Origin of the sequence: Niveispirillum sp. BGYR6 (assembly GCF_027568365.1) — a bacterium.
GTDB lineage: Bacteria > Pseudomonadota > Alphaproteobacteria > Azospirillales > Azospirillaceae > Niveispirillum.
Window position 1 is genome coordinate 55,967 of sequence record NZ_JANLNL010000011.1, and the last position, 112,299, is coordinate 168,265.

Below are 112,299 nucleotides of genomic sequence, written 5' to 3' on the forward strand. Positions count from 1 at the left end.
CAGGGGGCGGCAAGCGGCGGCTCAATATTTTCATGATCATTCCGCCGCAACCACCGCCGGTCCTGGCCACCCAGGCGCCCCCGACCTCGCCGCATCAGAATGCGGCGCTGGCCTCGGCTGCCGTGGCGGCGCAGAAGGTGGCGCGGCCGACGGAAACCCAGACTCGCCGCGCCGCCGCCGCTGTGGCGCAGGCCGACAAGGGGCGGGAAAATACCGACGGCACCTTCCTGGGCCGCGCCTTCGACAGCGAGGCGCAGACGGTGGAAAGCCAAACCAACGGCAGCCGCCCGCAAGCGCGCGGCAACCGGTTGGATGTGTCCGTTTAACTATTTCGTTTAACCATAGCGACGTTTCGCCTCGATCGTCAGCCCCAGGCCGACGGCGCCGAACTTGTCGCCTTCCACGATGCGGGCCCCCGGCATGGCCCCGATGATGGCCCCGCGCACAGCGGGCAGCAGGGTGGAACCGCCGGTCAGGAACACGGCATCCACCTGATCGGCCCGCAAGCCCGCCTGGGTCAGGCAGTCGCGCGTCTGGGTGGCCAGCCGCTGTACCGGGTCGGCCACGGCCACGCCCAGCCTTTCGCGCGTGGTGGGGGCCGTCAATCCTGCTTCCACCAGGGCCAGATCAATCTCCACCCGCTCGTGATCGGACAGGGCGATCTTGCCTTCCTCCACCCGCATGGCCAGGGCGTGGCCCAGATGCTGTTCCAGCACAATGGCCAGCCGTTCCAGCAATTCCGGCCGGCGCGCTTCCCGCATCAGCCGGCGCACATCGGCCAGCACGCCGGGTGTGTAGAGGAAGTTGATCTTGGCCCAGGTGGCCAGGTCGACGAACAGATGGTTGGGTGTCAACAGCCCGTCGCGCAGCAGGGGGGAGCGATAGCCCAGATGCGGCATCACCGCCTCCAGCGACAGCAGCCGGTCGAAATCCGTCCCGCCGATGCGCAAGCCTTCATTGGCCAGAATATCGCCGGCCCGGTCGGGCTTGGCGGCATGGTCTGGGCCGATGCGCACAATGGAAAAGTCCGATGTACCGCCGCCGATATCAGCGATCAGGGCAATCTCTTCCCGCGTCACCTGCGCCTCATAGGCAAGCGCAGCGGCGATGGGTTCATACTGGAAGCTGACATCGCTGAACCCGCTGGCCCGCGCGATATCGGCCAGCGCATCCTCTGCCCGCGCATCGGCGGCAGCGTCCCCATCCACGAAATGCACCGGGCGGCCATGCACCACGCGGGTCAGTTCCACGCCGGTGGCGGCCTCTGCCGTGGCCTTTATGTGCCGGATCACCAGACCGATCACCTCCCGAAAGCCGACGCGGCGGCGGCCCAGCAAGGTTTCCTCATCAATCAGGCTGGTGCCCAGCACCGATTTAATCGACCGCATCAACCGCCCCTCGCCACCAGCCACATAGGCATTGATGGCGGCGCGGCCAAAGGCGGGGTGATGCGTTTCAAAATCAAAGAAGATGGCGCTGGGCAGCGTCTCATGCCGGCCCTCCAGCGCGATCATCCGCGTCCCTTCCGGCCCGGCAATGCCAAGGGTGGAATTGGACGTGCCGAAATCCAGACCGCAGGCCGTCATCTTCATCACCTTCGACGCAAAAAGGGCAGGGGGCCAACCATGTGGCCAGCAAAAGGGGGCGGGGTGTTTAAGCGATAAGGGGGGTGTGCGTCAAGCTGTTCGCTTGGCACCCCTCGGGTACTTGCGGTAAGGTTGTATAACTATATGACATGGGATTACCCTTATATGTTGTCGGCTGAATATTTCGATCCAATCGTAGCTTTCCTGCGGGAAATCGGTTTGCCCGTACAGGTCGGCCCCTTCGGGGCAGAGGGGTTCCTGCCCGGTGTCACCATTATGGATGGTGCGCTGCGGGTGGACCCGGATCACCTCTATGTCTCCGGCGATCTGCTGCATGAGGCGGGGCACATGACTATTGTGCCAGCACGGCTGCGCGCCCAGTTGGGCAATAACCTGGAAGAAAGCCTGCGCGAACGGCTGGAAGGGCAGGATGATCCGCTGGCCCGTCTGGCCCTGCAGCATACGGAAATGATGGCAATTGCCTGGTCTTATGCCGCGCTGCGGGCCCTGAACCTGCCGCCCGAGGTGATTTTCTTCGCCGGTGGCTACCGTTTGGGACCGGAACAGCAGCAACAGTTCGTCGCTATGCTGGACAGCGGCAATTATTTCGGCATCGCCCATCTGGCACGGGCGGGCATGACCGGGCCCTGTGGTATCATGGCGCTGTTACAGCAAAACGGACTGCCCCCCTATCCGCAGATGACGAAATGGCTGCAGGATTGATGGGCGCGCGCTATCTGTTGGGCTTGATGATGTCAGCATCCAAGACCAAGGCCGCATGACCCCGTTTGGTGACCGAATCCGCAGCCTGCGCACCCGCAAAGGCGTGAGCCTGAAAGAGATGGCGGCGGAACTGGAAATCAGTTCCGCCTATCTGTCGGCCCTGGAACATGGGCGCAAGGGCCTGCCCTCGCCCATGCTGTTGCGCCAGATCTGTACCTATTTCGGCCTGATCTGGGATGAGGCGGAGGAGATGGAGCGGCTGGCCGCCATCAGCGACCCGCGCGTGGTGGTGGATACCGGCGGCCTGTCGCCCGACCATACGCTGGCGGCCAACCTGATGGCCCGCCATATCAACCTGCTGACCCCGCATGAGCTGGCCAGCCTGCTGGCCATCCTGCGCCGGCATGAGAAGAAAGGGTAGGGGCGCGGGAGCCCCTTAAATCCGCGTCTGCAGGGTCAAGGCCCCCGTCCAGCCCTTGGCGCTGACCCCGAAACCGGGCAGCCGGTCGGCATCATAGCGCACCAGATCGAAGCCGACCGAGGTCTGCTTGTAGAAGCGCCAGGACAGGCCCATGCCGTAAGCCTCGTAATCCTCCACCTGCCCGCGCTCGCTGGCCTGCCGCCAGACAGACAGGCCATAGGGGCCGTTTTCATAGCCACCGGTCAGCGTATAGCCCCGGCTGGAGGAGATGCCGACAGGCTGGCCGCTCTTGCCATCGTCGGTCCAGACGATGCCGGCGGAGAAGCCGCCATAGAGCAGCAGGCCGGCCAGCTTCAGGCTTTCCGTATCATGGATGCCGACGGTCCCGGCATCACCGCGCACATAGCCGGCCGCCAGCTCATAGGAAAAGGCCTGCCAGTCGCCCTGGTAATTCAGGCCGAATTCCCACAGGTCGCGCTCGGGCGCGATGGCGGAGGGCTTCTTGATATCCTCCAGCAGGCTCTGGCGCTTCCAGGCATAGGAAACACCAGCCCGCAGGCCCATCACCCGTGGCGTCTCATAGAGAATTTTTGTGGCGTCGTCGCTGTCGCGGCCGAGATGGCTCCAATAGGGGGCTGCACCCGCCGTATGGTTCCAGAACCCATCCACCTGCCCGCCGGCCAGCAGGGGCAGCAGGTCCACCGCCCGCTTGGCGGCCCCATCCTCATCCCCCAGCCGAATCCTGCCCCAGGCAGAGGTGACATGTAGATAGGCTTCATTGACCGTCAGATCGGCATTATTGCCCACCCGGTCCTGGCTTTTCTCGTAATCGCCGGAACCGATGGTGGCGGACAGCCCATAGGACAGTCCGCTGTCGGTGGTGACGGTGCCGTTGCCGGTCAGGGCATAGCCGCCATAGGCGTTCCAGCCATCGCCGCTGCCGTGCGGGGCGTTGGTGGCACGCACCCCCGTCACCTCCGCCACGCCGTGCCAGTCAAACTGGATGCCATCGGCGGCAGCGGCGGGCAGGCTGCCCCCGATCAGGGCGGCGGCGAGCAGTGCAAGGCGGGCGGCACGGCGGGGCGTCGTCTGGGTCAAGGTTCTGCTTCCGGTGATTTTGACGGGCTTGGTTGTCACGGACTAGGTGGCCGATCCGGCAGGAATATGGCAGAGGTGGCGTATCCGGGCCGGATTGGCAACCCCGCAAGGCGGGGGGCCGGCCGTGCCCGCCCCATCCGGCACCAGCAGGTTTCAGCAGATGAGCCAGAATTCCGCCCTCCCCGACATGCAGCAGGAAATCGCCGCCAATCTGGCTGCCATCCACAGCGCCATTGCCGCCCAGGCGGAAAGTGTCGGCCGCCCGGTTGATGCCGTCACGCTGGTCGCCGTCTCCAAGGTGCAGCCGCTGGAAAAGCTGGAAGCGGCCCTGGCCGCCGGCCAGCGCGTGTTCGGTGAAAACCGGGTGCAGGAGGCCAAGGCCAAGTTCCCCGCGCTGCGCGAGCGTTATGCGGATATCGAACTGCACCTGATCGGCCCGCTGCAGACCAACAAGGTGAAGGAAGCCGTCGCCCTGTTCGACGTCATCCAGACCCTGGACCGGCCCAAGCTGGCCGCAGCCCTGGCCGAGGAAGGCCGCCGCCAGGGCCGCCTGCCGCGCCTGTTTGTGGAGGTGAATACGGGGGAGGAACCGCAGAAGGCCGGCGTCACCCCGGCGGAACTGCCCGCCTTCCTGGCCGAATGCCGCGACCAGCACGGGCTGACCATATCCGGCCTGATGTGCATCCCGCCGGTGGAGGAGGAAGCATCGCTGCATTTCGCCCTGCTGGCGGAACTGGCCCGGCGCAACAATATCCCGGACATCTCCATGGGGATGAGTGGGGATTACGAGCTGGCGACCCGGCTGGGTGCCACCCATGTCCGCGTCGGCACCGCCATTTTCGGTGAACGGGTGAAGCACCAGGCCGAATCCGAAGAGGCGCATGGCTGACATCGCCCTGCCCGATTTCCGCCGGCTGGATTATCTGGCCCGGGGCAGCGAAGACCAGCGCCGCGCCCATGCGGTGCTGGTCCGCCATGATCTGTTGGGCCGGCTGGCCCCGCTGGATGCGGTGTTGGCCGGCACGGTGCCCCTGGATATCCAGGGGCCGGGCTCTGATCTGGATATCCTGGTTGCCGCCCCCGACCCTGCGGCCCTGATCCCCCGGCTGGACGCGATGTTCGGCACCCTGCCGGATTATCACCGCCGGCTGGCGGATTTCATCGATGGCCCCGCCCTGGTGGCGGGTTTCGCCCTGGACGGCTGGCCGGTGGAGATTTTCGCCCAGGCCCTGCCGGTGGAACGCCAGATGGGCTGGCGGCATATGTTGGTGGAAGCCCGCCTGCTGGCCCTGTTCCCGGCAGCAAAAGCGGCGATCCGGGGGGTGAAGGCCACCGGTTTGAAGACCGAACCCGCCTTCGCCGCCCTGTTCAACCTGCCCGGCGACCCGTATCAAGCCCTGCTGACGCTGGAAAACTGGTCGGAAATGGAGATTAAGGCATTGAAATCAAACGATATGAAGAAAAATTTCTGATTTTCGCAACAGAATGCTTGCGTGGGGGGGCGGAGATCAGTATGTTCCGCGCCGCTCCAGTGCGGAGGGGTGGCCGAGTGGTTGAAGGCGCTCGCCTGGAAAGCGGGTATACGTCAAAAGCGTATCGTGAGTTCGAATCTCATCCCCTCCGCCATTTTCCCTGGGCTCAAGGCAACCTTCGGGTGCCACTCAGTCACAGCGCGCCTGACAAGCAAGGCTTGACGCTCTGACACTTTTTCATGAATTGGACAGTGTCTCTGTCGGTGCTGTTTCTTCACGCAAGGCCGCCCAGGACAGTAACGCGTCCAGCGCTGGGCACAGCGCCTGTCCCCATTCCGTCAGACAATATTCCACCTTCGGCGGCACCTGATGGTGAACGATGCGGCGGACAATGCCATCGCTTTCCATCTGGCGAAGCTGCTGGATCAGCATCTTCTGCGATATGCCGGGAATCGCCCGTTCAAGATCGGAAAAGCGCAGGACAGCGCCGCCGAACAGGTGGAACAGGATGATCAGCTTCCACCGCCCCTCCAGCAGCTTCAAGACATTCTCAACGCCTGCGGCCGCTGTTTCCCGCGTATATTCGGTCGACTTACTTTTCGGTAAGTACCTTACTTTTTTGTCGGTTCTTGTCATTTCGGCAGGTTAAGGCAATCTAGGCATTGCAACAACGCAAATCGGAGAATGACCATGCCGATCTCCCTGCCGGGGCCGATCGCGGCCTATTTTGCTGCCGATCAGATGGATGGCGGCGATATCGCCCAATGTTTCACTGAAAAGGCGACCGTCGTTGATGAACGCCGGGCCCATACCGGCCGCGACGCCATCCGCCAATGGAAGGCCGACGCGGCCGCAGCGTTCAGCTACACAACCGATCCCTTTGCCATCGTTGAGGAGGGCGGGCATATGATTGTGACGGCCCATGTTGCGGGGAACTTTCCCGGCAGTCCCGTTGATCTGCGCTATGCGTTTGTTCTGGAGGACGGAAAGATCGCGCGGCTGCAGATCACGCCATAGGCTGCCGATCCCCGGTCTGGGAAAGGCAGGTGCTGGGCCTTTCCCCGGTTCAGGCCCGCGCGCGCCAGCCGGGGGCCTCGGCATCCAGGATGCGTTCCAGCTGGCCCACCCGTTCTTCCAGCCGGTGGGCCCGGTCGGACAGTTCGGCGGCAGCACCCTCGGACAGGCCGTTCAGCTTCATGGCCCGCATCTTGGTCAGGTGCTTCATCACAATGGCGACGATGGGGATCAGCAGCGCCACCACCGGAATGATAAAGGGTGTGTTGAACATGGGTGCCGGCCTCAGGGCTGGGGTGGTCGGTGCTGGGGCGGATCAGGGCTTGTTGCCCAGGCCGCGCAGCTGTCGGTTCAGATCGAATTCCGGGCTGGTGACATAGCGTTCAATATCGCCAACCCGGCGGTCAATCTCATCAAAGCCCCGGAAGCGGCGACGCAGCGCCAGCTCGGCTTCGGCGGCCTGCACATCAATCTCCTGCCAGCGGCGCAGATGGCGCAGCACGATGGCAATGATGGGGATGCTGAGCGCCAGAACCGGGATGATGAAGGGTGAGTCAAACAAGCAAGCCTCCGCTGCGAAGGGGGGCCGACCGGGGTCGGCCGTTACTTCCGTTCCAGATCGCGGAACTGGCGGTGCAGGTCATATTCGCGTGAGGCGACGAACCCTTCGAGCCGGCCGATTTCCTGATCCAGCTGCCGGAACTTGTTGCGCAGGGCGGACAGGGTCTGTTCCGGCTTGGTGGCGACCGAGCGCCAGAACACCTCTTCCTCCTGGCTTTCATACAGGCCCATCGGCTGCGGCTTCAATATCCACCACAAGATGGGATAGCCGAACAGGAAGACCGGCGGGAAGCAGAAGAAACCGATGACGAAGACCAGCCGGACAATCCAGCTATCAACATTCAGATAATCGGCGATGCCGGCGCAGACGCCGCCCAGCTTGGCATCGGTGCGGCTGCGATAGAGCTTGTGCGGGTTGGGTGAGCGGGTATTGATCGGTTCCATCGCCTCCTCCTGCTCCTGCTCCTGCTCCTGCTCCGCACTGCGGCTATAGACGCCGCTGTCATAAACATAGGCACTGCCCCCCTTGCGGCGGCGGCCATAACGGCCGGGATCGATCCCCAGATATTCGCCCCAGCTCTGCTCCGGGCGCTTGCCCAGCAATTCGTACTGCCAATCCTTCTGCCCCTGCCGGTTGGCGCGGTAGCGCCGGCGGCCGGAACCGGGGGGCGGTGGATAATCACCGCCCCTGCCATAGCCTGAATGATCGTTGCTCATGCTTTCGACCTCCAGCCCGGCGCCTCGGCATCCAGGATCTTTTCCAGCTGGCGGATGCGGTCTTCCATCTTGCCGGCGCTGTGCCAGAGATCGGACAGCATCTGTTCATCATCCACAGACAGAGTCTTGGCGATGCGCCATTTGGTGATGTAGTGGAAAATGATCCAGACCGGCGCCACGATCACCATGAAGATGATGGCGACGACAATTGCTTCCTGCGGCATTATTGCCCCCTATACTCCCAGGCTTGGCCCCGAAAGGCGGCCCCGCCATCAACCAACCTTGCAGCCGATCCGGCGGGGTCGCCCCCATCTTTCGGAGCCATGCTTATTCCGGCTGAGACTTGGCCGCCAGCTTCGCCTTCAGCGCCTGAAGTTCCGATTCCACCTTCGACTCGGCTTCAAGCTCGGCAATCTCCTCGTCCAGGCTCTTGGTGCGACCCATGCCCAGCACTTCGGATTTGCCTTCCAGCACATCCAGGTTGCGCTCCACCTGCTCAAAACGGCTGAACGCGTCGGTGATGCGCTCATCATAGAGCTGGGTGCGCACCTTCAGGCGGTTGGTCGCCGTCTTGTGACGGGCGATCAATGCCTTTTCGCGGGTCTTGGCATCGGCCAGCTTCTGCTGCAAAGCAGCAATATCCTCGCTGGTCTTGGCCAGCGCGCTGTCCAGTCGGGCCAGCTCACCCGCCATATGGTCGGCGGCCTCGGCCAGCTTGGCGCGGGCGACCAGGGCCCCCTTGGCCAGGTCTTCCCGGTCCTTGGAAAGCGCGAATTCGGCCTTGCGCTGCCAATCATCCGACTCCCGCCGGATTTCGGCCAGCCTGCGCTCGATCTCCTTCTTCTCCGCGACGGTCTTGACCGCGGAGGAGCGCACCTCGACCAGGGTGTCTTCCATTTCCTGGATGATCAGGCGGACCAGCTTTTCCGGGTCTTCCGCACGATCCAGGATGGCATTGATGTTCGAATTAACGATGTCGCCGAGGCGGGAAAAAATGCCCATGTCAGGCTCTCCTTCAGGCAAGGGCAATGAAAAGGTTGCTCAATCCGGTGGCGACCGCAAGGATGATCCACGCTTCCACCGGCACAGCCCGAAAATCTTCGTAAAGATCCCGGAACATGCCGCCAGTTGCACCGCCGGCGTGACGGGTGAAGAACCCGGCCTTGCCATAAGTGAAGCTGTCGGTCTGCCGATCCTTGGCGGCGCTGTCCAGTGTGAAGTCGGTCATTTTTGCGTCCCCTTCGCGTCTTTGAGTGTCCCCGGTGTCCGAGACAGTATCAGCAAAGGGCGTGCCAAGTGGGGTCAGCGCCCCTATTATCATTTAAAATCAATTGGTTATAGATTTTTTCCCGTAACCACCACTTTCGGTCGGTTGGTCAAATTTCAAATTCTTGGCGATTTGAACCACTCTCTCGCCAAATGCGCCATTTCGCGATTATAGTGGCGATCATTATCATTCCGCCGCCCTGCCAACGGACGCGCCGCCCATGTCGCCCAATGTCAATCCGCCCTCCCTGATCGGTCAGGCCCCGTCCTTTCTGGGGCTGATGGAACATGTCTCCCAGGCAGCGCCGCTGAATCGGCCCACCCTGGTGATCGGGGAGCGTGGGACGGGCAAGGAACTGATCGCCGCCCGCCTGCATTACCTGTCGCCGCGCTGGGACAAGCCGTTTGTGAAGCTGAACTGCGCGGCGCTGTCCGAAACGCTGCTGGAAACCGAACTGTTCGGGCATGAGGCGGGATCGTTCACCGGGGCCGCCAAGCGCCATGTCGGCCGGTTTGAGCTGGCCGATGGCGGCACCCTGTTCCTGGATGAGATCGCCACCGCCACCCTGCGGGTGCAGGAAAAGATCCTGCGCGTCATTGAGTATGGGGAGTTCGAGCGGGTGGGCGGCACGGTTACCATCAATATCGATGTCCGCGTGGTGGGGGCGACCAATGCCGATCTGCCGCGCCTGGCCGATCAGGGCAAGTTCCGCGCTGACCTGCTGGACCGGCTCTGTTTTGACGTGGTGACCATTCCGCCCCTGCGCGCCCGGCCGGAGGATATCCGCATCCTGGCCGATCATTTCGGCATCGCCATGGCCAAGGAACTGGGCCGCCCCTATTTTGGCGGCTTCACCCCGGATGCCATGGAGCAATTGCTGGCCTATGACTGGCCGGGCAATGTGCGTGAATTGAAGAATGTGGTGGAACGCGCCGTCTATCGCACCGCCGACCCGGAACTGCCCATCACCGAGGTGCAGTTCGACCCGTTCGAATCCCCCTGGCGGCCCAAGCAGATGGCGATCTATGCTGATGCGCCGGTGATGGCCCATCACCCGCATCACAGCCCGGCCCCGCCGGCGCCCCCGCCGCCACCCTCTGCCAACGGAAATGCCGCCCCGCCGTCCGCCGTCCCCGGCTGGCCGGCGGAGGGGGGGCCGTGCGATTTCCTCAATCTTGTCTCGGATTTCGAAAAGGCGCTGCTGCGCGCCGCATTGGAGCGCAACCAGTTCCACCAGAAGCGCGCGGCCAGCGACCTGGGCCTGAACTATCACCAGTTTCGCGGCTATCTGCGCAAATATGGGTTGCTGGAAAAGCGCCATGGGCCCCGCAATGGGGAAGAGATGGAGGAGGGGGAAGAGGGCTAACCCCCTCCCTGCGTCGCCGGGCCGCAGCCGTTCAAGTGAGAGTGACTTGCGTTCGTGTCCGGGCTGGCCTATGCCGCTTCATGAACGGAGGTTCGTCCATGAAGCTATCCACCCTGCGCCGGGGCCAACAGGCCCGCATCCACCAGATCAACGCCTCTGACAGCCTGACCCGCAAGCTGCTGGAGATGGGGCTGGAGGAGGGCATGGATGTGACCTTGCTGCATGAAGGCCCCATCGCGCGCGACCCCATCGCCATCCGCATTGCCGGCGACCGGGTGATTGCGCTGCGCCGCCGCGACGCCGACGCCATCCATCTGTCCCCCCTTTCCTGACGTCATCATGGCCAAACAACCGCTGATCGCCATTGCCGGGATGCCGAATTCCGGCAAATCGGCCCTGTTCAACCGGTTGACCGGCAGCCGCCAGAAGGTGGCCAATTATGCCGGTGTGACGGTGGAGCGCAAGGAAGGCGCCTTTACCACGCCCGCCGGCCATGCCTGCCGCCTGCTGGACCTGCCGGGCGCCTATTCCCTGCGCGCCCGCAGCCCGGATGAGGCGGTGACGCGTGATGCGCTGCTGGGAAGGCTGGCCGATATTGAACGGCCGGATTTCCTGATCTGCGTGGCCGATGCCACCAACCTGAAACTGCATCTGCGCTTCACACTGGAAGCCAAGGCACTGGGCGTGCCGATGGTGCTGGCGCTGAACATGTTCGACATTGCCGACCGGCGCAAATTCAGCATCGACGCCGCCGAACTGTCCCGCCTGCTGGGCATCCCGGTGGTGCCGACGGTGGCTGTGCGTGGCGGCAAGGTGGAGGCTTTGCTGGCCGTGGTGGACCAGTATCTGGCCAACCCGGTGCCCCACCCGGCCCCTTCCTGGACGGAGCCGACCACGGCGGAACTGCGCGCCCTGAACCGGCAGGCCATGGCGCTGCTGGATCAGGCCGGTGTGGCCTATGGCGTGCCGCCCGTCACCAGCTATGCCATCGACCGGGTGCTGCTGCACCCGGTGTTCGGGCTGCTGATCCTGATGGGCTTGATGTTCTTCGTTTTCCAATCGGTTTTCACTTGGTCGGCCTGGCCGATGGACCAGATCGATGGGGCGGCCAGCGCGCTGGGGGCCTGGCTGGGCAGCCAGTTGCCGGACGGGCTGTTCCGCAGCTTCATCGTTGACGGGGTGGTTGCCGGTATCGGCTCCGTCATCGTCTTCCTGCCGCAGATCCTGGTGCTGTATTTCTTCATCCTGGTGCTGGAGGACAGCGGCTATATGGCGCGTGCCGCCTTTCTGCTGGACCGGCTGATGGGCGGGGTGGGCTTGCATGGCAAAAGCTTCATTCCCCTGCTGTCCTCCTTCGCCTGCGCCATTCCCGGCGTGATGGCCGCCCGTACCATCGAACATAAGCCCGACCGGCTGACCACCATTCTGCTGGCCCCTTTGATGACCTGTTCGGCCCGTCTGCCGGTCTATACGCTGCTGATCGCCGCCTTTGTGCCCAACCGCGAGGTGGTCACCGGCATCAACCTGCAGGGGCTGGTGATGTTCGGGCTTTATATGGCGGCACTGACCACCGGCCTGCTGGTCGCCTTTGTGCTGAAGCGTTTCGTCTATACCGAACAGGTGGACAGCTTCGTCATGGAGCTGCCCACCTACAAGCTGCCGACGCTGCATAATATTGTTTTCGGTCTGCTGGAACGGGCGCGGATTTTCCTGCGCCGGGCCGGTGGCATCATCTTCACCATCATGGTGGTGATCTGGGTGCTGTCCAGTTTCGGCCCGCACGGGATCAGCGGCAATATCGAACAGAGCTTTGCCGGCATCATCGGCATTGCGCTGGCGCCCCTGTTCGCCCCCATCGGGTTCAGCTGGCAGATGGTGATCGCCCTGATCCCCGGCATGGCGGCCCGCGAAGTGGCGGTAACGGTGCTGGGCACCGTCTATGCCATCAGTGCGGATAATGAGGAAGGGTTGGCCAGCGGGCTGGCAACGACGCTGCAATCCAGCTGGGCCCTGCCGGCCGCCATTTCCTTCCTGGTCTGGTACATCTTCGCCCCGCAATGCATCAGCACGCTGACGGTGATCCGGCGGGAGACGAACAGCACGAAGTTCATGTGGGCGACCTTCGCCTATCTGTTCGTGCTGGCCTATGTCATGTCGTTCCTGGCCTTTCAGATCAGCAGCGCGCTGCTGGGGTAAGCGCCTGGGTCACGCCCCCGGCAGCCGCAGCCCCGGTGCCAGGCCCAGCCGTTCCGGGTGCAGAAATTCCCGCGTCTGGCGGACGGCCTCAGCCAGCCCGACCCGCTGAATTTCCACGCCCTCAGGAAAGGCACCGGCCAGCCGTGTCGGCATCATCGGGTCCAGCAGCACGAAGACGCCGACATCATTGGCCCGGCGCACCAGCCGGCCAAAGGCCTGACGCAGGCGCAGCCTGGTGATCATGTCATCAAAGCCGCGCCGGCCCTGCACCTTGTCGAAATAATTGCGCCGCGCCTTGTGCAGAATGTCGGGCCGGGGCCAGGGCACCCGGTCGAACACGATCAGGCGCAAGCTGCGGCCCGGCACATCCACCCCGTCGCGCACCGCATCGGTGCCCAGCAGGCAGGCATCCTCCTCGCCCCGGAAAATATCCACGAGCGTAGGCACATCCATGCCGTCCAGATGCTGGGCCAGAAGGGGAATACCCGCTTCTTCCAGCGGTTCGGCAATGCGTTCATGCACACCGCGCAGCCGCTGGATGGCGGTGAACAGGCCCAACCCACCACCGCCCGCCGCCAGGAACAACTCCCGGTAAGCCGCCGCCACCTGGCCTAGATCATCCTTGCGCACGTCATTCACCACCAGAACCCGCGTCTGGCTGGCATAATCGAACGGGCTGGGCACGGCGGCGCGCAGCGGCAGCGCCCCCATATGGTTGGTGCCGGTGCGGATGGAGGCGGCCTGCCAATCCTGTTCCACATTGCCGGTGCCGTCGGTCAGGGTGGCGCTGGTCAGCACCAGCCCATGGGCGACTGCGCCCACCGTATCGGCAAAGGGAATGGTCGGGTCGATCCAATGGCGATACATGCCGGTATCGAAATCCCGTCCCTCCACCCGCTCAATGCCGAACCAGTCGACATATTTGCGGGGTGCTTCCTCCTTCAGGCTTTGCAGCATCAGCCGCCAGCCATTCACCTCATTCTGGGCGCGGCGCTTCAAGGCGCGGGAGATGCTGTCCATGCGGCGGCGGGTTTCGCTGTCCAGCTCATCCGATTCCTCCTCCAGCATCTCCCGCAGCCGGTCGGACAGTTTTTCCAGCGGCATGGCCAGCTTGGCCAGGGCCACATCCAGTTCCAGGGCTGTTTCCAGCAGCGTATCCACCACCGGGCGGCATTCGGTTTCCAGGCTATAGGGGTTATCCACCCCAGCTGCGCGGGCCAGCACCTGGCCCCGCACCTGGGACAGGAACTGTTCCAGCACGCCCTTCGGCTCCCCGCCATGGATGCGTTGCGGCCAGGCATCGCCCGGCAGTACCTGAGCTGCCTGCTGGATTTCGGCCAACAGTTCCAGGGAAGTCTGGTCGCCGCCGACCAGATCTTCCACCCGGCGGCGGAGACCCCTGGCCCGGCTGCGGCCCGATACCTCCGCCCCCAGCAGCCAGCGCCGCAGTTCCGAGGTTTCTGTCGCCGTCAGATGGCCGGCAAAGGCATTGTCGGCGGCATCAAACACATGATGGCCTTCATCAAACACATAGCGCGTGGGCACATAGGCATCATCACCGCCACCCAGCGCCGCCTGCACCATCACCAAAGCATGGTTGGCCACCACGATGTCGGCCTTGCGGGCGCGGCGCACGCTTTTTTCAATGAAACAGCGGGTATAATGGGCGCAGGCATTATAGACGCATTCGCCCCGCCGGTCGGCCAGACCCATGGTGCGGCCCTTGCCCAATATGTCGACCAGCCAGCCGGGGAAATCCCCGCCCGCCATATCGCCATCGCGCGTCGCCGCCGCCCAGCGCGCCATCAGCCCCATGGAGGTGGCATAGGCGGGCTGGGTATGGGCGATGTTGGTCGCTTCCTCCAGGTTTAGCAGGCAGAGGTAATTTTCCCGGCCCTTGCGCACCACCACCTTGCGCGCCTTGATCACCGGGTCCGGGTGCAGCCGGTCCAGTTCCTTGTCGATCTGGTGCTGAAGCTGGCGGGTATAGGTTGAAATCCACACCGGCCCGCTGTTCTTTTCCGCCCACAGGGTGGCGGGGGCCAGATAGCCCAGCGTCTTGCCTACGCCCGTGCCGGCCTCTGCCAGCACCAGATTGGGCACGCCCTGTTCATCGCGCGGGGTGAAGGCGGATGTCACGGCACTGGCATAATCGGCCTGCTGCGGGCGCGGTTCGGAGGCGGCACCACTGGCCACCAGTTCGGCCAGCCGCCGCCGCGCCTCACCCGGCTCCACCGGGATATGGCCGGGCGGTGGCTCCGGCGCTTCGGCCTGCCATTCCTTCAACCCGTTCCATACCATCAGGCCGCGCCGCGCCCGGTCATTCCCCGGCCCGTGCGGCAGGCCCAAGGCTGCCATCACCGAGGGGGCCCAGGTCCAGCCGGCCTGCCCCATGAACCAGCCGATGCCAGCGGCGTCTGATTTTTCCCGCAATTGCTTGCGCTTTTCGCCCTCGGGTTCCGGCCGGTTATTCTCCGCCAGTTCCCCCAGCAGGATGCGGGCGCTGTCGATCAGCGACAGCGCCTCAGCCTCCGCATCCTGGGGCACGGGCTGACCCGTGGCTTCAGCCAAGCCCTTGGGCGTGGGCAGGCAGAACCGGGCCGGGCGGACAAAGGCGAACAGTTCCAGCAGGTCGAACGCATCGGCCATCCGGTCCGCCCGCAGCCGCCGCGCCACGGCGCGGCCATGGGCCAGGATGACACTGTTATGTTTCAGCCGGTACGCCGCCTCATCATGCGGGATCAGCTCCACCTCGCCATCCGGCGTCACCCAGGTGACACCGCGCGCCCCCACCACAATGGCCGGCGCATCGGGCAGCAGCAGGCGCGGCGGTGCCGTGCGCACCGCTGCCGCCGGGGCCTGTTCACGCCGGCCCGTGCCGGGAAAGGGAACGATGCGATCATCCATGGCGCTGGATTATAGGCAAGCCGGCGGCAGATGCATCAACAAAACAGGAACAGGGGGGCGAACGAGAAGGCCCCTTTCATGGGGAGCCCAACGCCCCATCCAACGCCACCGCCTGCGCCGTCATGCCCGCCAGGTTGGGGTGGTACGGCACGCCGCCGGTGGCCACAAACCCCGTCATCCAAGGCTCGGCAGCACAGGCATCATGGCCCTGTGACAGAGCCGAAACCTTAATCGGTTTGGCCCCCGCCTCCTGCGCTACCTTGGCGGTCAACGCCTCCACCCTTGCGGTAGCAGCGCGGGCGGCAGCGGCGGCTTCATCCGGCAGCGGGGTGGCAGCGCAGGTTCCCTTGGACGGCAGAACGGCGGGATAATCCAGGAACACCAGGGTCGCCTTGGGCGCCCGCTGCTTCACCCCGGCGGCGATGCGGCGCAGGCCTTCTTCCAGCCGGGCATAATCGGCCTCTGTTGCGGTCTGGGGCGGGCGGCATTTATCGGCAGCGATCTTCCCTTGCCCCGCCAGTTCCTGGCAGGAAGCCGACATCAGATTGCCGATATAGAACACATCATTGCCGCCGATGGTGACCGTCACCAGCGCGGTATCCCCATCCACCGCGTCGATCTGGGCCGGCAGCTCGTTCCAGGGTTCCAGAATGGCGGCGGTGGTGGCGCCGCTGCAGCTGACATCCACCAGATCAAGCCCGCGCCGTTCTGCCAGTTGATGGGCGTAATTGCGGGTGGAACGGCCACAGCGCGGCGGGGCGTCAGCCACATAGGGGGTGATGCCGGGGCCGGCGGCAAAGGAACTGCCCATGGCCACATATTTGGCGGCGGCCTGCGCTGTGACAGGGAAGAAGCCGGCCAGCAGAAGGGCGGCGGCAAGGGCGGTGCTGCGGTACTGGCTGGGCATCGGGTTCCCCGGATTGGACAGGCAGACATCACCCTATCGGTAAATAAGCCGGCCCCGCCACCCACAGGGGACGGGGCCGACCATCTGTTGGAGGGTTCGAGGCTGGGGAAGGGGGGGATCAGGCGGCCCGGATGCCGGCCAGGAAGCTTTCCAGTTCCCCCTTCATCACAGCGGCCTGCTGGCCCAGATGGCGGGCGGCGTCCAGCACGTCGCTGGCCGATTGGCCGGTCTTGTCGGCGGCAACATTCACATTGGCGATGTTCTGCGACACCTCGCGCGTGCCCACCGCCGCCTGCTGCACATTGCGGCTGATTTCGCGGGTGGTGGCATTCTGTTCTTCCACGGCGGCGGAGATGGCGGCCATCGCCTCATCAATCTGGCCGATGGTGGTGGTGATGGTGGCAATGGCCTGCACCGCCTGGGCGGAAACGGCCTGTACGGCGGCCACCTGCTGGCTGATCTCCTCCGTGGCATGGGCCGTCTGGGCGGCCAGATTCTTCACCTCCGCCGCCACCACGGCAAAGCCCTTGCCGGCATCACCGGCGCGGGCCGCCTCAATGGTGGCGTTCAGCGCCAGCAGGTTGGTCTGGCTGGCAATGTCGGCGATCAACTGCACCACATTGCCGATCCGGTGGCCGGCATCCGCCATCTCCGCCATGATGCTGCCGGTGCGCGCCGCCTCCTGGTTGGCGGTGTCGGCCACCTTGGTGGACAGGGCTACCTGACGCGCAATCTCCTGGATGGAGCTGGCCATTTCCTCCGCCGCGGAGGCCACGGTCTGCACATTGGTCGCCGTCTGTTCGGCAGCGCTGGCCGAGGCATTGGCCTCTGTCCGGGTTTGCAGGGCGATGCCGGTCATGCCCTGGGCGGTATTGTCCAGCTGCCCGGTCGCCCCCGCCACGGTCCCCAGGATCGAGGCAACCTTATGGTCAAACCCGGCGATCAGCACTTCTATGGCGCGGGACCGGGCCAGCTTGGCCTCCTGCTCAGCGGCTTGTTCGGCGGCCAGCCGGTCGGCCTCCACGGCGTTGCGCTTGAACACTTCCAGCGCGCGGGCCATGCCGCCAATTTCATCCCGGCGTGCGGTGCCGGCGATCACCACGGCACGGTCACCGGCGGCCAGCAGGCCCATCTGGTCGGTCATGGCGGAAATCGGCTGGGCTATCATCCGTGTCAGCCCGACGCCGGCAGATACGGCCAGCAGCAGGGACAGCAGGCCGGCAATGCCCACCGCATTTTCCGCCACCTCAAACGTATCCACCATGGTGGCGCGGCGTTCATTCAGCAGATCGCGGTGGCCATTCTGGATATCCTCGCCCAACCGGCGCAGTTCCGCCACCAGTTCGGCCCCCTTGCCGGCGCTGATCGCCTCCAGCGTCGCCGCCCGGGTGGCGGGATCGCGGTAACCGACAATCTGCGGGTCGGCCACCTCCGCCCGCCATTGCTGGGACAGGCGTTCAATCCGATCAATGCTGGCCAGTTGCTGCGGGTCGGTCAGCAGCCCGCGCACCTTTGCCAGATTGCTGTCGAAGATTTTCCGTGCCGTCTGATAGGGTTCCAGGAAGGATTCCTTGCCCGTCAACATATAGCCCCGCACACCGGCGACCTGATCGGTCTTGGCTGCCATGACCAGCCGCATCCCCCGCATGACCTCGTAGCTGGTCACCATCTCGTCATTGCTTTGCCGGATGCTGGCAAGCTGCCCCAGATTGAACAACCCGATGATGCCCGCCGTCAGGACCAGCGCGCCGAAGGCGAGCAGGAATTTCCGGCCGATACGAAGATTTTGCAGAAAATACAGTATCGACATCTCTTCCCTCCGAAGAACCGCAGGATCAATAAGGCACAAGATCACGGGCCCGGCCCCAAGGGGGCGGGTCATCGTAAGGGGGGGCGAATTCCAACCCTTTGATTTTATTGTTTTATTTTTAGGCAGCTCCAGCGACGGATATCTGCTGTTCTGACTTTTTTAACTATCTACGTATAGGCGTATTTTTATCAAGGGCAGATATTATGAATCTGGCCGATCTATTCCGAAGGATATGTTTCCAACAGGAATATTATTTTCATATTAAAATTTTAACATTTAAAATAGCCGAGCACATATAAATTCACTCAAGTTTTATTCTTTAGATAAAAAATAAATATGACTTAATTTCGTCTTAAAATGGAAAATCATGGATAGCGTTGTAGATAATAGCGAAGGAGGACTTTCCCCCTTCGCTATGCGGACACTCGTTTTACTTATAATCCCCACGATCAGGCCGCCCGGATGCCGGACAGGAAGCCTTCCACCTGATCCTTCATCCGGTCGGCTTGCCGGCTCAGCTCACGGGCGGCCCCCAATACCTGGGTCGCGGCCATGCCGGTTTCACCCGCTGCCTCGGTCACGTGCACGATATTGGCCGAGACCTCGCGCGTTCCCAGGGCTGCCTGCTGCACATTACGACTGATTTCCAGCGTGGTGGCATTCTGCTGTTCCACCGCCGCGGCGATCGTCGCCATGGCCTCGTTGATATCGTTGATGGTACCGGTGATGGTGCGGATGGCCCCGACGGCATCGCCGGTGACATTCTGAATGGCCTGAATCTGCTGGCCGATCTCTTCGGTGGCCTTGGCGGTCTGGGTGGCCAGGCTTTTCACTTCCGATGCCACCACGGCGAAGCCCTTGCCGGCATCGCCGGCCCTGGCGGCTTCGATGGTGGCATTCAGCGCCAGCAGGTTGGTCTGGCCGGCAATATCGGCAATCAACTGCACCACGGTGCCGATGCGCTGGGCTGCTTCCACCAGCCCCTGTACCGTGTCATTGGTGCGCGCAGCCTCGGCTGCGGCCTTGTCGCTCACCTGGCTGGAATGGGTGATCTGGCGGGAAATCTCCTGGATGGAGCCGGCCATCTCCTCCGCGGCGGCGGCCACGGTCTGCACATTGCCGGCGGTCTGTTCGGCAGCACTCGCCGTGGCGGTGGCCTGGGACCGGGTCTCCTCTGCAATGCCGGACATGCCCTGGGCCGTGCTGTCCAGCTGGCCGGTGGCGCCGCCGATGGTCTTGAGCACCACGGCGATATTGCTGTCAAAATCGGCGATCAGGGTTTCAATGGCGGCGGTGCGCTTGGCCTTGGCCGCCTGTTCGGCCGCCTGTTCGGCGGCCAGCCGGTCCGCCTCGATGGCGTTCTGGCGGAACACCTCCAGCGCTTGGGCCATGCCGCCCACCTCATCCCGGCGCTCCAGCCCCTCGATGCGGATGGAGGTGTCGCCGCCAGCCAGACGGCGCATCAGGCCAGTCATCGCATTGATGGGTTTGGCGATGCTGCCCACCAGCCCCCAACCGGCCACCAGGGCGATCAGCAGCGACAGCAGCACGCCGCCGATGGTAACCCCGGCGGCGGTGCTGAAGGCGTGTTCCAGATCATCACTGCGCCGGGCCAGCAGGGTGCGCTCCACATTCTGCACCTCTTCCACCTTGGCCCGGATCAGGTCCATCTGGCGGCGGCCGTCGGTGGCAGTGAAGGCGGCGAGGGCGGCGGCCCGGCTCTCTTCCTTCTGCATCCCCGCCAGCAGCGGTTCGGCGACAGTCCGGTTCCATTCCTCGGACGCTGCCGTGATCTCGTCCAGGCGCGTCAGCTGTGCCGGGTTATCCTGGACCAGATCGCGCAAATCCTTCAGCCGGTCCGCAAATTGCTGCTGCCCGGCGGTGTAGGGTTGCAGGTAGCTGGGATTGGCCGTCAGGGCATAACCCCGCAGGCCGGTTTCCTGGTCCACCTTTGCCGTCAGCAGGGTTCGCAGATTGCGGATGACCTCATAGGTGTGAATGGTCATCTCATTACCGCTGTGGATTGTGGCAAGTTGAGCCCGATTCACTCCACCAACGATCAGAACGGTAAGGATCAAGGCAGAAAAAGCAATAAACAGCTTTCTGCCGATGGAAAGATCATGGATTCTGGCGATCATCGACGATTCTCCGGGGTTAGAGCTGGTCTCGATCAGCGAGGTAAAAAAACAATTTGGTTTCGCAAAAGAAAAACGCACGAATTTGCGACACAATTAATAAAATTGTATCTTTCATGGGTTTTCAAATTTTTCACGAAACTGATATAACTATTTCGACCAAAGCCCGTGATCGCAAGTCAACCATTCGTCCTATACCGAGCTATATCTCTATTAGGAGTAACCCTAAAGGATGAGTTCGGTTGTGTGCGGCGCAGCATATGAATGGCGCATTTCTGCGAACTGATCGCGGACATGAGCCTCAGACGAAAGGCATAGGCATGTCGGCGAGGGGCTGAAAAAAAACAAACAGGCCGCCCGGTTGCCCGGACGGCCTGTTCATTACGTCGCACCAGCAAGCTGGATCAGCGGTTTCTTAGCGCGGGGCCAGAACCATGATCATCTGCTTGCCTTCCAGCTTCGGCATCTGTTCGACCTTGCCCAGGTCTTCCAGCGTGTCGCGAACCTTTACCAGCACATTCATGCCGATATCCTGGTGGGCCATTTCACGGCCACGGAAGCGCATGGTGACCTTCACCTTGTCGCCTTCCTCCAGGAAGCGGCGCATGGCCTTCATCTTGATGTCGTAATCATGCTCGTCGATATTCGGACGCAGCTTGATTTCCTTGACCTCAATGATCTTCTGCTTCTTGCGGGCCTCGTTGGCCTTCTTCTGCGCCTCGTACTTGTACTTGCCATAGTCGAGGATTTTGCAGACCGGCGGTTCGGCGTTCGGGCTCACCTCGACCAGGTCGAGGCCAGCTTCCTCCGCCGCGAAGAGCGCGTCACGCAGGCTGACGACGCCAACCATCTCGCCATTGGCATCGACAAGGCGCACGGAACGAACGTTGATTTCGCGATTGATGCGGGGACCGTCGCGTTGCGGTTCGCGGTCCTGAGAGGTAGGCCTGGCTATGGAAACTTCTCCTATTCACAAAGGGTGGCCCTTGCGGCCTTTGGATCGGTGAACCCGTTCCCTGCCAGAAAACCCCTGACAGGGAACGGTGCCGGACGGCAAGGGCGCACCTTGTTGGTACGCTTGGGTGGCAGATTATATCAGAACGCGGATTCGGTCGAGTCGCTGCTGGCAGGCGGCAGCGCCTCTGCCAGAAGTGTAGCAAGAGCATCGTCCAGGGCAAGGAATTCCTGCGCATTGGAGCCAAGACGCCGCACGGCAACGGTGCCTTGCTCCGCCTCGCGGGCGCCCACGACGAACATGACCGGTACCTTCTGGAGCGAATGTTCGCGGACCTTCAGGTTGATCTTTTCGTTGCGGGTATCCAGTTCCACCCGGATTCCCGCCTTCTTCAGCCGTGCTGCCACCTTTTCGGCATAGGCATCGGCGTCCGACACGATGGTGGCCACGGTCACCTGGGTGGGGGCCAGCCAGAGCGGGAACTTACCGGCATAATGTTCGATCATCATGCCGATGAAGCGTTCCAGGCTGCCCAGGATGGCCCGGTGCAGCATGACCGGGCGATGCTTGGCGCCATCCTGGCCGATATAGCTGGCATCCAGCCGTTCAGGCAGTTGGAAATCCAGCTGCAGGGTGCCGCACTGCCAGGAACGGCCGATGGCGTCGGTCAGGTGGAATTCCACCTTCGGGCCATAGAAGGCGCCTTCGCCCGGCAATTCCTCGAATGCCAGCCCATTGGCGCGCAGCGCCACGCGCAGGCTTTCTTCGGCCTTGTCCCAGGTATCATCCGTGCCCAGACGCACATCGGGGCGCAGCGCCAGCTTCACCGCGATTTTGTCGAAGCCCAGATCCTTATAAACGCCCAGCTGCAGGGCGAAATATTCCTTCGCCTCATCGCCGACCTGATCCTCGGTGCAGAAGATATGCGCGTCATCCTGGGTGAAATTGCGCACGCGCAGGATACCGTGCAGCGCGCCCGACGGCTCATTGCGGTGGCAATTGCCGAACTCGGCCATGCGCAGCGGCAGGTCGCGGTAGCTTTTCAGCCCCTGGCGAAAAATCTGCACATGGGCCGGGCAGTTCATCGGCTTCACGCCCAGGAACTTCTCCGTGCCGTCTTCCGCCACCGACTCGCGGATCTTGAACATGTTGTCGCCATACATGTCCCAGTGGCCCGACGCCTTGAACAGGCTGCTGTCATAGAGCTGCGGGGTGCGCACCTCCACATAGCCGGCCACCTTCAGCTTGGCGCGAATATATTCCTCCAGCGCCCGATAGAGCGCCCAGCCCTTCGGGTGCCAGAAGACGGAGCCTGTCGCCTCTTCCTGCACATGGAACAGGTCCATCTCGCGGCCCAGCTTGCGATGGTCGCGCTTCTCGGCCTCTTCAATCTGGTGCAGATGTTCGGCCAGTTCCTTTTCGGTGCGCCAGGCGGTGCCATAGATACGCTGCAGCATGGCGTTCTTGGCATCGCCGCGCCAATAGGCACCGGCCACCTTCATCAGCTTGAAGGCATGGCCGACCCGGCCCGTGGCGGGCAGGTGCGGGCCACGGCACAGATCGTACCATTTGCCCTGGCGATAGATGGTGATCGTCTCGGACGTCGGCAGATCTTCAATGATCTGGGCCTTGTACTTTTCCCCGATCGACTTGAAATGCTCAATCGCCTCGGCCCGGTCCCATTCTTCACGCGTGAAGGGGCGGTTTTCGTCCACGATCTCATGCATCCGCTTTTCGATCTTCACCAGATCGTCGGGCGTAAACGGCGTGTCGCGAGCGAAATCGTAATAGAAGCCGGTGGCGATGGCGGGGCCGATCGTCACCTGCGTGCCGGGATAAAGCTCCTGCACGGCTTCCGCCATGATGTGGGCGCAGTCATGCCGGATCAGGTCCAGCATGTCGGCCTCGTTCTTGTCCGTCACGATTTCGAGACGGCAATCCCCCGTCAGTGGCGTCGCCAGATCCTTCACTTCGCCATTGATCTTGACCGCAACGGCGGCCTTGGCGAGCGACTTGGCGATGGAGGCGGCCACATCGGCCCCGGTAGTTGTGCCCTGCGCATAGGTCCGCACACTGCCATCGGGCAGCGTAATGGCAACCTGGGCGCTGGAAACGGGCACTTCAGCCGAAGACATGGCTTTCCCCTAGCTTGTAAGGAGTTGCAAAAGTTGGTGAGGCGACTTTTCACCCGCCGGCCCCCGCCGGTCAAGCGCGGGAGATGGGCGAATTTCACATGGAAGCACAGGCTCTAGAGCGGATCGCCAAAAGGTGAAATCACCTTTTGGCGTGACTCTGCGCGCAGGTGGCTCCAGGTCGGGGGCACTGTCGGCCGCTACAGCAAATCCCGCAGCAGCGGCACCAGCGGGATATCGGCCGGCGGCATCGGGTAATCGCCCATGCGGGCCGGCTTCACCCAGGCCAGTTGCTGGCCTTCCAGCGGGGTGGGCGTGCCTTTCCAGACGCGCGCGGCGAAAACCGGCATCAGCAGGTGAAAGTCCGGGTAGGAATGGCTGGCAAAGGCGATGGGGGAGAGACAGCTTTCCGCTGTCTCGATCCCCAGCTCCTCCCGCAATTCCCGCACCAGGGCTGCTTCGGGTGTTTCGCCCGCATCGACCTTGCCGCCGGGAAATTCCCACAGGCCCGCCATGGACTTGCCCGGCGGGCGCTGCGCCAGCAGCACCCGCCCATCCACATCCACCAGGGCCACGGCCGCCACCAGCACGATGCGGCTGGGTCGGTGGGAAGGCGGTTCCTGCCAACAGGGCGTGTCGTTCTGGCTCACGAGCGGTAGCTGCCATTAATGTCGATATAGCCGTGGGTCAGGTCGCAGGTCCACACCGTGGCGCTGCCGGAGCCCAGGCCGATATCCACCTCGATCAGGATTTCCTGGCCCTTCATATGGGCGGCCACCGGGGCTTCATCGTAGCCCGGCACTTCCATCCCATTGGCGCAGATCTGCACGCCACCGACGGAGATCACCAGCAGGTCGCGGTCAGCCCGTTCGCCCGACCGGCCCACGGCGGCGACGATGCGGCCCCAATTGGCATCTTCCCCGGCCACGGCGGTCTTCACCAGCGGGGAATTGGCCACCGTCATGGCAATGCGCTTGGCGGCTTCGTCGCTGTCGGCCCCCTTGACGCGGAGCTCCACAAACTTGGTCGCCCCTTCGCCATCGCGGATGATCTGCTGGGCCAGATCCAGGCAGACGGCATCCAAGGCGGCCTGGAAGGCGGCAAAGCGCGGATCATCGGCGCTTTCAATCGCCCCATGCGCCGCCTTGCGGGTGGCGCACAGCACCAGCGTGTCAGAGGTGGAGGTGTCGCCATCCACGGTGATGGAATTGAAGCTGCGGTCGGTGGTGGCAGACAGCGCCGCCTGCAGCGGCGCATGGGCAATATTGGCGTCGGTGAAGACATAGGCCAGCATGGTGGCCATGTCGGGGGCAATCATGCCGCTGCCCTTGGCAAAGCCGGCCACGGTGACGGTGACGCCATCAATGGTGGCCGTGGCCGAAGCGCCCTTGGGGAAGGTGTCGGTGGTCATGATGGCGCGGGCGGCCACTTCCCAGGCCTCCCCTTCCGCCGGCACCAGCTTGGTGAAGGCTTCTGGCAAAGACTTGGCAATCAGGTCGGCCGGCATGGGCTGGCCGATGACGCCGGTGGAGGCGGGGAAGATTTCGCTGGTCTTGCAGCCAGCCAGTGCGGCGGCGGCGTCCAGCGTGGCATCCACGAACGCTTCCCCGGCCTTGCCGGTAAAGGCGTTGGAATTGCCGGCATTCACCACCAGCGCCCGCACAACCCCACCCTTCAGATGGTCGCGGCAGCGATGCACCGGGGCGCTGGCCGTCAACGAACGGGTCAGCACGGCGGCAACGCTGGACCCTTCATCCAGCACCGCCACCATCACATCATTGCGCGGCGTCTTGTATCGGATGCCGGCACGGTGCCCGGCCAGACGCAGGCCGGCGATGGGCGGCAGCGACGGGAAGGAAGCGGGGGCAAGCGGAGACACGGCCATGGCGATACTCGCGGGCTGGGCGGTTGAGACAGTCCGCGCATCAAGCCGATGTGGGGCCGGATGGTCAAGTGTGGCTTGTGTGACAGGCGCGCGCGGAGTGGCCGGGCTGTCGGCCTACCGTTCGTCCTTGGGATCGGTGGTCAGCGTCATCCGCCGATAGACGCCCTCAAAAGTGGCAACGCCAACGCAATAGGATGTGGTTTCTGCCAAAATCAAGCCATTGATTAAACGAAGGGTGACAATGCATTGCCCGCCAAAACTTCTATCAATAACTTGATTTCCCTTGATGGATTTATCGAATTCAAATTTTGACAGCCCAAATTCTGATGAGTTTATAGCCACCCCTTCAAAGTGAAGTTTTCCGTCTTTCCTCTCATCAATCACAATCGAATTCTCGGCAAGCTCCCAGCGCCCTGTCCAATCCTGCTTCCGGGTCGTTGCTGGCGGATTATCGATTTTCAGGGCCGTTCGCGGCAACCAGCCGAAAGTACCCCGCTTGGGGCCTTGGAAATAGACACAGAGCCACGCCTTTCCCGTATCATCCAGCACCACCTTGTCGCCCGGCACCAGATAGGCCTTGGCTTTGCAGCTATCGCCACCGGGGCAGCCATCCTCCACCCGCTGGAAATACAGGCGCGGCCCCTGATCGGCCTTTACGGTCCCCGCTTTCGGCGTGCTGCTGGTGGAAAGGCTGAAGTCGTCGCATTTTTCCGCCGCGGCTTCAGACGGAAGCGATATGCCCCCCAGGATGAACAAGGCGGCCCTGGCGAGGCGCAATGAACAGCGCATTCAATGTTCATCCTTGGGATCAGTCGTCAGGGCGGTGCGGTGGTAGACGCCATCAAACGAGTTGGCAGCCCCCACGCAATATTGCGTGCTATTTACCAGCAGTAATTTGGCAACCCATCGGATGGTGACGACGCACTCCCCTCCAGCACTTTTATCGACCACTTTATTGCCCTTTGGCAGGGTAAAGAATTCGAAATCTGATAGCGAAAAACTGGCCATGTGCCTGGCCCAACCCTTAAAGCGCAGATTTTCCCGATTCCGATCATCAATAAGTACTGTGTTCTCGCCCACGCGCCAGCGCCCCACCCAGTCCTGTTTCTTTGGTGCTGGCGGCTTATTATCAATGTCCAAGGCGGTGCGGGGCAACCAACCGAAGGTGCCCCGCTTTGGTCCCTGGAAATAGGCGCAAATCCAGGTTTTGCCGGTATCGTCCAGGATCACCTTGTCGCCCGGTACCAGATAGGCTTTGGCTTTGCAGGTGTCCCCGCCGGGGCAGCCATCCTCCACCCGCTGGAAATGCAGACGCGGCCCTTGGTCGGCTTTGACAGTTCCCGCTTTGGGGGTCTTGGACCAAGAAAGGCTGTGGTCGTCACACTCTGCGGCGGCGGCAGCGAACGGAAACAGCCCTGCGATCAGGATGACCAAGGCGGCCCTGGTGAGAGAGAATGAACAACGCATTCAATGTTCATCCTTGGGATCAGTCGTCAGGGCGGTGCGCCGATAAACACCAATAAAAGAGTTGCCAAGACCTGCACAGTCCATGGTGTTATTTACCAATAGTAATCCAGCCAGCCAGTAAATCTTGACCACACATGTATCACCACCACTTTTATCAATAACCTTGTTGCTGCTGGGGGATTTGTTGAATTCAAACTTTGTTAAGGAGAATTCGGCCATGCGACTTGCCCATCCTTCGAAGTGCAGCTTTGGCCCTTGCGTGTCGTCAATCAGAATTAAGTTCTCACCGACGCGCCAGCGGCCCACCCAATCCTGTTTCCTGGGTACCGGCGGCTTGTCCTCTATCGCCAGCGCGGTGCGGGGCAACCAACCGAAGGTGCCCCGCTTTGGCCCCTGGAAATAGGCGCAAATCCAGGTTTCGCCGGTATCGTCCAGGATCACCTTGTCCCCCGGAACCAGATAGGCTTTGGCTTTGCAGGTGTCCCCGCCGGGGCACCCAGCCTCCACCCGCTGGAAATGCAGACGCGGCCCTTGGTCAGCTTTGACAGTTCCGGCTTTGGGAGCCTTGGACCAAGAAAGGCTATAGTCGTCACACTCAGCGGCGGAGGCGGCGAACGGAAACAAAGCTACGATCAGGATGATCAAAGCGGCCCCGACTGCAAGGGCTGAACAGCGCATTCAATGTTCATCCTTGGGATCAGTCGTCAGGGCGGTACGCCGATAGACGCCCGAGAAGTTCGCGGCGAGGGAGCCGCATTGGTATGTGCTGGCGACAAGCAACAAGCCATTGACCCAGCGTAATGTCATGTCGCAGCCATCATAGGGTATCTTAAAGATAACCTTATTGTTCTTAGGTGAAGCCTCGAAGTCGATATCAGGCATCGAAAGACCGGTAGGTTCTACGGCACTTCCCCAGAAATACAGGGTCTTTCCCTTTCTCTCATCGATCAGGAAGGTATTGTAGCCGACCCGCCATCGGCCCACCCAATCCTGCTTCTTTGGAGTGGGGACTGTGTTGTCAATGTCCAAGGCGGTGCGGGGCAACCAGCCGAAGGTGCCCCGCTTTGGTCCCTGGAAGTAGGCGCAAATCCAGGCTTCCCCGGTGTCATCCAGCACCACCTTGTCGCCCGGTACCAGATAAGCTTTGGCTTTGCAGGTGTCCCCGCCGGGGCAGTCAGCCTCCACCCGCTGGAAATGCAGACGCGGCCCTTGGTCGGCTTTGACGGTTCCCGCTTTGGGAGTCTTGGACCAGGGGAGGTTGTGGTTGTCGCAGCTAGCGGCAGAGGCTACAGCTGGGGCAGCTAAAAAAACTAGAACGGCATATTTAAGTCTGTTTATACGCGTCGATGCGAGAAAGATTTTTTGAAAAATCATTTACAGACCTCAATCTATTTAGCCATCCTCTTTCAAATACCTTCTGGTCTGGTTTCTTTTTTATATCTTCATATACATGATTTACTCTCTGTGAGTGATTTTCGTCAAGCAAAGCCTCGATCTTACTCAAAGGAATTTCATTTATTGCTTGGATAGTTTTAGAACCGCCATTCCCATCTTCTAATAGGTTTTTTCCATTGTCAACCGCATTAACAGATTTTTGGAATAACCTCCAACCACGTCTTGGACCATGCATGACAAAGGAGTCGATTAGCGAGGAAGCTACTCCCAAGTTAGAAATTTCATTCATACGTTGTCCGTAAAAGAATTCATTTCGGTATATTTCTTTGGCTTGATCCCGCGTAATTTCTTCAGGTTTCAAGAATATACCATCCTTTCCCATGCCTCCATGAATTTCTTGATAATTTTCAAGTGTGTATTGAGTAATTCCATAATTCGTTTTACCACCACGATCATTCTTATGATCTGAATAACCCGCCTCTTTCTCAAAAATATTCTTCACCAGTTCTTCAAACATGGCTTCGCTCTTCCAATCGGGTTCCTTGAACAGCCGGCGGCCGGGGGCGAGTTTTACCGGGGGTGGCTGGTCGGGGCGGGACGGGTCGCTGCTGGTCGGGGCGGTTGTGCTGCCAGAAGGGGCGGGTGGGGTGGCGGTCTTGTTTGCTGGTTGTACCGTGGCCGCGTCTTGCCCGGCACTGGCGGGTGCCGGCTTGGGTTTCTGCGCCAGAAGTTTTTCCAGGGCCTGGATCGTCTCCCCGCCGGGGGAGAGTTTGCCGTCGACGCGCAGCTTGTTGTCCCGCTGGAACCGGCGGACATCCTGGTCCAGCGTGGTGCTGTGATAGCCGCTGGGGCCATCTTCCGGTATCACATTATGGTATCCGGCCTTGTTCAGCAGCACCTGAACCTTGGCCACATCGGGGCGCCAATTATCGCCGCCATTGCTGGCGACCTTGGCCTTCAGGCCGAACGGATTGTCGCCCAGCAAGTCTTCCACCGGCTTGCCTTCCCGCCAGGCCTGCTGAAAGGCCGGGAAGCGGGGATCGTCCGCTTCCTCCACCAGGGTGGGATGGCGCACCACATATTGTGTGCCGGCAAGGGGGGAGCCATAGACCGGCACCTTCTCCGGCTCGTCATTGAACAGGCTGCGGTAATCGACGGGCGGCGGGGCCGGATCGGCCGCAGGCGGGGTGTCAGCCTCCTCCTCATCATCAGCAAGGAACCCCTCCACATTGCGATCGACAAAATCCTTCACGTCGCGGAACGTGGAGGAAAGGCGGTTGAAAAGGTTGAAGGATTCGGACATCGGCTCGCTCCATAGGGGCGTGCGCCGTCGCCGGATCGGCTGATCCGTCGGCACCACGCAGCGGGTTGTGGAAAAGAAAAAGCCCGGTCCGCTGGGAGCGGCCGGGCATGGTTGGGGTATTTATTCCTATAGACTGGCAAACGATCCTGTTGTCGTCAATCCTTTATCAGCGGGCAGCCGTTGTTTTTACCACCGGGTGGAGTCCCCCCCCCCCCTTAAACCCCCGCGCCGACGCTGACATAGCTGGAGATACCCCGGATATGTTCATCCACCGCCAGCCGGTGGGACAGGGGCGGGAAGGCCCGCTGGGTGCAGTCCAGCCTTGGGCAGACGCGGCAATTCACCCCCACTGGGGTGGCCGCGTCCAGGTTGGACAGTTCCAGCCCGTCGGCATAGACAAGCTGGCCGGCATGGGCGATGTCACAGCCAATGGCGATGGCGAAATGCCGGGCCGGCTGTTTCCAGCCGCCGCCGGGTTTGGAGACACTGCGCACGATGGAGAGATAGGCGCTGCCATCGGGCATCCGGGCGATCTGGGTTTGCATCTGCCCCGGCTGGCGGAAGGCATCATGGATGTTCCAGCGCGGGCAGGCCCCGCCAAACCGGGCGAAATGGAAGCCGGGGGCCGCACTGAACCGTTTCGACATATTGCCCGCCTGATCGGTGCGGGCAAAGAAGAACGGCACCCCCTTGGCGCCGGGCCGTTGCAGGGAGGTCAGGCGCTGGCACACCTGTTCATAAGAGGCCACGAAACGCCGTTGCAGGATTTCGATATCATACCGCACCTCCCGCGCTGCCGTCAGGAACCGTCCATAGGGCATCATCAGGGCAGAGGCGAAGTAATTGGCCAGACTGACCCGGGCCAGCCGGCGCGATTCTTCATGCCCGAAGGCCCCGCGCCCGCTGGCTGCCTCCAGTGCCGCCCCCTGGCTCAGCAGGGCCGTCTGCGCCGCCAGGTGGAAGATGCGGCCGGCCGGGTCCAGCATTTCGGAAATCAGCACCCGCTTGGAATGCCGGTCATAACGGCAGACGGCCCCGCCCATCACCGGCTGCGGCATCAGCCGCACCCGCACGCCCAGCCGCTTTTCCAGATAGGCCGACAGGCTGCCCTGTAAATTGCCGCTATCCAGATCGGCACTGATCCACATTTCCTCCGCCGCTTCCTCCAGCTCGGGGAAATGGTTCTGTTCGGCCTGGAAGAACTCCGATACTTCTTCCTGTGGGAAGGCTTGCGCCCCCATCACCTGCAGCTTGTCGCGGTCGGCCACCTTCTCCGCCAAGCCGCCCAGATCCTCCCGCGCCTCCCGATAGGCGCGGTAGAGCGCCACCACCGCCTGGCCCAGCGTCGGCGCCACGGCGGCGAATTCCTTCATGTCCTGGGTTTTGATGTCACCCGCCTCGAACAGCGGATCGGCGAAGACTTCGCGCAGGGAGGCGACCAGCCGCGTCTCGTCATCCTCGGCAAAGCTGGCCATGTCGATGCCATAGACAGAGGCGATTTTCAGCAGCAGCGGCACGGTCAGCGGCCGCTGGTTCGCCTCAATCAGGTTCAGATAGCTGGGGGAGACGCCAATCTCCTCCGCCATCTGCGCCTGCGTCATTTTCAGGTCACGGCGCAGCCGGCGGACCTTGTGGCCCAGCATCGCCTTCTTTTCAGACATGGCCCTGTCCCTTAAGCGCAGAAGTGCCGCTTCACCTTGTCAATTTACAAGATTTACAACATCACAGCAACCAGCGTTACAAGCTGTGACAGCAACACTATTTTACGAAATGCAGCATATTGAACATTTTATTTCGCGGCGTCATTCTCCCCTCATCAACGTTGCACCGCACAAGCACACGGGTGCAGCGCCCCTAAAATAGAAGCCAGAGACAAGGCTTCGATCTTCGAGGAGTGACACCATGGCCCCGCTGGATAATCCTTCTTCTGCCATCGACCTGAGCGCCATCCACGCCAAGCGCTATGAGGGGATCAAGCGCGACTATACGGCGGAAGATGTGCGGCGTCTGGCCGGTTCGGTGAAGATCGAATATACGCTGGCCGAAATGGGCGCCCGCCGCCTGTGGGAATTGCTGCACACCCGCCCCTATGTTCATACGCTGGGCGCCTTCACCGGCAATCAGGCCCTGCAGCACGTCAAGGCCGGCCTGGAAGCGATTTACCTGTCCGGCTGGCAGGTGGCGGCCGATGCCAATCTGGCCGGCCAGATGTACCCCGATCAGTCGCTCTATCCCGCCAATTCCGTGCCGGCCGTGGTGAAGCGCATCAACAATGCCTTCCAGCGCGCCGACCAGATCCAGACGGCGGAAGGCAAGGGCGATACCTACTGGTTCGCGCCGATCATCGCCGATGCCGAGGCCGGTTTCGGTGGCCCGCTGAACGCCTTTGAGCTGATGAAGGGCATGATTGAGGCCGGTGCGGCCGCCGTGCATTTCGAGGATCAGCTGGCATCGGAGAAGAAGTGCGGCCATCTGGGCGGCAAGGTGCTGATCCCGATCCAGCAATTCATCCGTACCCTGAATGCCGGCCGTCTGGCCGCCGATGTCTGCGGCACCAGCACCCTGGTGGTGGCCCGCACCGATGCGGAAAGCGCCCAGCTGATCACGTCCGATGTGGATGAACGCGACCATCCCTTCATCGACCGCAATGACCGCACGCCGGAAGGCTTCTTCCGTATCAAGAAGGGGGTGGGGGTGGATTACTGCATCGCCCGTGCCCTGGAATATGCCCCCTATTCCGACCTGATGTGGTGGGAAACCAGCAAGCCGAACCTGGACGATGCCCGCCGCTTCGCCGAGGCCGTGCACAAGAAGTTCCCCGGCAAGATGCTGGCCTATAATTGCTCGCCCTCCTTCAACTGGAAGGCCAACCTGGACGATACGACCATCGCCAAGTATCAGGCCGAACTGGGCGCCATGGGCTACAAGTACCAGTTCGTCACGCTGGCCGGCTTCCACAGCCTCAACCTCGCCACCTTCGAGCTGGCCAAGGGCTACAAGGAACGCGGCATGGCGGCCTATTCGGAAATGCAGCAGCGTGAATTCGCTGCCGTCGAACAGGGCTTCACCGCGGTGAAGCACCAGCGCGAAGTCGGCACCGGATACTTTGATGCCGTGGCCGTGGCCATCTCTGGCGGTACTTCTTCCACCACTGCCATGAAGGACAGCACCGAGACCGATCAGTTCCATTGATCGGGACGGCCCAGAACCTGATCGGCGTCTGCACCGGCTGAACGGGCGGACGCCCCCGGGATAGGGGAGGCTGCATTCCCCCATCCCCTGGCCCCCTGTCGGGACCAATCCTACCCCCTTCGCGCTGGATGGGAGGGGGGCAGGATACCGGATGGCCGGCGCGATGGATCGCCGATACCACCGGGCCTGATATGGGGCACCCTTCCTGCTCTTGTTTGCTTCTCTGCTTTCTCCGTAGCAATGCTGACGGCGCCGCTCCTTTTGCGACAGGGGGCGGCGCCGCTTTTTATTTGGCAGCGTGCAACGGCCCTGCGACTATCAGGGACATGGATGATTTCCTGCCTCAACCGGACCAATTGGCCCCGTGGCTGCAATCCATGGGGCGCCTGCTGGATGGGCCGTCGTCGGTCTTCTGGTGGCCCGGTCTGTTGATCGCAGGGCTGGCTGCCTTGCTGTTATGGCGCCAGTGGCGGGATCAGGGAACATGGCGGGATTATCTGCGCCATCTGCCGCTGGATGCCGGCTGCTTTCTGGTCAATTCCACCCTGCCTTTCCTGCTGGCCCCCTTTTTCTTCTGGCTGAGCGTTAAGGGCAGCCATCTGGGGATTGCCCTGACATCTGGCATTCATGGCGGCTGGGATACGCAGCCCGGCTGGCCGGCCCTGGCGGCCTGTGCGGCTTTCGCCTTCGTGGCGGGGGATTTCGCGCTGTACTGGACGCACCGCGCCTTTCACCATTTCCCACCGCTCTGGCGGGCGCACCGGCTGCACCATGCCCCGCCGGTGCTGACGCCGCTGACCGCCTTCCGCTTCTGGCCTTGGGAACAGGCGGTGCATATGTCCGCCAATATGGGCGCACAGGGCCTGGGCCTGGGGCTGGCGGTCGGGCTGTTCGGCGGGGCGGTGACGCCGCTGACCGTGCTGGGCGTCAATGTCTTCTCGCTGGCCTGGAGCCTGGGGTTCGTCCATCTGCGCCACAGCCCGGTGCCGCTGCGCTATCCGCGCTGGTTGTCCTTCATTCTGGTGTCGCCGCATATGCACCAGCTGCACCATTCCGATGCGGAAGAACATCGTGACCGCAACTTTGCCACGGTGTTTTCCCTGTGGGACTGGCTGTTCGGCACGCTGGCCCTGACAGAACAGGGCCAGCGCTTCCGGTTCGGGCTGGCGCGCGACCCGATCGGGAATTATCGCCCGAGGGGGTGGCGATGATCAGGGTAGTTTCAGCGGCGTGTGCGGCGACAGTTCCAGCCGCCGCTCCGCCCGGCAGCTGCCGCTGGCCAGCTGCCGGTTCAGCACGGCATTGATGGCGCGCAGGATCTGCGCCCGGTCGATGATGCGCAGCAACCCGTCGGCGCTGAAACGCAGGTTGAATTCCGGCCCCGCCTTGCGCAGCAGGGCGGCCGGGTCGGGGCCGCTGCATTCCATCAGCACCAGGGTCGGCGCGTCTGTCCCCTGCCGCACCAGGGCCAGGGGCAGATAGGCATAGCGCTCCGCATCCTCATCCTTCAGGGCGGCGGGCAGGCGGGTGCGGCTGTCCAGCCGTTGCAGGCCCTCGCCGGTCAGGCGCACCTGGGCCAGATACAGTGCCCGTGCCTCACCCCCCGGCACGGATAGGCGCGACAGGTCGGCGTCGGCAATGCGGGCGAAGGCGACGGAGCCGACGCGGCCACCGGCACCCGACACCACATAGCGGCTGCCGATGCGCATCGTCTCTTCCCGCACTGTCAGCGTATCGCCCAGCCCGCTGGGCATATCGCGTGAAAAGACGCCATGGGGCAGCGCCTCCCCCGTGGGCAGCAGCGGCGTGGCGCTCTGCCCCAGCAGACAGCCGCCCAGCGGCAGGCAGGCGGCCATCACCGCCAGGGTACGGGCCAAACCCTGCCGGATCATTCGCCTCATCGCGTCCGCCAGGTACGGTTGGGGCCGGTATCGATATGGGTATGGCCGGTGGACGGATAATAGGCGGAACCGCCGCGCTGCATGGTCTTGGCGATTTCGCCCAAGGCCGGGCCGGGCAGCAGCGGCACGCGGAAATCCATGGCCTTTCCCTGCAGGTGATAGCTTTCGCGAGCCGCATTGCCATTCACCTTCACCAGATCGGCATTGGTGCCGGCGGAACGGAACCCGTCCGTCACCTCCACCACTGTGGTGGGGGGCAGGCCGGTGCGCATCAGCAGGTCGAACAGAAAATCCATCAGCAGCGGGTCGATGGGCCGTTCCTCGCCCGTGCGCCGGTCACGCAGCAAATGGCTGATCTTGACCATGGCATCCCGGTCGTAATCACCACTATGGAAATAGATCACGTCCACCATCTCCTTTGACCGTGGATAGGTCAACACCACGCGCCGCACATCGGGCAGCGGCGGCAGCTCCATTTCCGGTTCCGGCGGCGGTTGCGGCGGCCGGCTGGCGCAGCCGGCCAGGGCCAAGGCGGCGGCGGTCAGCAGAAGGAACAACAGGTGACGGCAGGAAAAGGGCAAGGGTGGGCTCCGGCGACGACAGTAAGGGGCAAAGGGCGGGCAAGGACGGATCAGGGGGCGAGACGGTAGCCGCCCCCTTCGGTCAGCAGCAGGGCAGGGGCGGCGGCATCCGCCTCCATCTTGCGGCGCAATCGGTAAATGTGCGTTTCCAGCGTATGGGTGCTGATCCCCTGGCGATAGCCCCAGACCTGTTCCAGCAGGGTTTCGCGCGCGACCACCGCCCCCGCCGCCTCATGCAGCAGGCGCAGCAGGGCGGCTTCCTTGTCCGTCAGCCGGATCTTGCCGCCATCCGCCGGCCGGACCAGCAGCTTGTCATCGGCATGGAACTGATAGGGGCCCAGCGGCAGGGGCGGCGGGCGGGTCACCGCTGTTGGCGGGCGCAGCAGCGCTTCCAGCCGGCCCAGCAGGGTGCCCAGCCGAAAAGGCTTGGCGATATGGTCATTGGCAGCGGCGACCGTCTTGCCGCCCAGCAGGATGATGGGGCAGGTGATGCCCTGGCCCCGCCAGAGGGTGCACAGGCTGGCCCCGTCGCCATCCGGCAGGGTGCCGGCCAGCAGGATGGCGGTGAAGGGGCCGCTGCCGGACAACAGCGCCGCCGTGGCTTCGGCCGCCGTTGCCGCCTCCACCACCCGCATGTCGCGCAGCAGCAACTGCTCCGCGACGGACTGGCGCAGCGGCAGGTCGTCATCGACCAGAAGGATCAGCGGGCCGGTCATGCGTTGGGGCGGGCAGGGGGAACCGGTGCGATTGATAGCATGGATGGGGGCGGCGTATCAGCGCCGCGCGAAAATATCCATATGCCCTACGCTCAGCCCCGATATGCCATCGCGGGCCATCGCCTGCCGGCGCTGCTGCCATTCCCCGATGCGACCGGCGGCGGCGGGTTCCATCTCCGTGGCGGCCTTGGCGTGGAAATCCAGCAGGGCCAGATGGGCGGCCAGCCGCTTTTCCCCGATGGCCCAGTCCGATTTTCCCTGTTCCACCTTATAGCCGACACGGCTCAGCGCCTTGGCCAAAGCGGCGGGGGCGGCGGGCCCCAGGGCGGGGCCGAACCCCTTGTCCTTGCCCATATGGGCGTGAAACCGCTCCAGCACGAAATCATCATCCGGGTCGGGCGTGGAAAACGCGACGCGCCCATCTACCATCAGTGTGAACAGCAGCGGCGGATAGCCCGCCACCGCCAGTTCATCGGCAAAGCTTTCCACCCAGGGGGCGGAGACCAGATCGAACAGGGCGTTGGCGGTGATGCCATCATACTGGTTCAGCCCCAGATCGGTCAGGTTGCGGGCAATGTCGCAGCTCCGCATCTCCACCCGGATGCCCATATCCTCGCAGCTGATATGATAGGCGCGGCGCTGTTCCTTAAGGGTCCAGCCATTGCGCTCCGCCCAATGCTGCATCTCCCCCGGCGCCTTGGCCAGCAGCTTGCGGTCCTTTTCAATCAGGGTCCAATCCTGCTGCGCCCGGCCCAGCTTCAGGGCCAGCTGGCGAACATTATTGCCGGTGCCGGACCCCAGATCGATCAACATCGGTTCGGCCGGCAGTACGCGGCCGAACCCCCAGGCGAAGGCGGCGACACGCGCCACCTCATCCAGGGGGTCGCGCAGGCGCAGCCAGTCGGCATCAAATTCATTGCTCATGCAATCCGCTCGATCTCCGGGTTGCTGGCCAGGCTCTGGGCCAGGGCAGACCGGATGATGCTGACTGTATCGTCCCAGTTTGGCAAGCCGGCACCGGCAGCCTTTGCTGCCTCGGCCGCCCGCCCCCGCGCGTTGCCGTCGGCGATCAGCGGTTCCAGCGCGCGGGCCAGCGCCCCGGCATCACCCGGCGGCACCAGTCCGCCCGCTGTCGGCGGTACGAATTCCGCCAGCGCGCCCACCTGGCTGACCACGGTTGGCAGGCCCCGGGCCAGCGCCTCGGCCGCCACCATGCCATAGCCTTCATGGAAGGTGGGCAGCACGAAAATATCGGCCCCGCGCCACTGTGCCTCCAGCGCTTCGGCGGCCAGTTCGCCTGCCAACTCCACCCGCTCGGCAATGCCGCGTTCGGCCATGGCTTCCCGCAGAGTCGCCTCATGGCCGGGATGCCGCTCCGCCCCCACCAGCACCAGCCGCCAGGGCAGATGGCGCAGGCGGGACAAAGCCTCCACCAGCACCAGATGGCCCTTGCGCGGGGTCAGGCTGGCCACGCAGAGCAGAACAGGGGTTTCCCCGCCGCTGCCGGTGCTGGGGCTGGCGGGGTCGGTGCCCGGATTGGCGATGGTGATGCGCTTTTCCGGCACATCCAGGGCCATGACATCGGCTGCCGTGGCCTGGCTGGGCACGATGACACGGCGGACATAGGCCAGCGTGTCGCGTTCCAGCCGGCGCAGCAGGGCCGATTCCTCCACATCCAGCCCGGCTTCCAGATGCAGCGGGTGATGCACCAGGGCGGTCATGCGCAGGCGATAGCGGTCCACCCACAGGGCATGGGCGGCCACGGGCAGGGCCAGCCCATCCACCAGCACCACCGATCCGTCGGGGATCATGCTCATGATCTGGTCGGCATTGCTGCGCGACCGTTCATCCACGAACGGGTGCGGCCCGGGCAGTTCATGCACCTGCACCTCCTCCCCGCGCGCGATCAGCCCGTCGCGGATGCGGCGCAGGAAGCCATAGCCGCCGGTCAACTGGTTGATGGCACCGGGGGAGATAATATGGACGGGAACAGCAATACGCCGGTTCATGCGACATCTCCCGCGACCGGTGCCTCAAAGGCGGCCCAGGCCGTATGTGATTCATGCAAACTGATCTTCAGGCTGGCCACCTGTTGCCCATCCGCCCCCAAGGCACCTGCCCGGATGCCGTCCGACAGACGGCGATGGATTTCCCCGGCCAGGAATTCCGTGGTGGTGTTGCGGCCCGCCAGTTCCGGCACGTCATCCAGATTGCGGTAATTCAGCGGGGCCAACACCTGCTTCAACAGGTCGGCGGCCTGTCCGATATCCACTACCAGCCCGTCGGCTGACAGGGCGGGGCGGCGGAATTCGGCGTCAACGACAAAGGTGGCGCCATGCAACTGCTGCGCTGGGCCGAAAATAGCCCCCTTGAAACTGTGGGCGATCATGATGTGATCGCGGACGGTCAGGGAATACATGCGGCTTCCTGTAAATCCACGGGTGGATAACATACGACCGGGCAACCGGGTGGCATCCCCCGACCATCGGCCAATGCCGCCATGGCCGCCGGCAGGTCGGCAAAGGGGATTTCCGTTTCCAGAAGCCTGTCCAGCGCCGGATCGTCAAGCAGTTGCAGCGCCTTGTCCAGTCTTCGCGCGAAATTCCAGCGCGGACGCTGGTTGTTGGCAACCATACCGACCTGTGAGGAAATAATACGCAATCTGGAAGGGTGAAAATGCCCGCCCAGCGCGATGGTCACCGGCCGGTCACCATACCAGGAGGCTTCCACCAGCGTGGCCTCCGTTCCGGCCAGGGCGATGGCGGTGGAAAGCCCCTCGCCGCTGGCGCTGCAATGGATCACCAGATCGCAGCTTCGGGCCAGCGCGCCGCATTCACCGGCCAGGACGAATCCGGCCCCCAGATGCCGCGCCAGATCGGCGCGGGTGGGGTCGATATCCACCAAGGTCAGTTCCACCCCTGGCAGCCTTGCCGCCAGCCGCGCTACCAGACAGCCGACCAGCCCGGCCCCGACAATGGCAATGCGCTGGCCGGGGCCGGCCCCGCCATCCCACAGGATGTTCAGCGCCGTTTCCATATTGGCGGCCAGCACGGCGCGGCGTGCCGGCACGCCATCAGGGATCAGCCGGCAGGTGGCTTCATCGATCAGGCAGAGATCCTGATGGGGATGAAGCGCGAAGACCCGCCGGCCGATCAGCGCCTCTGGCCCTGCCTCCACCTGCCCTACCAGGGCATAGCCATATTTTACCGGACCGGGAAAGCCGCCTTCCTGCATCGGGCAGGCCATGCTGTCGGCCAGGTCCAAGGGCACGCCGCCGCGGAAAACCAGGCTTTCAGTCCCCCGGCTGATGCCGCTGTACAGCGTGCGCACCAGCAGCTGATCGGGGCTGCGGGGCGGCAGTTCCTGGCGGCAGATGGCGCCACGGCCGGGCGACAGCACCCAGAAGGCTTGGGCGGTAATGGGCATGGTTGGTTATATACTCCCTGCTTCGTGAAAGGGGCCGGGTGGTGAAGCCATAACATGGATCGGCGATGTTCCGATGGGAAACCCCTTGTCAAATCGCCCAAACCGCCAACTTTTCCTGCATGACCTTGACCAGCCCCGGCCTGTTGCACGGCCCTGCCGACCTTTCGCCTGATTGTGCCGCCCGGTTGCCGGGGCTGCGGCTGCAACTGACCTTGCATCTGCTGCTGGCCTGGCCGCTGGTGGCGCTGGCCGGGGCGGTGCTGGCCCGCTGGCTGGGCCTGCCCGGCTGGTATGCCGCCAGCGCCGCCCTGTGTTTCCTGCCGGTGGCCGGCCTCTCCTGGCTGGACCTGCGCCAGCACACCATCCATCAACGCTGGGGGGCGGCCAACCGCATCACCCTGTTGCGTGGTGGCTTGATCGCCCTGGTCGGCGGGGCGCTGCCGCTGGCCCCGGTGCTGGACAGGGACCAGTCCTGGGGTGTGGCGGTGATTGCCATCACCGCCCTGCTGCTGGATGGGGTGGATGGTTGGGTGGCGCGCCGGCGGGGGCTGGCCAGCCCCTATGGCGCGCGGTTCGACATGGAACTGGATGCGCTGCTGATCCTGCTGCTCTGTCTGCTGCTGGCCCTGTCGGGGGAGGTGGGGGCCTGGGTGCTGGGTCTGGGGTTGCTGCGGCCGGGCTTCATCCTGGCGGGCAAGCTGTGGCCCCGGCTGGCGGTCCCCCTGCCGCCCAGCCAGCGGCGGCGGGTCATCTGTGTGGTGCAGGTGGTGACCCTGGCGGCCGCCGCCACGCCATGGATCGAAACGCCGCTGACCAGCGTTGCCACCGGTGCAGCCTTTGCCCTTTTGCTTTTCTCCTTCGCGGCCGATACGGTTTGGTTGATACACCACGGCCGCCGCGCCGATGGATTTGAATAATGGATCGCATGGTTCTGGAACTCGCCCCCGAAGACATCACCCAGTCGCCTGATCGCATTGCGCAGCGGCGGGTGGATCGTGCCCTGTCCGATCTGCGGCGGGGGGAACCGGTGCTGGTGCTGGGCGGTGGCGCTGCCCCCGGCCTGCTGGTGATGGCGGCGGAGGCGGTGAGCACCGATGCGCTGAACCGGCTGGCGGCGATGGCCGGCGGCGCGCCGGCCCTGCTGGTCAGTGGTCAGCGTGGCCGGGCGCTGGGGTTGGATGTGGCGGTTGACCGGCCGGTGCTGCTGGCCCCGCCCGCCGGGCTGACGGCCGATCTGGCCCGCGATCTGGCCGACCCCACCCGCCCGCGTCCGCGCTGGCCCGCCCCGGCCGATCTGGCCCAGCGCGCCGCCGTGCGCAGCCTGGACAGCGGCGATGGGGCAGAGGCGGCGGCCATCATGCTGGCCAAGCTGGCCCGTCTGCTGCCGGCCACGGTGGTGGCCCCCCTGCCGACCGCCCGCGGGGGCGACGCCGGGGCCTTTGCCCGCCGGCATGACCTGTTGTCGGCCGAGGCGGCGGATATTCTGGATTATCAGCGCCGGTCCGCCCGGTCGTTGGCGCGCGTGGCCGATGCCGCCGTGCCGCTGGAAGATGCCGAACGCACGCGGCTGGTCGCCTTCCGGCCCAGCGATGGCGGGCCGGAACATCTGGCCATCATCATCGGCGATCCGACGCCGGGCCAGCCGGTGCTGGCGCGGCTGCATTCGGAATGTTTCACCGGCGATCTGCTGGGCTCCCTGCGCTGCGATTGCGGCCCGCAATTGCGCGGCGCCATCCGGGAGGTCTCGCAGGCCGGCAGCGGCATTGTACTCTATCTGGCCCAGGAAGGGCGCGGCATCGGCCTGATGAACAAGCTGCGCGCCTATCGCCTGCAGGATGGCGGGCTGGATACGGTGGATGCCAATACGGTCCTGGGCTTCGATGCCGATGAACGGGTCTATCTGCCCGCCGCCAGCATGTTGAAACAGCTGGGCTTCCCCCAGGTGCGGCTGATGACCAACAACCCGGACAAGATCGCCCAGCTGACCCGCTGGGGCGTGGAAGTGACGGAGCGGGTGCCGCACATCTTCCCCAGCAATGGCCATAACGAGGCCTATCTGAAGACCAAGGCGGAAAAATCCGGCCATCTGTTCTGATGAAGCTGCCCGGCAAAAACCGCCGGGCAGCAGAAGCTTCCCCGCCAAACCATTGATTCCATTACGGCACCCCTTGGCATGATCCCTGCATGATTGCGGGTGAAACCAGGGGGAACGCCCATGCCGCCGAGCAGCATCCATATGGATCATATCCGCGCCACGCAGCAGGCGATGCGTGCGGAATCTGCCGGCACCCCCACCCCGCAAAAGGCGGACAGCAAGGAAGAGGGCATGTCGTTCTGGGATGTGCTGGATGTGGTGAACCCGCTGCAGCATATCCCCATCGTCAACAAGATCTATCAGGCCGTGACCGGCGACACCATCAAGACCCCGGCCAAACTGGCCGGCAGTGCCCTGTTTTTCGGCCCGATCGGGCTGGCCGTCGCCGCCGCTGATGCGGTGGTGGAGAAGGAGACGGGCAAGGACACGCTGGATAATGTGGCCAGTATGGTGGGCCTTGGCGACAAGCCGCAGGATGAAGGCAGCGTCATCGTCACCGACGATCCGGTGACGGTCACCATCACCCACCCGCGCCCGCAAAAGGCGGAAGCGGTGGCCGAACAGCCGCAAAAGGCGGCCGCTCTGCCGGTGCAGGAACTGACGGATGGGCAGGCCGCCGCGCTGGAACGGCTGATGGCCGCCAGCCAGGGCACTCCCGGCACCCCCACCCCCGCCGCCAGCAAGCCCGCCCAGGTGCCGGCCCAGGCTTTGGGGGGCATCGGCAATGCCCAGCAATTGAAGGATCTGCAGAGCCTGCCGGGCGCTTCCGCTGCCGCCACGGCCGCTTCCGGTCTGGGGGCGTCCGCCGCTGTGGCCAGCCTGCCGACACCGGGGGCGGGCGTGGGCAGCAATGCCGTGGCCGCCCTGGCGCAGCAGGATCAGCAGCCGGCCGCCGTCAGCAGCGGCAGCGCTGGCCACCGCAAGAATGGCCCCGCCCAGGGCATGACCCTGGCCGATTACCGCGCCAATGCCGTGCAGACCGGCAGCATGGGTCTGAAGCCGCTGATCCCCTCCACCGCGGCCCAGCTGGTGCAGCAGCACGGCGGGATGCCCGGTGCGCGCGCCGTTTTGACCACACAGGCACCGGCTGCAGCCCGTAGCCCGGCGCCGGCACCCACCGCCGCAACCCCGGTGCCCGCCCAGGCCACCCCGCCGGCCGAAGCCGCGGCGCCGGCCGATCAGGCCGCCGCCGCTTCGGCCCCGCCGTCGAAGGAACGTCTGGCGGAGCTGATGTTGATGGGCATTACCAAGTACCAGCAGCAACAAGCCCATGCCGCCAGCGCTGCCAGCGCCGCCGCCAACAGCAATGGCAGCCCGGCGGCGCGCAAGGCGGGGAATGAGTAAGACCAACGGTCATCATTCATGACCGTTGGTACGGCGGCGACCGCCGCCGCGCCGCTCATGCGGCGTAGCTAAGCCAGCGGAGGCTGGCGCCGGCGATTGAGGGGCACGAAAGCGTGACCTTTGGTCATGATTTCGTGCCGCTGGTATAAGCCTTCGTTAGCTGCGCGTGGCGGCGAATCGGGCTTCCATGGCGTCCCACAGCACGGATTCCAGGGCCGATCCGTTCAGGCGGTTGATTTCCTGAATGCCGGTGGGGCTGGTGACGTTGATCTCCGTCAGATAATCGCCGATCACGTCGATACCGACAAAGATCAGCCCCTGCGCGCGCAGCGTCGGGCCGATGGCCTCGCAAATCTCCTGCTCGCGCTTGGTCAGTTCCGTCTTGCCGGCGCTGCCGCCGGCATGGAAATTGGCCCGTGCCTCGCCTTCCTGCGGGATGCGGGAGACGGCACCGGCCGGCTTGCCATCGATCAGGATGATGCGCTTATCGCCCTGGCGGATTTCCGGCAGATATTTCTGCACGATCACCGGTTCGCGGTAGAGCTGGGTGAAGGTCTCCAGCAGGGCGCCCAGATTCTCATCTTCCGGCTTCAGGTGGAACACGCCGGCCCCGCCATTGCCGAACAGTGGCTTGACGATGATGTCCTTCCATTCCGCCCGCGCGGCCAGAACCTCTTCCTTGGAAGAGGTGATGACGGTGGGGGGCATCAGGTCCGGGAAATGGGTGACGAACAGCTTTTCCGGCGCATTGCGCACGGCGGCCGGGTCATTCACCACCAGCGTCTTGGGGTGGATATGTTCCAGCAGATGGGTGGCGGTGATGTAGGCCATGTCAAACGGCGGGTCCTGGCGCATCAGCACCAGATCCATGGTCGACAGCTCGATGATTTCCGAGGCGCCCAGGGTGAAATGGTCTCCCTTCTGCCGGCGCACCTGCACGGGCGCCACGCGGGCAAACAGCTTGTTGCCGCGCAGCGCCAGATCACGCGGATGGTAATGCCACAGGGCATGGCCGCGCCGCTGCGCTTCCAGCGCCATCATGAAGGTGCTGTCAGTATCGATATTGATGGACTGGATCGGGTCCATCTGGATGGCGACCTTCAGGGTCATCGCTGTCACTCCGGCGGGCAGGCGGGAAAATCAGGGTCGATCAGGGGCGGGATGGTAACGGCGCACCGGCGGATTGCCCTGTGCGCCTGGTCACTTCCCCCGTCAGTTCAGGCGGCTGCGCAATTGCTGCAACAAGGTGGCGGTCTGCTGCATCAGCGCCTGGGAGGCACCGCGCTGACGCGCCAGTTCCATGAAATGTTCAAAGGCGGCGATGGCGGCGGTCAGCTTGCCGGCATGGGCATTCAGCAGGCCGGATTCCCGCCACAGCCCGATATGATCGGGCGCGAACAGCAGCATCACCTCCACCACCTCCAGCGCCTTGGCCGGCTGGTCGGTGGAAAGATGGCGCAGCTTGAGGTTATTTTGCAGCCGTAACAAAACCTCCCGGTTCGATACGGGGGCGTAATGTTCCGGCGAAAGTTCCGCTTCCAGCCCGGCCGTCTGTTTCAGCAGTTCCCGCAGCGTGTGCGGCTCGCAGATGCTGCCGCCTTCGAACGGGTCCAGGATCAGGCGCTGGCCGTCCAGATCCATCCGAATCAGGAAATGGCCGGGGAAGGACAGGCCGCAGATTTCCCAGCCCTGGGATCGGGCCAGATGGATCATCAGGATGCCCAGCGCCACGGGCAGGCCGCGCTTGCGGTCAATCACCCGGATCAGGTTGGCGTTCTGCAAATCCTCATAGGTTTCGCTGTCCCCGGCATAGCCATGCAGATCCACCAGCACGCGGCGGATGGCCGCGATGCGGCCGGCCAGATCGTCGGCTTCACCGGCATCGACGATGGCGGCCAGATCGGCGCACATCTGGGCCAGATGGGCGCGATAGGGGGCAAGGTCGGGAACCGGATGGTCCAGCAGGGCCAGCGACAGGGCTGCCCCGGCAAGGTCGATGGCATTATCCTCAGCGCCGCCGATGCGACGCAGCAGGTCCAGTGCCTCTTGGCGCATGGTCACGGGCGCTTGCACTCCCTCACCGGGCTGCCCTGACGGGCGGGTAAGTCCGGGGCCGGAACGGCCGACAGGTTCCCCATAGCGCAGGCAGGGGCGGGGTGTCGAGACAGAACCGACCGCCCCGCTCCCGCTTCGTCAACAAGGCGGTTCATCGTAACGGGCCGATATCGGCCAATTGAAGATGGGATACGATATCCTTATACAGAAGACAGGAACCGGCGGTGGCGACCGGCATCAGTCAGCAGGAAGGCAATGAAAGAGATTAACGCCGATGTGGGCAAGGGCTCCATCCAGGGGGTGGCATCGCGCGTGCGCCAGACGCCCAAAAGTATTGCCACTCATCACAAGATCATTGATGCGGCGATCCGCTGTTTTCTTGATCTGGGCTATCATCGCACCACCACTTCTGAAATTGCCAAGCTGGCCGGGGTGACGCGCGGCGCGGTACAATATTATTTTCCCACCACGCCGGCGGTGCTGCGGGCCACGGTGGACCATATCACCCAGCAATTCATGGAATATTTCCACGCCCTTGCCTCGGCCCGCCCGCATGAGGGCGGGGAGGGGTTGGACCAGGGGCTGGATGCCCTTTGGCAGGCGGGTCACCACCCGCTCTGGACCGCCTGGAAGGAGTTGGAGGCCGCTGCCCGCACCGATGCGGAACTGGCCGGCGTGATGGGGCCGGCCAAGGCCGAATTCTATCGCCGCTGGGAAGCATTGTCGGTGGAGCTGTATGGCAGCTATCAGCAGAAAGACCCGGTCAAGTTTGAGATGGGCCACCATCTGACCTGGCAGTTCCTGCAAGCCCTGGCCGGCCTGTCGCGCGGTGACGAAGCAGCGGACATCGCCCTGAAGCAGCGGTTGCTGGCAGAGTTCAAGAATCTGATCCGCGGCTATTGGGATATGGGGTGAAAAGGTGGGTGGGCGGGCGGGTGCCGCCCGCCCCCTCATTTCCCGGCCACCTGTTCCATGAAACGGGCCATGGTCAGGTCCAGTTCGGTCACGCCATCGGCGTCATGGGTGGCCAGCGTCACCGCCACCTTGTTGTAAACATTGAACCATTCCGGATGGTGGTCCAGCTTTTCCGCCAGCATTGCCACGCGCGTCATGAAGCCGAAGGCCTGGTTGAAATCCTGGAACCGGTATTCCTTGGCAATGGCCCGCCGTCCCTCCACCGGGGTCCAGCCGGGCAAGCCCGTCAGGGCCTCCGTCACTGCCGGGTCTGCCAGCCGGGCCGGCCGTTGCTGCTGTGCCATTCTTTTCACCCTCTGCATCGCCTATGTTTGGGGGATAGGTGTGCCGTTGGCCCCCGCCGCGTCAAGCCTGATCGTTGCAAATACAACAAATGACCCCGCCCATGTCGTCGCTGCGCCGTTTCACCACCGCCCCCACGCTGGCCGAACTGGAGGCCATTGCCGAGAAGGCCGCCGCCGGCATCCCCGCCGAATTGCGCCAGCATGTGCGCAATGTGCTGATCCGGGTGGAGGATTTCCCCGATGAGGAGACGGCGCAGGAGATGGAGCTGGAAAGCCCGTTCGATCTGCTGGGCCTGTATCGCGGCGTGGGGATGCCCTGGCAAAGCGTCACCCAGCCCCGGCTGGAACCGGACCTGATCTTCCTCTATCGCCGGCCGATTCTGGATTACTGGTGCGAGACGGGGGAGGATCTGACCCATCTGGTCCGCCATGTGCTGATCCATGAGATCGGGCACCATTTCGGCTTCTCCGACGCGGATATGGAAGCGCTGGAAGCTGCCGCCGATCCCGACCAGCATGGTTAAGGCCGGCTGATTTTCGCGCTCCTTTCACCGCCCTGGCTGCCCTGCAACCGGTTGGGTTGCGGGAGGCTGATATTTTTCTTCTTACCTACATGTTAATTTAATTGAACAGGTCATATGCCTTGGCATAATGGTTTATGCAGTCGCGCGGCGCTGGTCCGGCGCCGGCATTCGCCCCATTCCAGCCAGGGAGGATCGCCTTGCCCCCCCGTTCCAAACGTTTTTCCAGGGAAGAGTCCGACGATGCCGCCAGCACGCTGGTCATCCGCAATGTCGTGGTGCTGAACAAACGCACCAGCCTGCGGATGGAACCGGAGATGTGGGATGCGCTGAATGATGTCGCCAGGCGCGAACAAAAGACCCTGCACGATATCTGCACCCAGATTGTCGAACGCAAACCGGGCGGTGCCTCCCTGACGGCGGCGATCCGGGTCTTTCTGGTCAATTATTACCGCATGTCCTCCACGGAGGATGGGCATCGCGGGGCCGGCCACGGCCAGGGCGATCCGGACATCATCACGGCGGCCCTGGCCCCCTTGCGCAGCGAGGAAGAGGTGGTCTGAATACCAAAAGTTGAATATCGGATAGATATAAGGGTCAAGGGGTCAGCGGCTTGGCAAATTCCGGCCACAGGGTCTGCACCAGCGGCCCGTCGGCCGCGAAACTGTGGCAGCTGTTCAGCAAGGGTGGCGGCCGGCGCGGCGGTGGTTCCTGCCCCTGGGCCAGCATGGCCTCGCGCTGTTGTTGTTCAGCCTGTTGCCGCAGGGGGGCGATGGTCTGAAAGGCGGTGGTGGCCACCGGCCCCAGCAGTTCCACCAGATGGGTGCAGCCTTGCACCCCGCCCAGCCGTTCCTTCACCGCCGCCGTCCAGCCGCTGACGATCGCCAGCCCGACCAGTTTTTGATAGGCGGGGGCGATGGCGGGGCAGAGGGGGAAGGGCGTGGCATCGGCCGCCACGGCCACCGCCCGCACGGTCAGGCTGTCGTCCAATGTCAGCCGGATTGACAGATCATGGATGAATTCGCCCGGTTGCTTTTCTGCCCCCGTCAGACCCCGATGGGCATAGGTTCGTTCATCCGTCAGATGCCCTTCCACATCCCATAAGCCATCGGCCCGGCGGTAGCCCTGGCAGGTGATCTTCCTTGTGTGCAGCAAGGTGCGGTCGGCGGGGGGCGGCAGTGGCATGGCAAGCAATCATCGATTCGGTCGGGGGGAACGGCAATACCAAGGGGCATGGGACATGCCCCTTGGAGGCCGGCGACTGCCGGCCCGCCGCACGTGCGGCGTGAGCCAAGGCGGCGGATGCCGCCGCCCGGCAATTGAGGGAACACGTAAATCCCAAGAGCCATGATCCATGGCTCTTGGGATAAGTTTGGGGCCCCCGGCATGTCGGGTCAAGCTACCCTTTACGTATTGGGAATATTCCCGTCGCCAGCCCTGCGGCGGGCGGGTGGCCGCCGTTGAACATCGGCGGTTCGCCGCCGCGCCGTTTCGCGCTACATGAAGGCTGCACTTTGTTGATCTTAATCGCAGCCTTTTCAGGAAAGAACCATGCGCCCCACCGACCGTATCTTTGTTGCCCTGGACATGCCGGACATTGCCGGGGCGCGGGCCATGGCGGCCGACCTGACCGGTCTGGTGGGCGGTGTGAAGCTGGGGCTGGAATTCTTCATGGCCCAGGGGCCGGATGGCATCCGCACGGTGGTGGCCGATGCGGGCCTGCCGCTGTTCCTGGACCTGAAGCTGCATGACATTCCCAACACGGTGGCCGGTGCCGTGCGCTCTGTCGCGCCGCTGGCGCCCTTGTTCCTGACCGTCCATGCCAGCGGCGGCCCGTCCATGCTGCGCGCCGCCGCCGATGCTGCCGCGGATGAGGCGGCGAAGCTGGGGGTGCCGCGCATGAAAATCCTGGCGGTCACCGTGCTGACCAGCCTGGGTGAGGATGATCTGGCCGCCATCGGCCAGCAGGGCCCGGCCCAGGATCAGGTGCGCCGGCTGGCCGCCTTGTCCCAGGCCAGTGGGGTGGATGGTGTCGTCTGCTCCCCGGCAGAGGTGGCGGCCTTGCGCGCCGATCTGCCGGCGGATTTCACCCTGATGGTGCCGGGCATCCGCCCCAGTTGGGCCGCCGTGGGCGACCAGAAGCGGGTGATGGGTCCGGCCCAGGCCGTGGCCGCCGGTGCCGACCGGCTGGTGATCGGCCGCCCCATCACCGCCGATGCCGACCCGCGCGCCGCCGCCCGCCGTATCGCCGAAGAGCTGGGGGCCTGATCCGATGACCGGTCCGATGAAAATTCAGGCGAAGATTTGCGGCATCAACCACCCGGATGCGCTGCGTGCCGCCCTGGATGGCGGGGCGCGCTATATCGGGCTGGTCTTCTTCCCCCGCTCACCGCGCCATGTCGAACTGGCCATTGCGGCCGACCTGGCGCGCATGGTGGGCACCGGCACCCGCACCGTGGGCCTGTTCGTTGATCCCGCCGATGCGCTGTTGGATGAAACCATCGCCCGTGTGCCGCTGGACATGATCCAGTTGCATGGGGAGGAGAATCCGGCCCGCGTTGCCGATATCCGCGCCCGTTATGGCCTGCCGGTGATGAAGGCGCTGAAGGTGGCCGACGAAGCCGATCTGGAAGCGGCATCGGCCTATCTGCCGGTGGTGGACCGGCTGCTGTTTGATGCCAAGCCACCGAAGAATGTGGCCAACATGCTGCCCGGCGGCAATGGCCTGTCGTTTGACTGGCGCCTGCTGGCCGGCCGGCGCTGGGACAAGCCCTGGATGCTGTCCGGCGGGCTGGACCCGGCCAATGTGGCGGAAGCCATCGCCATCACCGGGGCCGACGCGGTGGATGTGTCATCCGGCGTGGAAGAACGGCCGGGCGTGAAAAGCGTGGCCCGCATCCGGGAGTTCCTGGAAGCCGTGGCAGCGGCGGGGCAGGGGGCATGACCGCCGCCCCGCCACCCGGATGCCGCCCCGCTCGTCACGGCCCGCCGGGCCTGTGGCTGCGGGCACGGCGGGTCAGCGATGCCGATGCGATGGCGGCCATGACCGGCCTGCCCTTGCTGCGCCATGGCACCCTGCGCCCGCCCTTTCCCAACCCGGATGCCGTGCGGTCCTGGCTGGAACGGCAGAACCCTGACGATCTGGCCCTGGTGGCGCTGCTGGATGGCGTGCTGGTCGGTTCTGCCGATCTGCTGCGGCAGACGGGAAGGCGACGCCACTGCGCCATCCTGGGCATGAGCGTGCATGATGATTATCAGGGTAAGGGCATCGGGACGGCCCTGCTGGATGCGCTGCTGGATGCGGCTGACCGTTGGCTGGATATCGGCCGGGTGGAACTGACCGTGTTTGCTGATAACGAGCCGGCGTTGCGGCTCTATCGCCGTTTCGGCTTTGTGGAAGAGGGGCTTTATCGGGCCCATGCCTTCCGGGATGGCGCCTATGTGGACGCCATCGCCATGGCCCGCCTGCGCCCTGGCTGGCCGGGTGGGCAGGGGGCTTAAAACCCCGCCCCTGGCCGGGCCAGATAGTCCAGTTCCGCCGGCGTGCTGGCCCGGCCCAGGATGGCGTTGCGGTGGGGGAAGCGGCCGAATTCGGCGATCACCACCAGATGTTTGCAGGCATAATCCAGGTAGGTCGGGCTCAGGGTGCGGCTGGCGAACAGGCGCACGGACTGGCGCTGATCCTCCATCGCCTCGGAATGTTCGAAAGGCAGATAGAGGAAGGCGCGATCATCATCGGGCAATTCCATATCCAGCCCCCGCGCCACCAGATCGCGGGCAATGGTCAGGGCCTGGGCATCGCTGGCAAAGGCGCGCGGGGTGCCGCGAAAGATATTGCGCGGCACCTGATCCAGCAGGATGCAGAGCGCCAGCCCGCCTTCCGCCGTTGCCGCCCAATCCGCCAGTTCCCCCGCCACGGCCTGTTCATGCAGGGGGCCCAGCCGTTCCGCCACCAGCATGTCGAAATCCGGCCCGCCGCCGAACCATTTCGATGGTCCGGCCTGGCGGAACCAGAAATCCAGCACCTGTCCAATCACATCCATGGGCCATCCTCCCTCAGGCAGCGGCGGGCGCCTGCCGGGCCAGCCAGGGGGCCAGTGTGGCACGGGCCGCCGCCTCGTCACCAAACAGCAGATGGATACCCTCTGCGGAAATATCCAGCACGCTGAAGCCGATGGCCCCCAGATCCGGCAGATGCAGGCGGCCCTGGGCGCCCCGCGTCACGCCCTCCACCGGGGCGGTCAGCGCGCCGCCGCTGGACAGGTTGCGCAGGCGGCTGTCCAGCCGGCGGCCGCCGATTTCCAGCTGGGTCGGCATATCCACCGCCACCCGTTCAGCCACGCGGCGATCCACCTCCGACATGGAGGTGCGGACGACGCGGACCAGGGTGGAACGCAGGTCCGTCACGCTTTGCGTCACCTCCGTCACCGTGCCGCGCACCGTGCCGGCGCGGTCGCCGGTGCTGCCGGCCTCGGCGGATACTTCGGTGATCCGGCTGGAGACTTCACGGGCGGCGTCGGCCGCCTGCAGCACATTGCGGCTGATCTCCTGCGTGGCTGCCCCCTGTTCCTCGATGGCGGCGGCAATGGTGCCGGAGATATTGTCCATCTCTTCGATCGTGCGGCCGATCTCCTGTACGGCGGCCACGGCCTGGCTGGTCACGCCATTGATCTCCGTGATCTGGCGGGTGATTTCCTCCGTCGAGCGGCTGGTCTGGGTGGCCAGATTCTTCACCTCTGATGCCACCACGGCAAAGCCTTTGCCGGCATCCCCGGCGCGTGCCGCCTCAATGGTGGCGTTCAGGGCCAGCAGGTTGGTCTGGCTGGCAATATCGCTGATAAGATGGACCACGTCGCCGATGCGGGCCACCGCATCGGACAGGGACAGGATGGTCTGCTGCGTTTCCTGGCCCTTGGTTACGGCATTGCGGCTGACGGCACTGGCATGGGCCACCTGTCCGCTGATCTCCCGGATACTGGCGGACAGTTCCTCGGCGGCCGATGCGACGGTTTCGGCATTGTGCAGGGCCTGCTGGGCGGCGGCGGCGACATTATGGCTGTTCTTGGCCACCCGTTCGGCGGAAACGGCCATGGCGCCGGCATGGACATCCATTTCGCCGGCGCGGGCGGCCACCTGATCCACGGCAGTGCGGGTTTCGCTTTCCACCTTCTGCGCCATGGATTCCAGGGCCCGGCGCTTCAGCAATTCCGCCTCTTCCCGCTGGCGTTCCTGATCGGCGCGCAGGCGCTGGGCTTCCGCACCATGGGCCTTCAGCACCTCGATGGCGCGGGCCATGTCGCCGACCTCATCCTGCTTGGCCAGCCCTGGCACGGCCACCCGGTAATCCTCCTGCGCCAGCAGGGCCAGCGTGCCGGTCAGCGCCTCCAGCGGCCGGACGACGCGGTTCAGCACTGCCCACAGGCCGGCGGCGATGCCGGCGATCCCCAGCCCGATCAGCAGCTTGGCGATCAGGATGGCATTGTCGGCCGATTTTTCCGTCTGCACATACAGCTTGCCGGCATTCTGCACCCCCAGATCAATCAGGCGGGTGATGCTTTCAGAGACGGGGTCGATGGTCTGGTACAGGCGGTTCTTGACGAAATCATCCAAGGCTGCGGCATCCTTGGCCTGCAGAATGCCCAGCAGTTCCGCAACACCGGCATCGGCAGGGCGGAACCGGGCGGCCGCCTGATCGATCAGGGCGCGTTCGCCCGCATCCGTGTGCGGCCGCGCCCGGAACAGTTCCCAGTTGCGGGCAATATCACCCTTGGCCTGGGTGACGCTGGCCAGCCCTTCGGCCCAGGTGAAGTTGCCATTGCGCACCTTGTGAGAGGCATCCACCACGAACACGGCATAGGCATCGGCGATGATCTTCAGTTCCCGCTGTGGCACCACCTGGCCTTCATACAAGGCTTCCGTATCGCCGCGCGCGGCGTTCAGGGCCCGCCAGCCGACCAGCCCATTGGCCAGCAGCAGGCCACCCAAGGCCACCAGAACCGCCATCAATATTATTTTGATCGTCAGCCGCATCATCGTTCCTTGCCTGCCCGTCGCGCCGCTATAGGTGCGTTCGGTATACGAAACGATTAATTATTGCCATTTGCGCAGAAGATCAGGAAGCGATGATTGAAATCGGTTGTTACGAAATTCAGTGGTGAATAAAAATTTCCATAAAGAAATCTACTGCCTATTTAATCACCATTGCCATTTTCTTCCGCATTGCTGCGCAGGGCGAGGCGGCGGGCCAGTTCTGACAGACATTCCTCACGGTTGGGCCGGTAATCCCGCGCCGCCCACCAGCCTTCCAGCCCGGCCAGCAGGATGCCCAGATCGGGACCGGGTGCCACTCCCTGTTCCAGCAGGTCGCGCCCTTTCAGCGGGAAGGGGATGATCACCCAGGTGGCCGCCTCGGCCAATGGTTCCAGCAGCTCCTGCGCGGCCGTGCCCCGGTCGGCGGCGGCCAGCAGCAGCAGATCGCGGTACAGCTCTGGTCCCAGCTTTTGCAAGGCGTGCCGCCGGCTGGTCACCGTCAGATCGGGATGCACATCCACCGTCGGTGCACAGAGTGCCAGCAACTGGTTGCGCTGGTTGTTGGACAGGCGCAGCCGCTCGGCCGTGTCGGCCGCCCCCACGGGGCCGGGGGGCAGCAAGGCGGCCAGATGCGCCATGGCCCCGGCCTCCCCCAGCACCCATTCCAGCCGGTCCAGTGCCTCCAGCCGTTTCAGGCGGGTGGCGGTGGGCAGGGTCTGGGCCACGACACCCGCTTCCAGCATCAGCCGCCAGATCTCCACCGCCCGGTCCAGCCGCAGGATGGCCAGCACCTCCTTGGCGATCCGCTCCCCCGACAGGCCGGGCAGCAGCGGGGCCAGTGTGGCACAGGCGGTAAAGCTGTCGCGGTCCGGCGGTCCCTTGCCGAACCGGCCATAAAAGCGGAAGAAGCGCAGGATGCGCAGCACATCCTCACCAATGCGCTCCCGCGCGTTGCCGATGAAGCGCACCCGCCCGGCCCGCAGGTCGGCCAGCCCGCCAAACGGGTCGAACAGTTCGCCTTCGGGCGTCAGCGACAGGGCATTGATGGTGAAGTCGCGCCGCTGCGCATCCTCCAGCCAGTCCTGGCAGAACATCACCTTGGCATGGCGGCCGTCAGTTTCGACATCCCGGCGCAGGGTGGTGATTTCATAGCTGGCGCGGCCGACCACGGCAGTGATGGTGCCATGGTCGATGCCGGTGGGGATGGTGCGGATGCCTTCCTGCTTCAGGCGGCGCATCACTTCTTCCGGCAGCAGCGGGGTGGCAATGTCAATATCACCCGGCTGCAGGCCCAGAATGGCATCGCGCACACAGCCGCCGATCAGCCGCGCCTCTTCCCCCGACCGCATCAGCACTTCCAGGATGATGCGCGCCCCCTCGCCGGCGGTGGCATGGATGGCCCCCGCCAGATCGCGGCCGGCAGGGCCGGCATGGGGCTGCCCCTCGCTCATGCCGGGCTCACCCTTTCAGCCCGAAAAACTCAAGCTGCCAGCTCATCTCACTGTCGGACATGGGATAGGTGTCGCCGCCCCGCGCATTCAGCACGGAAGCGGGCGGGATATTGGCAATCCGCAATTGGATTTGCCGGCAGAACCGCATGGACAGCTTGGCCCGCCAGCAAAGCGCGGTGACGGCCCGGGCACTTTGCCCGCCAATGATCTTGTCCACCGCCTCCAGCGGTACATTGGCCCGGAGCGACAGGCCGGCCAGCACAAAACCCCGGTCGCCGCGCGTCAGCGCGTCGGCCATGGCGTCTTCGTCCAGCTTGCCGGCGGCGTGCAGCTTGCGGGCCCGGTCCATCGGCCGTTCCTTGGGCGTCTCCGCCGTCAGTTCATCCACCAGCCCCAGCGGTTCCGCCCCGCCCCCGGCACCGGGCCGGGCGTTGGTGCGGGCCAGATCGGCCACGGCCCCGCGCACCGCCTTGACCACCGTGTCCGGCAGGTCGGTGCGGCTTTCCAGCACGCGCACCAGTTGCTGGCTGACAAAGCCGACAATGCGGGCGGCCGCCTTGGGCGGCAGGCTGGGCCGGCGGACCAGCGGCGCGTGCCATGGTTCAAACCGGGGGGCCATGTCGATGATGCGGTCCAGCGTCTCTTCCCGGATCTGGGCTGACTGGTTGGACAGCAAGGCGGCGACGGCCGCCTCACTCTCCGTCCGCGCCACGGCGGCGGAGACATTGCCCGACAGGCCGGCCCGCTCGGCAATGGCGACCAGCTTGCCGTCCATCGGCTGGCCGGCAATGATATCCAGCAGGTCATCATCGGTCAGGATGGGCGAATGGCGCAGCACCGGCCCGCTGACCGACAATTCCAGATCGCGCGCCAGTTGCTGGATGATATGGGCCGGGGCGCCCGCTTGATCCTTCAACGCGTCGGCCACCACGCGGCGCACGGCGGTGGCCTGATCGCGGGCCAGCGTCTCCACAATATCCAGGGTCATCCGCTCAATCTGGCCCACCCGGTCGGCGGGCAGCGAGGGCACCAAGGCGGCGATCTTGGCGGCCAGCCCGCTGCGCACCTGTTCATCGGGATCATGGGAGAGCAGTAGGTCGGCCTGACGCGGGGTGGCGTTGTTGCGGGCGATTTCCCGCCGCACCTCCGCACTGGTGTCATTGGCCAGGAAGAACAGGATTTCCGGCTGGGTATCGGCCCGGCTGGCCAGCAGGCGGCGATCGCCGGCATCCTGGCTGGCAGCCAGACGCTTGGCGGTATCGTAATCAAGACCTTCCGTCTTCTTGTTCATTTACCCGACCATCCCAGGCCGGTCCCAGCCGGCCGACCCACTGAAAGCAACGGTGTCTGCATATTTACGTAGGTATCGCAGGCCGATACCTTTTGTCGACCCGCCCCGGCCTCACATCTCCGCTGCGGGGGCTGCCGGGGCCAGGGCCCGATGGCCCTTGCCCATGCGCTTGGCCGCATACATGCCCTGATCCCCGCGATCAATCAAGGATTGCGCCGTCTCCACCGTACCGCCGCGATAGGGGGCAACGCCAATGGAAACGCCCAGCGGCTTGTCTTCCGAGGCGGAAAGCGGGCGCAGGAATTCCGCCGCTTCCCGCAGCAGCCGGTCGGCCACGGCCATGGCCTGGGCCTCATCCACCCGGTCAACCCACAGCACAAATTCATCCCCGCCCAGCCGGCCGGCCAGATCGGCGACCCGGGCCAGCCGGCGCAGCAGGTCGCCCACGGCGCGCAGCACATCATCGCCGGCCCCATGGCCCAGCTTGTCATTGACCGCCTTGAAGTTATCCAGGTCGAAATAAAGCAGGGCGGAACTGCCGCCCGTCTGCTTTTCCAGCCTTTGTTCCAGCAGTTCCATGAAGGTGCGGCGGTTATAAAGCCCCGTCAGCCCGTCGCGTTCCGACAGGGTTTTCAGCCGTTCCTGATAGCGGGCCTGGGCCACGGCGACGCCGACCTGATCGGCGATGGCCTGGACCATGGAGACATCTTCCTCGCTCCAGGGCCGGCCGTCGGCCTGCCAGACCATGACGGCGCCATTCACCTCGTGCCGGAACAGGGTGCGGCAGGCCAGCAGGCTGATCTGGTCATCGCCGCCAACCAGCGGCGTTGGCTGCAGGGCCGCCTGTTCCAGCAGGGCCGCCACCTGATCCGTCGCCGGCTCCACCAGGGTAGCGGGCGGCCCCGCCGCCGGCAGGAAGACATCACCGGTACGGGCATATAGCCGGGCGCCCGCGGCCCCGGTGGCGTTGGTGGCCACGCCGACAGCAATTTCCAGCGTCTTGCTGGGGTCCACATCGTCGCGGGTGGAGGAGACGATATAGCCCAGATATTTCTCACGCAGGCGCACCTGCGCCAGTTCCATGCCTTTGACGCGGGCCTCCGTAATGTCGCGGCAGGCGCCACGGGCGCCGATCCAATACCCCTCCGCCCCGCGCAGGGGCACGGCAGAGGAGATCAGGCAGAAGGCATCCCCCTCCCGCCCGCGCATCCATACTTCGGTCCGCTCGATCGGCACATCGGTTTCAAAGGGCAGCGGCTGGTCGGCAAAGTCCGACAGCACAAATTCCGACGGATGGCGGCCGATCAACTGTTCGGCACTATAGCCGATGGCGCCGGCGGCGGAGACGAAGACGAAGCGCCCGTCCGGCCCCACCTCCCAGGCGAAATCGGACGAGATATCGACCAGATCCTTATAGCGCTGGCGTGATTCCGTCAGCGCATGGCGCAGCCGTCGTTCCAGTGTGGCATCACGGCCCAGGCACAACACCTTGCCGCCGGGCAGCAAGGCGGCGGTGAATTCCACCACGCCCGGACCGTGCCCGGTTTCCACCGGTACCGACCGCGTGGCCTCGGCGGCTGGGCCGCCGGTGCTGGCCCAGCGTGTCAGATCGGCCGACCAGCCATCATGCCGCTGGGCCAGCATTTCCGCCGCCGCATTGGCCGCCAAAATGCGTCCATCCGGCCCCAGGCACAAGGCTGGGCCCGGCCAGCCATCCAGCACGACCTGGACCGGCCCCACCTGGCTTTCACCAGAACCATTGGCGGGATCGTGCGGGGCGGCGGGAAGATCGGAACCGGGTTCAAGCGACACAGCGGGCAAAACTCCACCAGCAATGGTAATGGCTCCAAAGAGGTAACGCAGTCCCGGCCTGCGGTCCACCGGGCTTGCGGATAGGGTGACGAAGCCGCATCTTCCCCGCCATGATGAAAGATGACGCCATGACCGCCCCTGCCGCCCCCTTCGCGCATGTCCAGGAATGGATCTTCGATCTGGACAATACGCTCTACCCCGCCGCCTGCAACCTGTTCGCCCAGGTTGATGTGCGCATCACCGATTTCATCGCCACCGAACTGGGGCTGGATGCGGTGGCCGCCAAGCAGTTGCAGAAAGATTATTATCGCCGCTTCGGCACCTCGCTGCGCGGGATGATGCTGGACCATGGCACCGATCCGCAGCGCTTTCTGCATTATGTGCATGATATCGATGTCACCGCGCTGACGCCGTCGCCGGCGCTGGCCGATGCCATCGGTGCCCTGCCGGGGCGCAAGCTGATCTATACCAACGGCTCTGTCCGCCACGCGGAAAATGTCATGGAACGGTTGGGCGTCGCCCAGCATTTCACCGGCATTTTCGATATTGTCGCCGCCGATTACCGGCCCAAGCCGGACCCGCAGCCCTATGCGGAGATGGTGGCCCGCTTCGGCATCGATTCCCGCCGCGCCGCCTTTGTGGAAGATCTGCACCGCAATCTGGTGCCGCCCGCCGCCATGGGCATGACCACGGTGTGGCTGCGCGCCGACAGCGCCTTCTCCCACCCGGAAAACAAGATCGGGGAGGTTGCCGCCCCGACCGACCATCCGGGTGAGCATGTGCATCACATTATCGATGATCTGGAGACATGGCTGGTGGCGCTGGCCACGGACCTGTCATCCGCGCCGGCACGTTGACAGGGCGGGGGCACCCGCCCATTGTCCCCGGCGATCCGGGGGACACTGTAATGAAGATGCGCGATCGACCGCCGGATACTAACAAACGGGACTTTGAGAGAACATGAGCCACGCTGATCTTTCCCGCACCATCGATGCCGCCTGGGACAACCGCGAGGGTCTGGGCTTTTCCACCCAAGGCGCCGTGCGCGACGCGGTGGAAACCGCCCTGTCCCTGCTGGACAAGGGCGAAGCCCGCGTGGCGGAAAAGATCGACGGCACCTGGGTGGTGAACCAGTGGCTGAAAAAGGCGGTGCTGCTGTCCTTCCGCCTGAATGACAACAGCGTCATCCAGGGCGGCCCCGGCGGGGCCACCTGGTGGGACAAGGTGCCGTCCAAGTTTGTCGGCTGGGACGAGGCCGCCTGGCGTCAGGCCGGCTTCCGCGCCGTACCGGGCAGCGTGGTGCGCCGCAGCGCCTATGTGGCGCCGGGCGTGGTGCTGATGCCCAGCTTCGTCAATGTCGGTGCCTTTGTCGACAAGGGCACCATGGTGGATACCTGGGCCACCGTTGGTTCCTGCGCCCAGATCGGCAAGAATGTGCACCTGTCCGGCGGTGTCGGTATCGGCGGCGTGCTGGAACCGCTGCAGGCCGGCCCGGTGATCATCGAGGATGATTGCTTCATCGGCGCGCGGTCGGAAGTGGTGGAAGGCGTGATCGTGGAGCAGGGGGCTGTCCTGTCGATGGGCGTCTTCATCTCCGCCACCACCAAGATCATCGACCGCAGCACCGGTGAGGTGTTTGTCGGCCGGGTGCCGGCCTATTCCGTGGTGGTGCCGGGCAGCCTGCCGGGCAAGCCGCTGCCCGACGGCACGCCGGGCCCCAGCCTGTCCTGTGCGGTGATCGTCAAGCGCGTGGACGCGCAGACCCGCTCCAAGACCAGCATCAACGATCTGCTGCGTGATTGATGGGTGAAGGCGCGTAACAGACGTTTTACTGAAACGCCCTTATTTTGACCGTCACCCCGGCGAAGGCCGGGGTCCAGTTCGTAGAGCAATGCGCCCCGAAATCCTGGACCCCGGCCTTCGCCGGGGTGACGGTTAAGGATTTCAATTGGTTAAGAATTCTAACTGGCGCAATCTCTCTCAGATCAGGCCCCCCAACCCCCAGGCTTCCCCCATGTCCATCGATCCCGTCGCCCTGACCCAGGCCCTGATCCGTTGCCCCAGTGTCACCCCCGCCGATGCCGGGGCGTTGGGCGTGCTGGAGGGGGTGTTGACCGACATGGGCTTCACCTGCACCCGCCTGCGGTTTGAGGAGCCGGGCACCGACCCGGTGGACAATCTCTATGCCCGCCTGGGCAGCGCCAGCCCCAATTTCTGCTTCGCCGGCCATACCGATGTGGTGCCCACCGGCGACCGCGCCGGCTGGACCGTCGATCCGTTCGGGGCGGAGATCATTGACGGCAAGCTGTTCGGGCGCGGTACCTCCGACATGAAGGGGGCCATCGCCTGTTTCGTTGCCGCAACGAAATCGTTCCTGGATCGCAACGGTACGCCCAACGGCTCCATCTCCCTGCTGATCACGGGGGATGAGGAAGGGCCGTCCATCAATGGCACGCGCAAGGTGCTGGACTGGATGCGCGAGCAGGGGGAAGTGATCGATGCCTGTCTGGTGGGGGAACCCACCAACCCGAAGGCGCTGGGCGATATGATGAAGATCGGCCGGCGCGGCTCCGTCACCGCCACGCTGACGGCCTATGGCGCGCAGGGCCATGTCGCCTATCCGCATCTGGCGGACAACCCGCTGCCCCGCCTGACGGAGGCGCTGACCCTGCTGGCCGGCAGCCCGCTGGATGAGGGCACGGCCCATTTCCAGCCCAGCACCCTGGCGCTGACCACCATCGATGTCGGCAACCCGGCCAGCAATGTCATCCCGGCCAAGGGCACGGCCAAATTTAATATCCGTTTCAACGATCTGCACACGCCCGACAGCCTGGAAGCCCATATCCGCGATGTGCTGGAAGAGGTGGGGGGCGCCTGGGACTTGAAGATGCAGACCAGCGGTGTCGCCTTCCTGACCCCGCCCGGCCCCCTGGTGGCCACGGTGGCCGGGGCCGTGACGGCGGTGACGGGCAAGCAACCGGAATTGTCCACCAGCGGCGGCACGTCGGATGCCCGTTTCATCAAGGATCATTGCCCGGTGGTGGAATTCGGGCTGGTCGGCGCCACCATGCACAAGGTGGATGAACATGTGGCCGTGGCCGACCTGATCCAGCTGACCGCCATTTATGACCGGGTGCTGGTTGATTTCTTCGCCGGCAAGGCCGCCTGATGCTGTCGCCTGAAATCCGGCAGGGGCTGGCCGGCGCCCTGCGCCTGTTGCGGCTGGATGCCGGCGGCATGGCCTGTTTCAGCGACAGCGATGCGGATATTGCGCGCAGCTTCAGGGTCTATCTGCTGGTCTTCCCGCTCTCCCTGCTGATCTCCGTGGCGCTGGGCGACCCGATGTTGGGCAAGCTTGGCCTGCCGCTTTATCTGGCGCTGGAGGCGGTGACGATGGCGGCCAATGTCGCCGGATTCCTGCTGCTGGCCTGCCATCTGGCCCAGGCCATGGGGCATGGATCGCGCATTGGCCTGATGGTGGTGGCCTATAACTGGTCGCAGCTGGTGGCCATGCTGGTCTATGCCCTGTTCGTCACCCTGTCCCTGGGCCTGTCCGGCGGTGGGGAGGCGGGGGCGCGGGCGGTGAATGGTGCGTTGGTTCTGCCCATGCTCTGGCTGCTGGTCTATGGCTGGTTCGTGCTGCGCCAGTCGTTGGCCTGCAACGGTTTGCTGGCCAGCGCCCTGCTGCTGAGCGATCTCACCCTCAATCTGCTGATCAATTCCGCGACCCAGGCGGTGGGGTAACCAACCCGCCTTCCGGCGGATTGGAGGCCGGCGACTGCCGGCCCGCCGCACGTGCGGCGTGAGCCAAGGGCGCGGATGCGCCCACCCGGCGACTGAGGGAACGCGAAATCTCCCTTGATCGGTCACGATCAAGGGAGATTGGTATTACTCCGTCTCCCCACCGCCGGCGGACCATTCGGCGATGCGGGACAGGTGGGCGTAATCGGTGAAGCGCGGCGCCCAGCTGGGGCGCGGCTGGCTGCGATAGGGCATGGCCGGATCGTCGAACGCCTCAATCAAGGCCAACAGCCCCTCGCGCGCCTCATCCGCCAGATCATGGGCATCATCCTTCAGGGTCTGGATGGTGCCGGCGGGGTCGCCACCGGTGAGACGCCAGAATTCCAGCCCCTCCACCGTCGCCGGTCCGATCTCGGTAAAGCCGCCCTCCCGCGCGATCAGCGCTTCCAAGGGCAATTGCGGGGCCTTGCCCAGCCGCACTTCCTTGCCGGTCGGCGGCAGGCCGGTCTTGTAATCCAGCAGCACCACGCCGCCGGTGGGCGTGCGGTCGATACGGTCGGCCTTGGCGGTCAGGATGAAATCCCCACCCGGCGGGGTCAGGCGGATGCTGCCTGTCACCTCAATGGCCAGCGGGCGGATGGTTTTGCGGCGTTCCGCCTCCACGCCCAGAAACCAATCAGCGACCCGTTCAAAGCGTGGCCACCAGAAGGCCTGCACCCCCGGCTGGTCCAGCAGGTCGCCAAACGCCTCCCGCCCGCAGGCAAGCAGTTCCGACCGCGCATTGCCCGGCAGTTGCGACGGATAGCGGCGGATGAAATTTTCCAGTGCCTTGTGCAGAATCTCCCCGCGTTCCGCCGCACCGGGGTCGGCATCAATCGGCTCCAGCGCCTCCAGCTCCAGAATCTTGCGGGCATAGATGGCATAGGGGTCGCGCATCCAGGTTTCGATCTGGGTGACGGACAGTTTGCGCGGGCGCGCCGTCAGCGGCGGGCAGGGGGCCGGGGCCGGGCAGGGCTTCACCTGGGCGGGCCGGTCCAGGGCCTGATACAGGGCACGGTAATGCTCCACCGCATGGCCGATGGAGCCGCGCAGCCCCGCCTTGCCCAGCACCGTATCCAGCCGCAACAGCCAGCGCGACGGCACGGTCGGCGTGCCGTCCACCCGTTCGGAACGGGAGAGATAGAGCGTGTGCGCCCCGCAGGCATGGGCGAAATCATGCGCCGCCTGCCCCACCTGCCGTTCCGGCGACGGCAGGCCGAATCGGGTGCGCATCGGGCGCGACATCCAGGGGTCGGGTGTGGGGGCAGGGGGCCATGTCCCCTCATTCAAGCCTGCCAGGATCACCGTATCGAACTGCTGCAACCGTGCTTCCATCAGGCCCAGGATATGCAGGCGCGGATGCAGGCCAAAGGCCGGGCGCACCGGCCGCCCGGAAATCAGCACCTCCATCAGGCCGGCATAATCGCGCCCGCCCATGCTGGGATAGCCGGTGGCGGCGTCGCGCAACTCATCAATGAAGGCGGCGGCGGCCTCCCCGTCCTTGTCGCGCCACAGCCGTTCATTGCCGGGCTCGGCCTCCAGCGCTGCCATCGCCTCCGCTGCCCCCACATGCAGGTGCAGCCAGTCGGTCAGGGGCCGTTCCTCCCCATCGCGCACGGCATTGATGAAATCCCCCATCCGTTCTTCCAGCCGGTCCACCAGGGCCAGCAGATCGGCCTTCAGCGCCGGGTTGCCCAGCCGGCGGCGGTCGGCCCCGTTCAGCGCCTGGCGCAGCCCGTCCAGCCCGCCCGGCGGGCGCGGGCCGCGCAGCACCGCCTTTTCCAACTGGCGACCTAGCCGACGCAGGTCGCCCGCCTCCATCCCGCCACCGGCCAGCGGGTGTTTCAGCAGCGACAGCAGCGGGATGGGCGCCCCCTGTACCGCCAGATCAGCAATGACGCGCAGGAAGCTGCCCACCGGCGTCTGTGCCAGGGGGCGACCGGCGCTGTCATCCACCTTGATGCCCCAGCGGGCCAGTTCGGTGGCGACCCGTCGGGCCAGATTGCGATCCGGCGTCACCAGGGCCGCCGTCTTTTCCGGCACTTCCAGCGCTTCCCGCAGGATCAGCGCGATGATGCCCGCCTCCTCCTGCGGGGTGGTGGCGTCGATTCGGTGCAGCCGTTCCAGGGCGCTGGGGTCGATATCGGGCAGGTCGCGCCAGGCCTCCGTCGTGCCGGCGGGGCGCATGGCCTCCGCGATCAGGCGGATACGGGCGGGCGGGCAGGAAAGGCGGACGCTGGCCGGCACCGGCCAATCCTGCACCTCCTCCCGCGCCACACCCAGCCGGTTGATCAGGTGTTTCAGGGCGAATTGCGGGTGCGCCTCATCCAGCGCGCTCCAGGTCTCGGCATCGATATCCTGGTCCAGGCCGGGCAGCACCACTTCGCCTTGCGGCAGCCTTGCGATGGTGGCCAGCAGGTCAGCCGATGCCGGGATGGTGCCGGTGGAACCGGCGGCGATGATCGGATGGGGCGGCGGGTTCAGTTCCAGCGCGCGGGCAAAGGCGGCCAGCCGGTTATTGCGTTCCTGCGCGGGGTCCACCACCCCCAGATCGGCCAGGATTGCCGGCCATTGGTCGATGATGATGGACAGGAAGGACAGGGTGACCTGCCAATGTTCGGCATAATCATCGGGCACCAGGGTGCGGAGCTGGTCAAAGCTCAGCTGTTCGGTCTGCACCTGATCCAGCAGCTTGGCCAGCTCCCGCCCCAGGCGGGCGGCCTGCGCCTTGGTCTTGGCGAAACTGTCCCCGGCGGCCAATACCGCGCGGGACAGCAGCAATTGCCGGCGCAGGGGAGCGATGGCGGGGGCCAGATCCAGCCCGCCGGCCTTCATCCCGTCCAGCATCAGGGTGATTTCGTCGCTATCCACATCGCCCAGCGGGGCCATGCGCGGCAGCAGAATGGGCCGCCCGCCCGACAGGCGCAAAAACGCCTCCCGCAGCGACCGCACGGCACGCGCGGTGGGCAGCAGCACGGTGATCCGGCTCAACGCCAGCGCATCGCCCTCCACCCGCGCCCACAGGCCGGCGGCCAGCGCGTCAACAAAGGGCAGGTTGGGGGCAAGGGTATAGACGTTGGGCATGGGGACCGGGGGGCCTTGGACGAAGAAAAGGATTCTCACATTTTAAGTGCTTTCCCCGCGGAAGCGGGGAACCAGGGCCAACCGGGAACCACGGTCAGGTGCCCTTGGCCCTGGACCCCCGCTTACGCGGGGGAGGCAGGTAGAGGCAGGGGATATCTCAGCGCTCAGGGCGGCGTCGCAGTGCTCACGCTCCCCTTACGGCACCACCTCCCGCCCCACCGGCTCCCGCAGATGCGCGTCGACCAGCGGAACGGCGTCGGGCGTGCCGACATGGTACCAGTTGCCATCATGGCGTACACCATAGAGCCGGCCTGCCGCTTCGGCCTCCCGCCAGATCAGGCTCTGGCTGAAGGCCCCTGCCGGGCGGTCCGCGAACAGTTCCGGTTTCATGATGGCGATGCCGGCCATCACGAAGGGGCTGACCTCCCCCTCCACGCGGCTCGTCAGCACGCCGTCCGGGGCCATGTGGTAATCGCCGCGCCCGTCATAGCCAACGGCGGTGGCCGTGGGCGTGACCAGTAACAGGCAATCCATCTTGTCGGCGTCCCAGGCCTGGGCCAACCGTTGCAGGGCGGGCACCGGCCCATCCAGCCAGACAATATCGGCATTGATGGTGAAAAACGGCTCCTCCCCCAGCAGGGGCAGGGCGTGGCGCACGCCGCCGCCGGTTTCCAAAACCTCTTCCTCCCGCGACAGGGAGATGCGGGGGGCGGGCTGTTGGCGGGCGGCCAGATGGCCAGCGATCTTGTCGGCCAGCCAATGGGCATTCACCACCGCCTCTGCCACGCCGACATCGGCCAGCCGGTCCAGCGCATGGTCCAGCATCGGCTTGCCACCGACCGCGACCAGTGGTTTCGGCGTGGTCAGGGTGATCGGCCGCATCCGCATTCCCAATCCGGCGGCCAGCACCATGGCCCGCTTCGGCATGAAACCCATGAAAGAAACTCCCTTGCTCGGCGGACGGCTCCCGCGATCCCCCCAGTTACAGCCGAGATTGAGCATAGGACCGCCGCCGCTGTCACGTACGACCAAACAGTCGACAGATCGTCCATTGCACGTACAAGGCAGGTTAGAGCATTGGGTGTGAAATCGGAATCGAAGGATTCCGTTTAAGTTCTGGATGTGATTCATCTGAACCAGGTTCTTTTTGAAACCTATGTCGAAACCCAGTTAGCGCCGACCCTGCGACGTCGTCATCCTCGATAACTTGTTCAGCCGTAAAAGCGAGAAGGCCAAGGCTATTATTGAGAAGGTGGGGGGCATGGCTCTTGTTTTTGCCGCTCCATATTCCAGACCTCAACCCCAATATCAAACCAGAGGACTCTGCTTATAAACGCTTATGTTTTGGGGAGCAGGACACCCTGACTTTGACGGTTGCGCTTCCCCCTTGCGCCGCCCCCCCTTCTGTCCCATATCGACAGCCGGTTGCGGCCAGTTCTGGCCGCCTGTTGCATGACCACATGATGAGAGACGAGAAGCGATGAGCGAGGAACGGCTTAGTTTCCAGGCCGAGGTCAGCCGCCTGCTGGACATGGTGGCCCACAGCCTCTACTCGGACAAGGAAGTCTTCCTGCGGGAATTGATCTCCAACGCATCGGACGCCTGCGACAAGCTGCGCTATGCGGCACAAACCGATGCGGCGCTGATGGAAGGCGACCCGGATTTCAAGATCCGTCTGGTGATCGACAAGGATGCCGGCACGCTGACCGTGACCGATAACGGCATCGGCATGAACCGGCAGGATCTGGTGGATAATCTGGGCACCATTGCCCGGTCCGGCACGTCGGCCTTTGTCAAGAACCTGTCAGGCGATGCCAAGAAGGATGTCAGCCTGATCGGCCAGTTCGGCGTCGGCTTCTATTCCGCCTTCATGATCGCCGACAAGGTGGATGTCTATTCCACCCGTGCCGGTGAAAAGCACGGCTGGCTGTGGAGCAGCGACGGCAAGGGCAGCTTCACCGTGGCCGAAAGCGCCGATGCGCCGGCCCGTGGCACCCGCATCGTGCTGCATGTGAAGGCGGACGAGAAGGATTTCCTGGACGAACACCGGCTGCGGTCGGTGGTGAAGAAATATTCCGACCATATCGCCGTGCCCATCCTGCTGGGCGAGGAGGCGGATTCGGTCAATGCTGCCAGCGCGCTCTGGACCCGGTCAAAGTCGGAGATCAGCGAAGAGCAGTATAAGGAATTCTATCACCATGTCGGCCACAGCTTCGATGATCCGTGGCTGACCCTGCATTGGCGCGCCGAAGGGGTGATCGAATATACCGGCCTGCTGTTCGTGCCGCAGCAGCGCCCGTTCGACCTGTTCGATCCGCGCCGCGCCCATCATGTGAAGCTCTATGTCCGCCGCGTCTTCATCACGGACGAGGCGGAAGGGCTGGTGCCGCCCTATCTGCGCTTCCTGCGCGGCGTGGTGGACAGCGAAGACCTGCCGCTGAATGTCAGCCGCGAGATGCTGCAGCACAATCCGGTGCTGGCCAAGCTGAAGGCCGGCATCGTCAAGCGCGTGCTGGGCGACCTGAACAAGAAGGCGGCTGACCCTGAACAGGCCGCCGAATATGCCCGTTTCTGGGATGCCTTCGGCCCGGTGCTGAAGGAAGGCCTGTATGAGGATTTCACCCACCGCGACGATCTGCTGAAGCTGCTGCGCTTCCGCACCACCGCCAGCAATGGTGAGCTGGTGAGCCTGGAAACTTATATCGGGCGGATGAAGGAAGGCCAGGACGCGCTCTATTACATTACCGGTGAGGATGCAGCCGCGCTGGCCAAGAGCCCGCAGATCGAAGGCTTCCGCGCCAAGGGTGTGGAGGTGATGCTGCTGACCGACCCGGTGGATGAATTCTGGCTGGGGTCGGTGCGGGAGGCCCAGGGCAAGGCCTTCAAGTCCGTCACCCGTGGCGGGGCCGACCTGTCCAAGATCAAGGGCACGGACGGCGAGGAAAAGAAGGACGAGGCCGAGAAGCCAGCGGAAGGCGATCTGTCTTCCCTGATCGCCCTGCTGAAACTGACGCTGGGCGAGGCGGTGAAGGATGTCCGCCGGTCGGAGCGGCTGACCGACAGCGCCGTCTGTCTGGTGGCCGATGATGGCGACATGGATATCCACCTGCAGCGCCTGTTGAAGCAGCATGGCCAGTTGGGGGCCGATGCCAGCGCCAAGCGGGTGCTGGAACTGAACCCAAGCCATGCGCTGATCCGCCGGCTGGCGGAAAAGGCCGGGCAGGATGGGGCGGCGGACGCGCTGGAAGATGCCGCCTATCTGTTGATGGATCAGGCCCGCATCGTGGAGGGCGAAACCCTGCCCGACCCGGTGGCGTTTGCCCGCCGCATGGCCAGCTTTGTCGAGCGCGGCCTGGGCTGATCGGCGCCTAAGCCTGACGATGCCCTGAAGAGAGATGGCGCCGGCCCGCACAGCCGGCGCCATTTTCATCGGGGATAGGCGTATCGCTTGGAAGCGAATGCCAGCGTTGCTATCATTGTTATCATGTCGATACAGAACCGCCCTTTACAGCCAGCCCCCATCAAGGCAACGCCCGATCTTCTGGCGGCGGTGTCGGCTGCCGACGCGGAAATGGCCATGGTCGGCAGCATCGCGCTGGAAGATGTAAAGGCTTGGGTGGAAAGCTGGGACACGGTGGCTGAGAAACCCCTACCGCAAGCACGCCCGCTTTCACGCTGAGAATGGTCCGTCCGATACGGTTTTCGCCCGCTGCGGTGCGTGACCTTGCCCTGATCCGCGCATGGTATGGACAGGCGGGTTCCGGCCCCACGGCTCGGCGGAAGGTGCGCCAGATTTTGGCTGGTATCCAGTCCCTGGGCGTATGGCCGGAGCAAGGCCGTCTTTTGGACGATACCCCCGACCTGCGGGCTTTGACGGTTCAGCAACATATGATCGTCTACCGTCTCAGCGAATCTGACGGATGTGTCTACATCCTGCGTCTCTGGGCGCCCGGACAAAACCGCCAGCCCTTGACCTGACTTCACGTCCCCCGCAGCGCCGCAAGCGCCGCCGGATAGCGGCGGGAAGCGGGGATGGTGCGGCTGTCGGAGAGGGTGAGGCTGTAGTCGCCGGAACCATCCGGCAGCACCGCCCGCACATGGGCCGGGTTCACCAACCAGGACCGATGCGGTCGTACCAGGCCATGGGGCGACAGGTCGGCCAGCACCTGGGTCAGGGTGGCCCGCATCAGCAGGGCACGGCCATCGGCCAGCAGAAATTCCGCATAATTGCCGGCCGACCGCACGGCCAGAATATCGACCACCGGCACCCGCCACAGCCGCGCCCCGTCACGGATATCAAATTGGGCTGGCGCTATAGGGGTGGGCGCATATGTCGTGACCGGTGACGGCATTCCTGTGTCAGTTTCTGGCCTGACACGTCCCAAACCTGTCGCCACGAAGATCGCCGCGAAGACGATATAGGTGATGGCATCCTTGCGGAATTCATAGAGCATCACGTCAGGCGACAGGCGGAAATGGTAATTCAGGTCGAACAGCCAGGAACAGAGTTCCCGCAAACCCGCCATTCCCACCACATGCAGGGTGGAAAACAGCAGCAAGGCCGGCAGATGGGCCAGTGCCTGCCGCCCCCAGGGCGCTGACAGCGGTGCCCGCGCCAGCGCCAGCGCCGGCAGGATGCTGGTGGCCAGGATCATGATGCCGCTGCTGCCTTCCAGCATGGCGATGAACCACCAGGAAAGCGGCTTGCCGGCCCATTCCCCTTCCTGCACCGCCGTCATCACGTTGAAGCTGTTGGAGAGCAGGATCAACAGGGCCAGCAGCAGATAGGGGCGGGGGCGGAACGGGTTGCCGCCCGTCCCCCAGCGGGTGCCGCCTGTCCCTGCCATCACCGCCGCAGTGCCCGGCATCCCGTCAGCCTTGCCGGCAGGGGCGTTGCCGCGCCAGTCAGGGCCATCGGCAACCACACCAGACCCTTGCGATGACCATGGCAACCGCACCTTCACCCGCCCCCGTTCCTGATGGCCCCCCCACCCGGCTGGATTTCCTGGATTGGGTCCGGGTGGGGGCCTTCGGTCTGTTGATCTTCTACCATATCGGCATGTTCTATGTGAGCTGGGACTGGCACGCCAAAAGCGGCCATGCCAGCCCCTGGGCCGAGCCTTTGATGATGCTGTCCAGCCCCTGGCGGCTGACCCTGCTGTTCCTGGTGTCCGGCATCGCCACCCGCTTCATGCTGGCCAAAATGTCGCCAGGAAGACTGCTCCGGTCACGCTTGGCGCGGCTTGGCATCCCTTTGCTGTTCGGCATGGCCGTGATTGTGCCACCGCAATCCTATGTCGAGGTGGTGGAGAAAATCGCCTATCCCGGCAGCTATTGGGAATTCTGGGGCCAGTATCTGCGATTCTATCAGGGTTTCTGCCGGGATGGCGATTGCCTGATCCTGCCCACCTGGAACCATCTCTGGTTCGTGGCCTATCTGCTGGTCTATACGCTGATCCTCGGCGCGATATTGATCACAAACCGTGACTGGTCGCGTTTAAATCCGTTGTTTCGCTGGACAGAGGGGCCATTGCTGTTGATCCTTCCCTGGCTGGCGCTGGCGGGGCTGCGCCTGGGGCTGGCGCCGATCTTCCCGATCACCCATGCGCTGGTAGATGACTGGTACAATCATGCCCTGTCATTCTCGGCCTTCCTGTTCGGCTTTGTCCTCGCCCGCCGGATCGGCGTTTGGGAGAATGCGCAACATTTGCGCTGGCCGGCGCTGATCCTTGGCCTCGCCGCCTATGCCGGTTTGCAGCTCTATTACACAACCTATGCCGACCGCGATCCGCCAGAAACCCTGCGCGCCGCCATGCGGTGCGTCTATGCCGCCCAGCAATGGGGCTTCATTCTGGCCATTCTGGGCTTTGCCCGGCGGCATCTGAACCACCGGCCACCGATTCTCCCCTATTTGTCACGCGGGGTCTTCCCCTTCTACATCCTGCATCAGACCGTGATTGTCTGTGCCGGGCATGGGCTGAAACAGCTGGGGCTTCCGGCGGGGTGGGAATTCATCGCCTTGATGGCGGTTACCCTGGCCGCCTGCCTGGGGGGGTATGAAATCATCCGCCGCGTGCCGCTGCTGCGCCCCCTATTCGGTCTGCCTTATACCCAATTGCCCTGATCAGGGCCCTTAAAGCGGAATCGCTTTGGAGCGTAAATCCGCTCGCTGAACAAGTGTCTGGAGTCGTGCGCGTTTCCGGTTAAACGCGCACGACTCCAGTGGCCGGGCGCTGCCTCCGGCAGCTTGGCTTACACGCCCATAGGGGGGCTGAGCCGGCGGTCGCCAGCCTCCAATCTGCCAAAGTCAAAAGCCTTTGGGAGATTGGTATTGTTCCTCTTCAAGCCCCGCTCAGGCAGCCTGATCCAGAATATGCCCCACCGCCCCGTCTGGGGGTAGGTGGTTGGCGACAAATTCCGCCACCGGCGACAATAGCGGGTGGCGGATGGCATGGGCAAACTGGCCCCAGACACGGGCCAGGAAGGCCAGTTGTTTACGGCTGCCACCCTGGGCGCACAGCTGGGCCACCCGGCCCAGAATGCGCGCATGGCGCATCGCCCCCATCACCGCATAGCTGGCGTTGAACGCATCGGCACCAACCCCCGACCTGGCATCCAGGTAACGGGTGCGCATGGCGGTCTGAATGTCCGGGGGCACATCGCGCCTGGCATCTTCCAGCAGGGACAACAGGTCATAGCTGACCGGGCCGATGCCGGCATCCTGCACATCCAGCAACCCGCCGGCCCGCACACCCGCGCGGGCCGGCAGCAGCATCAGGTTGCCGGGATGATAATCCCGCAGCAGCAGGCTGACTGGCAGCCGGCCCAGCACCCCTTCCAGCACTACCCGCCATGCCGCATCCAGCGCCGCCCGTGCCGCATCGCCCAAAGGCTGACCGGCAGCCAGGAAATAGGCATCGCCGAACAGGCCAACCTGGGTGCTGAACAGGGCCAGATCATAGTGGGGCAGGCCCGCCGCCCCCGGCTGGTCCAGGCGGAAACGATCATGCAGATGGATCAGCACATCGGTGGCCAGCCGATAGAGCGGCCAGGGATCGGCCCCGCCTTCCAGCAGCCGGGCGAAACTGTCATCACCATAATCTTCCAGCAGCAGCAGGCCCTGATCCGGTGCGGCGGCATAGGGTTCCGGGGCGGACAGGCCGCATTCCCGCAGCAGGGCACAAACCTGCATAAAGGGGGGCACCTGTGCTGCCCCGGCACCGTCCGCATCCATCAGGATGGCGCTGGGCGGTGCTGCCCCCTGCCGGGTCAGCCGTTCATAACGGCGGGTGGACCAGTCGGCCCCCATGGGAAGGCGTGCGGCCCCGCCCCAGCCGCATCCTTCCAGCAAGGTGATGATCTGGCTTTCGCGCATCACGCCATCCCCGCCAGCCGGCCTTCCCAGCGGCCCCGCCCCGTCAGCATGGCGCGGCGGCTGGCGGGACCGGTGATGGTGATGTCGATATCCAGCCGGTCGGCGGGCAACAGCCGGCCCAGCCGATCCGGCCATTCCACCAGGGCGCAATCCTGCAACGCCTCCTCCCAGCCCAGTTCCACCACCTCCGCCGGGTCGGTCAGCCGGTACAGGTCGAAATGCCAGAGCGGGGGGGACAGGTGATCGTACTGCTGCACCAGGGTGAAGGTGGGGCTGGGCACCTCCTCTGCCGGGTTATCGGCCAGATGGCGGATCAGCGCCCGGCAGAAGGCGGTTTTGCCGGCCCCCAGATCACCCCGCAGGGCCAGCACATCGCCGCTGCGCAGCCACCCGGCCACGGTCGCGGCCAAGGAGGCCGTGGCATCTTCATCGGCAAGATCGAAAACAAGGCTGGTCATGGGGCCTGCGAATGAATCTTAACGGATTGCGTGTTGAATGGGAGTCTATCCCAACTTCATGACGCTTTGGAATGGCTGGTTCCGTTTGCCATCCAGACATTGCGGGGCTTGCCAAGCCGGGGGAAAGGGGGCACCTAGACCGGCGATCATTCACCGGTTGCCGGAAAGTGTGCGCCCATGTCCGATACCCAGAACCGCCATTCCACCGATGTCGTCATTATCGGCGCCGGGCCCGTCGGCCTGTTCGCCGTGTTTGAATGCGGCATGTTGAAGATGCGCACCCATGTGGTGGATGCGCTGGATATGCTGGGCGGGCAATGCACGGCGCTTTACCCGGAAAAGCCGATCTATGACATTCCGGCCCACCCCTCCATCGATGGGGCTGACCTGATCGACCGGCTGGCCGAACAGGCCGCCCCCTTCAACCCCACCTACCATCTGGGCCAGCAGGTCACCACCCTGACCCGTGAAGGCGAGGGCTGGCTGGTCGGCACTGACAAGGGCACGGTGATTGAGGCCAAGGCGGTGATCATCGCCGCCGGCGTCGGCGCCTTTGGCCCCAACAAGCCGCCGCTGGACGGGCTGGAACAGTATGAAGGTTCCGGCGTCTTCTATATGGTGAAGCGCCGGGCTGATTTCGCCGGCAAGCGCGTGGTGATCGCCGGCGGCGGCGACAGCGCGGTGGACTGGGCCAATTCCCTGTCAGAGGTGGCGGAAAAGGTGATGGTGGTGCATCGCCGCCCGAAATTCCGCGCAGCACCCGAAAGCGTGTCGCGCATGGATGCGCTGATCGCGTCGGGCAAGATCGAACTGGTGGTGCCCTATCAGCTTTCCGGGCTGGAAGGGGTGGGGGGCAAGCTGACCGGCGTGCGGGTGGCCGACCTGGACGATCATGAAAAGGTGCTGGACGCCGATGTGCTGCTGCCCTTCTTCGGGCTGGCGATGAATCTGGGCCCGATCGCCGATTGGGGACTGGAGATGGAAAAGGGCCATATCGCGGTCGATCAGCGCACGCTGGCGACATCGGCCCCCGGCATCCATGCCATTGGCGATATCGCCAACTATCCCGGCAAGCTGAAGCTGATCCTGTGCGGTTTCGCCGAAGCGGCCATGGCCGCCCACGCCATCCATCCGCGCGTTCACCCGGATGTGGCCCTGCATTTTGAATATTCCACCAGCAAGGGCAAGCCGGGGGCCTGATAAAAAAAGACCCGCGCGGGGCATTCCCTGCGCGGGTCTTTGGTCTTTGGGATCGGGCCTTGAAACGCCGTACCTGTCCGGTTTTATCGCCCGGTATCAGGCGGTGATGTTCACGAAGCTGCCACGGGTACGGCCGGACTGGATGGCTTCCTGCCGTTCATTATCCGTCGGCGCGGTGTTCTGCACGCTCTCCCGGCTTTCCTCTGCCGGGTTGCTGCTATTGTCCTGCTGGACGGCACCCACAGCCTGCACCCGGCTGCCACCGTCCGTGGAACGCACGGTCGGGCTTTGGGATACCGCTTGGGACGCATATGCAGAAATACCGCTGATCGCCATCACACACCTCACTGGGCCTGTGGATAAGATAGGATCGACCAGCCTCCGCGTCAATCGCGCCGATAGGATAGGCGACCCCGCGCCCGGCGCATTGCTGCGGCATCGCCGTCAGTGGTCCGGTGCCGGTGCTGTGCATTGGCCGTTTCTTCACCCCAGATATCGGGCATGATGGCCTATGTGCCTGATCAAGCAAGGAACGCGGTGATGATCAACCTGTTGCTAAACGTGCTGTGGGTATTCCTGTTCGGCTTTGCCGCGGCGCTGGGCTGGCTGACGGCGGCGCTGTTCATGGTCATCACCATTGTCGGCATCCCCTGGGCGCGGGCGGCGGTGAATATCGGCATCTTCATGCTCTGGCCCTTTGGCCGGGTGGCGGTGGACCGGGCCGACCTGACCGGGCGGGAGGATTTGGGCACCGGGGCGCTGGGCGCCATCGGCAATATCATCTGGTTCATCTTTGCCGGCATCTGGCTGGCCCTGGGTCATCTGCTGCTGGGGCTGGGTTTCTGCCTGACCATCATCGGCATCCCTTTCGGCTTCCAGCATTTCAAATTTGCCGGGCTGGCGCTGGCCCCCATCGGCAAGACCATTGTTGACCGCGAAGTGGCCGACGCCATGTATGGGCGGCGGTAAGCAGACAGGGGTGCGCCCTCAGGCACCGGGCAGCGGATGCCGGCCTCTAGAGCAGATCGCGGAAAAGCGGAATCGCTTTGCAGCGTGAATCTGCTCGCTGAACAAGAGCTTAGAGCCTGATGCGTTTACGATTAAACGCATCAGGCTCTAATACCAACGGCACGAAATCATGACCGATGGTCACGTTTTCGTGCCCCTCAATCGCCGGGCGCTGCCATCCGGCAGCTTGGCTCACGCGGCATGGGCCGCGCGGCGGCGGTCGCCGCCGTACCAACGGTCAAGAATTTTGACCGTTGGTGTAACCCGCCTAAAGTTCAACCTTCAGGCGGGTTGGTATAAAACTCATTGCAACGGCGTGTCCGCCTCGCGAACGGTTACCGGGTCAATAGCTGCACTGGACCCAGCAGACCCGACGGGATCAGGGGGGCCTCTGCGCTATAGGCGGGGGCCTGCGTGTAGGTGATTTTCGCCGCACCGGGCTGGGCGTCGCCGATCAGGCGATTGACCCAGAGATTGGTCACCCACACCTCTATCCGGTTGCGGCCCGGCTTCAGCAGGGATGTGATCTCTGTCCGGTAAGGCGGATGCCACAACAGGCCCGCCACCTGTCCATTGATCATGATCTCCGCCATCTCCCGCACGTCGCCCAGGTCCAGCCAGATTGGCTGTTTGTGCGCGGTCATGGTGGCGGGAAGGTCAAATTCACGGTGATAGCTGGCGGTGCCGGAGAAATAGCGGATGCCTGGTTCCGGCATCGCCGTCCAGGAGACAAGCGTGTCGAACCGGTGTGCGGCCGGGGCACCCCGGCCGGGCTGGAAGCGCACTTCCCAAGGGCCGGTCAAGGGCAGGGCGGGGCGCAGGGCGGGTGCTGTCAGGGCCCGACTGTCCGCTGTGGCTGGTTTGCGGAACAGCACGAACAGTGCCTCATGCCCTTCCAGCGCCAGCGGCACCTGGGTGCGGCCATCGGCGATCTGGTAGGCGGCCGGTTCGATCGACCCGGTTTCCGCCCGCGCCAGTTCCGGCGCCTTGCCGCTGACCCGGAAGCGGATGGGGCCGGTCAGGCGCTCGGCGCTGCGGTTGCTGACAAAGTAGAGATCGCCATCATCCAACTGTCGATGCAGCACCGCGAGATTTGCCGTCAAGGGGCCGGCATCCCAGTCCGGTGTCAGTTGCCGGGCCTGCAGCGCCGATGGCAGGTCCGGCAGGATGTGGCCTGATGCCCAGACCTGATCGGCCAGCGCCTGGAAAGCCGCCGCATCATCGGCAAGGCTGGGGGAGCCCAGCGGCTTGGCACCGACAATCGTGGCCCCGGCTGCCGCAAGCTCGGCGATCCGGCGCAGCACGGGCAGGGTCATCCGCTGGCTGCTGCCGCCCAGCATCAGCAGCTTGTAACGAACCCCGCTTTTGGCCAGCAGATCGCCATTCTCTACGGAGAGTTGGTTCAGCAGCGCATCGGCACCGACAAAATCAAAGCCATGGCCCGCCGGCAGGTCGGCCGGTGGCGCATCGCCGTAAAGCCCGGTGATCGGCGCTTCCTGCCCATAGAAATAGGCGATGTCCTGCTGCGACCGGCCCTGTTGCAGCAGATAGGCGGAGCGGGCGAGATAGTCGGTCCAGCCGCGCGCCTGCTCCGCCCAGGTCTCCGTGCGGCTGAAATATTGCCCCAGCACCGGGGCCAGCGCCAGGCCGGGCACCCGCCCGTCGGTGAAGGGTTGATGCGGTGAGGTGTGGATGATCGGCCGGGTGACACCCAGGGCGAACAGGGTATCGGCGGTGGGCTTCAGGTCGCGAGGGGAAAAGGCCCAGGGCTGGCCAAAGGCCGTGAAGGCCTCGGCGGCCACCAGTTTCTTGCCGTAAATATGCGCGACGGAGGCCGCCCCTCGCAGATCGGCAACAAAGGTGGGTTTCGGCGCCCCGCCCTTCGGCAGGGTCCACATGGCACCCATGGGAATGTCGGCGTGCTGCCGCATCTCCATATCATCGCCCAGCTGGGGGCGATGATCTTCCAGCGCTTCGGCGTAATAGCGCAGCCCATTTTCCCGCGCCACCCGCGCCAGGGTGCCATAATGGTTTTCCGCCAGCAGTTCGGCGATGGTGCGGCGGAAGTCCCAGAGGAAACGGTCGCTTTCGTCCGCCCCGCCAATGATCTGGCCGGTCAGGGCGGGCAGCCAGGGCAGGGCATCGTAACCGCGACGGGCGCGGAATTCGGCCAGCATGTTTTCCGTCCAGTTCTGTGGGCCGGATTCGATGCTGTCGCTCAGCAGGGCGCGGATACCCTTGCCGCCGATCAGCCCATCCCCCACCGCCGCGCGGTACAGGCCGAAATAATGGTTGGCGTAATCGGCGACATGCTGGGCGCTCAGCTTGTCCACCTCCAGCCCGGTCGCCTCCGCTGGGGCGGGGGCGTTCTGGTGACCGGTCAGGGAATAGCCGAAGCGGACCACGCGCCATTGTCCGGCGGGCGGGGTCCAGTCCAGCGTGCCGTCGGGCCGCAGCCGGTTGGTCAGATCTACCACATCGGCCGCAGCAGGGGCGCTGTCCACCGCCGCCGACGGGGTGGCCAGGGCGTCATAATCATCGGCAGCAGCAAACCCCGCCTTTTCCTCCGCGCGATGCACGCGCGGTGCGCTGTCCAACCGGAATTCCGACAGGCGATAGACGGCCGGCGGTGCCGGAAAGCGCGGCATCACGACACCGGCCGCAAAGGGCGGCGGCCCCCCGGCCGGTGCCGCCGGCACCAACAGGGTGAGGCGGAAATGGCGTGCGGTGACTGGGGCGAAAGTGGCAGAGCGCACGGGGGAACGGGTGGCCGGCAATGTGGCGACGGGGCGGAAGGAGACGCCATCATCGCTGGCTTCCAGCCGGATCAAGGGCGGGGTGGCGGCGCCGAAGCCGCGCGCACCGGGCTGGCCCACCACCACAGAGCGGATGGTGACGGGCTTCTCGAAGCTCTGCATCACCCAGGCAGCGGAATCGGGGCCGCTGAAGGGAAGATCGATGGTCGGCCCGAACTGATCATCCCCCAGCATCCCGGCCGGCACCGTGCCGCTGCTGGCGGTGACGTGCGGGCTGGGCAAGGGCTTGGCCCTTGTCGGCCAGGCCAGCACGGCAATGTCGCGGTAGAAGGCCGGCCCCACACCCGCCCCCGGCTTGATCATGGCCTGCGGAATATCCTGATAGGGGCCGGCCGTGCCGGCGGGCTGGGGCAGGGCGGGCCGCTGCGGCTTTCCGCCGGACAGGGTGACACTGCTCCAGACCAGTTTCTTCATCGCCGCTTCGGGTTTGATCCAGGGGCCACCGGTCGCACTCCACCCCGGTGAAGAGGCGATGGCGACCTCCAGCCCTAGTTCCTGGGCCTTGGCGACAGCACTGCGCAGGGCGGACTTCCAGGCCGGCGACATATAGATCAGCCGTTCGGGGACCAGCTGCGGCGTTTCCAGATTGCCTTCGAAAATCTGCACGCCGCCGATGCCAGCCCGCTGCATCCATTCCAGATCAAGTGTCGCCCCATCCGCGCTGATATTGCCATTCATCCAGTGCCACCAGACATGCGGGCGCGCGGAGGCGGGCGGGGTGCGGAACTGCTGGTCCAGCGTGCCGGCGGCATCGGCAGCCATGGCCGCCGGGGGCAGCAGCAGGGTTGCGGCCAGGGCAGCGGCGCGCAGAGACTGAAGCGTGATCATCAGGCTCACTCTCCAAGGTCGGTTATCTGTTTGGATGCGGGCAGCCACCCCGCAGGGGCGCACCCTTGGCAAGGCGTCGGCGCTGTAGAGCCAGCGCCGGGAGGGATCAGTTCTTCAGATAGGAGCTGATCATCGTGCAAAGCTCAATGATCACCCAATCCGGATGCTGCTGCGGCTTGGTGGGGCGCGGCATTTCCGGGGTCAGCTGCCAGGCCAGGGCAAAGAAGATCATCAGCATGGAATAGGAGGCCTTCCGATCCAGATCGCCGGGGATATCCGCGGCATAGATCGTCAGCGCCTTATGCAGCCGCTGCGCCGCCCGCTGTTCATGCGTGTCACCCAGCATGGCGGCGGCCGGGTCGGTGGCCGCGCGGCGGATATTCAAGCGGATGAACAGGGAGTGCTTCTTCAAGACCTCAAAAAAATCACGAATAAACAAAGAGATAAACTGATCAAGGCTGCTGCTCTGTTCCAGCGAACGCTGTTGCACCAGCGTTTCGCCAGCCTCGATCTCTTTCATCTCCGCCTCCAGCACGGCGCGGACCAGATCGTCCTTGCTGGCAAACCGGTGATAGATGGAGCCGATCGAGACTTTGCCGGTCATGCTGACATCGTTCAGGGTGAAATCTTCCCCATCGCGTTCCAGCATCAGGTTGCGCGCGGCGGCCAGCATCCGTTTCAGGGAAGCCTGGCTGCGCCCCTGTACCGGCCCCCGGTCCGCGGGCGCAGCGGGGGCTGGTTCGCCCGCCGCTGCCGCCACCGTTGCACGGCGGGCACGGGGAACGGCTTGTGTGCCTTTGGACGATTTCACCTGTTTGATCATCAGCATTGCTTACTCCGAAGCGTTCATGCTCCGCAACCTCTCTCGGCAGTGCCGTCCGCTGCGCAACATCACAAGATGCCCGCCCCGGCAAGGGCATGGTGCCGGTGGGCGGGCAGGCAGAATTTATATTTTCACCAATTATATCAAATCATTGCCCCCTGCTTTCGTTTTCCCGCCCGTCGCCGTGCGGGCAGGTTTTCGTGATTTGGCGACGGAACAATCAACAGCGCTTGACAACCGTTCCCGATCACCATACTAAAATTATATTCCAATTCGATATCGGCGCAAGAGAATATCCCAACCAGGGAGGTCGTCCATCAGCCGCAGGGAGAAAGGTCGGTCACGGCACATGCCCGTGGCAACGCGGCGGCGCACCTGAGCGGGTGTTCCCGAAACAAGACAAAACAGAGGGAGGTCCAAGAATGAAAAACCGTAGGACTATCAAGATGGTGCTGCTGGCATCCTGTGCCGTCATGGCACCGGCAATGGCCCAGGCGCAGGAAGGCGCGACAGGTGCCGCTGCGCAAGAGGATGTAATCGGCGAGATCATCGTCACGGCGCAGCGCCGCAGCGAAAGCGTGCTGAAGGTGCCGGCCAGCGTGTCCGTTGTTACGGCAGATGTCCTGACGGCCAATGGGGTCAGCGATCTCAGCACCCTCACCAAGCTGACGCCCAGCTTGCAGACGGGCAGCGATGACAGCTTCTCCATCCGGGGCATCGGCACCAACACCTTCTCGCCGACCGTCGAATCGACGGTTTCGCAGGTCGTTGATGATGTGGTTCTGGGTATTCCCGCCTTCGCTGCCGGTGCGCTTTATGATGTGCAGCGGGTGGAAGTGTTGAATGGCCCCCAGGGCCTGCTATTCGGCAAGAACGCCTCTGCCGGCCTGGTCAATATCACCACGGTTGACCCGAAACTGGGGGAGACCAGCGGCTATATTAATGCGGAAGGTACCAGCCGCAGCCGCCCTGGTTCCGACGGGTTGGGCATTCGTAACCAGGCGGCCCTGAATGTGCCGATCAGTGACACCAGCGCCCTGCGCATTGCCGGGACCTACAGCTATCAGGATGCGCTGACACGGAACCTGGGGAAGCCGGTGGGCCGGAATGATGGTGATGTGGAACAAAAGGCCGTCCGTGTGAAGTTCCTGGCCGATCCCGGCAATGGTCTTACGGTCAATCTCGGCGGCGATTACTTTAAAAACCGGGGTGTTTCCGGCTTCTGGGACACAACCTACCGGTCGCTCGGCCCCAATACCCAGTATCGTTCCATCCTGGCATCGGCCGGCGTGGTGCCCGGTCCTGACAATCTGGATATGGCCACCGATGGCCCAGCTTGGCGCGATCTGGAAATGGGCGGTGTCCAGGGCAAACTTGCCTATGCGTTTGACAATGGCCTGGAAATATCCAGCATTTCTGCATGGAAGAAACTGGACCAGTCTTATGCCAGCGATTCCGATCAAACCCCCGTCAATTTCCTGAATACCAACACCAATGCCAGCCAGTATAATCAGTTCTCTGAGGAACTGCGCGTGGCATTGCCGAATGACGGGCCGTTCGGTGGACAGGCCGGGCTTTATTACTTCCAAAGCAATACGGATAATCAAGTCCAGCGTGGTGGTTTCAATAACCTGCCTGCACCGGCCTTGCCGCAGTTCCCCTTCTGCGTTGGTGCCACCGTGACGGCGGGGCCGCCACCGGCCTGCAGCGTCAGCAACCTTTATTTCCTGGGTCAGGATGCCAGTTTGCAGAGCAAGGTGCGCAGCTATGCCGGCTTCGGCCAGTTCAACTATGCCCTGACGGAACAGTTGAAACTGACGGCCGGCGGGCGTTTGACCTATGACAAGGCATCGATTGATCTGATCGAAAATACCGGCAAATATTTCGTCACGCTCGGCGTGCCCAACAATATCAGCCGGGGCAAGGTCGACAATACCAACTTCAGCTGGAAGGTTGGTCTTGATTACGATGTGGTGCCGGACACGCTGCTCTATGGCTTCTATGGCCGCGGCTATAAGGGGCCGGGCTTCTCCAACTCCTCCCCGGCGCGGGGGGCCGATATCAGTGTGCAGCCGGAAATTTCCAAAGGCGGGGAGGTCGGTGTCAAGTCGGCCCTGCTGGATCGCAAGCTGGTGGTCTCCGCCGCCGCCTTCCATACCCGCTTCAGCAATTTGCAGGTTCAGTCCTTTAACGAGCCGCTGCAGACCATCATCCTGACCAATGCGGCGACCGCCACCACCAAGGGGATTGATATCGGCCTGCAGGTCCGTCCGGCGCATGGGCTGACCCTCGGTGCGTCCCTGTCCTATGTGGATGCCAAGTTCAATTCCTATCCGGGCGTACAGTGCTATGCCACGCAGCCGGACCCCAGCTGCGCCATCAATGCCACCTTTGATGCTAGTGGGCGGCGCGTGCCCCTGTCGGCGAAGTTCACCAGCACGCTGACGGCGGATTACACCACCCCGCTGACGGAAAGCCTGGATGGTTCGGTGGGCGTCACCTATTACCATCGCTCGCCGCTGAATTCCGGTTTTGCCCCGGAAATGACCATCCCCAGTACCGACCGGTTTGATCTCAATCTCTCCATCAAGGCGGATTCCTGGTCGGCTGGCCTGTTCTGCAAGAACTGCTTCAACCAGATCCGGCCCTTCAATATCGGGAATGAGCCGGGCGATGCGGTGAATGCCAAGACCCTGACCCTGACGCAGCGGTTCAATTACGACTCCGTTCGCACCATCGGTGTGCGCATGGGCGTGAACTTCTGAGTTTGACCCGGCCGGGGCGTTTCTTCCCCCCGGCCGGGCGACCGGTACCTTGAGCCAAGAGGGAGTGTAACGCCTTGAGCGCGTTCAAATATGGGGTGTCGCTTTACAGCTACACCGAAGATCTGGGCACGGTGATGAGCCTGGAGGATGCCTTCGACCATGTCGCCGGCACCGGCTCCACCGGTATCGAAATTCTGGGCGAAACCAGCATCCCGACATATCCGGAACCGACCACGGCCTGGCTGGACAACTGGTTTGCCCTGCTGGACCGGTATCAGCTGGAGCCGACCAATATGGCGGCCTGGGTGGATACCCGTATCACCATCGGCCGCAATATGAGCGCCGAAGAAGGGGCTGCACAGATTGCGCAGGATTTGCGGCTGGCCCATCGGCTGGGCTTCAAATTCCTGCGCCCGAAATTCGGCGTGATTGATGGCGAGCTGACACCCGATCCGATCTGGCAGCCGGCGGTGGAACGCAATCTGGATCTGGCCCACCAGCTGGACATTGTGATCCTGCCGGAAATCCACTCCCCCACGCCGATCAAGCACCCGGTGACGGATGCCTATATCGCCTTCATCGAACGCACGGGCACCAAGAATTTCGGTCTGATGATCGATACCGGCATCTTCCAGGACCGCCCCTTGAACAAGTGGGGCGGGGGGGAAACCGATGAAATCCGCAAAAAGGCGTTGAGCTTCCTGAACGGCATCAAGGTGCCGGTGGAACATCTGGCGGATGTCATCCAGTACGTGCCCTTCATCCAGGCCAAGTTCCACCATATCGATGAAAATCTGCATGACCACCACATCCCGTGGGACCGGATCGTGCCGATGCTGAAGAAGCTGGGCTATGCCGGCTATCTCTCCAGCGAATATGAAGGGGCGCGCGACCCCTGGGTATCGATTGAGCAGGTGCGCCGCCAGCACGCGCTGATCCGCAAGCTTGAAGCCGAATACGATGCCGCGCACGGGGGGAACGTCCATGCTTGAGCGCAGCCATATCCAGAGCACCGGTTTCCACAATATCGGCCCGGTGGGGGCGCGTACCGGCTTTGAGGTGCGTATCCGTCAGCCGAATTACCGCAGCTCCCGCCTCAGCCTGATCGAAGGTGTCGATCTGGTGATTGACGGGGTGGAATATCCCGCCGAACAGAGCCGTATCCGCGTGGGTGACCGGGAATATAGCCATGCTGAAATGGCCGAGGAAACGGTGGCCCGCCTCTATGTCGGCAGCTATTTCACGGTGATCGTGCCCAAGGCGGGCGGGCTGGCGCCCGGCGTCCACCATGTCGCCAGTTCCATCCGTTTCCGCCATCCCTATTTCCCGCCGGAATTCCAGCCGGTTTTCGTGCGCGATGCACGCCACGCCACGATCATTCTGCCTTGATGGCTGATACATTGGGGAGGACCACATGCGTTTCCTCATTGCCGCATCCCTTATTGCTTTCCCTTTCCTTGCCGTCGCCGCGCAGGCCGCGAATGTAACAGTAACGGTGGAGGCTGGGGCGCTGGAGGGTGTGGAGGAGAACGGTGTCCGCGCCTTCAAGGGCATTCCGTTTGCCGCACCGCCTGTGGGTGACCTGCGCTGGCGCGCGCCGGTTCCTCCCGCCTCCTGGACGGATGTGCGGTCGGCTAAATCCTATGGAAATGATTGCCAGCAAGTGCCGTTCGCGGGTGATGCAGCCCCCTTGGGCGGTCCCTTGGGTGAGGATTGTCTTTACCTGAATGTCTGGACACCGGTGGACGCGAAACCGGGTGTCAAATATCCAGTGATGTTCTGGATTTATGGCGGCGGCTTTGTCAATGGCGGCACCTCCCCAGGTGTGTATGACGGTACGGCCTTTGCCCGCAACGGCGTCATTCTGGTCAGCGCCAATTACCGCATCGGTCGTTTGGGTTTCTTCGCCCACCCTGCTCTTACAGCAGAGGCGGGCGGTGGCCCGACCGGTAATTTCGGTTTCATGGACCAGCTTGCAGCGCTGAAATGGGTTCAACGCAACATCGCTGCATTTGGCGGCGACCCGGCGAATGTCACCATTTTTGGTGAATCGGCCGGCGGACGGTCCGTCCATGTGTTGCAATCTCTGGATGCTGGAAGGGGGCTGTTCAGCCGGGCCATTATGATGTCGGGCGCTGGACGCCCCGGCAGTGTGATGAGCATGACGGATCAGAAGACGGCGGAGGAAAAGGGCGTGGCTTACGCCCGCTCCGTCGGGATCACGGATACCGGACCGGCCGGTCTTGCTGCCTTGCGGGCACTGCCGGCATCGACCTTGGGCGATGCCAGCATGGCAAGCCTGCTGAAAACCGGCGATCATTTGATGATCAACCCCCATATTGACGGGCGGCTTGTGACGGATGAACCGGAACGGCTGCTGGCAGCAGGGCATGGCTCGCCCCACATCCCGGTCATGGTCGGTGCTACTGGCATGGACGGATTTCCCCTGGACCGTGACCCGGAGCGGGCGCTTGCCGGCTTCGGGTCCAGGGCCGATGAAGCCAGACGCCTTTATGCCAGCCCGAATGATCTGATCATGGTTTGGAAGATCGCTGGCGACCGGGGGTTCATTGAACCAGCGCGCTATGTCATGCGCGCGGCGGCGGCGCGAAAGGCCACCAGTTTTGGTTATCGCTTCTCCTATATCGCGCAATCACAGCAGGCGAGCGCGATGGGGGCCATGCACGCCAGCGAAATCCCGTTTGTCTTCCGCACCATCAATGTCCGGTTTCCGGGGCAGGTGACGCCGACAGATGAGGCGACGTCGCAGGCTATCCACGATTATTTCGTGTCCTTCGCCCGCAACGGTGTGCCTACAGCAAACGGGGGGCCGGAATGGCTGCCCTACAACGCAGCAGCGGACAAGATACTGGATTTCACCCTGCAAGGCCCCCGTTTCATCGATGATTCATACCGTGCCAGGCTGGATTTGGTAGAAAGTACAGCGCCATAACGGTTTGGCGGACAGATCACGCGATAAACGAAACAAAACCATATAGGGAGTTGGAAACATGTTCACGAGGCGGCAAATCGGTTTGGGCCTGGCTGGTCTGGGCGTTGCGGCGGCTGCGCGTGCCTTGCCCGCCATGGCGGCCACGGGTGCTCGCAAGTTTCCGGACGGTTTCCTGTGGGGGGCTTCGACAGCGGCCTATCAGGTGGAAGGCAACAATATTAATTCCGACATCTGGACGGCGGAACGTGCGCCCGGATCGCCCTATGCCGATGTGGCCGGGGATGCGGCGAACAGCTTCATGCTGTGGCCTGTCGATCTTGATCTGGTCAAGAATACGGGGCTGAGCGCCTATCGCTTCAGCCTGGAATGGGCGCGGATTGAACCCAGGCAGGGCGAATTCTCCATCGCCATGCTGGACCATTATAAGCGCATCATTGAGGGCTGCCACACGCGCGGACTGAAGCCGGTGGTGACCTTCAACCATTTCTCCAACCCGCTTTGGTTCGCGCTGGCCGGCGGCTGGCATAACCCAGAGGCGCCGGACCTGTTCGCCCGCTTTTGCGCCAAGGCGGCGGCGCATCTGGGGGACGGCATCGCCTATGCGGCGACCTTGAATGAACCCAATCATGCGGGGTATTTGCCCTCCATATTGCCCCCTTCGGTGAGCAGTTGGCTGGTGCCGGCGGACAAGGCGGCGTGTGAGGCGGTGGCCAAGCGCTTTGGCGTGCCACTGTTCCTGGCCGGTAACAATGTCTGGTACCCCGATCCTGTCGTCGTTCAGGCCCATCTGCTGAAGGGCCATGCGCAGGGTCGACAGGCCATCAAGGCAGAACGCAGCAATTTGCCCGTCGGCGTGACGCTGGCCATGATCGATGATCAGGCTGTGGGCAAAGATACCAGCAAACGCGACAGCGTGCGCGAACAGCTCTACGCCCCCTGGCTGCGCGCCGCACAGCAGGATGATTTTGTCGGCGTGCAGAATTACGAACGCGCCCTGTGGGATGCCAAGGGCCGTGTGGTGCCGCCGCCCGGCGGCGACCGCAACATGAGCGGGGCGGAGGTCTATCCGGCCTCATTGGCCGGTGTGGTGCGCTATGCCCATTCCATCGCCAAGGTGCCGGTGATCGTCACCGAACATGGGGTGAATACACCCGATGACGGGGTGCGCCAGCGCCTGATCCCGGCGGCCCTGACGGAACTGCACAAGGTGATCGCCGATGGTGTGCCGGTGAAGGGCTATTTCCACTGGTCGCTGATCGACAATTTCGAATGGGGCTTTGGCTATAAGCCGCAATACGGGCTGCATAGCCTGGATCGCCAGACATTCGCCCGCACGCCCAAGCCCAGTGCGGCGGTGCTGGGCGCCATTGCCCGCGCCAATGCCTGCTGATCAACAAGGACCAAGGCCATGAAACGACGTATCCGCATGGGGATGGTGGGCGGTGGACCCGGGGCCTTCATCGGCCCGGTCCACCGGCTGGCGGCGGAAATGGACCGGGAGATCGAACTGGTCGCCGGGGCCTTTTCCAGCGATGCTGCCCGCTCCATCGCGGGCGGTGCCGCCTATGGCATTGGTCCTGACCGCTCCTATCCCTCGCTGGACGCCATGCTGGTGGCGGAGCGGGACCGGGCGGACGGGATTGAAATGGTGGTGATCGCCACCCCCAACCGCCACCATTTGACCGCCGCCCGTGCTGCCCTGGAAGCCGGCATCGCCGTCATGTGCGACAAGCCGCTGACGGCGACATTGGAAGAGGCGCGGACCCTGGAAGGGGTGGTGGCTCGGGCCGGCCTGCCCTTCGGCGTCACCTACACCTATGCCGGATATCCGCTGGTGCGGGAGGCCAAGGCCCGCATCGCCGCAGGTGCGCTCGGCACCATCCGCAAGCTGGTGGTGGAATATCCGCAAGGCTGGCTGGCGGGGGAGGCTGTGGGCAAGCAGGCGGCCTGGCGGGTTGATCCGGCCAGCGCCGGCATCGGCGGCTGCATCGCGGATATCGGCGTCCACGCCTTCCATCTGGCGGAATTTGTCAGCGGCCTGAAGCTGGTCAAGCTGCTGGCCGATCTGGGCAGCGTCGTGCCGGGCCGGGCGCTGGATGATGATTGCCAGATATTATTACGCTTCGACAATGGTGCGCGCGGCGTGTTGCTGGCCAGCCAGATTTCTGTCGGTGAGCGCAACGGGCTGCGGTTGCGGATTTATGGCGACAAGGCCGGGCTGGATTGGCGGCAGGAGGAGCCGAACAGCCTGTGGCTGTCCCATGCCGATGGGCGCAGCGAACTGATCCGCGCCGGCGATCCCGGCCTGTCGCCGGCGGCATTGCAGGCCAGCCGCACGCCGGGCGGCCACCCGGAGGGCTATCTGGAAGCATTCGCCAATCTTTACCGCGATTTCGCCCGGTTGCTGCGGGGCGAGGCCGCCCCGCTGCTGCCCGGTCTGGCCGATGGGCTGCGCGGCATGGCCTTCATCGATACCGCCGTGCGGGCCAGCCGGGAAAATGCCGGCTGGGTGGATTTCACCGGCTGACACCACCGGAATAATACCAATCCGCCTAAAGGTTTAGCTTTAGGCGGATTGGAGGCCGGCGACCGCCGGCCCGCGCCCGCGTGGGCGCGTAAGCCAAGGCGGCGGATGCCGCCGCCCGGCGCCTGAGGGAACGCAAAATCTCCCTGGATCGGTCACGATCCGGGGAGATTGGAAAAACGAGAAATTCGGGAGAAACGCGGATGAGGACGATCAAGGGGCCGGGCATCTTCCTGGCCCAGTTCGCGGGCGATGCCGCCCCGTTCAATTCCCTGGATGCCATTGCCGGCTGGGTGGCCGGCCTGGGCTATAAGGGCGTGCAGATACCCTCTTGGGATCAGCGGCTGTTTGATCTGTCCAAGGCTGCGGAAAGCCAGGATTATTGTGATGAGGTGCTGGGCACGCTGGCACGGCACGGGCTGGCCCTGACCGAACTGTCTACCCACCTGCAGGGCCAGCTGGTCGCCGTCCATCCCGCCTATGATGCGCAGTTTGACGGCTTCGCAGACCCCGCCGTGCGCGGCAACCCGGCGGCCCGGCAGGAATGGGCGGTGGCACAGCTCAAACAGGCGGCTATCGCCTCCCGCCGGCTGGGCCTGACGGCCCATGCCAGCTTTTCCGGTGCGTTGGCCTGGCCCTATCTCTATCCCTGGCCGCAGCGTCCGGCGGGGCTGGTGGAAGATGCGTTTGATGAGCTGGCCCGCCGCTGGCGGCCCATTCTGGATGTATTTGACGAGAATGGCGTCGATATCGGCTTTGAACTGCATCCCGGTGAAGATCTGCATGATGGGGTGACGTTTGAGATGTTTCTGGACCGGGTGGGCAACCATCCGCGCGCCAACATCCTCTACGATCCCAGCCATTTCGTGCTGCAGCAGCTGGATTATCTGGCCTTCCTCGACCTCTATCACGCCCGCATCAAATGCTTTCATGTGAAGGATGCGGAGTTCCGGCCCAATGGGCGCAGCGGCGTTTATGGCGGTTATCAAGGCTGGGTTGACCGGCCGGGCCGGTTCCGGTCGCTGGGCGACGGTCAGGTCGATTTCGCCGCCATCTTTGCCAAGATGGCGCAATATGATTTCCCCGGCTGGGCCGTGCTGGAATGGGAATGCGCCCTGAAACATCCAGACGCCGGTGCGGCGGAAGGGGCACCCTTCATTGACCGCCACATCATCCGCGTCACCGAAAAAGCCTTCGATGATTTCGCCGCCGTCGGGGCCGACCGCGCCCTGAACCGCCGTCTGATGGGGCTGTGATCATGAGCAAACTGACAACAGCCGGGCAGGGGACGACGGCCAAGGGCATCACCCTGATTTACGCCCAGATATTGCCGGTGATGGCGATTGTCTCCCTGTTTCCCGCCATCCCCAAACTGTTTGCCGCGTTCGGCGCCAACCCCAATGCCGGTTTCCTGATCCCGGCCATTGTCACCGCCCCCTCGCTCTGTGCGGCGCTGTTCTCCTCGGTGGCGGGCATCATTGCCGACCGCTATGGCCGGCGGCGCAGTTTCATCTTCGGCATGGCGCTTTATGTGCTGGCCGGACTGGTGCCTCTGTTCGTGAATGATCTGGGCCTGATCATCGCCAGCCGGGCGGTACTGGGCATGGCAGAGGCCTTTGCCATCACCATTTCCAGCGCCCTGATCGGCGATTATTTCGGTGAACAGCGCCATCGCTGGACAGCCTGGGTTGGCATTTCCATTTCGGTGGCCGGTACGGGCCTGATCGCGGCGGGCGGGGCGCTGGCGGATATCAGCTGGCGCGGCCCCTTTGCCATTTATCTGCTGGCCATTCCCGGCCTGATCATGGCGCTGTTGTTTATTGATGAGCCCAAGGCTTCCGGCGGCAGCCCTGCCGCTGCGCGGCCCCAACTTCCCTATCCCTGGAAAGAGGCGTTCCTGATCGGTGGCGTCACCCTGGTGACCTCCGCACTTTATTATGTGGAGCCGCTGAACATCGCCCGCGTGCTGGATGCCAAGGGGGCGGGATCGTCCACGCAGATCGGCCTGATCCAGTCGGCGACCAGCATCGCCTATATTGGCGGGGCGATCCTTTATCGCCGGGTGCATCACTGGTCCATCGGCCAGTTATTGGGGCTGACAGGCGTGCTGATTGGCGTGGGCCAGCTGGTGATCGGCCTGGGTCCGACCTGGCAGGTGGTGTCGCTGGGGGCTGTTATCCAGCAGGTCGGTGGCGGCTTCGTCATCCCCGCCCTGATGGCCTGGGGGCAGGCGATCCTGCCGCTGGAACAGCGCGGGCGCGGCATGGGCATCTGGGCCACCGCCTTCTTCAGCGGCACCTTCGCCTGTGGTGGCCTCGTCGCCGTTACCACCAGCCTGACCGGCGGCCTGATCCCTGCCATGACGGCACTGGGTATCCTCACCCTGGTCTTTGCGTTTCTGGCCCGCCTGATCCCGGCGGGCAACCGCTCCACCTCAACTGTGAATGCCTGATCATGACTGAGACCGTTTACGACTTCATCATTGTAGGGGCAGGATCGTCCGGCTGTGTGCTGGCCGACCGGTTGAGCGCCAGCGGCAAGCATAAGGTGCTGCTGGTGGAAGCCGGCGGCCGGAATGAGACCGAACTGGTCAACATGCCGCGCGCCTTCATGAAGATGTTCGGCAACCCCACCTATTTCTGGCATTTCCCCATCAAGCCGCAGGCCGGCCGCCCGGCGGGAGAGGTTTGGCCCTATGGTCGCGGCCTGGGCGGCTCCAGCTCCACCAACGGCACCTGGTACTTGCGCGGGATGCCGGCTGATTATGATGGCTGGGCCGCCGCCGGGCATAAGGAATGGGCGTGGACGGAGATTTCCCGCTGCTTCCAGGCCATGGAAAGCTATCGCGTGGAGGGGGCGCACAGGACGCGCGGTAGCGACGGGCCGTTGCAGGTGACGCAGCTGCCCTATCGCTCCCCGGCTATCGCCGCCAGCATTGAGGCCGGGGTGGAAATGGGCCTGCCGCGCCTCAGCGATATCAATACGCCCGGCACGCTTGGTATCGGTTATACCCAGGCCACCGTGGATCGGCGCGGGCGCCGCGCCTCCAGCTATCGCGCGTTCCTGAAGCCGGCCTTGTCCCGCCCCAACCTGACCGTGCTGACCGATGCCCTGGTGGAAAAGGTGGAGCTGGATGGCAAGCGCGCCGTCGGCATCAAGGTCCGCACCACCAATGGCACCCGCATCATCAAGGCGGGGCGGGAGGTGATCCTGTCCGCCGGTGCGCTGCAAAGCCCCAAGCTGCTGCAATTGTCCGGGATTGGCCCGGTGGACGTGCTGCGTGTGGCCGGGGTGGCGGTGCAGCACCCAATGGAGGCTGTTGGCCGCCATCTGGCCGACCACGCCATGGTCTCCCTGTCCTACCGGTTGCATAATGATCCCGGTTTCAATAAGGAATTTTCCGGCTGGCGTCTGATGACGCACGCGCTGCGCTATTACCTGACGCGCAAGGGGTTGATGGCCTATACCTCACCAGAGGTGACGGCGCTGTTATCGCTGCAAGGGCGGTCAGACTGGCCGGATGTGCAGTTCGGCATCGGCCCCTTTTCCATGCGCTCCTCAGAGGAGATCAAGGCCGATCCGGGGCGCGGTGCCTTGGAGGACAAGCCCGGCATCACCGTCAATGCCATCGCCCTGCGCCCGAAAAGCCGGGGGGCCGTGTCCATCCGCAGCGGCGATGTCACCGACCAGATCGAGGTGGATGCCAACTGGTGGGGCGATCCGGCCGACAAGGCCTTCATGGTGGAGATGGTGCGGCTGGTCCGCCGTTACATGCGCCAGCCGGCCCTGAAGCCTTTTGTCGGGGAAGAGGTAGTACCCGGCCCCCGCATTGAGAGCGATGAACAGATATCCCAGGTGCTGGAATGGCTGACCAGTCCCGGCGTCCACGCCACCGGCACCTGCCGCATGGGCGGGCCAACCGATGGCGTCGTCGATGGAAGGCTGCGGGTGCATGGCATCCAGGGGCTGCGGGTGGTGGATTGCTCCGTCATGCCCGTTCCGCCCGCCGGCAACACCAACGGCCCGGCCATGGTTGTCGGCTGGCGGGCGGCAGAACTGATCCTGGAAGATGCGGGGTGAGGTGGACAATCTCGTAGGGGGGGCTTCAGGGCGGCACGCCGCGAGAAACTGAATGGCGCGCTGGGAACGCCCACATCCGCCTGGATATGCATGTCATACCAATCTGCCGGGCTTGTTCAACTGGCCCGGCGCCTTGGTATCAGCCGTGTGCTCAATACCCCTCCGGCCGCTTTACCCCCAGCGCCGGGCAGCCCCGGTTCAAGGCTCCTTTGGCCGCCGCATCGCGGGTGGCGGCGGCCAGGGCCGTGGCGGCGGCGCTGATTTCTTCCCCGTGGCTGCGGGTGGCGCGGGCGGTGGCGCGGGCCGTCAGGCTGTCAAAGGCGGTCAGCGCTTCGTCGGCCTTCACCCCCCCATTCAGCCGGTCCAGCAACATGGAAATGGCCGCACTCAACAGCTGGTCGGCGGCGATATCGTCGGTTTCCTTCGCCGCCGCTATTTCCCTGGTTTCGTCCGTGGCGGCGGCGACATAGCCCGTGTAATCGTCGCGCTGGGCGGTGCAGTTTTCCAGCAGCTTGCCCTTCTCCAGCCGCAGATGCACGGTGGTGGAAGGCGAGTAGGCATGGTAGAGCGGGCTATAGGATTCAAAGGCTGCACTGTAGCCGGAAATAATCAGTAGTGGCTCTACCGCCGATACTCCCTGCAGGGCCACCAGCGGGTCGGGTGGCTCCACCGCCACCAGCTTGGTCCCCTCCACCCGCAGGGGTAGCAATTGTTCGCAGGTCATGCAATTGCCGCCGGTCGCCACCTCCAGCAGGGCCAGCGGCCCGTCGGCCAGTTCCAGCACCGGGTTTTCCGCCGGGGTCACATAGGCCAGCACGCCGGGCAGTTCGGTCTCCCCCTTCAGGCTGGCGGCTTTGCCATCGGGGTGGTGATAGAGCCGCACCTGCGTCGGCACCCCGCCCTCCGGTTCCTTCTCCGGCTCCAGGCAGGGTTTCCAGCTGGTCAGCAGCCATTCGCCCCCCTGGGCGGCAGGCGCGCGGGTGATGCCGGCCAGGGCCAGACCGGGCATGGTGATGCCTTGCTTCGCCAGCACGGCGGCTGCCTCTGTCTCTTCCGGCGACTGGCAGTCGGCGGGGGCGCGGGCGGCGGCGGGCAGGGTGATCAGGCCGGCGGCAAGCAGCAGGAAGGCGGGGCGGAAGATCGGCGCCATGATGGTCCGGTGAGGCAGGGGAAGATGGTACCCAATTTACGCTGCCCGCGCCTGCTTCACCAGCCGCACCAGTTCGGCCCGCGCCGTTTCACCATCGCGCACCCTGCGGCGAAAGGGCAGGCGGGCGCTGTGGGTGCCATCGCGCAGGTCGCAACCTTCCGGGTCGATGCCGGTCATGCGCCAATCCCCCGCCGGCCGTTCCAGCAGCACGGTGGCGTAAAGCTGCACGGCGTCGGCATGGTCTTCATTCATATGGGCGATGATGCCGGCCTCCGCCTCCGCCAGTTCAGCCCAATCCGCCGGGGGCAGGCGCAATTGTTCGGGCGGGATGGCGCTGATCCGGCCGAATCCGGCCACCATATGGCCGCGCCGGGCTTCCACCCGCCAGAGGGCGAAATCGGCAAAGCCGGCATAGGCGCTGGCCGAGGGGTGGCGGGCGATGAAGCGGGCCAGCCGCCTGTCATCGCCATCGCGCACCGCCCGGCCCAGCAGCGACAGGCGCGGGCCGGTCAGCGTATCGGCATGGCCGCCCGTGCCATCGAACAGCAGGCCGCAGCGCGGGTCGCCTTCCAGATTGCGGGTATGTTCAGCCAGCCGGGAAATCAGCAGCAGCGGCGTGGCATCCAGATCGAACCCCACCAGCACCAGGGTCGGCACCGGCCAGCCCACCAGGCTGGCATCCTGGCCGGTATGATGGGTTGCCAGCGTGGCCTGCCCGCAACCGCGCATCAGCGTGCGGGCGGCCGCGCCGGGATCATTGGCAGCGCCATCACCATCCAGTTGGTCTATCACCATTTTCCGGTTCCCCCGCCAAGTTCGTTACGGCTCTCTTTTGCGCCCTATTCGTGCCATATTGAAATAGAAGCTGAGACTTGGCAAAGCCGTGGCAAGGGGTAGCACGTCGGGATCAACATCCGTCATGCTGCCTGCTTGAAATGTCCCACGGGTTTGTCGCCCTTGCCGGAGAGAACATGTCCCAGACGATCGCGCTGGTCGATGATGACCGCAATATCCTGACCTCTGTATCCATCGCGCTGGAAGCGGAAGGCTATGAGGTGCGTACCTATAGCGACGGGGATGAGGCGCTGCGCGGCATCACCTCCCGCCCCGTCGACATGGCCGTGCTGGACATCAAGATGCCGCGCATGGACGGGCTGGAACTGCTCCAGCGCCTGCGCCAGACCACAGCCATGCCGATCATCTTCCTCACCTCCAAGGATGATGAGACGGATGAGCTGCAGGGCCTGCGCATGGGGGCCGATGATTATATCAAGAAGCCGTTCAGCCAGCGCCTGCTGATCGAACGCATCAAGACCCTGCTGCGCCGCGCCGAGCTGGCTCAGGGCAAGGGGGCCACGCCCGATCCGGGCCAGAATCTGGTGCGCGGGGAGCTGGTACTGGACGGTGCCCGCCATCTCTGCACCTGGAAGGGCAAGGAGATCGACCTGACGGTGACGGAATTCCTGCTGGTGAAGGCGCTGGCCATACGCCCCGGCCATGTGAAGAACCGTGACCAGTTGATGGATGCCGCCTATGGCGAGCATATCTATGTCGATGACCGCACCATCGACAGCCACATCAAGCGCCTGCGCAAGAAGTTCAAGACAGTGGATGACGATTTCCAGCAGATCGAAACGCTCTATGGCGTCGGCTACAAATATAAGGAATAAGCGCAAGGGCCATCAGATGGTTCTTGCTGTCTCTATTTCCCCGCCGGTGCCGCGCGGTGGCGGCCGCCACCATCCACAAGGGGGCATCCCTGCCCCCTTGTCTCAGCCCCTCCCCCAGGGGACAGCACAGAGATGAGCATGGATTTGCGTAGCCCCGGCCCCCTGGCGGCCGGGACGACCAGCCCTGAGCCGCCGAAAAAGCCGGCGGCGAAGGCGCCCAAGGCCAGCATCGGGGCGGAAGTGGCAGAGGCCCCGGCCCAGCCCCGGCACCGGCGGCGGCATTTCTCGCCGCTGACGCTGCGCATCCTGGCCGTCAATATGCTGGCGCTGGCCATCCTGCTGGGCGGCCTGCTGTATTTGTCCACATATCAGCAATGGCTGATCGACAAGGAACTGACCGCCCTGACCACGGAGGCACGGATTTTCGCCGGCGCGCTGGGCGAAGGCGCCATGCAGCCGGCGGTGGATGAGTTCAACGAGCCGACCAACCAGCTTTCCAATGAACTGGCCCGCCAGATGGTGCGCCGTCTGGTGGAAACCACGGATACCCGTACCCGCCTGTTCGCCCCCTCTGGCGAGCTGATGGCCGACAGCCGGGTGCTGGGCGGCCCGAAAAGCATGGTGCAGATCGAGGAGCTGCCGCCGCTCCGCGATGGCAACCGGCTGACGGAGCTGGGCATCGCCATCTATGATTACATCGTCAATGCCGTGCCGGAGCGCGAGCATCTGCCAGCCTATCCGGGGGAGGCGGAGCAGAATGCCGATGCCTATCCCGATGTGCAGAAGGCGCTGGTGGGGGAAATCGGCCGTTCGGTCTGGCGGGTGGCCCGTGCCGATGGCCGCACCGACATGCTGTTGACCGTGGCCGTGCCGGTGCAGCGCTATAAAAAGGTGCTGGGGGCTGTCTATATCTCCCGCGGTGGGGCGCAGGTGGATACGGCGGTGCGGGAGTTCCGCATGGATATTCTGCGCCTGTTCGGCATTACCCTGGGCGTCACCGTGCTGCTCTCCTTCTATCTGGCCGGCACCATCGCCCGCCCGATCCGCCGGCTGGCCAGTGCCGCCGACGAGGTGCGCCATGGCCATGGGCGGCAGGTGGTGATCCCCGATTTCTCCCGCCGCCGGGACGAGGTGGGTGACCTGTCGGTCAGCCTGCGGGAAATGACCTCGGCCATCTGGGACCGGATGGACGCCATCGAACGTTTTGCCGCCGATGTGGCGCATGAGATCAAGAACCCGCTCACCTCCATGCGCAGTGCGGTGGAAACGGTGCAGCGGGTGAAGACCGATGAACAGCGCCAGCGCCTGCTCTCCATCATCCATCATGATGTGCAGCGGCTGGACCGGCTGATTTCCGACATTTCCAATGCCAGCCGGCTGGATGCCGAACTGTCGCGCGCCCGCGCCGAACCGGCGGATGTCGGCCAGATGCTGACCATGCTGGCCAATATCCACGATGCCACCCTGGGCAATGCCGAAGCCCTGCGCGAAGCGGCCGCCGAATCCGGCGGGGCGGTGGCCGATGCCCCCGCCCCGGTGCGGGTAGAGGTGGATTTGCCCAAGCAGGGCAAGGGGCTGGTGGTGCCCGGCCTGGAAGGGCGGTTGACCCAGGTGTTCCAGAACCTGCTGTCCAACGCCCTGTCCTTCTCCCCGCCGGGCGGGGTGGTGCGCTTTACCGCCAAGGCCCTGCCCGACCGGGTGGAGGTGGTGTGCGAGGATCAGGGGCCCGGCATTCCCGAAGGCAAGCTGGCGGCGATTTTCGACCGGTTCTACAGCGAACGCCCGAAATCAGAGGCGTTCGGCAAGCATTCCGGCCTGGGCCTGTCCATCTCCAAACAGATCGTGGAAGCCCATCAGGGCCGCATCTTCGCCGACAATATCAAGGGGCCGGATGGGACCGTGAAGGGCGCCCGCTTCAGCGTGGTGCTGCCGCGTTGAGGTTTGGGGGGGCTCGCGGGGAGGGGAACTCTCCCCACGCCGCCATCTCTACCGTCACCCCGGCGAAGGCCGGGGTCCAGCGCAGAGCGGCGTCTGCCGCGGTAAGACTCATGCCGGCGCTGATCGCGCCTTAACGCTGGACCCCGGCCTTCGCCGGGGTGACGTTGGAAAGACTGGGGTGACGGTGGAAAGGCTGGGGCGACGCTGGAAAGAAACCGAAAAAGAATCAGCAGGTGCAGCAGAGGGCCTTCATCCCGAAGGCCCCCGCCAAACCTCACATCTCCACGCCCAGTTCCTTGGCGACGGTGAAGATATCCTTGTCGCCGCGACCGCAGAGATTCATCACCAGCAGCGTGTCCTTGGACAGGGTGGGGGCGATGCGGGCGACGGCGGCCAGGGCGTGGCTGGGCTCCAGCGCCGGCAGGATGCCTTCCGTGCGGGCGCAGAGCTGGAAGGCGTCCAGCGCCTCCCGGTCGGTGGCGCTGACATATTGCACCCGGCCCACCTCATGCAGCCAGGCATGTTCCGGGCCGATGCCCGGATAATCCAGCCCGGCAGAGATGGAATGGCCCTCGATGATCTGGCCATCATCATCCTGCAACAGATAGGTGCGGTTGCCATGCAGCACGCCGGGGCGACCGCCGGCGAGGCTGGCGGCATGGCCGGTCTTGGTTTCCAGACCATGGCCACCGGCTTCCACCGCCACCATCTTCACCGTCGGCTCGTCCAGGAAATCATGGAACAGGCCGATGGCGTTGGAGCCGCCGCCGATGCAGGCCACCAGCAGGTCGGGCAGCCGCCCTTCGGCTTCCAGCATCTGGGTGCGGGTTTCCTGGCCGATGATAGCCTGGAAGTCGCGCACCATGGCCGGATAGGGATGCGGGCCGGCGGCCGTGCCGATGATATAGAATGTATCGGCCACATTGGTCACCCAGTCGCGCAACGCGTCATTCATCGCGTCCTTCAGGGTGCCGGCACCGCTGGTGACGGGCTTCACCTCCGCCCCCAGCAGCTTCATGCGGAACACGTTGGGGGCCTGACGGGCAATGTCGGTGGCGCCCATATAGATGGTGCAGGGCAGGCCCATCAGGGCGCAGACGGTGGCCGTGGCCACGCCATGCTGGCCGGCACCGGTTTCCGCGATGATGCGGGTCTTGCCCATGCGCTTGGCCAGCAGGATCTGGCCCATGCAATTGTTGATCTTGTGCGCGCCGGTATGGTTCAGCTCGTCGCGCTTGAAATAGATCTTGGCCCCGCCCAGCTCCTCGGTCAGCCGCTGGGCGTAATAAAGCGGGCTGGGCCGGCCGACATAATGGGTCAGGTACTGGCGCAGTTCGGCATGGAAGGCGGGGTCCGCCTTGGCCTCCGTATAGGCCTTCTCCAGCTCCAGGATCAGCGGCATCAGCGTTTCGGCGACGAAGCGTCCGCCAAAAATGCCGAAATGGCCATGTTCGTCGGGACCGTTACGATAGCTGTTCAGGGGCGCGTTCATGGCTGAGAACCAGTGTGGACATCCAGAGGCCTGCAAACTAGACCGCCCGCCCGCCATTTCCAAGCCCGACACGACATGAATAATGGAATGGCGCGGCGGCGTTTGCGGGGGTCACAATATTACCCGTCAACGGGGCGGTCCCGGCAGCCATTACGGCGACTCACCTAGCCTGAAATGCCGCCATGGCGGCCAGCGCCCATTCGGCAAAGGCTTTCACGGCCGGGCGGCGGAAATGGGCGGGTGGGGCCACCAGACTATAGGACTGGTAGATTGCCGCCTGGAGAAAGGGCCGGATCAGCCGGCCCGCCGCCAGATCATCGCGCGACAGGATCGTGTCACCCAGCGCCACGCCCTGGCCCGCCACCGCCACATCCATAGCGTGGCTGGCATCAAAGAAGCGGGTACCATGCAGGGGGCGGTTCAGGGTGATGCCGACGGCGGCGAACCAGGCCTGCCAGGGCAGGTCCGTTTCTTCCAGCAGCAGGTCCATGTCCAGCAAGTCGGCGGGATCGCTGGGCAGCGGGGTCAGGCCGGGGGCGCAGACAGGGAAATTCTCCACATCCGCCAGCTTGCGCGCCTCCAGCCCCGGCCAGGGGCCACTGCCATAGCGGATGCCCAGATCGGCCCCGCCGCGCCGGAAATTCGCCGCCTCCCGCGTCGCATCGACAATCACCGTCACCCCCGGATGCAGCGCCCGAAAGGCGCCCAGCCGGGGCACCAGCCAGCGCTGGGCAAAGGAGGGTTCCACCGACAGGGTCAGCCTTTGTTCACCCACCGCCGGGGCGTCCGGCCGCAGCAGACCGGTGGCGGCATCAATCAGATCAAAGGCCTGGCTGGCGGCATCCCGATAGGCGCGGCCGGCATCGGTCAGGCTCAGCCCCCGGTTATGGCGGTTGAACAAGGCGCAGCCCAGCCAGCCCTCCAGCTCCCTGATCTGGCGGGACAGGGCCGGGTGGGCCACGTTCAACTCTTCGGCGGCCCGTGTCAGGCTTTCATGCCGCGCCGCCGCTTCGAAGGCGCGCAGCGCCGTCAGGTTCGGCAAGCGGCGCATCATCTACCATATCCTTGGTGTAACTTTCCGTTACAGCGACTGTAGTGAACCGGTCATCGACGTCAAGCCATGATCGCGCCCATGATGGGCAAGAAACGGGCAAGAACAGCCCATGCACAGGCAGGAGGAAGCCATGGTCACGGCCATTTCAATGGTAAATGCATTAAATCAGCGCTTCTCGATGCTGTTTTCCCTCCTTTTCTGCCAGTTCCCGGCAAAAGATCGCTCGCACCGGCATTGACAGGCGGGGTATCTTTCCGGCAGTTGAGAACCTCATCTGAAACCGGGTGGCCTGCCGAACTGGCCACCTGCCATTTGCCGGGATTTGCCAAGATGACCGACGTCGACAACGCCGACGCCCCCTCGATGCCGCTGTTCTACACCAACCCGGTTCCCGTGAGCGCTGCGCGCCATGGCGATTGGAAGGTGAAGAACAACCGCGAATTCCGCTATGCCGCCGATGTGCACGCGGTGCCGATTCTGGCCGAGGAAATCCCGCAGCTGCAGGCTTTCTACCCGATCGTCTTCACCGGCGGCGACAGCCCGGCCGTGATGGCGCTGCTGGGCCTACGCGCCGGGCAGAACCTGTTTGTGGACAAGGATGGCAAGTGGCGTCCCAATACGCTGGTGCCGGCCTATATCCAGCGCTATCCGTTCCTGCTGGTCGAGGTGCCGGAAGACAAGCGCCTGATCCTGATCATGGAAGAGGACGCCAATCTGGTCGGCCCCGACTATGAGGTGCCGCTGTTCAAGGATGGCCAGGGCACGCCGGAAGGGGAAGAAATCCTCAATTACTGCGTTACCTTCAACAATTCTGCCCGCCTGACGCAGGAATTCTGCAAGGAACTGGCCGCGCGCGACCTGCTGGTCGATCAGCGCGCCGATGTGGTGACGCCGGATGGCAAGCGCCTGTCGCTGTCGGGTTTCCGCATCATCGACGAGCAGAAGTTTAATGCTCTGCCGGACGAAGTGTTCCTGGAATGGCGCAAGCGCAACTGGATCGGTCTGGTCTATGCCCATTTCGTGTCGCTGGGCCGCTGGCAGTCGCTGATCGACATCCTGAAGGAACACCCGGACGCGGAAGTCTAATACCAATCTCCCTTGATCGTGACCGATCCAGGGAGATTTCGTGTTCCCTCAGTCGCCGGGCGCTGCCTTCCGGCAGCTTGGCTTGCGCGCCACGTGGCGCGGGCCGGCGGTCGCCGGCCTCCAATCCGCCGAAAGGTCAACCTTTCGGCGGATTGGTATAAGCAGCGGCGTTACGGATGAATTTGCAACAGCCCCGGCGGTTTCCTCCGCCGGGGCTGTTCGCTTTTGGGAAAGCACTGAAGCGACAATTCCCATACGGAAGGTGATGCCACTGTCATAGTCTAAGGATATAGTGACGGACTATACTCCAGGTACGCGGGTCATGCCCCCGGACCGGGCAGCCCTTCCAACATGGATGCGCAGCATGAATCTGGAATTCCGTACTTTCACGATCCGGGACACGCAGACGGAGGAGGATGAGCAGCGGATCGCCCATTTCCTGCGGTCGGTGGAAACGGAGCGGATTGACACAGCCTATGTCCCGGGCGGCTGGCGCATTCTGATCCATTACCGTGACCTGCGCCGCAAGGAGGAGCAGGCCCAGATCGAAACCGCCATCCAGGCGGCGCTGAACAGCTGGCGGGCCGAAATGGCGCGCAATCTGGGAATCGACAAGGAAACGGTGCTGCCCGGCTCCCTGGTGGCGGAGATCGCCCGTTACGCCCCGACGACAGAGGTGGAACTGTCGGTGATCGCTAATGCGTCAGGTGTGAATATGCGCGAACGCGGTGCGGAGATCGTCCGCGTTGTCCGCCAGACCATGGAAGATTTGACCGATTGATCTGTCGGCACACCCGGCGGCCGGCTGCGGCCGCCGGGTGGAACGGTCATCAATCTTCCAGCTTTTCATCCGGGCGCACGCCCCAGAAATCGCCGCGTTCCATCCAGCCGTGATAGCCCTGGATTTCCACCTCGCACCAATCCCCCTTGCAGGAAACCAGCCGCCCCATCACGCCCGGTTCCGCCTGGGCCACGGCGGCGGCACTGCTGTTGGGCCGTTCCCGGATGGTGCGGATTTCCTTGGTCACCACCAGGGTGCGGCGGCCTGACAGCATGGATTGATGCACCCAGCCCTGGGTGCCATCCACATCGCGGATGCGCCGCCAGGTGTCGAACTCCGCCGTGATCTCCACCGGCATCCCGGCGCGCACGAACACCCATTCAATGGGATAGGCCCGGCCGGGACCGGCGCGCACATTCACCTCGTTCGAGCGCAGGGAGACGAAGCGCGGCACCGGCAGGCCGCTGCGCACGATCATATCCTTGCGCGGGTCTGTCTCCTGGGCGTTGGTGAGGGTGGGGGACAGCCAGGACAGCAGCAGGATGGCCGCCAGCAGCAAAGGCCGCCCCCAACCCTGTCGTGTCCGGTCACGCATTCCTATGCCCTTGAAAACACCCAAACCCGGCCCCAGCATTCTTGCGGAAGGGATATATCACCCAAGCATTCGTCCTTTGTGCCGCCCGACAGTTCCCCGGTCAAGCCTTCGACGCGGATTATCTTTTGACGGCACCGGTCACACCATGCCGCGCCCGCCTGGACAGTTCCGCCCCCGCTTGCTACTGCTAAGCGAAAGCCGCCCCCTGCGGACCTGCGGCAATCAGGGAGATGACAGCATGGCCGAGCGTAAGAAGCCCCTCATCATCGTCACCCGCAAATTGCCTGATGCGATTGAAACCCGGATGATGGAGCTGTTCAACGCGCGGCTGAACCTGGATGATCATCCGCTGAGCCGTGATGAGCTGCGTCAGGCGGTGGAGACGGCGGATGTGCTGGTGCCCACCGTCACCGACACGATTGACGAGGCGCTGATCAGCCAGGCCGGGCCGCAATTGAAGCTGATCGCCAATTTCGGCAATGGCGTGGACCATATCGACCTGCGGGCCGCACGGGCGCGCGGCATCACCGTTACCAACACGCCGGGTGTGCTGACCGAAGATACGGCCGACATGACCATGGCGCTGATCCTGGCCACGGCGCGCCGCCTGTCAGAGGGGGAACGGCTGGTGCGGGCGGGCCAGTGGACCGGCTGGGCACCCACGGTGATGCTGGGCGCGCGGCTGGCTGGCAAGCGGCTGGGCATTATCGGCATGGGCCGCATCGGTCAGGCCGTGGCCCGCCGGGCCAAGGCCTTTGGCCTGTCCATCCATTATCATAACCGCAAATCCGTGCATCCCCAGGTGGAGGCGGAACTGGACGCCACATACTGGGAAAGCCTGGACCAGATGCTGACGCGCATGGATATCATTGCCGTCACCTGCCCGCGCACGCCGGCCACATATCACCTGCTGAATGCCCGCCGGCTGGGCCTGCTGAAATCCAGCGCCATCCTGGTGAATATCAGCCGCGGGCAGGTGGTGGAGGAAGAGACGCTGGCCCGGATGCTGCAGATGAAGGAAATCGCCGGCGCCGGGCTGGATGTCTATGAGGATGAACCCAACGTCAATCCCAAGCTGCTGAAGCTGGATAACGTGGTGCTGCTGCCGCATATGGGCTCCGCCACCATCGAGGGGCGGCTGGATATGGGGGAGAAGGTGATCGTCAACATCAAGACCTTCGTTGACGGGCACACCCCGCGTGACCGCGTGCTGGAAATGATGTTTTGAGGGTTTGGCCCTCAATTATTGCCGTTATTGCCCAGGCGGGCGAACCAGGCGCCGGCCTCCAGCAGGTTTGTCACCAGATCGGGATCGTCGGTCGTCAAAGCCTTGGCGTAACAGGCCAAGGCGGCGCGCGCATACATGTCCTCTTCCGCGCTCAGCGACGGCATACCGGCCGCTGCGGTCGCAGGGGGGAGATTTTCCGAGGGCACCGGGGCCAGCTGGCGGGGCGATGGAGGCGCCGCTGGGCTGGTGCTTGGGGGCTGTTGTAAACGACGCGAACTCATGACCAATCCTGGTTATAAATCGACCAGTGAATTGGCAGGAACATTCACGTCCACACGGTAAACAAGCCCTTAATGGTAAACGCCCCTGTCACATGGCTGGGTAGCGGGAAGGGCGGGTGTTGGGCCTGGGAAATTCGCGTCAGCCAGCATTGTTTATTTTAGTTTCGTTTTGGGGGTAAAAAATGTTTCATTTAGAATAATTGCCAGCGATCCCTTTATCCGTTGCAGATCAGCCCTTCGGCACCACCGACAGATAGCGGGACAGGTGCAGGTCGCGGATATTATCCTCCCAGCCCCGCACATGGGCGCCCACCAGATGGCTGGTGACATAGGTATATAGCGGGATGATGGGGGCATCGGCCAGCAGCTGGGTTTCAGCCTGTTCCATCAGGGCGCGGCGGCGCATTGGGTCGCCCTGGGCCGCCGCCTCAATCAGCAGCCGGTCATAATCAGCATTGGCATAGGCGGCGTGGTTCTGGCCGGCGGCCCCGGATTGCAGGATGGACAGGAAGCTGAACGCGTCATTGTAATCGCCGATCCAGCCGCCGCGCGCCAGATCGCTAAATTGCCCCTGCGCCCGGTTGGCCAGCAGCACCCGCCATTCCTGGTTGACCAGCCGTCCCCGCACGCCCAGCACCTGCCGCCACATCGCTTCCATGGCGATGGCGATGCGGCGGTGCAGTTCATTGTTGTTGAACAGGATTTCCACTTCCAGCGGCTTGCCGCCGGGGCCATAGCCGGCCTTGCGGATCAGGCTGCGGGCCAGTTCTTCCCTTTTTGCCTGCGACCAGCCGGCCCAGGCCGGGGCCGGCGGCTGGTAATTATCCGTGCCGGGCGGGGTCAGCGTATAGGCCGGTGCCTCCCCGGCGCGGGTGATCTTCTCCACAATCACCTGCCGGTCAATGGCCAGGGACAGGGCCAGACGCAGTTCCGGGCTGGATTTCCACGGCTCCCGCCGCAGGTTGAAATAATAGAAATAGGTGGACAGGAAGGGGGCGGTGCGCAGCGCGCCGGGCAGATTCTCCCGTATCCAGCCCAGCTGTGCCGCCGGCACATCATAGGTGACATCCAGATCCCCGGCGCGGAACCGCTTCAGCTCGGTTTCCTGATCCTCCGTCGGGTAGAAATAGACAGCATCCAGGCTGACATTGGCCGCATCGTGGAAACGCGGGTTGCGCACCAGCTTCACATGGTCCTGCGGCACCGCCGCCGCCAGCGTGAAGGCCCCGTTGGAGAGCAGCCGGCCCGGCTGGGTGAAGCCATCGCCGTACCGCGCGACATTGGCGCGGCTGAGCGGGGCGGTGGCGGGATATTGCAGGGCGGCCAGGAAATAGCCGGTGGGCGCTGCCAGCTCCACCTCGAAGGTCAGGCTGTCCACCGCCCGCACGGCCAGCGCATCGGGCGGCAGGCGCCCTTCCGCCACCGCCCGCCCGTTCTTCACCGGCCAGAGATAGAAGGCATAGGGTGAGGCCGTGGCCGGGTCGAGCAGGCGACGCCAGGCAAAGACGAAATCATCCGCCGTGACCCGGCTGCCATCCGACCAGCGGCCTTCGGGGCGCAGTTGGAAGCGATAGGTCAGCAGATCATCGCTGATGGTCCAGCGTTCCGCCGCACCGGGGATCAGCGCGCCCTTGGCATCCACCGTCAGCAGCGGTTCGAACAGGTCACGCTGAATCCAGCCCTCCGACTCGCCGGTGGATTTATGCGGGTCCAGCGATTGCGGCTCCGATCCGTTACCCCGATGCAGCACCCCGCCCGCCCAGGCCGGACCGCTGAGCCAGAACAGCGCCACCACCAGACAAAGCCACCGGCCGATCATCCGCATTTCCACCCGACTGACGACAGAATTCCCCCTTCACAGTCGGCAATTCCGGCTGGCGGTGCAATCGGGAAGCGCCGAGGCGCGGCGCAATTTCTATTGTTTACCGGTCAGGCGGCGCAGCAGATTGCCGATCGGGTCGCCGCTGGCGGGTTCCGGCTCCGGCGGGGGCGGTTCGCCCAGCGGTTCGGAATGTACCTCCGCGATGCCGGCATCGGCCGTGGTCTCCATGCCATCACCCGGATGCTGGGCCAGCAGGGCGCCGATGGGGTCATCTGTCGGCCCCCGGTTCAGGCCGGGCAGGCCGCGCGCCGGCAGGCCCTGATGTGCCTCCACCATGATGGAATGCCACAGTTTGGCCGGCAGGCCGCCGCCGGTGACCTTCTTCATCGGCTTGCCATCATCATTGCCCAGCCACACCCCCCCCACCAGATCGGCCGTATAGCCGACGAACCAGGCATCCTTGTAATCCTGGGTCGTACCGGTCTTGCCCACGGTGGGGCGGTCCAGCTTGGCGGCCTTGCCGGTGCCGCGTTCAACGGGGCCGGAGAGCAGGCGGTTCATCGCCTCCACATAGGGGGCTGCCACCGCGTAACCGGCGCTGGAGCCCTGGCGCCGGTACAGCACATTGCCGGATGTGTCGCGGATTTCGATGATGGCATAGGGGATCACACCCTGGCCTTCATTGGCCAGCGTGGCATAGGCGCCGGTCAGTTCCAGCAGCGTGGTTTCCGACGTGCCCAGCGCCAGCGACAGGTCGCGGCGCATGGTGGTGGTCAGGCCCAGCCGTTTGGCGGCATTGCGCACATTATCCACGCCCACCGCCTCCATCAGCCGGATGGTGGCGGTGTTGAGCGAATTGGCCAGCGCCGTGCTCAGCGTCACCTCGCCGCGGAACTTGCCGTCATAATTGCCGGGATGCCATTTGCCCTTGGTGTAGGGCGCATCCAGGATGGTGCTGTTCTCGCTCCACCCCGCCTCCAGGGCCGCCAGATAGACGATGGGCTTGAAGGAAGAACCGGGCTGGCGCAGTGCCTGGGTGGCGCGGTTGAACTCGCTCTTATCATAGCCGCGCCCGCCGACCATGGCATGAACGGCCCCGTCGGGCGCCATGATCACGGCGGCCGCCTGGCCGACATTGGCCTCTGCCCCCGGTCCGGCCAGCATCGCCGCCACCTGGGCATCGGCAATGCGCTGCAGATTGCCGTCAAAGGTGGTGCGCACCACCAGATCGCCGTGATCGGCACCAACGAAACCCGCCACCTGATCGGCCACCCAGCCGGCCAGATAGCGCCCGTCGCCGTCCGGCACCTCATCCCGCTTTTCATCCGGCGGGGGGGCCATGGCGGCCTGCAGCTGTGCCTCGGTGATATAGCCCTCTTCCTCCATGGCCCGCAGCACCACGCCCATGCGCCGTGTGGCCCGGTCGGGATTGGCGGTGGGGGCATAGCGAGAGGGGGCCTTCAGCAGCCCGACAATGATGGCCGATTCCCGCAGGTTCAGGTCGCGCGCCGATTTGTTGAAATAGGTGCGGGCCGCCGCATCGATACCGAAGGTACCGGCCCCCAGATAGACCCGGTTCAGATAGGCGGTGAGGATCTGTTCCTTGCTATATTCATGTTCCAGCCGGATGGCCAGCAACGCCTCCTGCGCCTTGCGGCGCAGGGTCTGGTCGGGGGTCAGGAACAGGTTCTTGGCCAGCTGCTGGGTCAGGGTGGACCCGCCCTGCACCGTGCGCCCAGCCCGGTGGTTGGCATAGAAGGCGCGGGCAATGCCAAGCGGATCGACGCCGAAATGGCTCCAGTACCGTCGGTCCTCCGTCGCTACCAGCGCATCGATCAGATGGCGCGGCAATTGGGAGACATCCAGCGTTTCGCCGCGCAGGTCGCCAAACCGGTGGAACGGCGTGCCATCGGCCGCCAGCAGCGTCACCGCCGGGCGCCGGTCGGCCTGGGCCACCTGGGAAATGTCCGGCAGATCATAGGCGAAATAGGCGATCAGGCCGGCCCCGGCCATGCCCACCCAGATGGCCAGTACGGCCAGTACCGTCAGGATACGCCGGCCCCAGCCGCCTTTTCCGCCTTTGCCACCCTTGCCACCTTCCGCCCGCTGCCGGGGTGGGCGCGGTGGCGGCGGGGAGGGCGGACGGCGTTCCGGCGGCGGCGGGCGCACCGGGCGCGGCGGCTCCCCACTGGGGCGGAAACGGGGCGGGGCGGTCAGCTCACTCAACGGGGGCATCCGGCGGGAAAAGGGTAAGACGGGCATCACCATAAAGGCCCCTGCCATCGCCTGGAAAGCGATGCCACGGCAACCCTGTCTTCCGGGTTATGCTGTATTGAGGTTGTGCCGCCCGATTAGGGCGAAAAGGCGGTTATACCCAGTGACGATGAATGGCATTCATCGTCACTGGGTACGGCGGCGACCGCCGCCGCGCGGCCCGTGCCGCGTAAAGCCAAGCCAACGGATGTTGGCGCCGGCGATTGAGGGCCTTGACCAGGACCTGCTGGTCCTGGTCAAGGCAACTGAGTATTACTTCACACCGGAAGCCGCCGATTCGATGGCCTGGATATGGTCCAGGCCGGGCAGGATTTCCGAACGGACAAATTCCACCCGCTTCTGCGGCCCGCCGCCGCCCTGGGGGAAGCGGGCCTTCCACAGCGCCATCTTCACCGCCAGCCCGCACAGCACGCCGCCGATGGTGACATGGTGGCTTTCAATCTGGTGGCGCACGGCGCGGAAGCTTTCAGCACTGATATCGTTCCAGAAATCCTTGCTGCGGCGATCGAACGCTTCAAAACGCCCGGTGATGGAAGTGGTGATGGAGGTCAGTTTCGTCTGCACATCGGCCAGCATCTTCATCACCAGCCGGTCGCGGGAAATCAGTTCACTGCTTTTCGGCTCATTGGCCCATTTCATGAATTTCTGCACTTCCGGTACAATGCCATCCAGGCAGGAGCGGAAATAGGCCAGCGACAGGAAGACGTCGCCATAATCCTCCAGAAAATCCGGGATTTCGTTCAGCTTGACCTTCAGCTTTTCTGACAACAGGCGCAGGTTGGTCAGCGCCTCGTCCCGATCCGGGTTGGCCAGCATGGCCAGAATATCGGCCACATCACCAATCTGGCGCTCTTCCGTGCCATAAACCTGCTGCAGCAGCGGCCGGGTGAAATCCTTCATATAGCCGGTCAGTTCCGCGCGCTTGCTGTCGGAAAGCTGTAAGGCCTTGGCGTCATTGACAGCAATGCCCACCCGGCGCAGTTCCTTGCGCAGGGTATAGACATCGAAACTGTTGATCCGCACCAGCTTGTTGATCTGCGCCATGTCGGCGCGCAGGGCCTTGGCATGGCTGGGGAACAGGCTGCCCAGATGGTCGGGGTTGATCTGGCCGCTGCCGGTCTGGCGGTCGTGGAACACCTCCACCACCGTTTCCAGCCGGGCATTCTTGATCAGCTTGGCCCGGCGCAGGCCCGGCGTTTCCAGCGGCAACATGCCCATGGGCAGGATATGCAACGCGTCGCGCGCACTGTCATCGAACAGCGCCTCTTCCGCTGCGACGGCGGCGACTTCCTCACTGGCGGCTTGTTCGCTGGTGTCGGCCATCATGCGTTCCCTTGCGCCGCGCTGGCGCCGAAGGTGTTAACTATAAAGGCACCCGCCAGCATGACAACCTTTTCACACAAGCCCCGTTGAAACAGTTTGGCCGTGAGGGGGCTATGCCCCCATGCGGCGCGATGTTATCTAGCCCTGGCGGATCGAAAAGGGCAAAGGTCCATCGGGATACAGGACCGGCCGGAACGGGAGCGGAAAACGCCATGGCTGATTATTATTTGTGGATCAAGGCCCTTCACGTCATCAGCGTCATCGCCTGGATGGCGGCACAGCTCTATCTGCCACGCCTGTTCGTCTATCATTGCGAAGCACCCGCCGGGTCGCCGCAATCGGAAACCTTCAAGGTGATGGAACGCCGCCTGCTGAAGGCGATCATGAACCCCGCCATGATCGCCACCTGGGTTTTCGGCATCGGCATGATCGCCCTGAATCCCGACCTGCTGAAGGGCCAAGGCTGGCTTCATGCCAAGCTGACCCTGGTGCTGGTGCTGTCGGGCGTGCATGGCGTGCTGTCAAAATATGTCCGCCTGTTCGCCCAGGACGCCAATACCAAGCCGCAGAAATTCTTCCGCATCCTGAATGAAGTGCCGACCCTGCTGATGATCGGCATCGTCATCCTGGTGATCGTGCGCCCCTTCTGATCCAGGGCAGCTGATTTACCCAAACAGCAGCCGCGTCACATCGGCCGCCGCCCTGGCCTGCCGGTCGTCCCCGACAATCAGGAACAGGGCGTCGGCCTTGATCTGCCGGCCCAGCGGGTTGGACAGCACCGCGCCCGTATCGGCACAGCGATAGCCGATGGGCGTGCCGATGCCGGCCCCGGCGATGCTGGTCAACAGGTCCAGCCAGGGGCCGGACCAGGGGCGGGACAGGTCGATCCGGCGGCATTCATCGCCCTCTGCCGTGAAAAGCTGTTCGATCAGGGCTTCCGATCCGGGGCTGACAATGGCGCGGGCGGCGGCTTCGGGATAGCCATGCATCACCCGCATCGGCTGGGCGGCCCCCAGCCGGACCAGCCGGTCACGGTCGCCCGCATCCACGCATTCGGCGATGATGGGGGCGGTGGCATTCACCTCCCGCAGGCGCAGCACCGTATCCAGCACCCGCGCCGTGGCCTCCCGGTCGGTTTCGGAGGCGGAAAAGACCAACATGGCGCGGGCCTTTTCCGGCGTGGCGCGGGCCAGGGCCTGCGGGTCGGCGGCGCTGCCGGTGACATGCACAATGGCCCGGTCCCCCAGGCTGGATGGCAGCCGGCTGTCAGCAAACGCCCGGGTCAGCAGCAGCACGGGCACACCCGCCCAATCTTCATGCGCGCGCACCTGATCCACCAGCCGGCCGATATGCTGGGTGATATCGCCGGACGGTTCCCCGATCAGCAGCAGATGGTTGGACAAGTTCCACCCCCAGGCCCCGCCGGCCTTGCGTTCCAGTTGATCCGCCCGCCATTCCACCAGGGCCGACACCAGACTGGCCACCACGAAGATGCCGCCGACATAGAGAAAGCCCACCGTGGCCAGCCGCCCGGCATCGGTTTTGGCCGACAGGTCGCCATAGCCGACGGTGACGATGGTGGTCGCCGTCAGCCACAGCGCATCGCCCAGCCCCATGCCTTCCAGCCAGACCATGGCGACGACATGGCTGGCGCAGACAGCAAAAACCCAGCCCGTCAGCCAGAGCAGCCGCCGCGTCATCGACGCTTCCCCCACGCGGGGGCGGGGGCTGCGCAACCAACGGAACAAAAGGGCAAACATGGGCGGGACACCCCGGATGCGGAAATGGCCGCAATGGGATGCAACGATCAGGCGTATTTGTCCAGTCACCGATGCAACCGATACCCCGCCCGGCGCTGGCCCCTATTGCAGCGTTAGCAGCGCATCGATATGGCGCATCCGGCCAGGGGAGACGATATCAAGCTGGGCCACCCGCACGGAATGCAGCTTGCCATCCAGTTCCCGGCCCCAGAAATCCAGGAAACGCCGTAGTACCGGGTAACGCGGGGCCAGATCAAGTTCCTGCCAGATATAGGTTTGCAGCAGACCCGGATGGTCGGGCATGTGGTAAAGAATCTCCGCCGTGGTCAGGCGGTAATCCTGCAATTGCCGGGACAGGGACGATATGTTCTGCCCCGGGATGGACAGGGTTGAAGCCAAAGCGCTCATGGAACCTCCTTCCCCTTGCAAACCGGTGCCGCAATGCACCATGGGAAGCGTGGCACCATTTGGCCTGTTTGTGAATATATCCTTTTATATCAAATGATTAGCAGCATCATCGCCAGAGTGCTGCCAAACTGTCATCCAGATGCCCCCGAATTATGACAAGCGCGCCCTTGACAGGAGGGGGGACGATGAATAGGTCTTTGGCACTCACTGGGCGTGAGTGCTAACACCGAGGCTTGCGCCTTACACTTTTGCCTATCTCAGGGAGAGATCCATGAAGTTCCGTCCGCTGCACGACCGCGTCGTGGTCAAGCGCGTCGAATCCGAGCAGAAGACTGCCGGCGGCATCATCATCCCCGACACCGCCAAGGAAAAGCCCCAGGAGGGCGAGGTGGTTGCGGTTGGTACCGGTGCCCGTGACGAATCCGGCAAGCTGATCGCCCTGGACGTGAAGGCCGGCGACCGCGTTCTGTTCGGCAAGTGGTCCGGTACGGAAGTGAAGATCGACGGTGTCGAATACCTGATCATGAAGGAAAGCGACATCATGGGCGTGCTGAACGCCTGAGTCGGTTCACTGAACCTTATCTGATCCCTATTCATTCGAAGGACGAAAACAATGGCTGCCAAGGAAGTTAAGTTCGGCTCCGACGCCCGCGCCAAGATGCTGCGCGGCGTGGACATTCTGGCCGACGCCGTGAAGGTGACCCTGGGCCCGAAGGGCCGCAACGTCGTGATCGAGAAGAGCTTCGGCGCTCCCCGCATCACCAAGGACGGTGTCTCGGTCGCCAAGGAAATCGAACTGTCTGACAAGTTCGAGAACATGGGCGCCCAGATGGTGAAGGAAGTGGCGCAGAAGACGGCCGATCTGGCCGGCGACGGCACCACCACCGCCACCGTGCTGGCCCAGGCCATCGTCCGTGAGGGCGCCAAGGCCATTGCCGCCGGCATGAACCCGATGGATGTGAAGCGCGGCGTTGATCTGGCTGTTGCCACCGTCGTGGCCGACATCCAGGCCCGTTCCCGCAAGGTCACGACCAACGACGAAATCGCCCAGGTCGGCACCATCTCCGCCAACGGTGAAGCCTTCATCGGTGCGAAGATCGCCGAAGCCATGGCCCGCGTCGGCAACGAAGGCGTGATCACGGTCGAAGAGTCCAAGAGCCTGGAGACCGAGCTGGATGTCGTCGAAGGCATGCAGTTCGACCGCGGCTACCTGTCGCCCTACTTCGTGACCAACGCCGACAAGATGGTCGCGGACCTGGAAAACCCCTACATCCTGCTGTTCGAAAAGAAGCTGTCGGGCCTGCAGGCCATGCTGCCGGTGCTGGAAGCCGTCGTGCAGTCCTCCCGTCCGCTGGTCATCGTGGCCGAGGATGTGGAAGGCGAGGCCCTGGCCACGCTGGTGGTCAACAAGCTGCGTGGCGGCCTGAAGATCGCCGCCGTCAAGGCCCCGGGCTTTGGTGATCGTCGCAAGGCGATGCTGGAAGACATGGCCATCCTGACCGGCGGCCAGGTCATCAGCGAAGATCTGGGCATCAAGCTGGAAAACGTGACCCTGGACATGCTGGGTCGCGCCAAGAAGGTCACGATCTCCAAGGACAACACCACCATCGTTGATGGTGAAGGCGCCAAGGCTGACATCGAGGCCCGCATCTCCCAGATCAAGGCCCAGATCGAAGAAACCACCAGCGACTATGACCGTGAGAAGCTGCAGGAACGTCTGGCCAAGCTGGCCGGCGGCGTTGCGGTTCTGCGCGTCGGTGGTGCGACCGAGGTTGAGGTGAAGGAGCGCAAGGATCGCGTTGATGACGCGATGCACGCCACCCGCGCTGCGGTTGAAGAAGGCATCGTCGCCGGCGGCGGCGCAGCCCTGCTGTACGCCACCCGCGCCCTGGAGAAGCTGACGGCTGCCGATGCAGACCAGAAGTTCGGCATCGACATCGTCCGCAAGGCCCTGCAGGCCCCGGTCCGTCAGATCGCCCAGAACGCCGGTTTCGACGGTTCCGTGATCGTCGGCAAGCTGCTGGAGCAGGCTGACACCAACCACGGCTTCAACGCCCAGACCGGCGAATATGGCGACATGTTCAAGTTCGGCGTCATCGATCCGACCAAGGTTGTGCGCGCTGCCCTGCAGGACGCCGCTTCTATCGCCGGCCTGCTGATCACCACCGAGGCGATGATCGGCGAGAAGCCGCAGCCGCCGGCCGCTGGTGGTGGCGCTCCGGGTGGTATGGGTGGCATGGGCGGTATGGGCGGCATGGACTTCTAAGTCCCACGCCGTTCAGCCGAACTGGCCTGAATGCGAAGACCCCCGGCGGAGACATCCGTCGGGGGTTTTTGTTTGGCAATCCCCTGGCCTACTCACAGCATATTGAATCTATGAGGAAATTTTCTTCGGTGAACGAAATGTTCTGCCGCATTTGAAGAAAAAATCGCTGACATGGAAATGCCACTAGAGGTTAATGATTGTGCAATATTGCTACACTTATCCTTTTTTTTATGATGAACATTGCCCGGTAAGGGCGAAATACATCGTCGGTCTGATCTACGTCAAATTCAGGGGACATGACTTTACTTAAATTCCCGCTGCAATTCAGACTGGGGGCGGGGTCATGGCGGAACAGGAATGGCTGGTATCGGCCGAGGATGTGTTGGTATCGCGGACGGACCCGCAGGGACGCATCCAGTTCGCCAATGAGGCGTTCGTCAAGGCATCCGGCTTCACCCAGGCGGAACTGATTGGCCGGCCGCATAA

The 112,299-nt window shown here is 64.1% G+C and carries 105 protein-coding genes and 1 tRNA gene (1 of these 106 running past the window's edge); 48 read left to right on the plus strand and 58 right to left on the minus strand.

The window, feature by feature from the left end; all coding sequences use genetic code 11:
* The first annotated feature begins 32 nt into the window (after positions 1-32).
* The gene (locus PCJ49_RS19720; protein ID WP_143271168.1) at positions 33-326 is read left to right on the plus strand and encodes a hypothetical protein; all 294 of its coding nucleotides are present in this window, start codon (positions 33-35) and stop codon (positions 324-326) included.
* 9 nt (positions 327-335) lie between these two features.
* Here PCJ49_RS19720 and PCJ49_RS19725 read toward each other — a convergent pair whose 3' ends face one another.
* On the minus strand, positions 336-1,586 hold the full coding sequence (locus PCJ49_RS19725) for an Hsp70 family protein (RefSeq protein WP_269912443.1): 1,251 nt from the start codon (positions 1,584-1,586) through the stop codon (positions 336-338).
* Between the two features lie 165 nt (positions 1,587-1,751).
* Here PCJ49_RS19725 and PCJ49_RS19730 point away from each other — a divergent pair, with 165 nt between their 5' ends.
* Together PCJ49_RS19730 and PCJ49_RS19735 are read left to right on the plus strand one after the other, a co-directional pair.
* On the plus strand, positions 1,752-2,309 hold the full coding sequence (locus tag PCJ49_RS19730) for a hypothetical protein (protein ID WP_269912444.1): 558 nt from the start codon (positions 1,752-1,754) through the stop codon (positions 2,307-2,309).
* Positions 2,310-2,364: 55 nt separating this feature from the next.
* Positions 2,365-2,730: a helix-turn-helix transcriptional regulator gene (locus tag PCJ49_RS19735; protein ID WP_153206283.1), complete on the plus strand. Its 366-nt coding sequence runs from the start codon at positions 2,365-2,367 to the stop codon at positions 2,728-2,730.
* 15 nt (positions 2,731-2,745) lie between these two features.
* Here PCJ49_RS19735 and PCJ49_RS19740 read toward each other — a convergent pair whose 3' ends face one another.
* Entirely contained in the window at positions 2,746-3,828 is a 1,083-nt protein-coding gene (locus tag PCJ49_RS19740) for a porin (protein ID WP_269912445.1), read from the minus strand.
* Positions 3,829-3,988: 160 nt separating this feature from the next.
* Between PCJ49_RS19740 and PCJ49_RS19745 the strand changes: the two genes are divergently transcribed.
* From PCJ49_RS19745 to PCJ49_RS19755, 3 genes are all read left to right on the plus strand, one after another.
* Entirely contained in the window at positions 3,989-4,717 is a 729-nt protein-coding gene (locus tag PCJ49_RS19745; RefSeq protein ID WP_269912446.1) for a YggS family pyridoxal phosphate-dependent enzyme, read from the plus strand.
* Positions 4,710-5,300: a DUF4269 domain-containing protein gene (locus PCJ49_RS19750; protein WP_269912447.1), complete on the plus strand. Its 591-nt coding sequence runs from the start codon at positions 4,710-4,712 to the stop codon at positions 5,298-5,300. Before PCJ49_RS19745 ends, PCJ49_RS19750 begins: the two co-directional genes overlap by 8 nt.
* 63 nt (positions 5,301-5,363) lie before the next feature.
* Positions 5,364-5,454, plus strand: a tRNA-Ser gene (locus PCJ49_RS19755).
* A gap of 83 nt (positions 5,455-5,537) precedes the next feature.
* Here PCJ49_RS19755 and PCJ49_RS19760 read toward each other — a convergent pair.
* Positions 5,538-5,843, minus strand: coding sequence for a winged helix-turn-helix transcriptional regulator (locus PCJ49_RS19760; protein WP_269912448.1), 306 nt, complete (start codon positions 5,841-5,843; stop codon positions 5,538-5,540).
* Positions 5,844-5,990: 147 nt separating this feature from the next.
* On the opposite strand from PCJ49_RS19760, the gene PCJ49_RS19765 reads away from it, so the two are divergent.
* Positions 5,991-6,317, plus strand: a complete 327-nt coding sequence (locus PCJ49_RS19765; RefSeq protein ID WP_269912449.1) for a nuclear transport factor 2 family protein — start codon at positions 5,991-5,993, stop codon at positions 6,315-6,317.
* A gap of 49 nt (positions 6,318-6,366) precedes the next feature.
* On the opposite strand, the gene PCJ49_RS19770 is transcribed toward PCJ49_RS19765, so the two are convergent.
* From PCJ49_RS19770 to PCJ49_RS19795, 6 genes are all read right to left on the minus strand, one after another.
* Positions 6,367-6,588, minus strand: coding sequence for a hypothetical protein (locus tag PCJ49_RS19770; protein WP_089290278.1), 222 nt, complete (start codon positions 6,586-6,588; stop codon positions 6,367-6,369).
* Between the two features lie 42 nt (positions 6,589-6,630).
* Positions 6,631-6,876 (minus strand): hypothetical protein, encoded by a 246-nt coding sequence (locus PCJ49_RS19775; protein WP_269912450.1) that lies wholly within the window; start codon positions 6,874-6,876, stop codon positions 6,631-6,633.
* A 41-nt stretch (positions 6,877-6,917) separates the two neighbouring features.
* Positions 6,918-7,592: an envelope stress response membrane protein PspC gene (pspC, locus tag PCJ49_RS19780; RefSeq protein ID WP_269912451.1), complete on the minus strand. Its 675-nt coding sequence runs from the start codon at positions 7,590-7,592 to the stop codon at positions 6,918-6,920.
* Entirely contained in the window at positions 7,589-7,816 is a 228-nt protein-coding gene (gene pspB, locus PCJ49_RS19785; protein ID WP_089290281.1) for an envelope stress response membrane protein PspB, read from the minus strand. The genes pspC and pspB overlap by 4 nt, the downstream gene beginning before the upstream one ends.
* 103 nt (positions 7,817-7,919) lie before the next feature.
* Positions 7,920-8,594 carry a phage shock protein PspA gene (gene pspA, locus PCJ49_RS19790; protein WP_089290282.1) on the minus strand — a complete coding sequence of 225 codons (675 nt, stop codon included), beginning with the start codon at positions 8,592-8,594 and terminating at the stop codon, positions 7,920-7,922.
* Positions 8,595-8,607: 13 nt separating this feature from the next.
* Positions 8,608-8,820, minus strand: coding sequence for a hypothetical protein (locus PCJ49_RS19795; protein ID WP_269912452.1), 213 nt, complete (start codon positions 8,818-8,820; stop codon positions 8,608-8,610).
* A gap of 259 nt (positions 8,821-9,079) precedes the next feature.
* Between PCJ49_RS19795 and pspF the strand changes: the two genes are divergently transcribed.
* The 3 genes from pspF (at position 9,080) to PCJ49_RS19810 (ending at position 12,421) form a co-directional block, all read left to right on the plus strand.
* Positions 9,080-10,225 carry a phage shock protein operon transcriptional activator gene (gene pspF, locus PCJ49_RS19800; protein WP_269912453.1) on the plus strand — a complete coding sequence of 382 codons (1,146 nt, stop codon included), beginning with the start codon at positions 9,080-9,082 and terminating at the stop codon, positions 10,223-10,225.
* Between the two features lie 98 nt (positions 10,226-10,323).
* Positions 10,324-10,557, plus strand: coding sequence for a FeoA domain-containing protein (locus PCJ49_RS19805; RefSeq protein WP_244559679.1), 234 nt, complete (start codon positions 10,324-10,326; stop codon positions 10,555-10,557).
* Between the two features lie 7 nt (positions 10,558-10,564).
* On the plus strand, positions 10,565-12,421 hold the full coding sequence (locus tag PCJ49_RS19810) for a ferrous iron transporter B (RefSeq protein ID WP_269912454.1): 1,857 nt from the start codon (positions 10,565-10,567) through the stop codon (positions 12,419-12,421).
* A 9-nt stretch (positions 12,422-12,430) separates the two neighbouring features.
* On the opposite strand, the gene PCJ49_RS19815 is transcribed toward PCJ49_RS19810, so the two are convergent.
* From PCJ49_RS19815 to PCJ49_RS19880, 14 genes are all read right to left on the minus strand, one after another.
* Positions 12,431-15,328, minus strand: coding sequence for an ATP-dependent DNA helicase (locus PCJ49_RS19815; protein WP_269912455.1), 2,898 nt, complete (start codon positions 15,326-15,328; stop codon positions 12,431-12,433).
* A 76-nt stretch (positions 15,329-15,404) separates the two neighbouring features.
* Complete coding sequence (locus PCJ49_RS19820) at positions 15,405-16,235, minus strand: SGNH/GDSL hydrolase family protein (protein WP_269912456.1); 831 nt, start codon at positions 16,233-16,235, stop codon at positions 15,405-15,407.
* A 118-nt stretch (positions 16,236-16,353) separates the two neighbouring features.
* Complete coding sequence (locus PCJ49_RS19825; protein WP_269912457.1) at positions 16,354-18,045, minus strand: methyl-accepting chemotaxis protein; 1,692 nt, start codon at positions 18,043-18,045, stop codon at positions 16,354-16,356.
* A gap of 449 nt (positions 18,046-18,494) precedes the next feature.
* Positions 18,495-20,051 (minus strand): CHASE3 domain-containing protein, encoded by a 1,557-nt coding sequence (locus PCJ49_RS19830; RefSeq protein WP_269912458.1) that lies wholly within the window; start codon positions 20,049-20,051, stop codon positions 18,495-18,497.
* Between the two features lie 544 nt (positions 20,052-20,595).
* Positions 20,596-21,135 carry a translation initiation factor IF-3 gene (gene infC, locus PCJ49_RS19835; protein ID WP_269912571.1) on the minus strand — a complete coding sequence of 180 codons (540 nt, stop codon included), beginning with the start codon at positions 21,133-21,135 and terminating at the stop codon, positions 20,596-20,598.
* A gap of 140 nt (positions 21,136-21,275) precedes the next feature.
* Positions 21,276-23,270: a threonine--tRNA ligase gene (thrS, locus tag PCJ49_RS19840; protein ID WP_269912459.1), complete on the minus strand. Its 1,995-nt coding sequence runs from the start codon at positions 23,268-23,270 to the stop codon at positions 21,276-21,278.
* A 197-nt stretch (positions 23,271-23,467) separates the two neighbouring features.
* Complete coding sequence (locus tag PCJ49_RS19845) at positions 23,468-23,917, minus strand: (deoxy)nucleoside triphosphate pyrophosphohydrolase (protein ID WP_269912460.1); 450 nt, start codon at positions 23,915-23,917, stop codon at positions 23,468-23,470.
* Complete coding sequence (argJ, locus tag PCJ49_RS19850) at positions 23,914-25,158, minus strand: bifunctional glutamate N-acetyltransferase/amino-acid acetyltransferase ArgJ (protein ID WP_269912572.1); 1,245 nt, start codon at positions 25,156-25,158, stop codon at positions 23,914-23,916. The genes PCJ49_RS19845 and argJ overlap by 4 nt, the downstream gene beginning before the upstream one ends.
* Positions 25,159-25,266: 108 nt before the next feature.
* Positions 25,267-25,941 (minus strand): hypothetical protein, encoded by a 675-nt coding sequence (locus PCJ49_RS19855; RefSeq protein WP_269912461.1) that lies wholly within the window; start codon positions 25,939-25,941, stop codon positions 25,267-25,269.
* Positions 25,942-26,619, minus strand: a complete 678-nt coding sequence (locus tag PCJ49_RS19860; protein WP_269912462.1) for a hypothetical protein — start codon at positions 26,617-26,619, stop codon at positions 25,942-25,944. It lies immediately after the preceding gene.
* A complete protein-coding gene (locus PCJ49_RS19865) occupies positions 26,620-27,297 on the minus strand; it encodes a hypothetical protein (RefSeq protein WP_269912463.1) in 678 nt (225 codons plus the stop codon).
* The gene (locus PCJ49_RS19870) at positions 27,298-27,993 is read right to left on the minus strand and encodes a hypothetical protein (protein WP_269912464.1); all 696 of its coding nucleotides are present in this window, start codon (positions 27,991-27,993) and stop codon (positions 27,298-27,300) included. It abuts the gene before it with no gap.
* Entirely contained in the window at positions 27,944-29,317 is a 1,374-nt protein-coding gene (locus PCJ49_RS19875; protein ID WP_269912465.1) for a glycosyl hydrolase 108 family protein, read from the minus strand. The genes PCJ49_RS19870 and PCJ49_RS19875 overlap by 50 nt, the downstream gene beginning before the upstream one ends.
* Before the next feature lie 215 nt (positions 29,318-29,532).
* Positions 29,533-30,978: a short-chain fatty acyl-CoA regulator family protein gene (locus tag PCJ49_RS19880; protein ID WP_269912466.1), complete on the minus strand. Its 1,446-nt coding sequence runs from the start codon at positions 30,976-30,978 to the stop codon at positions 29,533-29,535.
* Between the two features lie 241 nt (positions 30,979-31,219).
* Here PCJ49_RS19880 and aceA point away from each other — a divergent pair, with 241 nt between their 5' ends.
* Together aceA and PCJ49_RS19890 are read left to right on the plus strand one after the other, a co-directional pair.
* Complete coding sequence (gene aceA, locus PCJ49_RS19885; RefSeq protein WP_089288598.1) at positions 31,220-32,509, plus strand: isocitrate lyase; 1,290 nt, start codon at positions 31,220-31,222, stop codon at positions 32,507-32,509.
* Between the two features lie 326 nt (positions 32,510-32,835).
* Positions 32,836-33,720: a sterol desaturase family protein gene (locus tag PCJ49_RS19890; RefSeq protein ID WP_269912467.1), complete on the plus strand. Its 885-nt coding sequence runs from the start codon at positions 32,836-32,838 to the stop codon at positions 33,718-33,720.
* Here the strand turns inward: PCJ49_RS19890 and PCJ49_RS19895 are convergent, their stop codons facing one another.
* From PCJ49_RS19895 to PCJ49_RS19925, 7 genes are read right to left on the minus strand one after another with little or no spacing between them, the layout of a single operon-like run.
* Positions 33,721-34,410 (minus strand): hypothetical protein, encoded by a 690-nt coding sequence (locus tag PCJ49_RS19895; protein ID WP_269912468.1) that lies wholly within the window; start codon positions 34,408-34,410, stop codon positions 33,721-33,723. It lies immediately after the preceding gene.
* Positions 34,407-34,991, minus strand: coding sequence for a DUF882 domain-containing protein (locus tag PCJ49_RS19900; RefSeq protein ID WP_269912469.1), 585 nt, complete (start codon positions 34,989-34,991; stop codon positions 34,407-34,409). Before PCJ49_RS19900 ends, PCJ49_RS19895 begins: the two co-directional genes overlap by 4 nt.
* Positions 34,992-35,041: 50 nt before the next feature.
* Entirely contained in the window at positions 35,042-35,707 is a 666-nt protein-coding gene (locus tag PCJ49_RS19905) for a response regulator transcription factor (protein ID WP_269912470.1), read from the minus strand.
* A 57-nt stretch (positions 35,708-35,764) separates the two neighbouring features.
* Positions 35,765-36,631 (minus strand): class I SAM-dependent methyltransferase, encoded by an 867-nt coding sequence (locus PCJ49_RS19910; RefSeq protein ID WP_269912471.1) that lies wholly within the window; start codon positions 36,629-36,631, stop codon positions 35,765-35,767.
* A complete protein-coding gene (locus PCJ49_RS19915; protein ID WP_269912472.1) occupies positions 36,628-37,716 on the minus strand; it encodes a glycosyltransferase family 4 protein in 1,089 nt (362 codons plus the stop codon). The genes PCJ49_RS19910 and PCJ49_RS19915 overlap by 4 nt, the downstream gene beginning before the upstream one ends.
* On the minus strand, positions 37,713-38,126 hold the full coding sequence (locus PCJ49_RS19920; protein ID WP_269912473.1) for a 6-carboxytetrahydropterin synthase: 414 nt from the start codon (positions 38,124-38,126) through the stop codon (positions 37,713-37,715). The genes PCJ49_RS19915 and PCJ49_RS19920 overlap by 4 nt, the downstream gene beginning before the upstream one ends.
* Positions 38,114-39,133 (minus strand): zinc-binding alcohol dehydrogenase, encoded by a 1,020-nt coding sequence (locus PCJ49_RS19925; protein WP_269912474.1) that lies wholly within the window; start codon positions 39,131-39,133, stop codon positions 38,114-38,116. The genes PCJ49_RS19920 and PCJ49_RS19925 overlap by 13 nt, the downstream gene beginning before the upstream one ends.
* A 119-nt stretch (positions 39,134-39,252) precedes the next feature.
* On the opposite strand from PCJ49_RS19925, the gene PCJ49_RS19930 reads away from it, so the two are divergent.
* From PCJ49_RS19930 to PCJ49_RS19940, 3 genes are all read left to right on the plus strand, one after another.
* The gene (locus tag PCJ49_RS19930) at positions 39,253-40,050 is read left to right on the plus strand and encodes a CDP-alcohol phosphatidyltransferase family protein (RefSeq protein WP_269912475.1); all 798 of its coding nucleotides are present in this window, start codon (positions 39,253-39,255) and stop codon (positions 40,048-40,050) included.
* Entirely contained in the window at positions 40,050-41,228 is a 1,179-nt protein-coding gene (gene ribA, locus PCJ49_RS19935; RefSeq protein ID WP_269912476.1) for a GTP cyclohydrolase II, read from the plus strand. The genes PCJ49_RS19930 and ribA overlap by 1 nt, the downstream gene beginning before the upstream one ends.
* Positions 41,229-41,348: 120 nt before the next feature.
* The gene (locus PCJ49_RS19940; RefSeq protein ID WP_269912477.1) at positions 41,349-42,572 is read left to right on the plus strand and encodes a hypothetical protein; all 1,224 of its coding nucleotides are present in this window, start codon (positions 41,349-41,351) and stop codon (positions 42,570-42,572) included.
* A gap of 156 nt (positions 42,573-42,728) precedes the next feature.
* Here the strand turns inward: PCJ49_RS19940 and gshB are convergent, their stop codons facing one another.
* Both gshB and PCJ49_RS19950 read right to left on the minus strand, forming a co-directional pair.
* Positions 42,729-43,682, minus strand: a complete 954-nt coding sequence (gene gshB / locus PCJ49_RS19945) for a glutathione synthase (protein WP_089288623.1) — start codon at positions 43,680-43,682, stop codon at positions 42,729-42,731.
* A gap of 102 nt (positions 43,683-43,784) precedes the next feature.
* Positions 43,785-44,627, minus strand: a complete 843-nt coding sequence (locus PCJ49_RS19950; RefSeq protein WP_269912573.1) for a transglutaminase-like domain-containing protein — start codon at positions 44,625-44,627, stop codon at positions 43,785-43,787.
* A gap of 255 nt (positions 44,628-44,882) precedes the next feature.
* On the opposite strand from PCJ49_RS19950, the gene PCJ49_RS19955 reads away from it, so the two are divergent.
* Positions 44,883-45,542 carry a TetR/AcrR family transcriptional regulator gene (locus tag PCJ49_RS19955; RefSeq protein ID WP_269912478.1) on the plus strand — a complete coding sequence of 220 codons (660 nt, stop codon included), beginning with the start codon at positions 44,883-44,885 and terminating at the stop codon, positions 45,540-45,542.
* 35 nt (positions 45,543-45,577) lie between these two features.
* On the opposite strand, the gene PCJ49_RS19960 is transcribed toward PCJ49_RS19955, so the two are convergent.
* The gene (locus tag PCJ49_RS19960) at positions 45,578-45,886 is read right to left on the minus strand and encodes a 4a-hydroxytetrahydrobiopterin dehydratase (RefSeq protein ID WP_089288626.1); all 309 of its coding nucleotides are present in this window, start codon (positions 45,884-45,886) and stop codon (positions 45,578-45,580) included.
* A gap of 101 nt (positions 45,887-45,987) precedes the next feature.
* Between PCJ49_RS19960 and PCJ49_RS19965 the strand changes: the two genes are divergently transcribed.
* A complete protein-coding gene (locus tag PCJ49_RS19965; protein ID WP_089288673.1) occupies positions 45,988-46,410 on the plus strand; it encodes a metallopeptidase family protein in 423 nt (140 codons plus the stop codon).
* Between the two features lie 197 nt (positions 46,411-46,607).
* Positions 46,608-46,970 (plus strand): ribbon-helix-helix domain-containing protein, encoded by a 363-nt coding sequence (locus tag PCJ49_RS19970; RefSeq protein WP_269912479.1) that lies wholly within the window; start codon positions 46,608-46,610, stop codon positions 46,968-46,970.
* Positions 46,971-47,004: 34 nt separating this feature from the next.
* Here the strand turns inward: PCJ49_RS19970 and PCJ49_RS19975 are convergent, their stop codons facing one another.
* Positions 47,005-47,592: a DUF2889 domain-containing protein gene (locus PCJ49_RS19975; RefSeq protein WP_269912480.1), complete on the minus strand. Its 588-nt coding sequence runs from the start codon at positions 47,590-47,592 to the stop codon at positions 47,005-47,007.
* A 366-nt stretch (positions 47,593-47,958) separates the two neighbouring features.
* Between PCJ49_RS19975 and pyrF the strand changes: the two genes are divergently transcribed.
* The 3 genes from pyrF to PCJ49_RS19990 are packed head-to-tail and all read left to right on the plus strand — an operon-like array spanning position 47,959 to position 49,908.
* The gene (gene pyrF, locus PCJ49_RS19980) at positions 47,959-48,675 is read left to right on the plus strand and encodes an orotidine-5'-phosphate decarboxylase (protein ID WP_269912481.1); all 717 of its coding nucleotides are present in this window, start codon (positions 47,959-47,961) and stop codon (positions 48,673-48,675) included.
* Positions 48,676-48,691: 16 nt separating this feature from the next.
* Positions 48,692-49,351, plus strand: a complete 660-nt coding sequence (locus tag PCJ49_RS19985) for a phosphoribosylanthranilate isomerase (protein WP_269912574.1) — start codon at positions 48,692-48,694, stop codon at positions 49,349-49,351.
* Positions 49,348-49,908: a GNAT family N-acetyltransferase gene (locus PCJ49_RS19990; protein ID WP_269912482.1), complete on the plus strand. Its 561-nt coding sequence runs from the start codon at positions 49,348-49,350 to the stop codon at positions 49,906-49,908. The genes PCJ49_RS19985 and PCJ49_RS19990 overlap by 4 nt, the downstream gene beginning before the upstream one ends.
* On the opposite strand, the gene PCJ49_RS19995 is transcribed toward PCJ49_RS19990, so the two are convergent.
* The 5 genes from PCJ49_RS19995 to PCJ49_RS20015 form a co-directional block, all read right to left on the minus strand.
* Entirely contained in the window at positions 49,905-50,450 is a 546-nt protein-coding gene (locus PCJ49_RS19995; protein WP_269912483.1) for a DUF924 family protein, read from the minus strand. The genes PCJ49_RS19990 and PCJ49_RS19995 overlap by 4 nt on opposite strands.
* A gap of 13 nt (positions 50,451-50,463) precedes the next feature.
* The gene (locus PCJ49_RS20000; RefSeq protein ID WP_269912484.1) at positions 50,464-52,440 is read right to left on the minus strand and encodes a methyl-accepting chemotaxis protein; all 1,977 of its coding nucleotides are present in this window, start codon (positions 52,438-52,440) and stop codon (positions 50,464-50,466) included.
* 158 nt (positions 52,441-52,598) lie between these two features.
* Positions 52,599-53,888 carry a CCA tRNA nucleotidyltransferase gene (locus PCJ49_RS20005; protein WP_269912485.1) on the minus strand — a complete coding sequence of 430 codons (1,290 nt, stop codon included), beginning with the start codon at positions 53,886-53,888 and terminating at the stop codon, positions 52,599-52,601.
* Between the two features lie 7 nt (positions 53,889-53,895).
* Positions 53,896-55,179, minus strand: a complete 1,284-nt coding sequence (locus PCJ49_RS20010) for a DUF2336 domain-containing protein (protein WP_269912486.1) — start codon at positions 55,177-55,179, stop codon at positions 53,896-53,898.
* A gap of 111 nt (positions 55,180-55,290) precedes the next feature.
* The gene (locus PCJ49_RS20015; RefSeq protein ID WP_269912487.1) at positions 55,291-56,991 is read right to left on the minus strand and encodes a diguanylate cyclase; all 1,701 of its coding nucleotides are present in this window, start codon (positions 56,989-56,991) and stop codon (positions 55,291-55,293) included.
* Positions 56,992-57,119: 128 nt separating this feature from the next.
* Between PCJ49_RS20015 and PCJ49_RS20020 the strand changes: the two genes are divergently transcribed.
* The 4 genes from PCJ49_RS20020 (at position 57,120) to PCJ49_RS20035 (ending at position 60,735) form a co-directional block, all read left to right on the plus strand.
* Positions 57,120-57,848, plus strand: a complete 729-nt coding sequence (locus tag PCJ49_RS20020) for a pyrimidine 5'-nucleotidase (protein ID WP_269912488.1) — start codon at positions 57,120-57,122, stop codon at positions 57,846-57,848.
* 103 nt (positions 57,849-57,951) lie between these two features.
* Positions 57,952-58,794 (plus strand): 2,3,4,5-tetrahydropyridine-2,6-dicarboxylate N-succinyltransferase, encoded by an 843-nt coding sequence (gene dapD / locus PCJ49_RS20025; protein WP_269912489.1) that lies wholly within the window; start codon positions 57,952-57,954, stop codon positions 58,792-58,794.
* 211 nt (positions 58,795-59,005) lie between these two features.
* Positions 59,006-60,160, plus strand: coding sequence for a succinyl-diaminopimelate desuccinylase (gene dapE / locus PCJ49_RS20030; protein WP_089288636.1), 1,155 nt, complete (start codon positions 59,006-59,008; stop codon positions 60,158-60,160).
* The gene (locus PCJ49_RS20035) at positions 60,160-60,735 is read left to right on the plus strand and encodes a hypothetical protein (RefSeq protein WP_269912490.1); all 576 of its coding nucleotides are present in this window, start codon (positions 60,160-60,162) and stop codon (positions 60,733-60,735) included. The genes dapE and PCJ49_RS20035 overlap by 1 nt, the downstream gene beginning before the upstream one ends.
* 144 nt (positions 60,736-60,879) lie before the next feature.
* Here the strand turns inward: PCJ49_RS20035 and addB are convergent, their stop codons facing one another.
* Positions 60,880-63,855 carry a double-strand break repair protein AddB gene (addB, locus tag PCJ49_RS20040; protein WP_269912491.1) on the minus strand — a complete coding sequence of 992 codons (2,976 nt, stop codon included), beginning with the start codon at positions 63,853-63,855 and terminating at the stop codon, positions 60,880-60,882.
* Between the two features lie 195 nt (positions 63,856-64,050).
* Positions 64,051-64,791 (minus strand): nucleotidyltransferase family protein, encoded by a 741-nt coding sequence (locus PCJ49_RS20045; RefSeq protein ID WP_269912492.1) that lies wholly within the window; start codon positions 64,789-64,791, stop codon positions 64,051-64,053.
* Positions 64,792-65,335: 544 nt separating this feature from the next.
* Between PCJ49_RS20045 and htpG the strand changes: the two genes are divergently transcribed.
* The gene (gene htpG / locus PCJ49_RS20050; RefSeq protein WP_269912493.1) at positions 65,336-67,216 is read left to right on the plus strand and encodes a molecular chaperone HtpG; all 1,881 of its coding nucleotides are present in this window, start codon (positions 65,336-65,338) and stop codon (positions 67,214-67,216) included.
* Between the two features lie 123 nt (positions 67,217-67,339).
* Positions 67,340-67,534 (plus strand): hypothetical protein, encoded by a 195-nt coding sequence (locus PCJ49_RS20055; protein WP_269912494.1) that lies wholly within the window; start codon positions 67,340-67,342, stop codon positions 67,532-67,534.
* Between the two features lie 301 nt (positions 67,535-67,835).
* Here PCJ49_RS20055 and PCJ49_RS24785 read toward each other — a convergent pair whose 3' ends face one another.
* A complete protein-coding gene (locus PCJ49_RS24785; protein WP_269912495.1) occupies positions 67,836-68,780 on the minus strand; it encodes a LytTR family DNA-binding domain-containing protein in 945 nt (314 codons plus the stop codon).
* Between the two features lie 14 nt (positions 68,781-68,794).
* On the opposite strand from PCJ49_RS24785, the gene PCJ49_RS20065 reads away from it, so the two are divergent.
* A complete protein-coding gene (locus PCJ49_RS20065) occupies positions 68,795-69,979 on the plus strand; it encodes an acyltransferase family protein (protein WP_269912496.1) in 1,185 nt (394 codons plus the stop codon).
* 228 nt (positions 69,980-70,207) lie between these two features.
* On the opposite strand, the gene PCJ49_RS20070 is transcribed toward PCJ49_RS20065, so the two are convergent.
* Together PCJ49_RS20070 and tsaE are read right to left on the minus strand one after the other, a co-directional pair.
* On the minus strand, positions 70,208-71,230 hold the full coding sequence (locus PCJ49_RS20070) for a phosphotransferase (RefSeq protein ID WP_269912497.1): 1,023 nt from the start codon (positions 71,228-71,230) through the stop codon (positions 70,208-70,210).
* Complete coding sequence (tsaE, locus tag PCJ49_RS20075; protein ID WP_269912498.1) at positions 71,230-71,688, minus strand: tRNA (adenosine(37)-N6)-threonylcarbamoyltransferase complex ATPase subunit type 1 TsaE; 459 nt, start codon at positions 71,686-71,688, stop codon at positions 71,230-71,232. The genes PCJ49_RS20070 and tsaE overlap by 1 nt, the downstream gene beginning before the upstream one ends.
* Before the next feature lie 177 nt (positions 71,689-71,865).
* Between tsaE and PCJ49_RS20080 the strand changes: the two genes are divergently transcribed.
* Positions 71,866-72,888, plus strand: coding sequence for an NAD(P)/FAD-dependent oxidoreductase (locus PCJ49_RS20080; protein ID WP_269912499.1), 1,023 nt, complete (start codon positions 71,866-71,868; stop codon positions 72,886-72,888).
* Between the two features lie 96 nt (positions 72,889-72,984).
* Here PCJ49_RS20080 and PCJ49_RS20085 read toward each other — a convergent pair whose 3' ends face one another.
* Positions 72,985-73,167 (minus strand): hypothetical protein, encoded by a 183-nt coding sequence (locus PCJ49_RS20085; protein WP_269912500.1) that lies wholly within the window; start codon positions 73,165-73,167, stop codon positions 72,985-72,987.
* A gap of 261 nt (positions 73,168-73,428) precedes the next feature.
* Here PCJ49_RS20085 and PCJ49_RS20090 point away from each other — a divergent pair, with 261 nt between their 5' ends.
* Entirely contained in the window at positions 73,429-73,857 is a 429-nt protein-coding gene (locus PCJ49_RS20090) for a YccF domain-containing protein (RefSeq protein ID WP_269912501.1), read from the plus strand.
* A gap of 374 nt (positions 73,858-74,231) precedes the next feature.
* Here PCJ49_RS20090 and PCJ49_RS20095 read toward each other — a convergent pair whose 3' ends face one another.
* Both PCJ49_RS20095 and PCJ49_RS20100 read right to left on the minus strand, forming a co-directional pair.
* Positions 74,232-77,540, minus strand: a complete 3,309-nt coding sequence (locus tag PCJ49_RS20095) for a glycosyl hydrolase (RefSeq protein WP_269912502.1) — start codon at positions 77,538-77,540, stop codon at positions 74,232-74,234.
* Between the two features lie 106 nt (positions 77,541-77,646).
* A complete protein-coding gene (locus PCJ49_RS20100; RefSeq protein WP_269912503.1) occupies positions 77,647-78,369 on the minus strand; it encodes a TetR/AcrR family transcriptional regulator in 723 nt (240 codons plus the stop codon).
* Positions 78,370-78,785: 416 nt separating this feature from the next.
* Between PCJ49_RS20100 and PCJ49_RS20105 the strand changes: the two genes are divergently transcribed.
* The 9 genes from PCJ49_RS20105 to PCJ49_RS20145 all read left to right on the plus strand — a co-directional run bounded on the left by PCJ49_RS20105 (position 78,786) and on the right by PCJ49_RS20145 (position 90,685).
* Positions 78,786-81,128: a TonB-dependent receptor gene (locus tag PCJ49_RS20105; protein ID WP_269912504.1), complete on the plus strand. Its 2,343-nt coding sequence runs from the start codon at positions 78,786-78,788 to the stop codon at positions 81,126-81,128.
* 74 nt (positions 81,129-81,202) lie between these two features.
* On the plus strand, positions 81,203-82,120 hold the full coding sequence (locus PCJ49_RS20110; protein ID WP_269912505.1) for a TIM barrel protein: 918 nt from the start codon (positions 81,203-81,205) through the stop codon (positions 82,118-82,120).
* The gene (locus PCJ49_RS20115; RefSeq protein WP_089288381.1) at positions 82,113-82,517 is read left to right on the plus strand and encodes a DUF6379 domain-containing protein; all 405 of its coding nucleotides are present in this window, start codon (positions 82,113-82,115) and stop codon (positions 82,515-82,517) included. Before PCJ49_RS20110 ends, PCJ49_RS20115 begins: the two co-directional genes overlap by 8 nt.
* A gap of 25 nt (positions 82,518-82,542) precedes the next feature.
* The gene (locus tag PCJ49_RS20120) at positions 82,543-84,081 is read left to right on the plus strand and encodes a carboxylesterase family protein (protein ID WP_089288382.1); all 1,539 of its coding nucleotides are present in this window, start codon (positions 82,543-82,545) and stop codon (positions 84,079-84,081) included.
* Between the two features lie 58 nt (positions 84,082-84,139).
* Positions 84,140-85,471 (plus strand): family 1 glycosylhydrolase, encoded by a 1,332-nt coding sequence (locus tag PCJ49_RS20125; RefSeq protein WP_089288383.1) that lies wholly within the window; start codon positions 84,140-84,142, stop codon positions 85,469-85,471.
* Between the two features lie 18 nt (positions 85,472-85,489).
* Entirely contained in the window at positions 85,490-86,608 is a 1,119-nt protein-coding gene (locus PCJ49_RS20130) for a Gfo/Idh/MocA family oxidoreductase (RefSeq protein ID WP_269912506.1), read from the plus strand.
* 200 nt (positions 86,609-86,808) lie between these two features.
* Positions 86,809-87,861, plus strand: a complete 1,053-nt coding sequence (locus PCJ49_RS20135; RefSeq protein ID WP_269912507.1) for a sugar phosphate isomerase/epimerase — start codon at positions 86,809-86,811, stop codon at positions 87,859-87,861.
* Positions 87,862-87,863: 2 nt separating this feature from the next.
* Positions 87,864-89,057: an MFS transporter gene (locus tag PCJ49_RS20140; RefSeq protein ID WP_269912508.1), complete on the plus strand. Its 1,194-nt coding sequence runs from the start codon at positions 87,864-87,866 to the stop codon at positions 89,055-89,057.
* A 2-nt stretch (positions 89,058-89,059) separates the two neighbouring features.
* Entirely contained in the window at positions 89,060-90,685 is a 1,626-nt protein-coding gene (locus PCJ49_RS20145) for a GMC family oxidoreductase N-terminal domain-containing protein (protein ID WP_269912509.1), read from the plus strand.
* A 151-nt stretch (positions 90,686-90,836) separates the two neighbouring features.
* On the opposite strand, the gene PCJ49_RS20150 is transcribed toward PCJ49_RS20145, so the two are convergent.
* Positions 90,837-91,835 carry a hypothetical protein gene (locus tag PCJ49_RS20150; RefSeq protein ID WP_269912510.1) on the minus strand — a complete coding sequence of 333 codons (999 nt, stop codon included), beginning with the start codon at positions 91,833-91,835 and terminating at the stop codon, positions 90,837-90,839.
* A 36-nt stretch (positions 91,836-91,871) separates the two neighbouring features.
* Positions 91,872-92,630, minus strand: a complete 759-nt coding sequence (locus PCJ49_RS20155; RefSeq protein ID WP_269912511.1) for a DUF2470 domain-containing protein — start codon at positions 92,628-92,630, stop codon at positions 91,872-91,874.
* 176 nt (positions 92,631-92,806) lie between these two features.
* Between PCJ49_RS20155 and PCJ49_RS20160 the strand changes: the two genes are divergently transcribed.
* Together PCJ49_RS20160 and PCJ49_RS20165 are read left to right on the plus strand one after the other, a co-directional pair.
* Positions 92,807-93,505, plus strand: coding sequence for a response regulator transcription factor (locus tag PCJ49_RS20160; RefSeq protein WP_269912512.1), 699 nt, complete (start codon positions 92,807-92,809; stop codon positions 93,503-93,505).
* A gap of 138 nt (positions 93,506-93,643) precedes the next feature.
* Entirely contained in the window at positions 93,644-95,443 is a 1,800-nt protein-coding gene (locus PCJ49_RS20165; protein WP_269912513.1) for a stimulus-sensing domain-containing protein, read from the plus strand.
* A 274-nt stretch (positions 95,444-95,717) separates the two neighbouring features.
* On the opposite strand, the gene trpB is transcribed toward PCJ49_RS20165, so the two are convergent.
* Complete coding sequence (trpB, locus tag PCJ49_RS20170) at positions 95,718-96,935, minus strand: tryptophan synthase subunit beta (RefSeq protein ID WP_269912514.1); 1,218 nt, start codon at positions 96,933-96,935, stop codon at positions 95,718-95,720.
* A gap of 160 nt (positions 96,936-97,095) precedes the next feature.
* Positions 97,096-97,989, minus strand: coding sequence for a transcriptional regulator GcvA (gene gcvA, locus PCJ49_RS20175; protein WP_269912515.1), 894 nt, complete (start codon positions 97,987-97,989; stop codon positions 97,096-97,098).
* A gap of 330 nt (positions 97,990-98,319) precedes the next feature.
* On the opposite strand from gcvA, the gene PCJ49_RS20180 reads away from it, so the two are divergent.
* Both PCJ49_RS20180 and PCJ49_RS20185 read left to right on the plus strand, forming a co-directional pair.
* Positions 98,320-99,075 (plus strand): SapC family protein, encoded by a 756-nt coding sequence (locus PCJ49_RS20180; RefSeq protein ID WP_269912516.1) that lies wholly within the window; start codon positions 98,320-98,322, stop codon positions 99,073-99,075.
* Positions 99,076-99,439: 364 nt separating this feature from the next.
* On the plus strand, positions 99,440-99,856 hold the full coding sequence (locus PCJ49_RS20185) for an HRDC domain-containing protein (protein WP_089285914.1): 417 nt from the start codon (positions 99,440-99,442) through the stop codon (positions 99,854-99,856).
* A 49-nt stretch (positions 99,857-99,905) separates the two neighbouring features.
* Here PCJ49_RS20185 and PCJ49_RS20190 read toward each other — a convergent pair whose 3' ends face one another.
* Entirely contained in the window at positions 99,906-100,451 is a 546-nt protein-coding gene (locus PCJ49_RS20190; RefSeq protein ID WP_269912517.1) for an SH3 domain-containing protein, read from the minus strand.
* A 238-nt stretch (positions 100,452-100,689) separates the two neighbouring features.
* On the opposite strand from PCJ49_RS20190, the gene PCJ49_RS20195 reads away from it, so the two are divergent.
* Positions 100,690-101,679, plus strand: a complete 990-nt coding sequence (locus PCJ49_RS20195; protein WP_269912518.1) for a D-glycerate dehydrogenase — start codon at positions 100,690-100,692, stop codon at positions 101,677-101,679.
* A gap of 11 nt (positions 101,680-101,690) precedes the next feature.
* Here PCJ49_RS20195 and PCJ49_RS20200 read toward each other — a convergent pair whose 3' ends face one another.
* The 4 genes from PCJ49_RS20200 to PCJ49_RS20215 all read right to left on the minus strand — a co-directional run bounded on the left by PCJ49_RS20200 (position 101,691) and on the right by PCJ49_RS20215 (position 107,382).
* Positions 101,691-101,843 carry a hypothetical protein gene (locus PCJ49_RS20200; protein ID WP_269912519.1) on the minus strand — a complete coding sequence of 51 codons (153 nt, stop codon included), beginning with the start codon at positions 101,841-101,843 and terminating at the stop codon, positions 101,691-101,693.
* Between the two features lie 346 nt (positions 101,844-102,189).
* Entirely contained in the window at positions 102,190-103,779 is a 1,590-nt protein-coding gene (locus tag PCJ49_RS20205; RefSeq protein WP_269912520.1) for a peptide ABC transporter substrate-binding protein, read from the minus strand.
* A gap of 96 nt (positions 103,780-103,875) precedes the next feature.
* Complete coding sequence (locus tag PCJ49_RS20210; protein WP_269912575.1) at positions 103,876-106,017, minus strand: PBP1A family penicillin-binding protein; 2,142 nt, start codon at positions 106,015-106,017, stop codon at positions 103,876-103,878.
* 291 nt (positions 106,018-106,308) lie between these two features.
* A complete protein-coding gene (locus PCJ49_RS20215; RefSeq protein WP_244559329.1) occupies positions 106,309-107,382 on the minus strand; it encodes a hypothetical protein in 1,074 nt (357 codons plus the stop codon).
* Between the two features lie 209 nt (positions 107,383-107,591).
* On the opposite strand from PCJ49_RS20215, the gene hemJ reads away from it, so the two are divergent.
* Positions 107,592-108,029, plus strand: a complete 438-nt coding sequence (gene hemJ, locus PCJ49_RS20220; protein ID WP_089285919.1) for a protoporphyrinogen oxidase HemJ — start codon at positions 107,592-107,594, stop codon at positions 108,027-108,029.
* Between the two features lie 15 nt (positions 108,030-108,044).
* Here the strand turns inward: hemJ and PCJ49_RS20225 are convergent, their stop codons facing one another.
* Together PCJ49_RS20225 and PCJ49_RS20230 are read right to left on the minus strand one after the other, a co-directional pair.
* On the minus strand, positions 108,045-109,079 hold the full coding sequence (locus PCJ49_RS20225; RefSeq protein ID WP_269912521.1) for a potassium channel family protein: 1,035 nt from the start codon (positions 109,077-109,079) through the stop codon (positions 108,045-108,047).
* A gap of 162 nt (positions 109,080-109,241) precedes the next feature.
* The gene (locus tag PCJ49_RS20230; RefSeq protein WP_269912522.1) at positions 109,242-109,547 is read right to left on the minus strand and encodes an usg protein; all 306 of its coding nucleotides are present in this window, start codon (positions 109,545-109,547) and stop codon (positions 109,242-109,244) included.
* 271 nt (positions 109,548-109,818) lie between these two features.
* Here PCJ49_RS20230 and groES point away from each other — a divergent pair, with 271 nt between their 5' ends.
* From groES to PCJ49_RS20245, 3 genes are all read left to right on the plus strand, one after another.
* Positions 109,819-110,109, plus strand: a complete 291-nt coding sequence (groES, locus tag PCJ49_RS20235) for a co-chaperone GroES (protein WP_089285922.1) — start codon at positions 109,819-109,821, stop codon at positions 110,107-110,109.
* Between the two features lie 51 nt (positions 110,110-110,160).
* On the plus strand, positions 110,161-111,813 hold the full coding sequence (gene groL, locus PCJ49_RS20240; RefSeq protein WP_089285923.1) for a chaperonin GroEL: 1,653 nt from the start codon (positions 110,161-110,163) through the stop codon (positions 111,811-111,813).
* Positions 111,814-112,156: 343 nt separating this feature from the next.
* Positions 112,157-112,299 carry the beginning of a methyl-accepting chemotaxis protein gene (locus tag PCJ49_RS20245; RefSeq protein ID WP_269912523.1) on the plus strand. Its footprint extends 1,870 nt past the window's final position, so the window shows 143 of its 2,013 coding nt (coding positions 1-143); its start codon is at positions 112,157-112,159; its stop codon lies beyond the right edge, outside the window.

Excerpts from the sequence above, each read along its gene's own strand:
- PCJ49_RS19895 (WP_269912468.1), bottom strand. The coding sequence starts at position 34,410 with ATGAGGCGAATGATCCGGCAGGGTTTGGCCCGTACCCTGGCGGTGATG.
- PCJ49_RS19905 (WP_269912470.1), bottom strand. The coding sequence starts at position 35,707 with ATGACCGGCCCGCTGATCCTTCTGGTCGATGACGACCTGCCGCTGCGC.
- PCJ49_RS19920 (WP_269912473.1), bottom strand. The coding sequence starts at position 38,126 with ATGTATTCCCTGACCGTCCGCGATCACATCATGATCGCCCACAGTTTC.
- PCJ49_RS19940 (WP_269912477.1), top strand. The coding sequence starts at position 41,349 with ATGCCGCCGAGCAGCATCCATATGGATCATATCCGCGCCACGCAGCAG.
- PCJ49_RS20095 (WP_269912502.1), bottom strand. The coding sequence starts at position 77,540 with ATGATCACGCTTCAGTCTCTGCGCGCCGCTGCCCTGGCCGCAACCCTG.
- PCJ49_RS20045 (WP_269912492.1), bottom strand. The coding sequence starts at position 64,791 with ATGGGTTTCATGCCGAAGCGGGCCATGGTGCTGGCCGCCGGATTGGGA.
- PCJ49_RS19860 (WP_269912462.1), bottom strand. The coding sequence starts at position 26,619 with ATGCGTTGTTCATTCTCTCTCACCAGGGCCGCCTTGGTCATCCTGATC.
- PCJ49_RS20055 (WP_269912494.1), top strand. The coding sequence starts at position 67,340 with ATGTCGATACAGAACCGCCCTTTACAGCCAGCCCCCATCAAGGCAACG.
- PCJ49_RS20180 (WP_269912516.1), top strand. The coding sequence starts at position 98,320 with ATGACCGACGTCGACAACGCCGACGCCCCCTCGATGCCGCTGTTCTAC.
- PCJ49_RS19820 (WP_269912456.1), bottom strand. The coding sequence starts at position 16,235 with ATGCCCAGCCAGTACCGCAGCACCGCCCTTGCCGCCGCCCTTCTGCTG.
- hemJ (WP_089285919.1), top strand. The coding sequence starts at position 107,592 with ATGGCTGATTATTATTTGTGGATCAAGGCCCTTCACGTCATCAGCGTC.
- PCJ49_RS20195 (WP_269912518.1), top strand. The coding sequence starts at position 100,690 with ATGGCCGAGCGTAAGAAGCCCCTCATCATCGTCACCCGCAAATTGCCT.
- htpG (WP_269912493.1), top strand. The coding sequence starts at position 65,336 with ATGAGCGAGGAACGGCTTAGTTTCCAGGCCGAGGTCAGCCGCCTGCTG.
- PCJ49_RS20125 (WP_089288383.1), top strand. The coding sequence starts at position 84,140 with ATGTTCACGAGGCGGCAAATCGGTTTGGGCCTGGCTGGTCTGGGCGTT.
- aceA (WP_089288598.1), top strand. The coding sequence starts at position 31,220 with ATGGCCCCGCTGGATAATCCTTCTTCTGCCATCGACCTGAGCGCCATC.
- PCJ49_RS19960 (WP_089288626.1), bottom strand. The coding sequence starts at position 45,886 with ATGGCACAGCAGCAACGGCCGGCCCGGCTGGCAGACCCGGCAGTGACG.
- pspF (WP_269912453.1), top strand. The coding sequence starts at position 9,080 with ATGTCGCCCAATGTCAATCCGCCCTCCCTGATCGGTCAGGCCCCGTCC.
- PCJ49_RS20010 (WP_269912486.1), bottom strand. The coding sequence starts at position 55,179 with ATGAACAAGAAGACGGAAGGTCTTGATTACGATACCGCCAAGCGTCTG.
- PCJ49_RS19990 (WP_269912482.1), top strand. The coding sequence starts at position 49,348 with ATGACCGCCGCCCCGCCACCCGGATGCCGCCCCGCTCGTCACGGCCCG.
- PCJ49_RS19805 (WP_244559679.1), top strand. The coding sequence starts at position 10,324 with ATGAAGCTATCCACCCTGCGCCGGGGCCAACAGGCCCGCATCCACCAG.
- PCJ49_RS19720 (WP_143271168.1), top strand. The coding sequence starts at position 33 with ATGATCATTCCGCCGCAACCACCGCCGGTCCTGGCCACCCAGGCGCCC.
- PCJ49_RS19825 (WP_269912457.1), bottom strand. The coding sequence starts at position 18,045 with ATGTCGATACTGTATTTTCTGCAAAATCTTCGTATCGGCCGGAAATTC.
- gcvA (WP_269912515.1), bottom strand. The coding sequence starts at position 97,989 with ATGATGCGCCGCTTGCCGAACCTGACGGCGCTGCGCGCCTTCGAAGCG.
- thrS (WP_269912459.1), bottom strand. The coding sequence starts at position 23,270 with ATGTCTTCGGCTGAAGTGCCCGTTTCCAGCGCCCAGGTTGCCATTACG.
- PCJ49_RS20210 (WP_269912575.1), bottom strand. The coding sequence starts at position 106,017 with ATGCCCCCGTTGAGTGAGCTGACCGCCCCGCCCCGTTTCCGCCCCAGT.
- PCJ49_RS19995 (WP_269912483.1), bottom strand. The coding sequence starts at position 50,450 with ATGGATGTGATTGGACAGGTGCTGGATTTCTGGTTCCGCCAGGCCGGA.
- PCJ49_RS19930 (WP_269912475.1), top strand. The coding sequence starts at position 39,253 with ATGACCTTGACCAGCCCCGGCCTGTTGCACGGCCCTGCCGACCTTTCG.
- PCJ49_RS20150 (WP_269912510.1), bottom strand. The coding sequence starts at position 91,835 with ATGGCGCCGATCTTCCGCCCCGCCTTCCTGCTGCTTGCCGCCGGCCTG.
- PCJ49_RS20135 (WP_269912507.1), top strand. The coding sequence starts at position 86,809 with ATGAGGACGATCAAGGGGCCGGGCATCTTCCTGGCCCAGTTCGCGGGC.
- PCJ49_RS20230 (WP_269912522.1), bottom strand. The coding sequence starts at position 109,547 with ATGAGCGCTTTGGCTTCAACCCTGTCCATCCCGGGGCAGAACATATCG.
- PCJ49_RS20200 (WP_269912519.1), bottom strand. The coding sequence starts at position 101,843 with ATGCCGTCGCTGAGCGCGGAAGAGGACATGTATGCGCGCGCCGCCTTG.
- PCJ49_RS20160 (WP_269912512.1), top strand. The coding sequence starts at position 92,807 with ATGTCCCAGACGATCGCGCTGGTCGATGATGACCGCAATATCCTGACC.
- PCJ49_RS20215 (WP_244559329.1), bottom strand. The coding sequence starts at position 107,382 with ATGATGGCCGACACCAGCGAACAAGCCGCCAGTGAGGAAGTCGCCGCC.
- PCJ49_RS20035 (WP_269912490.1), top strand. The coding sequence starts at position 60,160 with ATGCTGTCGCCTGAAATCCGGCAGGGGCTGGCCGGCGCCCTGCGCCTG.
- PCJ49_RS19725 (WP_269912443.1), bottom strand. The coding sequence starts at position 1,586 with ATGACGGCCTGCGGTCTGGATTTCGGCACGTCCAATTCCACCCTTGGC.
- tsaE (WP_269912498.1), bottom strand. The coding sequence starts at position 71,688 with ATGACCAGCCTTGTTTTCGATCTTGCCGATGAAGATGCCACGGCCTCC.
- PCJ49_RS19795 (WP_269912452.1), bottom strand. The coding sequence starts at position 8,820 with ATGACCGACTTCACACTGGACAGCGCCGCCAAGGATCGGCAGACCGAC.
- groES (WP_089285922.1), top strand. The coding sequence starts at position 109,819 with ATGAAGTTCCGTCCGCTGCACGACCGCGTCGTGGTCAAGCGCGTCGAA.
- PCJ49_RS20100 (WP_269912503.1), bottom strand. The coding sequence starts at position 78,369 with ATGCTGATGATCAAACAGGTGAAATCGTCCAAAGGCACACAAGCCGTT.
- PCJ49_RS19975 (WP_269912480.1), bottom strand. The coding sequence starts at position 47,592 with ATGCCACTGCCGCCCCCCGCCGACCGCACCTTGCTGCACACAAGGAAG.
- PCJ49_RS20145 (WP_269912509.1), top strand. The coding sequence starts at position 89,060 with ATGACTGAGACCGTTTACGACTTCATCATTGTAGGGGCAGGATCGTCC.
- PCJ49_RS20005 (WP_269912485.1), bottom strand. The coding sequence starts at position 53,888 with ATGAGCGAGGGGCAGCCCCATGCCGGCCCTGCCGGCCGCGATCTGGCG.
- PCJ49_RS19985 (WP_269912574.1), top strand. The coding sequence starts at position 48,692 with ATGAAAATTCAGGCGAAGATTTGCGGCATCAACCACCCGGATGCGCTG.
- PCJ49_RS20140 (WP_269912508.1), top strand. The coding sequence starts at position 87,864 with ATGAGCAAACTGACAACAGCCGGGCAGGGGACGACGGCCAAGGGCATC.
- PCJ49_RS20080 (WP_269912499.1), top strand. The coding sequence starts at position 71,866 with ATGTCCGATACCCAGAACCGCCATTCCACCGATGTCGTCATTATCGGC.
- PCJ49_RS19910 (WP_269912471.1), bottom strand. The coding sequence starts at position 36,631 with ATGAGCAATGAATTTGATGCCGACTGGCTGCGCCTGCGCGACCCCCTG.
- PCJ49_RS19880 (WP_269912466.1), bottom strand. The coding sequence starts at position 30,978 with ATGTCTGAAAAGAAGGCGATGCTGGGCCACAAGGTCCGCCGGCTGCGC.
- pspC (WP_269912451.1), bottom strand. The coding sequence starts at position 7,592 with ATGAGCAACGATCATTCAGGCTATGGCAGGGGCGGTGATTATCCACCG.
- gshB (WP_089288623.1), bottom strand. The coding sequence starts at position 43,682 with ATGACCCTGAAGGTCGCCATCCAGATGGACCCGATCCAGTCCATCAAT.
- groL (WP_089285923.1), top strand. The coding sequence starts at position 110,161 with ATGGCTGCCAAGGAAGTTAAGTTCGGCTCCGACGCCCGCGCCAAGATG.
- PCJ49_RS19745 (WP_269912446.1), top strand. The coding sequence starts at position 3,989 with ATGAGCCAGAATTCCGCCCTCCCCGACATGCAGCAGGAAATCGCCGCC.
- PCJ49_RS20130 (WP_269912506.1), top strand. The coding sequence starts at position 85,490 with ATGAAACGACGTATCCGCATGGGGATGGTGGGCGGTGGACCCGGGGCC.
- PCJ49_RS20165 (WP_269912513.1), top strand. The coding sequence starts at position 93,644 with ATGGATTTGCGTAGCCCCGGCCCCCTGGCGGCCGGGACGACCAGCCCT.
- PCJ49_RS19925 (WP_269912474.1), bottom strand. The coding sequence starts at position 39,133 with ATGCCCATTACCGCCCAAGCCTTCTGGGTGCTGTCGCCCGGCCGTGGC.
- PCJ49_RS20000 (WP_269912484.1), bottom strand. The coding sequence starts at position 52,440 with ATGATGCGGCTGACGATCAAAATAATATTGATGGCGGTTCTGGTGGCC.
- PCJ49_RS19965 (WP_089288673.1), top strand. The coding sequence starts at position 45,988 with ATGTCGTCGCTGCGCCGTTTCACCACCGCCCCCACGCTGGCCGAACTG.
- ribA (WP_269912476.1), top strand. The coding sequence starts at position 40,050 with ATGGATCGCATGGTTCTGGAACTCGCCCCCGAAGACATCACCCAGTCG.
- dapD (WP_269912489.1), top strand. The coding sequence starts at position 57,952 with ATGAGCCACGCTGATCTTTCCCGCACCATCGATGCCGCCTGGGACAAC.
- PCJ49_RS19735 (WP_153206283.1), top strand. The coding sequence starts at position 2,365 with ATGACCCCGTTTGGTGACCGAATCCGCAGCCTGCGCACCCGCAAAGGC.
- PCJ49_RS20155 (WP_269912511.1), bottom strand. The coding sequence starts at position 92,630 with ATGGTGATAGACCAACTGGATGGTGATGGCGCTGCCAATGATCCCGGC.
- addB (WP_269912491.1), bottom strand. The coding sequence starts at position 63,855 with ATGCCCAACGTCTATACCCTTGCCCCCAACCTGCCCTTTGTTGACGCG.
- PCJ49_RS19950 (WP_269912573.1), bottom strand. The coding sequence starts at position 44,627 with ATGCGCCAAGAGGCACTGGACCTGCTGCGTCGCATCGGCGGCGCTGAG.
- dapE (WP_089288636.1), top strand. The coding sequence starts at position 59,006 with ATGTCCATCGATCCCGTCGCCCTGACCCAGGCCCTGATCCGTTGCCCC.
- PCJ49_RS20070 (WP_269912497.1), bottom strand. The coding sequence starts at position 71,230 with ATGCGCGAAAGCCAGATCATCACCTTGCTGGAAGGATGCGGCTGGGGC.
- PCJ49_RS19875 (WP_269912465.1), bottom strand. The coding sequence starts at position 29,317 with ATGTCCGAATCCTTCAACCTTTTCAACCGCCTTTCCTCCACGTTCCGC.
- PCJ49_RS20190 (WP_269912517.1), bottom strand. The coding sequence starts at position 100,451 with ATGCGTGACCGGACACGACAGGGTTGGGGGCGGCCTTTGCTGCTGGCG.
- PCJ49_RS19810 (WP_269912454.1), top strand. The coding sequence starts at position 10,565 with ATGGCCAAACAACCGCTGATCGCCATTGCCGGGATGCCGAATTCCGGC.
- PCJ49_RS20205 (WP_269912520.1), bottom strand. The coding sequence starts at position 103,779 with ATGATCGGCCGGTGGCTTTGTCTGGTGGTGGCGCTGTTCTGGCTCAGC.
- PCJ49_RS19955 (WP_269912478.1), top strand. The coding sequence starts at position 44,883 with ATGAAAGAGATTAACGCCGATGTGGGCAAGGGCTCCATCCAGGGGGTG.
- PCJ49_RS19865 (WP_269912463.1), bottom strand. The coding sequence starts at position 27,297 with ATGCGCTGTTCAGCCCTTGCAGTCGGGGCCGCTTTGATCATCCTGATC.
- PCJ49_RS19915 (WP_269912472.1), bottom strand. The coding sequence starts at position 37,716 with ATGAACCGGCGTATTGCTGTTCCCGTCCATATTATCTCCCCCGGTGCC.
- PCJ49_RS19765 (WP_269912449.1), top strand. The coding sequence starts at position 5,991 with ATGCCGATCTCCCTGCCGGGGCCGATCGCGGCCTATTTTGCTGCCGAT.
- PCJ49_RS20105 (WP_269912504.1), top strand. The coding sequence starts at position 78,786 with ATGAAAAACCGTAGGACTATCAAGATGGTGCTGCTGGCATCCTGTGCC.
- pspA (WP_089290282.1), bottom strand. The coding sequence starts at position 8,594 with ATGGGCATTTTTTCCCGCCTCGGCGACATCGTTAATTCGAACATCAAT.
- PCJ49_RS19830 (WP_269912458.1), bottom strand. The coding sequence starts at position 20,051 with ATGACCATTCACACCTATGAGGTCATCCGCAATCTGCGAACCCTGCTG.
- pspB (WP_089290281.1), bottom strand. The coding sequence starts at position 7,816 with ATGCCGCAGGAAGCAATTGTCGTCGCCATCATCTTCATGGTGATCGTG.
- pyrF (WP_269912481.1), top strand. The coding sequence starts at position 47,959 with ATGCGCCCCACCGACCGTATCTTTGTTGCCCTGGACATGCCGGACATT.
- PCJ49_RS19770 (WP_089290278.1), bottom strand. The coding sequence starts at position 6,588 with ATGTTCAACACACCCTTTATCATTCCGGTGGTGGCGCTGCTGATCCCC.
- PCJ49_RS20115 (WP_089288381.1), top strand. The coding sequence starts at position 82,113 with ATGCTTGAGCGCAGCCATATCCAGAGCACCGGTTTCCACAATATCGGC.
- PCJ49_RS20225 (WP_269912521.1), bottom strand. The coding sequence starts at position 109,079 with ATGACGCGGCGGCTGCTCTGGCTGACGGGCTGGGTTTTTGCTGTCTGC.
- PCJ49_RS19750 (WP_269912447.1), top strand. The coding sequence starts at position 4,710 with ATGGCTGACATCGCCCTGCCCGATTTCCGCCGGCTGGATTATCTGGCC.
- PCJ49_RS19815 (WP_269912455.1), bottom strand. The coding sequence starts at position 15,328 with ATGGATGATCGCATCGTTCCCTTTCCCGGCACGGGCCGGCGTGAACAG.
- PCJ49_RS20065 (WP_269912496.1), top strand. The coding sequence starts at position 68,795 with ATGACCATGGCAACCGCACCTTCACCCGCCCCCGTTCCTGATGGCCCC.
- PCJ49_RS20120 (WP_089288382.1), top strand. The coding sequence starts at position 82,543 with ATGCGTTTCCTCATTGCCGCATCCCTTATTGCTTTCCCTTTCCTTGCC.
- PCJ49_RS19890 (WP_269912467.1), top strand. The coding sequence starts at position 32,836 with ATGGATGATTTCCTGCCTCAACCGGACCAATTGGCCCCGTGGCTGCAA.
- PCJ49_RS20185 (WP_089285914.1), top strand. The coding sequence starts at position 99,440 with ATGAATCTGGAATTCCGTACTTTCACGATCCGGGACACGCAGACGGAG.
- PCJ49_RS19855 (WP_269912461.1), bottom strand. The coding sequence starts at position 25,941 with ATGCGCTGTTCATTGCGCCTCGCCAGGGCCGCCTTGTTCATCCTGGGG.
- PCJ49_RS19730 (WP_269912444.1), top strand. The coding sequence starts at position 1,752 with ATGTTGTCGGCTGAATATTTCGATCCAATCGTAGCTTTCCTGCGGGAA.
- trpB (WP_269912514.1), bottom strand. The coding sequence starts at position 96,935 with ATGAACGCGCCCCTGAACAGCTATCGTAACGGTCCCGACGAACATGGC.
- PCJ49_RS20020 (WP_269912488.1), top strand. The coding sequence starts at position 57,120 with ATGACCGCCCCTGCCGCCCCCTTCGCGCATGTCCAGGAATGGATCTTC.
- PCJ49_RS20090 (WP_269912501.1), top strand. The coding sequence starts at position 73,429 with ATGATCAACCTGTTGCTAAACGTGCTGTGGGTATTCCTGTTCGGCTTT.
- PCJ49_RS19870 (WP_269912464.1), bottom strand. The coding sequence starts at position 27,993 with ATGATTTTTCAAAAAATCTTTCTCGCATCGACGCGTATAAACAGACTT.